Consider the following 89,135-nt stretch of genomic DNA (forward strand, 5'->3'; position numbering starts at 1 on the left):
GCGGGCGAATGGCAGCCGCTGGTCCAGGATCGCCCGACCAGCGCCTACCTGCTGAACGCCCACGGCGACGGCGTGGCGCACTATCTCAGCCGCCGCAAGGACGAGCGTTTCTACGGCCTGGGTGAGAAAGCGGGCGATCTGCAGCGCAACGGCAAACGCTACGAGATGCGTAACCTGGACGCCATGGGTTACAACGCCGCCAGCACCGATCCGCTTTATAAGCACATTCCGTTCACCCTCACCCGCCGCGACGACGTGAGCTACGGCCTGTTCTACGACAACCTGAGCAGCTGCTGGCTGGATCTGGGCAACGAGATCGACAACTATCACACCGCCTATCGCCGCTGGCAGGCGGAAGCGGGCGATATTGATTACTACCTCTTTACCGGCAAGCGCGCGCTGGACGTCACCAAAGCCTTCGTGCGCCTGACCGGGAAAACGCTGTTTGGGCCGAAGTGGAGCCTGGGCTACAGCGGCTCGACCATGCACTACACCGACGCGCCGGACGCGCAAAACCAGCTGATGAACTTCATCCGCCTGTGCGAAGAGCACGCCATTCCGTGCGATTCGTTCCAGCTCTCGTCCGGCTATACCTCCATCAACGGCAAGCGCTACGTCTTCAACTGGAACTACGACAAAGTGCCGCAGCCGAAGGCGATGAGCCAGGCCTTCCACGACGCGGGATTGAAGCTTGCGGCCAATATCAAGCCGTGCCTGCTGCAGGATCATCCCCGCTATAACGAAGTGGCGGAGAGCGGCCTGTTCATCCGTGATTCAGAAACCGATGCGCCTGAACGTTCCAGCTTCTGGGATGACGAAGGCTCGCACCTCGACTTCACCAACCCGCAGACGGTGCAGTGGTGGCAGAACGGCGTGACCACGCAGTTGCTGGAAATGGGTATCGACTCTACCTGGAACGACAACAACGAGTATGAAGTGTGGGACGGTGAAGCCCGCTGCTTTGGCTTCGGCAAGGAGATCGCCATCAAGCACATTCGCCCGGTGATGCCGCTGCTGATGATGCGCGCCTCGCTGGAAGCGCAGCAGCGCTTTGCGCCGGAAAAACGCCCGTATCTCATCTCCCGCTCCGGCTGCGCCGGGATGCAGCGCTACGTTCAGACCTGGAGCGGCGACAACCGCACCAACTGGGACACCCTGCGCTATAACATCCGCATGGGGCTGGGCATGAGCCTGTCCGGGCTGTTCAACGTCGGGCACGACGTCGGCGGTTTCTCCGGCGACAAGCCGGACGCCGAGCTGTTCGTGCGCTGGGTGCAGAACGGCGTAATGCACCCGCGCTTTACCATTCACTCGTGGAACGATGACCACACGGTGAACGAGCCGTGGATGTATCCGGGCGTCACGCCTGCCATTCGCGGCGCGATTGAGCTGCGCTACCGCCTGCTGCCGTATCTCTACACCCTGCTCTGGCAGGCGCACGCCGACGACGAGCCGATGCTGCGCCCGACCTTCCTCGACCACGAGCACGACGCGCAGACCTTCGAAGAGTGCGATGACTTCCTGCTGGGCCGCGACCTGCTGGTCGCCAGCGTCGTAGAAGCCGGGCAGCGCGAGCGCCGCGTCTGGCTGCCAGATAACGAAACGGGCTGGTACGATTTTTACACCCACGCGTGGTTCTCCGGCGGACAGTGGATCACCTGCGACGCGCCGCTGGAAAAACTGCCGCTGCTGGTGCGCGCCGGGGCCGGTCTGCCGCTTAGCGAGCGCATCACGCATGTGAGTGCTGAAAAAGATACGACCCGCGAGCTGAAGCTGTTCCCGGTTAAAGGCGTCGGCACAACCACGGGGCTGCTGTTTGAAGACGACGGTGAAAGCTGGGGCTATCAGAAGGGCAATGCGCTGTGGGTGGAATGGGAAATGGAGTGTGATGGCGCAACCATCAACCTGAAGGTCAACGCGCGCGGGGATTATCGTCCGGCGTGGAAGACGCTGAAGGTGTCATTACCTGTAGGGGAAAAACGTACGCTGCGGGTGAACGGGGTTGAAGGGAGCGAGTGGGTGGTGTAGTGCGGCCTGATGCCCTCACCCTAGCCCTCTCCCACAGGGAGAGGGGATAAAGGCACGACGCCTTTCCCTAAGTATTTCGCGCTGCAGGAAGGCGGCAAACCTGTGAATCCCCGGGAGCTTACATAAGTAAGTGACCGGGGTGAACAGGTGCAGCCAACGCATCTGCAGCGTGAAAGACGACGGGAAATTAGCCGTCGATACCTTTGCTGCGCAGGTAATCTTCGTAGTTACCGGTGAAGTCCACCACGCGCTCTGGCGTAATTTCGATCACGCGGGTCGCCAGTGAGCTGACGAACTCACGGTCGTGAGAGACGAAGATCAGGGTGCCCTGATACATCTCCAGCGCCATGTTCAGCGATTCGATAGATTCCATATCCAGGTGGTTGGTCGGTTCGTCCATCACCAGAATGTTCGGTTTTTCCATCATCAGCTTGCCAAACAGCATGCGGCCTTTTTCACCACCGGAGAGCACTTTGGCGGGCTTTTTGATGTCGTCCTGGCTGAACAGCAGACGCCCCAGAATGCTGCGCACCGCCTGCTCGTCGTCACCTTCCTGCTTCCACTGGCTCATCCAGTCGAAGACGGTCAGGTCGTTTTCGAACTCATATTCGTGGTCCTGCGCGTAGTAACCAATCTGCGCGTTTTCAGACCACTTCACGGTGCCGTTGTCCGGCTGCAGTTCACCCACCAGGGTTTTCAGCAGGGTAGATTTACCCACGCCGTTGGCGCCCAGAATGGCAATTTTCTCGCCCACTTCCAGCAGCAGGTTGAAGTTTTTAAACAGCGGGCCTTCATCAAAGCCTTTGGTAAGCGCCTCAACTTCCAGCGCGTTACGGAACAGCTTCTTGTCCTGCTCGAAGCGAATGAACGGGTTCTGACGGCTGGAGGCTTTAACCTCTTCCAGCTTGATTTTGTCGATCTGACGGGCACGCGAGGTCGCCTGACGGGATTTAGAGGCGTTAGCGCTGAAGCGGCTCACGAAGGATTGCAGGTCCGCAATCTGCGCTTTCTTCTTGGCGTTGTCGGCAAGCAGACGTTCACGCGCCTGGGTGGCTGCCGTCATGTACTCGTCGTAGTTGCCCGGATAAACGCGCAGCTCGCCGTAGTCCAGATCCGCCATGTGCGTACAGACCATGTTCAGGAAGTGACGGTCGTGCGAGATGATGATCATGGTGCTGTCGCGGTCGTTCAGCGTCTGCTCCAGCCAGCGGATGGTATCGATGTCCAGGTTGTTCGTTGGTTCGTCGAGCAGCAGGATGTCCGGGTTAGAGAACAGCGCCTGCGCCAGCAGCACGCGCAGCTTCCAGCCAGGCGCGACTTCGCTCATCGGGCCGTAATGCTGTTCAACCGGAATACCCACGCCCAGCAGCAGCTCGCCCGCACGCGCTTCCGCGGAGTAGCCGTCCATTTCGCCGTACTGGGTTTCCAGATCGGCCACTTTATAGCCGTCTTCTTCGCTCATTTCGGCGAGACCGTAGATACGATCGCGCTCCTGCTTCACTTCCCACAGCTCCGCGTGCCCCATGATCACGGTGTCGAGCACGGTGAACTCTTCGAAGGCGAACTGATCCTGACGCAGCTTACCGATACGCTCGTTCGGATCGAGCGACACGTTGCCCAGCGTCGGCTCTAAATCGCCGCCGAGGATCTTCATAAAGGTGGATTTTCCGCTACCGTTGGCACCAATCAGGCCGTAACGGTTGCCGCCGCCAAATTTGACGGAAATATTTTCGAACAGCGGCTTACTGCCAAACTGCATAGTGACGTTGCTGGTAACTAACACGGAGAGATTCCTGCGAAAAGTGTGATAAACACGGCATTATGCCACAATTCCGAATTGAGATCCCGTGTTGCGGCAATCCACTAAACTTTAACAAAATCGAAAAAAATGTGATTTCGTACACATCTGAATTCCCTGTTAGCGGGAATGCACATATAATGCGCTCCCATCACAGATTCAGACTTATCAACTCATCGCCTGAATGGCTTAGATACCTCGCACAACATGAACATGAAATTAACAACGCTTTTTGCGGCGGCGTTAGCCGTAGTAGGTTTTTGTAAGACCGCGTCTGCGGTGACGTATCCCCTGCCGACAGACGGAAGCCGTCTGGTGGGTCAAAACCAGGTGGTGACGGTGCCTGAGGGTAACTCTCAGCCGCTGGAGTATTTCGCCGCGCAGTACCAGCTGGGCCTGTCCAACATGCTGGAAGCGAACCCGGGCGTTGACCCGTATCTGCCAAAAGCAGGTACCGTGCTGAATATTCCTCAGCAGCTGATCCTGCCGGATACCGTTCATGAAGGCATCGTGATTAACAGCGCCGAAATGCGTCTGTATTACTACCCGAAAGGCACCAACACCGTTATCGTGCTGCCAATCGGTATCGGCCAGCTGGGCAAAGACACCCCGCTGAACTGGACCACCAAAGTAGAGCGTAAGAAAGCGGGCCCAACCTGGACGCCGACGGCTAAAATGCACGCGGAATACATCGCTGCGGGCGAACCGCTGCCCGCCGTTGTGCCAGCCGGCCCGGATAACCCGATGGGCCTGTACGCGCTGTACATTGGTCGTCTGTACGCCATCCACGGCACCAACGCCAACTTCGGTATCGGCCTGCGCGTGAGCCACGGCTGCGTACGCCTGCGTAACGACGACATCAAGTTCCTGTTCGAAAACGTGCCGGTCGGTACGCGCGTGCAGTTCATCAACGAACCGGTGAAAGCGACGTCTGAGCCAGACGGCAGCCGCTACATCGAAGTGCACAACCCGCTCTCCACCAGCGAAGACCAGATCAACAACAACGAGATCGTGCCGATTACGCTGAACAGCGCGGTGCAGTCAGTGACCTCTCAGCCAGACGTGGAAACCACCATCGTCGACCAGGCGATTCAGAACCGTTCCGGTATGCCGGTGCGTCTGAACTAATCACGCGCATCAAAAAAGCGGGCCTCGAGGCCCGCTTTTTTTTATCCGTTATTCACAATCACAATCCCGCCGTGGTCGTAGCGATAGTGGCAGTGGGCATACTCCAGCGGCGTGCCATCTTCCAGATAAATGACCTGCTCCACCTCCAGCACCGGATCGGTTTCCTCACAGACCAGATGCTCTCTGTCCAGCGCGCTGGGCTTTAGCGCCCGCACGACCCGGTATGACCCCATAATTTTCAGCCCCAGGGTTTCCTGAACGTACTGAAACACCGACCCTTCAAGGTGGTTTTTCGTCAGGCCCGGCACCAGATTCATCGGCATCACTGTGGAATCCAGCGACATTGGTTCGCCGTTCAGTAAACGCAGGCGAATGAAGTCGTAGATCGGCGCATCGGCGTTAATCATCAGCGACGCCTGCTCTTTTTCGTTCGGGAAGCGCAGTTCGAAATGCACCACCTGGCTCGTGACCGTACCCAGATGCGCCCAGGTTTTGGTCGCGCCAAAGTAGTCGCTGCCGGAGAGATCCCACTGCGAGAGCTGGAGGAAGTTTTTGCGGATGAACGTCCCCTGCCCCTGGCGGGTGTAGACCAGCCCTTCGACGATCAGCTGGCGCATCGCCTGCTGGATGGTCATCCGGCTGGTGCTGAACTCCGCCGCCAGTGCAAACTGATCCGGCAGGGGTTCGTTGGCGGCGTACTGCTGGCTGATAATGCGTTTCTTAATTTCCCGCGCTATGGTGATGTACTTCGCCGCCATCGTCCTTCCTTTCTGTTAGTTTTCTATCCCGCTGTTTTTCAAGGCCACTCGCTCGGCAATTTTGAGGAAAGGCAGGTAGAAGAATACACCAAATACGATGATTGCCAACTGGACCACCACGGCGCGCCAGTCCCCCGCCGTCGCCAGCCAGGCGCTGAGGATCGGCGGCGTGGTCCACGGGATCATCACCACGCAGCGCGACATCAGCCCCAGCGTGGTGCAGAGCCAGGCGAAGTAAATGCCGATGGCGGGCAGCAGCACAAACGGGATCATCAGCGGCAGGTTAAAGACGATCGGCAGGCCGAAAATCACCGGCTCGTTGATGTTGAATAAGCCAGGTGCCAGCGACAGACGCGCCACCTGCTTCGCCGATTGTTGCCGCGAGAAGATAAAGATGGCGATCAGCAGCGAGATCGTGCTGCCCGTACCGCCCACCATGCCAAACGTCGGCACGAAAATATTGTTGATGATGTGCGGGATCGGCTGTCCGTTGGCGAAGGCCAGCATGTTCTCGTTGGTATTAATCAGCAGGAATGGCTCAAGCACCACGCTGTTGACCACCGACTGATGAATGCCGAGCGTGAACAGGAAGTTGCCGAAGCTGTAGATGAAAATCGTCCCCGGCAGGCTGGTGTTGATCAGCCGCAGCGGCTGCTGGATAAAGGTCGTAATGAGATGGATCAGATCCGTATGCAGCACGTTCGCCAGCAGCGCCGCCAGCACGGCGAACACCGACAAGGTAAGAATGGTTGGGATCAGCGCGGTAAAGGATTTGCTCACCGCCGGGGGCACGTTTTCCCCCAGCGAAATGTGCAGCGCCTTCAGCCGCGAAATCGCGATAAACAATTCAGTTGAGAGCAGGCCAATCAGCACCCCGGCGAAAATCCCGGTGGAACCGATATTGGCGAAGGTCAGCACCTGCGTGACGTTCACCGTGGCCTCGCTGCCAACGGGCGTAACCTGTAAGCGCATCGGCATCATGATGATAAAGCTGCTGACGGCGATAACCACTGCCGAGACCGGATTGTCGAAATCTTTGTTGCGCGCCAGCGACCAGGCAATCATCGGCGCCAGCAGCAGCGCGGCGATGTTCAGCGTGCCGTTAATAATCGCCTCGCCCCACACCTTAAACTGTGTGAGCGTGTCGCCCTCAAAAATCCACGGGAACACCACGTTGTTCACCAGCACCGCCAGACCGGCGAGGATGAAAATCGGCATCACCGTGGCGAAGGCGTCGCGCAGGGATCGCAGGTGCACCTGGTTTGCCAGGCGCGCCGAGAACTCAACAAATTTATCGACAAAGGACTGCATGTGCGGTGTGATTTTTGTTTCAGACATAGCGGAGTGTTCCCATCAATCAGTCACAAAAACGGCCCGGCAGCGTACGGCTTACATCTCGCGTCCGTTGGTATGGATAACCTGTTTTAACCACGCGTAGCTCTTCTTCGGCACGCGCTTAAGGTCTTTCAGGTCGTGATTCTCTCGGTTGACGTAGACCACGCCGTAGCGCTTACGCATGTCCCCCTGCGAGCTAAGAATGTCAATTAACCCCCAGCCGAGATAGCCAATGACCTCTGCGCCATCCTCGAATATGGCTTCCTTCATGGCCTCGATATGCGCCCGGTGGTAGTCGATGCGGTAGGTGTCCTCAATCGGGTTGACCCCGTCCCAGGACTCAATCACGCCAATACCGTTTTCTATCGGGAAGACCGGCATCCGCCAGTCGTTGGCATAGCGAGTGATGATGGTGCGAAAACCGAGCGGGTCGATCTGCCAGTTCCACTCGGTGGCCTTCAGGTAGGGGTTATTTTTCTCACCGTGCAGCAGGTAATCGTTGACCGGCGTGCCTTCCGGGATCGCATCGCTGTCCAGCGTTTTGCTGGCGTAGTAGCTGAAGGCCATAAAGTCGTTTTTCGTGCGGGCAAACAGAGCGAGATCGTCGGCGCGATAGATATCACCGAAGCCCTCCTGCTCCACCACCGCCATCACCGCCGGGCTGTAGCCCTGGCCGGCAAAGACGCGCAGCAGGTTCTGGTTGAGGAATTCGTCATACTGCTGGGCGCAGAAGATATCGCGCGGCTTGCAGGTGGCCGGATAGATCAGCTGGTGCGCCAGCATGCCGCCCATTAGCTGGCCCGGTTTTGTCTGGTGCAGATACTCGGTCAGCGACATGTGCGCCACCATCGCATGGTGCTGAAGCTCATACAGCTCGCGCAGGGTTTTCTCGCCTTTCATATAGCCGGAAATGCGGAACGCTTCCGGCATATGGAAGATGTTCTGCTCGTTAAAGGTCAGCCAGTACTTTACCCGGTCGCCGAAGCAGTCGATCATCTTTTTGCCGTAGCGGATAAAAGCCTCCACCACGCGGCGATCGTTGAAGCCGTTGTACTCCTGCGCCAGCGCCAGCGGCATGTCGAAGTGGTAGAGGCAGACCATCGGCTCGATGCCGCGGGCGATGAGATCGTCAATAAAGCGGTCGTAAAAGGCGATGCCCTCGTCGTTGAACGCGCCGTCGCCCTGCGGGCAGACGCGGCTCCAGGAGATCTGGAAGCGGTAGCAGTTCATGCCCAGATCCTGCATCAGGTCGAAATCTTCCCGGTAGCGGTGGTAGGAGTCGGTCGCCACCTTCCAGTCGGAGACGTTTTCTCCGGCCTCACGAATGTCGTACACCGACATCCCCTTCCCGCCCTCGTTCCAGGCCCCTTCCGTCTGCATGCTGGACACCGAGTTGCCCCATAAAAAGTTGGCTGGCAGTGAATTGTTCATGCTCTCTCCCTATATGACTAGTCATTTAAAATCTCATGACTAGTCATATAGGCGAAGATGAAATTTCGATCAAAGGGGAGGATCGTTTTTTGTGAGGAATGTCGGAAAGAAGCGCTGAGCAGGAAAAATGAAGAGCGAAATCCTGTTATTTAGGCCTGAGCGTTAACCTATGCAGAATCACATTTCCTGCTCGTGCCACTGGCTGGCCTCATAAAATCATTATTAACTTAATGCGCACGAACCACGGCCCAGGCCGGAACATAAAAATCTCAACCCTATCAAATGGAAAATGACGCTCATGAAGATATCTACTCGCCGTATCGCATTCGCTCTCAGCTTAGCGTTGCCCGGCTCAATGACTCACGCGGCAACGGTGTATACGGGTGATAAAGTGCAGGGAGTGCCGGTTATCTCTACGCTGGATGTATCAGACCTGCCAGCCGGACAACATCGCTTCATGTTTGAGGGGGTTGAGACAGGAACGGGACAGCGCTGGTATGTACCCATAATGGTGACAAAAGGGAAAACGGACGGGAAGAAAGTCCTTCTGCAGGCGGGCGTCCACGGGGATGAGCTAAACGGCGTGCGCATCGTACAAAAAGTGATGGAACAACTGGACCCCGAAAAAATGAACGGCAGCGTTATTGGCATCATTGGCCCAAACCGTTCTGGCCTTGAGAGAGTCTCCCGGACATGGTCTGTTTCAACCGATGGGGGTGAAACGATCGACTACAATCGCGTCCATCCAGGAAAAGAAACGGGTAACCCTGCTGAGCGTCAGGCATGGATGATGTGGAACAAGGTTTACAAGGGGAATGTCGACCTGGCGATTGACTATCACACCCAGTCTACCGGAACGGCTTATCCGCTGTTCATTTATGCCGACTACCGCAATGCGGATGCCCGGACAATTGCGGAACTTTTTCCGGCAGATCAAATTAAGAAAGACCCCGGCGAAGCCGGCTCAATGGAAACCACCTTTATTCAAAATGGTATCCCGGCAATAACGGCCGAGACGGGAGAGCCGAGGATTTACCAGCAGGATATGATTGCCCGGGGTTTAGAGGGTGCCCTCAATGTACTGATCCATTACAAGGTGATTGAAGGCAAAATCGGCGCAACCGCCAGCAGCAATAAAACGTATATTGGTAATGCGATCAGTTCCATACGAGCAACTACGGGTGGGTTTGCGGAAGTTTTCGTTAAACCCGGCGACACGGTAAAAGCAGGACAAGAGGTCGCACTGCAGCGAAATGCTTTCGGTGATGTTGTCGCGAAGTATTCAGCGGAAAGGGACGGCAAAGTACTGGCAATTGGAACAGATGTGGTCAGAGAACCCCGAGCCCTGCTGGTAAGAGTCCTTGAGCAAAACCCAGCCGCAACCTGCAAAGACGGCTGCTGATTACCGCCACAGCCCATCGTTGAATCGGCAAAAGCAGCTTATCGTCATTTCTTCGATATCATCCCCGGCAGGCGAAGCGCCGCCGGGGATGAGGAGCGTTATTGTTGCGCAAGCTGATTGCGACGATACTCCCCCTGCCGCTCCAGCATCCAGCCCGGATATTCACGCGGCAGCGCGCTGACGGCATCCAGCTGTTTAAGCTCGTCTTCGCTTAAGCGGATCCCGGTGGCGGCAATGTTGTCGTCCAGCTGTTCAACGCGCTTCGCACCAATGATGACGCTGGTCACCGCCTTCTGGTGCAGCAGCCACGCCAGCGCGATTTGCGCCACGGAGGCGCCCTTGCTTTCGGCAATCACGCGCATCACGTCCACGCAGTCAAAGGCGCGATCTTTGTCCACCGGCGGGAAGTCGAACGCCAGACGGCGGCTACCGGCTTCGCTCTGCCCGTCGCGACCATATTTTCCACTCAGCAGGCCGCCCGCCAGCGGGCTCCAGACCATCAGCCCGACGCCTTCGCTCTGCATCATCGGCACCAGCTCGCGCTCAAGATCGCGCCCGGCAATGGTGTAGTACGCCTGCAATGACGCAAAACGCGCCAGCCCCAGACGCTCGGAAATCCCCAGCGCTTTGGCTATCTGCCACGCCGCCCAGTTCGAGACGCCGATGTAGCGCACGTGGCCGTGCTGCACCAGGTTATCCAGCGCATACAGCGTCTCCTCAATCGGCGTGGCCGGATCGAAACCGTGAAGCTGATAGAGATCGATATGATCGAGCTGCAGGCGGCGCAGGCTCTCCTTCACGCTGCTGATGATGTGATAGCGCGAGCTGCCGCGCGAGTTCACTCCCGCCGTCCCGGTTTCGCCAAATACTTTAGTCGCGACCACCACGTTCTCGCGCGGGATTTTCAGGTTTTTCAGCGCCTGCCCGAGGATCGCCTCCGAGCGCCCTTCCGAGTAAACGTCCGCGGTATCGATAAAGTTGATCCCGGCATCCAGCGCGCGGCCCACCAGCTGTTCTGCTTCGCTCTGCTGGAGCTGACCAATCTTGCCCCACATGCCGCCTTCTCCGCCGAAGGTCATGGTGCCGAGGCACAGTTCAGAAACGAACAGACCGGTGTTGCCCAGTTTTTGATAACGCATAAGATAATCCTCGCATGTCGATTGGGTACCCGATAGTTATACCCGCCCCTCAGCCATCGCGAATGTGGCGTTCCTGTCCGTTTCTTGCCCAATCCTCTGAATATTTATCCGCGCGGGGCGTCGCCAAAGACACTATAGTCCGGCAGCTGTACCTGCTGATACGGCTCCCAGCCGCCGCCGAGCGCCTTGTAGAGCGCCACCAGATCGAGGGCGCTTTGTACCTGCGCCTGCGCGCGCTGCTGCTCGGCCTGCGCCAGCTGCCGCTGGGCGTCCAGCACGTCGATAAAGCTGGCGATCCCCTGGCGGTAGCTGTCGCTGGCTAAATCAAAGGCGTTTTGCAGGGCATCAATGGTTTTCGCCAGGCCCGCCTCACGCTGCTGGTCGGTGCGATAGCTCACCAGCGCGTTTTCGACATCGCCGAGCGCGGTGAGCACCGTCTGGCGATAGTCCAGTACCGCAGCGCCCTGCTGCGCGCGCGCCACCTTGACGCTGGAGACCAGTCGACCACCCTGGAAAATCGGAATGGAAACCTGCGGGCCGAAGCTGTAGAAGTGGCTGCTCCAGTCGGTCAGCCAGCCGGATTCGCTGTTGCGCAGGCCAAACTGTCCGGAGAGGGTAAAGCTCGGGAACAGCTCGGCCACCGAGACGCCAATCTGCGCCGTGGCGGCATGAAGGTTGGCCTCCGCTTCGCGCACGTCCGGACGGCGGCGCGCCAGCGTGGACGGTATACCAGTCTGCACGATATCCGGCAGCGCGGGCATTGGCTGTGCGGATTGCAGCTCGCTATCCAGCGCCCCCGGCGGCTTGCCGAGCAGAATAGCCAGCCCGTTCATCGCCTGGCGTTCCTGGGCCTGATACTGCGGCAGCTGGGCTTCAAGATTGCCCAGCTGCGCCCGGGCGTTTTCCACGTCCATCTGCGGTGACAGCCCGCCGCGCTGGCGGCTTTCGGTCAGGTCCAGCGTCTGCTGCGCGCTTTTAATCTGGGTGTTCAGGGTAGCGATAATGCTCTGCGCCCCGCGCAGCTGGAGCCACGCGCGCGCCACTTCCGCTTCCAGCGACACCAGCGCATCGTTACGCTGTTCGATGGCGGCCTTCTGCTGCGCCTCGGCGGCTTCCACCTGACGGCGCACCTTGCCCCAGAGGTCGATTTCCCACTGGGCGTCGAAGCTGCCCTGATAAAGGTTAATCGGCTGCGTCAGCGGCCCCAGAGCGCCTCTGAGTTCAGAGTCGACATTATCCAGCTGGTCGTACACGCCGTGGGATTTTAGCTCCCCTTCCAGCCCGAGCTGCTGGCGCGTCGCCTGCAGATTGCCGTTCACCGACGGGAAAAATGCCCCGCCCGCCTGGTTAATCTGTTCACGCGCCCCGGCAATGCGCAGTACCGTTTGCTGCAGCGTCAGGTTTCCGGCGATGGCGCGTTCAACCAGACTGTCGAGCTGCGGCGAGCCGAAGGTTTTCCACCAGCGCGGATTGGTCGCGGCGGAGGTGGTTTGCGATTTCACCGCGCTGTCGCCCTTATCGTTCCAGTGCGTAACGGCGGGTGGCGCAGGCTGCTGGTAGTCCGGCCCGACGGCGCAGCCCACCAGCAGCATCATTATCATCAGGGGGTGTAAACGTCTGTGTATCATCAGTGTGCTCCTGCACTCCCCTCGCTCTTAACCGGCGAGAGCAACAAACAAAACGGAATCAATAGCAAGGCCACGGCGCTCAGAATGGTGAAGACGTCGATGTAGGCCAAAAAGCGCGACTGCTCGATCATCGTCTGGTACATCCGCCCGGTGGCAATCCCGGTCGGATCGCCCACCTGGGTGGTGAAGTTCTGGATCGCCTGGGCGCTTTCGCGAATCGCCAGCTGGAACTGCTCGTTAAACGGCGAGGCGTGGTAGGCAAGGTGCGCGCTGTGCGCCTGCGCGCGCTCGGTGATGGCCGCCGTCGAGAGCGAAATCCCGATGGATCCCGCCACGTTGCGGAACATGGTAAACAGCGCCGCCGCATCGGCGTTGAGCCGTCTCGGTATCGAGATGAAGGCGATGGTGGTGAGCGGCACAAACAGGAATCCCAGACCAATCGACTGGGCGCTGCGGAACAGCACCAGGGTTTCGAAGTCAATATCCGGCGTCAGCGTGCGCGACCAGAAGAACGACACCGCCAGGCAGGTAAAGCCAAAGGCGATGATCCAGCGCGTCTGCACCACCGGCATCAGCTTCAGCACCAGCGGGATGGTCAGCACGATCAGTACCGCGCCGGGCGAAAGCACCAGCCCGGACCAGGTGGCGGTATAGCCCAGATCCTGCTGCGCCAGCTGCGGGATCACCACCGAGCTGCCGTAGAGGATCATCGCCATCCCCGCCATCAGCAGGCTGGAGATCGCGAAGTTGCGGTCCTTCATGCAGTGCAGATCCACCACCGGCTTTTTGGCATACATCAGCCAGTAGATTGCGCCGATAATGCCGACCAGCGTCAGCACCGCGAAGGTGCGGATAAAGTTCGAGTAGAACCAGTCGTCATCCTCGCCCCGGTCGAGCATCACCTGCAAACAACCCAGACCGAGGGCGATCAGGCCGATTCCCGTCCAGTCGATGGTCAGCTTCTCTTTTGATTTGCTCTCCCACGGCGGATCTTCCAGCAGCTGGTAGATCGCCAGCACCGTCACAATCCCCACCGGGATGTTGATAAAGAACACCCAGCGCCAGGAGTAGTTGTCGGTGATCCAGCCCCCCAGCGTCGGGCCGAGCACCGGCGCGACGATAATCGCAATGGAGGAAAGCCCAAACGCTTTGCCCCTGTCCTCCGGCTTGAAGTAATCAAGCAGCACCGACTGCTGGGTGGGCTGTAACCCGCCGCCAAAGAAGCCCTGCATCACGCGGAACAGGATGATTTGCCACAGCTCGGTGGCGATGCCGCACAGAAACGAGCAGATGGTGAACATCACGATGCAAATGAGGAAGAACTGCTTGCGGCCAAACAACCGGCTCAGGAACGCCGAGATGGGCAGCACGATGCCGTTCGCCACCAGGTAGCTTGTCAGTACCCAGGTGGATTCGTCGTAGCTGGCCGAGAGCGACCCCGCCACGTGCGGCAGCGCGACGTTGACGATGGTGGTGTCCAGAATTTCCATGAACACCGCCAGGGTGACGACAATCGCCACCGCCCACGGGTTACTGGCGGGCTTCCAGTTATCGTGGCTATGATCCGTCATTCCACGGTGACCTTCGGTTCAACCGACAGCCCCAGCGGCAGCGGCTTGTTCGGATCCAGACCTTTATCAATGACGATTTTTACCGGCACGCGCTGAACAATCTTCACGAAGTTACCGGTGGCGTTTTCCGACGGGAAGGCGGAGAAGCGCGAGCCGCTGCCCTGCTGGATGCTGTCGATATGGCCTTCAAGCTCCATATCCGGCCAGGCATCCACGGAGACGCTAACCTTATCGCCGGGCTTCATGCGCTCAAGCTGGGACTCTTTAAAGTTCGCCACCACCCACACGTTCGGGGAGACCAGCGAGAACAGCGCGGTGCCCGCCTGAACCAGCGTGCCGGGCTGCACGTTGCGTTTGGTGACAAAGCCGTCGAACGGGGCGCGGACTTCGGTGTAAGAGAGGTTCAGATTCGCGGTTTCCAGCTGCGCTTTGGCCTGTTCGACCTGACGCTCGCGGGCTTCGACGTTGGTCTCCTGCTGGCGGATTTGCAGCTGTACCTGCTCCGCCACTTCCAGCTGCGCCTGTGCGCTGGCAAGGCCAGCCTGGGCGCTGCGCAGCTGAGCGTTCGCAGAATCAATACTTTGCTGGGTGGTCGCGCGCGGGTCGACGCCGCGCTGGCGGCGGTATTCCGCCTGCGCGTTCGCCAGATCGGCCTGCGCTTTCAGCACCTGCGCTTTGGCTTCGTCACGCTGGGCGGGATACTGCACTTTTGAGAGCGCCAGCTGCGCCTGGGCCTGATGCAGCTGCGCGATAGCCAGCCCAAGCTGAGCCTGAGCCTGATCGCGCTGGGCGGTGGTATCGCGAGGATCGATCACCACCAGCACATCCCCTTTCTTCACGCGCTGGTTATCCCGCACGCGAAGCTCGGTAACGTAGCCCGCCGTTTTGGGGGCAATCGTCACCACGTCGCCGTCGGTAAAGGCGTCGTCGGTCGTCTCTTCGTTGCGGGTTAAAAACCACCAGACCAGCGCCACGATCACCATCACGATGACCACGATGCCAAGGATAATTAACGGTTTTTTGCCCGGGCGTTTACGCTCGTTATTGTTTTTATCCTGCTCGTCAGCAGGTGGATTTTGTTCTTCTGCCATAATTCAGCAACGGTCCTGTCAGTGAGCGGCATCACACTATGCCGTTCACTAAAGCTAGGACGTTGCTATACATTTGCCAGGAAAAACTGACAAATTGCGCACTATATGAGAAGGAATAGTCCGAAACCGATCGCCGCAGCCCAGAGCAGCATCGGGATCGACCAGAGGTGGAAGCGCCACCAGATGCGACGGTCGTTGGCCATGCGCAGGGCGATCAGGTTTGCCAGGGAGCCGGGCAGCAGCCCAAACCCACCGATGTTCACCGCCCAGGCCAGCAGCGTGTCCGGCGGAACGTAGTTGAGCAGCAGAATGGTGGCAGGCACGTTGCTGATAAACTGCGACAGGCCAATCGCCGTCAGCCACAGTCCCGGCTGCGACAGCGTGCTGACGCTGTGCAGAACGTTTTGCAGCACGGGAAGCTGAATAAGCAGATGCACGTCGATGAACATCGCCATAAAGACCAGCAGCAGCGTCCAGTCCACGCTCACCAGCACGCGCCGCGCCAGCACGACAAAGCCCGCGGCGACGAGCAGGACGCCCGCCAGCTCATACTTCAGCTCCAGGGCGAACAGAAAGACGATATACAGCCCGAGGCAGCTCCAGACCAGCCGCGGCTGCCACTGCGGGCCCGTGGTCCCGCTATGGTATTGCAGCTTTTTATCCGGAAACGCGAACCAGCAGACCGCCAGCAGCGACAGCATCATCACCAACGCCAGAGGCGCCATCTGCCAGGTAAAGGCGGCGAATGACAGACCGGAACGTCCCCAGAGAAGAATATTTTGCGGGTTGCCGATGGGCGTCAACAGAGAACCGGCGTTAACGGCGAGCGCTTCAAAGATAATCAGTCTGCTGACCGGGATCTCGCAAAGCTTACGCAGGGTGAGCGTGAGGGGTACGATGATAAACAGCGCCACATCGTTGGTCAGAAACGTCGACAGCACCGCGGCGGAGAACACCATAAACAGGGCCAGCCTGCGCTCGGTGGCAAAACGGCGCACCATTTTACGCCCCAGGACGTCAAAATAGCCGCTCAGCTCGACCCCTTTGGTCAGCATCATTAACCCACTCAGGGTGATGATGGTGCGCCAGTCAATCGCCGCAGACCAGGCCTGTGGCGCAAACGGCACAAACAGGCTTAACCCGGCGCCAATGATTAATAAGAGATGGAAGAAACGATCGCGTGAGAGGGCCTGCAGTCCAGGGATTTTCATTCAGCGGAGGGACCATATTTGAGGGTAAATTCGCGAAACTTCACCAGCGTCTCTTCGCTAACGTGGTGCTCCATTCCTTCCGCATCCCGACGGGCAATTTCCGGGCTAACGCCCAGCACCAGCAAAAAGTTCTCGACAAGCTGATGGCGCTCGCGGCTCTCCTGCGCAAGCTTCTCCCCTTCCGGCGTCAGAAACACGCCGCGCCAGGGGATCATTTCGATCAGGCCTACCGAGGCCAGACGTTTTAACATTTTAGCGACCGTCGGCTGCGAAACCCCGAGCCTGGCGGCCATATCGACCTGACGCGCTTCCCCAACCTCGCGGATCAGATCGGAAATCAGTTCAACATAATCATCAATCAGTTCACGCCGGTGCGCTTCACGGACCTGGCGAAAACCTTCGACATGTTCTTCAACATTCACCAGTTGCGTCGTTTTTTTAATGGCTGGCTTACCTGCGCGACGGTTCATTGTACTTCCTCATTGGGGTGACGCTTCCAGCGCCCGGTATCGAGAGCGCACATTGTAAACCATCCCTCCACAAGCACAAAAAATTAACGAAATAGCCATAGCTATACAATATAGCCTGTGCTATATCTGTATGTAATGCAGTCACCCTTCACGGATCGAAGGGATCAAACATCAGGAGGTCTCATGAACGAATTCAAGAGGTGTATGAACGTGTTTACCCACTCTCCTTTTAAAGTGCGCTTAATGCTGTTGAACATGCTGTGCGATATGTTTAACAACAAACCGCATCAGGATGACAAACCTTCCCACTAAGCGGCGTTGCGGTACGCCGCTTCATTTTTCTGTCACACTTCCGCTGTAAACTGACCAATTCCCGATAATTTTTGCGGATTTGCAGCCCCCTTCGCAAAACATCTGTTTAGCAACTGTTGACCTTAATTCACGCTCGCACTATCTTCTTGCAGCCCTGCACAATTTGCGGCTCGCTGAAGCGGACCTCTCATTCCCTTTCCACGCACTGTCCGGCAGGCTTTGACCCTTGGCGCCAGGGTGAGCACATGGCGTTTTTGTGATAGTGACCTATGAATGTAACCCTGATAGATACCATCGTTACCCGCAGCCGGGCCTTAAGCCCGTGGACGGGATTTTACTTTTTGCAGTCGCTGCTGATTAACTTTGCGCTCGGCTATCCCTTCAGCCTGCTTTATGCAGTGGCTTTCACCTGCATCCTGCATGTGCTGTGGCGAGCGGCCCCGCGCGTGCAGAAAGCGTTGGTAGGGGTCTGTTCGCTGATTGCTGCGATGTATTTCCCGTTTGGCCAGGCCTACGGCGCGCCAAACTTCAACACCCTGCTGGCGCTGCACTCCACCAACATGGAAGAGTCGACGGAGATCCTGACGATCTTCCCCTGGTACAGCTACGTCGTCGGCCTCTTTATCTTTGCGCTTGGCGTCATCGCGGTTCGTCGCAAAGCAGACGCGAAGAGATCATGGGGAAAAATGGAGTCTCTGTGCCTGGCGTTTAGCGTGGGGACGTTTTTCGTTGCGCCGGTGCAAAACCTGGCCTGGGGCGGCGTGTTCAAGCTGAAAGATACGGGCTATCCGGTGTTCCGTTTCGTTAAAGACGTCGTCGTGAACAATAAAGAGGTTCTCGACGAGCAGGCGCGCATGGCTGAACTTTCCAATATGAAAGACACCTGGAACGTGCTGGCGGTTAAGCCGAAATACCATACCTATGTGGTGGTGATTGGCGAGAGCGCACGTCGCGACGCGCTGGGCGCATTCGGCGGGCACTGGAATAACACACCGTTTGCCAGCTCTGTCAACGGCACCCTGTTTACCGATTATGTGGCGGCCAGCGGCTCGACGCAGAAATCGCTCGGCCTGACGCTGAACCGCGTGGTGGATGGCAAACCTCAGTTTCAGGATAATTTTGTCACGCTGGCCAACCGCGCCGGTTTTCAGACCTGGTGGTTCTCCAATCAGGGGCAAATTGGCGAATACGACACCGCCATCGCCAGTATTGCTAAGCGTGCTGACGAAGTGCAGTTCCTGAAGAGCGGTGATTTTGAAGCCGACAAAAACACCAAAGACGAGGCGCTGCTGAAGATGACGGCGCAGGTCTTTGCTACCCAGCGCACCCAGCCGCAGCTGATTGTTCTGCACCTGATGGGATCGCACCCGCAGGCCTGCGATCGCACTGGCGGTAAATACGCGGAGTTTGTGCAGTCGAAAGAGACCTCTTGCTATCTCTATACCATGACGCAAACCGACGAGCTGCTCAGCAAGCTTTACGATCAGCTGCGCAATACGGGCGAAAGCTTCTCTGTGGTCTATTTCTCGGATCACGGGCTGGCGTTTAAAGAGCGTGGCAAAGAAGTGCAGTATCTGGCGCACGACGACCAGTTCCAGCAGAATTTCCAGGTGCCGTTTATGGTGCTGTCGAGCGATGATAAAACGCATCGCGTTATCAAAGCGCGGCGCTCGGCGAATGATTTCCTGCAGTTCTTCTCGCAGTGGACGGGGATTAAGGCCAAAGAGATAAAAAATGATTACCCGTTTATCTCCAACAAGAAAGCGCCCCCAGTGTACGTTACCAACTTCAAGTTACAGAAAGTTGACTATAGCCATCTGGGTACCGATATTTTTGATATTAAGAGTAAGTAAGCTGTGCGATCTCGTGCGGTCTGATGCCCTCACCCTGACCCTCTCCTTGTGGGAGAGGGAAAAAGCTAAAAAAAATCCGCCACATTGGGCGGATTTTTTATTAGCTCACCGAAGTGATTAGAAGCGGTAACCTACGCCCGCGATCCAGGTGCCAACGTCAACGTTGCGGATACGGCTCTGCTCATAGGAGAAGTCCAGAGCCACGTCCTGGATTGGGTTGAACTGCAGGCCTGCGCCATAGGAGAAGCCGTAGTCGCTGTTGCTTGCAGTGCGGTTCAGACCCTGGTTTTCGGTCTGCTGGAATTTACCGTAGCCAACACCTACAACACCGTAGATGCTCGCCCAGTCGTTCAGACGGTAAGCTGGACCAGCAGTGATACCGTAGTACTGGCCTTTGTTGTATGCGCCGTTTTCAGTACGATCTTTCTCGGTGTAGGTGAAAGAACCGATCACGCCCAGCGGGTTGTTATCCTGCTCGTAACGATACTTCAGGTTGAAACCGTTGGTTTTGTTCATCACGCCCTGCATATCGCTCTGAGCGTAACCACCAGTTACAGTAGAAGTAGCAGCTACAGCGGTACCTGCGGAAACAGCCAGTACAGCGGCCAGTGCTGAAAGACATGCAATTTTTTTCATAACCACCTCAAATGTGCTTCAAGTAAGTCCGTAAGTTTTAAATATATCAAAAAATTTTGCGAAACTCTTTGTGATTCGTGATGTCTAATGAGGCCTTTCCTGTAACAGAACGTTTCCAACCTCAGCTAACTCTTTCAAATCACATGCGATTTTTCCTACTAAACGCCCATATTGCGCGTCTGCGCCGTTACATTCATCCAGATTATTCCTAATCTTTCAGGTGATAAATCCACCAGCGCTTAACCATTTTACGGATTTCACGGGTCTTTTTTTTCAACCTAGTCTCAACCGTAGCTGTATATTTCCTTTACACTGCAACCTTTACTCCACTTGACATTAGCTGACAGGAGAAAGGATGCCTGGGTTATCCCGCACGTCGTCGGTCTGGTTGCCGGTAGCCGTCATACTTATTGCCATGTTGTCCATCCAAAGCGGTGCTTCGCTGGCAAAATCGCTTTTTCCACTGGTGGGTGCGCCCGGGGTAACAGCCCTGCGTATCGTGCTGGGAACGGCGATACTGGTCGTCATCTTCAAACCCTGGCGTCTGCGCTTCAAAAAAGAGCAACGTCTCCCCCTGCTTTTTTATGGTCTGTCCCTCGGGGCAATGAACTATATGTTCTATCTCTCCATCCAGACCATCCCGCTGGGGATTGCCGTCGCGCTGGAGTTTACCGGCCCGCTGGCGGTCGCGCTTTTCTCGTCACGTCGTCCGGTGGATTTTATCTGGGTCGTGCTGGCCGTTCTGGGCTTATGGTTCCTGCTGCCGCTCGGCCAGAATGTCTCTGAGATTGATCTCACGGGCGCAGCGCTGGCGCTGGGAGCAGGAGCCTGCTGGGCTGTCTATATACTCACCGGGCAGCGAGCGGGTGAAGAGCATGGCCCGGCAACGGTCGCCCTGGGTTCCGTGATTGCGGCTATCGTTTTTGTGCCGATCGGTATGGCGCAGGCCACGGAGTCTATCTGGCAATGGTCAGTCATGCCCATCGGGCTGGCGGTCGCTATTCTTTCAACGGCCCTCCCCTATTCTCTGGAGATGATTGCCCTGACGCGTCTGCCGACGCGCATATTTGGTACCCTGATGAGCATGGAGCCCGCCCTTGCGGCGATCTCCGGGATGGTGTTCCTGGGCGAAACGCTGACGTTTACCCAGACGCTGGCGCTCTGCTCAATTATCGCGGCGTCAATGGGGTCAACGCTCACCATGCGCCCTGAACCTAAAGTTGAGAAAATCGACATCGGCTAATGCCATATATTCTGCATGGCTTCATGGCCATGCAGAATAAAGGCCAGAATGCCATCCGTTATAATTTCTTACATAGTTTGTCATATTACCGAAATATCCTTCCCCACCCATTCTCCTCTATGCGAATTAAGATTGATCTGTATCAATTTTAAAATTATCTTTTAATTTCAATAAATTAAATTATCAACCTCCTTCTTGCTATTAAACCGATAGGCACAGCCAGACCGCAGAGAAAAAATCCGGTGCTATACTTAGTTCCGTAATTACCTGGGACATAAACATCAAGAGGATATGAGATTATGAGTACCGCTAAACTGGTGAAAACGAAAGCGTCTAATCTGCTTTATACCCGTAACGATGTATCGGATAGCGACAAAAAAGCGACCATTGAGTTGCTGAATCGCCAGGTGATCCAGTTCATCGATCTTTCGCTGATCACCAAACAGGCCCACTGGAATATGCGCGGTGCAAACTTCATTGCCGTCCATGAAATGCTGGATGGCTTCCGCACAGCACTGGTGACACACCTCGATACGATGGCTGAACGTGCCGTTCAGCTGGGTGGTGTCGCGCTTGGGACCACGCAGGTGATCAACAGCAAAACGCCGCTGAAAAGCTACCCGCTGGATATCCATACCGTTCAGGATCACCTGAAAGAGCTGGCGGACCGCTACGCGATTGTGGCCAATGACGTGCGCAAAGCGATTAGCGAAGCCAAGGATGAAGATACCGCAGACATCTTCACCTCCGCATCCCGCGACCTGGATCAGTTCCTGTGGTTTATCGAATCTAACATCGAGTAATCCATAAGACTTTCCTGTCAAACCCTCGCCTCTGGTGAGGGTTTTGCACATTTATGGTGCACATTTTTTGCCTGAGACGGTGCAAAAGTGAATAAATTGTAATAATCACCTCACACAACCGTTAATGGAAGATTGTTTTTTCGTCAGAATTTACGCTTAATATCTCCCCGTCAGTTGACCCAAACGAAGCGCACCAAAATGGTGCTCCATGCTGGTGCAACACGACATCATTGCCACGCTTTTTGTGCAATGTATGATTTCATCCCCTTTGTAAAACAACAGCTTGTAAAGTTGGCACGATTTTTTCATTGTGCCAGTCGTTCTCGCAGGGGATCGCCCCGTGGATATAAAAGGAAATGCTATGAAGTCTGTATTAAAAGTTTCACTGGCTGCACTTACCCTGGCTTTTGCGGTGTCCTCTCAGGCTGCCGACAAACTGGTTGTGGCGACCGACACGGCGTTCGTTCCGTTTGAATTCAAACAGGGTGACAAATACGTTGGTTTTGATGTTGATCTGTGGGCCGCTATCGCCAAAGAACTCAAACTGGACTACACCCTGAAGCCGATGGACTTCAGCGGCATCATCCCGGCGCTGCAAACCAAAAACGTCGATCTGGCGCTGGCGGGCATCACCATTACCGAAGAACGTAAAAAAGCGATCGACTTCTCTGACGGCTACTACAAAAGCGGCCTGCTGGTGATGGTCAAAGCGGATAATAACGACGTAAAAAGCGTGAAAGACCTCGACGGTAAAGTGGTGGCAGTGAAGAGCGGCACCGGTTCCGTGGATTACGCGAAAGCGAACATCAAAACCAAAGACCTGCGCCAGTTCCCGAACATTGACAACGCGTATATGGAACTCGGCACCAACCGTGCTGACGCTGTTCTGCACGACACGCCGAACATCCTGTACTTCATTAAAACGGCTGGTAACGGCAAGTTCAAAGCCGTGGGCGACTCTCTGGAAGCTCAGCAGTACGGTATCGCGTTCCCGAAAGGCAGCGACGATCTGCGCACGAAAGTTAACGGCGCGCTGAAAACGCTGAAAGAGAACGGCACTTACAACGAAATCTATAAAAAATGGTTCGGTACTGAGCCTAAATAATTTTACCTGAATTCAGGGTTATAGCGCCCGGCGGCGCTCACGCTTGCCGGGCCTACATTTTTCGTTTTTCACCACGGTATACAGGAATACATCATGCAGTTTGACTGGAGCGCCATCTGGCCTGCCATTCCACTCTTGCTTGAAGGCGCTAAAATGACCCTGTGGATTTCGGTCCTGGGTCTGGTAGGTGGGTTGATTATCGGTCTTGTCGCCGGTTTCGCCCGCACCTACGGTGGCTGGATTGCAAACCACATCGCACTGGTTTTCATCGAAGTGATCCGCGGCACGCCGATTGTCGTGCAGGTCATGTTTATCTACTTCGCCCTGCCAATGGCCTTTACCGACCTGCGCATCGATCCGTTCAGCGCGGCCGTCGTGACCATTATGATCAACTCGGGCGCCTACATCGCGGAAATCACCCGCGGGGCGGTGCTGTCGATTCATAAAGGTTTCAGCGAAGCCGGTCTGGCATTAGGTCTTTCTCGTCGCGAAACGATCCGTCACGTTATTCTCCCGCTGGCGCTGCGCCGCATGCTGCCGCCGCTGGGTAACCAGTGGATCATCAGCATTAAAGATACATCGCTGTTTATCGTTATCGGCGTGGCCGAACTGACCCGTCAGGGCCAGGAAATTATTGCGGGCAACTTCCGCGCGCTGGAAATCTGGAGTGCGGTCGCCGTCGTTTATCTGATCATTACGCTGGTACTGAGCTTCGTTCTGCGCCGTCTTGAAAGAAGGATGAAAATCCTGTGATTGAATTTAAAAACGTCTCCAAGCACTTTGGCCCAACCCAGGTGCTGCACAATATTGATCTGAATATCAAGCAGGGTGAAGTGGTGGTGATTATCGGGCCTTCCGGTTCCGGTAAATCGACCCTGCTGCGCTGCATCAACAAGCTGGAAGAGATCACCAGCGGCGATCTGATCGTTGACGGTCTGAAGGTAAACGACCCGAAAGTGGACGAGCGTCTGATTCGTCAGGAAGCGGGCATGGTGTTCCAGCAGTTCTACCTGTTCCCGCACCTGACGGCGCTGGAAAACGTGATGTTTGGCCCACTGCGCGTGCGCGGTGCCAACAAAGCGGCGGCGGAAGCGCTGGCAAAAGATCTGCTGGCGAAGGTTGGCCTGGCGGAGCGTGCGCACCACTACCCTTCCGAGCTCTCCGGTGGCCAGCAGCAGCGCGTGGCGATTGCGCGCGCGCTGGCGGTGAAACCGAAGATGATGCTGTTTGATGAGCCGACGTCCGCACTCGACCCGGAACTGCGCCACGAGGTGTTGAAAGTCATGCAGGATCTGGCGGAAGAAGGGATGACGATGGTGATCGTGACCCACGAAATCGGCTTTGCTGAGAAAGTGGCTTCCCGCCTGATCTTTATTGATAAAGGCCGCATCGCCGAAGACGGTAACCCGCAGGAATTGATCGCGAATCCGCCTAGCCAGCGTCTGCAGGAGTTCCTGCAGCACGTCTCCTGATCCCTCGCTACATACCGAGCCGGGCTTGCCCGGCTTTTTTACGCCAGATTGTTCCCAAAAACTTCCCTCCGCCTCTCGCCCTCTATACTTATCATTTTGCACGATATTTTTGTCGGAGGACGCCGTGCCGTGGATCCTGCTGCTGTTGATAAGCCTGTTTAGTGCGCCATCGCTCGCCGTGGCAATCCCCGGCGTCACCACCGGAGCAACTGCTACTCAGCAAAATACGCCGCCTCCGGAGCCGGATGCAGAACAAAAAAAAGCGGCCTATAGCGCACTTGCCGACGTCCTTGAGAATGACACCTCCCGGCAGGAGCTGATCGAACAGTTGAGGAAGGTGGCCGCCACGCCGCCTCAGGATCCGGTTCCGACCATTACGCCACCGCAGATCGAAGAGGAAAAGACGGTACTGGAAAACGTCACCGACATCAGCCGCCGCTACGGGGAAGCCCTGTCGTCGCGTTTTGCCCAGCTCTATCGAAATCTTGTTGGCACCTCGCATAAACCTTTTAATCCCCACACCTTCACCGCAGCCGCCACGCAGTTTGCGATTCTGGCGGGTGCCGTATTCATTTTTTACTGGCTGCTGCGCCTGTGCGCCTGGCCGCTCTACCGGAAGATGGGCCACTGGGGACGGAAAAAAAATCAGCATAAAAGCAGCTGGCTGCACCTCCCGGCCATGATTACCGGGGCGTTTATCATCGATTTACTGCTGCTGGCCCTGACGCTGTTTGTCGGTCAGGTGCTGGCGGACCGCCTCAATACGGGCAACAAAACCATTGCCTTCCAGCAGGCGCTCTTCCTGAATGCGTTTGCGCTCATCGAATTTTTTAAAGCGGTGCTGCGCGTCATCTTTTGCCCGCGCGTGCCTGAACTTCGCCCTTTCAACATCAACGACGACAGCGCGAAATACTGGGCCGTGCGGCTAAGCGTGCTCAGCGGGCTGATAGGCTACGGCCTGCTGGTTGCCGTGCCGATTATCTCCAACCAGGTTAACGTGCAGTTTGGCGCGCTGGCGAACGTGCTGATTATGCTCTGTATAACCGTCTGGTCTCTGTACCTTATCTTTCACAATAAAAGGACGATCACCGAGAGTCTGCTGCATCTGGCCGACCGTTCCCTCTCTTTCTTTAGCCTGTTTATCCGCGCCTTCGCGCTGGTGTGGCACTGGCTGGCAAGCGCGTATTTTATTGTGCTGTGCTTCTTCTCGCTGTTCGACCCGGGAAACAGCCTGAAATTTATGATGGGGGCGACGTTTAAAAGCCTGGCGATTATCGGCATCGCGGCGTTTGTGTCCGGGCTGCTGTCCCGCTGGATCTCGAAAACCATCACCCTGTCGCCGCAGGTGCAGCGTAATTACCCGGAACTGCAAAAACGGGTGAACGGCTGGATGTCGGTATCGCTTAAGGTGGCGCGCATTCTGACCGTCTGCGTGGCGATCATGCTGCTGCTGAATGCGTGGAGCCTGTTTGATTTCTGGAACTGGCTGCATAACGGCGCAGGCGAGAAGACCGTCGATATTTTAATTCGTATCGCGCTGATTCTGTTCTTCTCCGCCGTCGGCTGGACGCTGCTGGCGAGCCTTATCGAGAACCGTCTGGTATCGGATATTCACGGCAGACCGCTCCCCAGCGCCCGCGCACGCACGCTGTTGACCCTGTTCCGCAATGCGCTGGCGGTGATCATTAGCACCATCACCATCATGATTGTGCTATCGGAAATCGGCGTGAATATCGCCCCGCTGCTGGCGGGTGCCGGCGCGCTGGGGCTGGCGATCTCCTTCGGCTCGCAAACGCTGGTGAAGGATATCATTACCGGCATCTTTATCCAGTTTGAGAACGGGATGAACACCGGGGATCTGGTGACCATCGGGCCGCTGACCGGTACCGTGGAGAGGATGTCGATTCGCTCGGTAGGCGTGCGTCAGGATACCGGGGCATATCACATTATTCCCTGGTCATCGATCACTACCTTCGCCAACTTTGTGCGCGGCATTGGCTCCGTTGTGGCCAACTACGATGTGGATCGTCATGAAGATGCCGACAAAGCGAAGCAGGCGCTGCGGGATGCGGTCAGTGAACTGATGGAAATGGAGGATATTCGCGGGCTGGTGATTGGCGAGCCGTCGTTTGCCGGCATCGTTGGGCTGACCAACACGGCGTTCACCCTGCGCGTGTCGTTCACCACCCAGCCGTTGAAGCAGTGGACGGTGCGCTTTGCCCTCGACAGCATGGTGAAAAAGCACTTCGATCTGGCGAACGTGCGAACGCCGGTGCAGACGTATCAGGTATTGTCGCCGCCCGCCTCGCCGCTCCCTCCGCAGGAGCCGACGCTGTAACCGAGCCGGGTGGCGGCTTTGCCCTACCCGGCCTACGGCGGGATACTATTTGCGACGTTTGTTATCGTCCATAAACGACCAGGCGATAAAGCGGCTCTGCTTCTGGCCCTGCGCCATCTCTTTTTTCACCACTTTTACGGCGCCCGCTTCGCTCAGCGCGCGGTAGAGCGGCGGCAGGTTATCCCCGCGGGAAACCAGCGTCGTGAACCACTTCACCTGACGGCCAAACTGTTGGCTTTCCGCAATCATGCGCAGGATGAAGGCAACTTCACCGCCCTCGCACCACAGCTCCTGCTGCTGCCCGCCGAAGTTCAGCGCGGCGTCTTCCGCCTGACCGAGGTTGCGGCGTTTACGCTCGCTGCCTGCGCGAGCCGCTGCCGCCGAATCATGAAATGGCGGGTTGCACATCGTAGCGTCATAGCTTTCGTTTTTATGAATTATGCCGTTGAAGATGGAAGCCGCCTCTTTCTGACGACGCAGACGAATGGAGCGGCTCAGGCCAGGGTTCGCGCTGATAATCGCCTGCGCGCTGGCAAAGGCCTCGGCGCCGATTTCGCTCCCGGTAAAGCGCCAGCGATATTCATGTACGCCAATCAGCGGGTAAATCAGGTTTGCCCCGGTGCCTATATCCAGGATGGAAGCCTGCTGCGGTACAGCGCCGTCACGATCTTCGGCAAGCAGATCGGCAAGGTGATGAACGTAATCAGCGCGGCCCGGCACAGGGGGGCAGAGAAAGCCTTCCGGAATATCCCAGTGAGCCACACCGTAAAAATGCGCCAGCAGGGCTTTGTTCAGCGTTTTCACCGCCTGCGGATCGGCAAAGTTGACGGTCGGCTCACCCGCTGGGGTCTGGACAATATAGTCCTGCAGCGCAGGGCAGCTCTGGCACAGGGCGTTCATGTCGTAGCGGCTGCGGTGGCGATTTCGTGGGTGCAATCCCGGCTTTTGGGAAGTCATGGCGTTCTCCTTTAAACAGCGGCGTAAGATACCCTGTGCTGGCCCAGCGGTAAATCTTTCTCTACGGCGCTTAAAAAAACACCGTAAATCAAACACCTCTACGTCTATGATCTGTCAGCGAATTGTCAGTTTTTATCGTTCAAAAAATAAGCAGATCATCATCAAATATTTGCGCTAAGTCACACTCGTCAGGCTTCTAAACTTAAAGGGAATCACCTGTTGTTTCCTCATGAGGATGTGATTATGAAAAAGTACCTGACCCTTGCTGTTATCGCCGGCGCCCTGGCAACGGCTTCATTTTCTGCGATGGCCGTTCAGCCACTGAATGAAAGTACCGATACTAGCCAACTGCGTCCGGCGGGCACCGTCTCGGTAAGTCGCGCAAGTAACCTGGACGATCTGCAGAATAAACTGGCCGAAAAAGCCCGCCAGGAAGGTGCGAAAGGCTTTGTTGTGAACTCCGCTGGCGGAGATAACCATATGTACGGCACAGCAACCATCTATAAATAATTTTTTCCTCCACAACAAGACTGCATCTGCCTGCCGGATGCAGTTCATTTCCGCTTTATCTTGATTGTTCATTTTTTAACCCCATATTAAAAGCAGGGTATAAACCGATTTCAGGAGGATGCCATGGCTTCCGGTTGGGCGAATGACGACGCCGTTAACGAACAGATCAACAGTACCATTGAAGATGCGGTTGCGCGCGCTCGCGGTGAGATTCCGCGCGGCGAAAGTTTGAAGGAGTGCGAAGAATGCGGAGAGCCGATCCCGGAGGCGCGGCGTAAAGCCATTCCAGGCGTAAGGTTATGCATTGCCTGCCAGCAGGATAAAGATTCAAAAAATGCCTCACATTCAGGTTATAATCGCAGAGGATCGAAAGATAGCCAGTTACGCTGACTCTCCTTTACCTAAGTTAACCCTGCCTGCACTTACCTTTACGCTCACGGTTTTTAGCGAACCGCGTAGCAAAATGTGCCCTTCATCTTTCTTCTGTAAAGCGCATCCACAAGAAGTGTAAAGCGCTGGTTTGAATTTATTAATATTCAATAAGTTATTTGTCATTCAATTTTTTTGACTGACCACGTCAATTCTCTTCGATTTTATCCCTCAGGAAAAAACGTGATACTTATCACATCGACGGAACATCGTCCCCTTAACAGAAAACACCTGCGAGAGATTAATTATGAAAACCATCAAATATGCTGTAGCTGCTGTTGCCCTGTCCGCTCTGTCTTTCGGCGCATTCGCCGTAGAGCCTGTTTCATCCACTCAGGCCCAGAGCATGAATAAAATCGGTGTGGTAAGTGCAGAAGGCGCGACCACGCTGGACGGCCTGGAAGCCAAGCTGGCTGAGAAAGCCGCTGCTGCCGGTGCAAGCGGATACACCATCACCTCCGCTAACACCAATAACAAGCTGAGCGGTACTGCGGTTATCTACAAATAATCGCCTGAAATGAATGCTGTACCCTCGCCAAACCCTCTGGTGAGCTGCTCCAACCCTCATTGACCCTGTTGTTTGTTACCCTTGCTTGCCCGTCCGCCACTGGACGGGCTTTTTTTTGCTTAAAACGACTGTGCCACCCGCTGTAACCCCGCTTCCACCGTCTCTACCTCCCCTGTCGCCAGCAAGCAGCAGGCCATTTGCAGTTTGATCGACTGTGGGACCGGCACATTTCCGGCCAGGCACTGCGTAATCCAGTGCGCGGTAACCTGCGGATCTTTTGACTCCGGCAGAATCACATCGCTGTTTTCTTCCCCGCGTTCAAGCACAACGCGCGTACCGGCAGAATCGATCAGCACCAGCTGTGGACAACGCTGCGGGTTGGCGTACACCTCCCCTTCTGTTCCGTGCATCAGCAGTGCGCGTCCACCGATTTCGGCAAAGAACTGACCGACGCGCGTCACGTACTCCGGATGAGAAACACTGGAAAGGCGCAGTGCGGCATCCTCAGCAAACGGCGTTGCCAGCTTCGCCAGGGTGTGCGCACTGTTACGCACGCCCATGCGCCAGCGCATGTCCAGCTGCTTTTCCAAAGGCGGGCAGAGCGCACGAACGGGAATATAGACCGGCTGGTTCCCCTCCAGCTTTGCCTGCGCCTGGCCGGCATGGAGAGTCGGTTCAATGCCCAGCAGTTCAAAGATGGTTTCTGTCAGTACGCGCGTGGGATCTTCGCTGACCCCATGTACCACCACCGGGAACCCCAGCTTATGTAACAATATCGCCAGCAGCGGCGTCAGGTTTGCCTGCTTGCGCGCCCCGTTATAGCTCGGGATCACAATCGGCATCGGTTTTGCCACTGGCGGCGTTAAGCGCAGCGTTTGCGCCTGCATCGCCTCGTAGAAGCCACGCATCTCCGCTTCGCCTTCGCCTTTGATACGCAGCGCAATCAGGATGCCGCCCATTTCCAGGTCCGGTACCTCGCCGTTGAGCATACGGGTGTAAAGCGCGCGAGCGGTTTCATGGTCCAGGTCGCGGGCGTGGTTTTTCCCACGTCCTACCTCTTTGATAATTTTGCGATAATCCACGACATTCCTCCTGACAGCCTATCTTGTTAACACTATAGCCCTGATGAATGGCTATCCGTTAGTTTTTTATCCCTTAAGACAACCTTCTGTTTTAATAGCAAAAAATAAACACAAGCTTTTTTTCAATTATTTGTGATTTCTATAGCAGATTCGTATTCATACATTTTTTGATTAAATAACCAGCGGAAAGTCATTAAGGGTCAACGGTGAAAACGTCCAGGCAACGCTCTCACCCGAAACATATCAGGATTTGCTATGAACAAGGTTGCTTTAGGTTTAATCATCGCCGCAGCGGTGGGATGTTCTGCATCCACGTTTGCGGCAACGAACGGTGAAGGGCAAATAAACTTCACCGGCGAAATTATCGATTCTGCTTGTCAGGTCGTAAATGGATTAAGTAATCCATTAAATGTACAGCTGGGGAAAGTGTCTAAAACGGTATTTACCGGTGCAGGCTCTACCAGCACCTTAACGAAGTTTGATATTCAGTTAACGAATTGTCCTGACACGGTCACCTCCGCCGCCATTAACTTTGGCGGAACACCGGATGCGAATAACAATTCAACGCTTGCCTTAACGCCAGATACCGATGCGGCGACAGGGGTGGCGATTCAGTTGGTGGATGCCTCGCAGCAGCCTGTCAGCCTGTATACGCCGTCTCAGCAGTATCAGTTAACCTCCGGCACGGCAGTTAACGATCTGGAGTTCGGCGCACGCTATATCCAAACCGGCCCGGCAATTACCGCAGGCCCTGCTAACTCCGTTTCAACCTTCACCGTTATTTATAACTGATCTTATCAATCCGGAGATATTAATGCTTTCGCGAGCATTAATATCTTCTCTATTCATTGAGAAATCTTTATGCGCCACGGTTATTTACTGAGCACACTTTTACTGGTAGCAACTGCTTCACATGCTGGGGTCATTATTAACGGCACCCGACTGGTCTATCAGGGAGATAAAAAGGAATCTTCTCTTGGTCTTTCAAATCCAGATGCGACGGATTATCTGGTGCAGTCCTGGGTTGATTCCGGCGGTAAAAACCTGGCCAAAGCCCCGTTCCTGATCACCCCGCCGCTTTTCCGTCTGGATGCGCACGAAGATAACGTTCTGCGCGTGGTGCGTACGGGCGGAAATTTACCGGAAGACAGGGAATCCCTGTACTGGTTGAACATTAAAGCAATCCCTTCCTCAAAACACGTTGAGGGGGTAAATACGCTGCAAATCGCCATTAATACTCGAATCAAATTACTGTATCGCCCGTCTGCGGTAAAAGGCAGACCAGAAGATGTGGCGGATAAACTTGAATGGCGCCGCGAAGGGAACGATCTGGTGGTGAATAACCCCACGCCGTTCTATATGAATTTCCAGACCGTTACGCTGAATGGTCATAAAGTCGCGAAAGCCACCTGGGCTGTTCCGAAAACGGAAACGCATTTTGCCTTACCGGGTAATGTCGGGGGCGCGAACGTGACGTATTCCATTATTACCGACTTCGGCAGCATCAGCCATACCTGGTCGAAATCCGTTCATTAATTCTTTTGCCCGGTAATAAAATAATTATGTACAGCCATAAAAAGCCGTTCACCTGCCGATTGTCTTCATTGCTGGTCATTCTCTGTGGCCTGGCAATGGCGATCTTTGCGCAGCAGGTTATGGCTGATGATTATTTTAACCCTGCCCTGCTGGATATTGATAATCCCCAGCAGGGTAAAACCGATCTGTCCATCTATGAAAAAGGGCCTGGTCAGGCGCCGGGGAAATATGAGGTCGCGGTATTTATCAATAATAATAAAATTGATACCCGCAACGTGACCTTTACGCTTCAGAAAGATTCGCAGGGCAACAGCACGCTGCAGCCTTGCTTTAGCCTTGAGGAATTAAAAAGCCTCGGCATCAAAACCAAAAAATTTCCGCAGCTGATGGCCAAAGGCCAGTGTGCCGATTTACATGTCATTCCTGCGGCATCCGCCACCTTTCGCGTTCGCAACCAGCAGCTGCTGATGAGCATCCCTCAAACGGCGCTGGGCCAGGTGCCTCGCGGTTACATTGACCCGAAAGAGTTTGACGAAGGGATCACTGCGGGCCTGCTTAATTACAGCGCCAATGCCAGCCACAGCCGCGCGCGACAGCACGGTGAGCAGGATAACAGCAGCCAGTACGTTAACCTGCGCCCAGGCCTGAACGTTGGCGCATGGCGCATTCGCAACTATTCCACCTGGAATCGCAGCACCACGGGCCATGAGGAGGAGCAGAAATTCACCTCCGTTTATACCTATGCGCAACGCGATATCGTGGCAATGAAAAGCGACATCACCGTCGGCCAGAGCTCATCCCCTGCCGACGTGTTTGACAGCGTTCCCTACACCGGGGTGGAGCTGAAATCCGACAGCGACATGCTGCCGGACAGCGAGAAAGGCTACGCGCCGATTATTCGCGGCACGGCCCACAGCAACGCGCTGGTGGTGGTTCGCCAGAACGGCTACGTCATTTATCAGAACACGGTCGCGCCGGGCGCCTTCGAAATTAACGATCTCTACCCCACCGGCAGCAGCGGCGACCTGCAGGTTACCGTGAAAGAGACCGACGGCAGCGAAAGCCATTTTGTCGTGCCGTTTGCCTCCGTGCCGGTCTTGCAGCGTGAAAAAAACCTGCGCTACAGCGTGACCGCCGGGCGTTATCGTTCCTATGACAACGATGTCGAAAAGACCCCGTTTGCCCAGGGCAGCGCCATCTACGGTTTACCCTACGGTATCACCGCCTACGGCGGCGTTCAGCAGAGCAGCCATTATCAGTCTCAGGCGGTGGGCGTCGGGAAAAACATGGGCGATTTAGGCGCCTTCTCCATTGACGTCACTCGCGCCAAAGCCCTGCTGAAAAAACAGCAGGCCAGCAAAGGCCAGTCGTGGCGCGTGCGCTACAGCAAAGATATCGCCCAGTCAGGCACTAACTTCTCGCTGGCCGGCTACCGCTATAACAGCAAAGGGTTTTACACCCTGGAAGACACCATGGAGTCGTATACCCGCTCTGACGACTGGTCTGAACCGCAGCAGCGCCGCGCCCGTACCGAAGCCACCGTCGACCAGACGCTGCCGGAAGGCTGGGGTTCCGTAACCCTGAGCCTGGTGAAAGAGACCTACTGGACCCAGAGCCAGGACATGACCTCGGTGAGCGTCAGCTACAACAACAGCTGGCACGGCGTGAGCTACAGCCTCAGCTACAGCATGAACAAAAACACCCGCGACAGCGACGAAGACGGCAATGAGGTGACGAACGACAACCAGTTCGCGCTGAGCGTCTCGGTGCCGCTGGACCACTGGATGCATAACACCTGGGCCACCTACAACCTGAACAACACCAAAGATGGCACCACGCAGAATATCGGTCTGAACGGCACGGCGCTGAAAGAAGATAACCTCAACTGGAATATTCAGGAGGGGGTGAGCAGTACCGGCAGCGGCAACTCCACCAGCCTCAACGCCGATTACAAAGCAACGTACGGCGAATTGAGCGGCGGCGTCAGCCAGGACAAATATCAGCAGACCGTGAACGTCGGTCTGCAGGGCGGCGTGGTTGCCCATGCGAACGGCATCACCCTGAGCCAGCCGCTCGGTGAGACCATCGCGCTGGTGAAAGCGCCGGGCACGCACGGGACGCATATCACTAATCAGACCGGCGTTGAAACCGACTTCCGCGGCTACACCGTTGTCCCGTATGTGACCGCGTATCGCCACAACACCATTGCGCTGGATACCGAAACGCTGCCGGACAATGCCGACGTCACCCACGCCGCGCAGGTCGTCACCCCAACTCGCGGGGCTGTGGTGCGCGCCAGCTTTAACACCCGCGTGGGCAACCGCGTGCTGATGACGCTGACGCACAACGGCAAACCGCTGCCGTTCGGCGCGACGGTCACCACAGAGGATAAGGACAGCGAGTTTATTGTGGGTAATGACGGCCAGACCTATCTTTCGGGTCTGCCGCAGCAGGGGCATCTCGCCGTTTCCTGGGGACAGGACGCGAGCGAGCACTGCATCGCTGACTATGCGCTAACGGATGAGAAAGAGAAAACCAGCATCATTAACGCTGCCGCGCAGTGTCATTGATTCACCGTTCAGGCTAACGACTATGCAAATGATAAAACAATGCTTTTTCTTACTGATTCTGGGCACCGCGGCATTATTTATGCCGCATGCGAAGGCTGACTGCACTACGCCCGATATGCCGAAAATGATCAACGTTGCCACCATTTCGGTCCCGACGACGCTGGCAGTAGGCGCTACCATTCCCGGTACGGAGCAGACTGTGCACGTCGCGGGTAACTGCAACCATCCTTACGAAAGCGGGATGGAAATCATCTCCTGCTATTACGGAAGTGGTTCGGAGATACCCGGGTTGACCGGCGTTTATGACACAGGCGTGCCTGGAGTCGGCATTGCCTTAAGGAACGACCAGGGCCAGCGCATTTCAGGCGGGGGAAAGGTCGCCTGCGATTCCCGCAGTACGCCCATCGGCTATGTCTCGACCGATGGATATCAGTCCTTTGATTTTAACGTCACACTTGAGCTGGTTAAAACCAGTGATGCGGTACAGTCCGGCACGCTGCTTCAGGCGCAAACAGAGTTCGGTATTGGCGTATATGGCAACGACGGCATTGGTTCACCCAATGTTATCTCCTACGCAGGAAACGTTAACTTCCAGAACGTCACCTGCTCCGTTTCCCCAAAAAACCTGACCATTAATCTGGGCGACTTCCCGGTCAGCGATTTTATTAGCGTGGGGATGTTATCAAGCCCGGCGCAAAACTTTGACGTGACGGTGAACTGCAACAGCAACGTGCAGCCTGAAGTGAAGGTCACCAGTTCAAATGGTTATGAACCGGGGTCAGCAGGGGTGATCAAACTCACCCGGCAGCCCGGCATGGCAACCGGCGTCGGGGTCAGAATGCTGGTTGATAACCAACTCGCCACCTTTGATACCTATGTGAACACCCAAAGCCAGGCAATCGCCAACCAGACGCTGGCGATCCCGTTCGAGGTTCGCTACGAACAAACCAGTGATGTCGTGACGCCAGGCCCCGCCAACACCGTTGCCACCGTTACCCTCGCTTATAAGTGACGCTCATGAAAAAAACAGCTTTGATGCTGGCGCTGGGCCTGATAGCCCAGGCCCACGCGGATGATATTCAGATCCAGATGACGGGGAATATTTACGCCAACACCTGCGTCATTGACAGCGCCAGCCGCAACCTGACGGTAGATTTAGGCCAGGCAGTATCAGGTAATTTTAAAGATGTAGGGGATACCGGCGAGTGGAAAGATTTTTCGCTCTCGGTATCGCACTGTCCCGCCACGCTGGCGCTTGCCACGGCCTATTTCTACGGCCAGGCAGACAGCGTGCATCCGACCAAATTCGCCAACACCGGCAGCGCGAAGGGGCTGGCGCTGGAGCTGGCCGACCGACAGGACAAGATCCTGATCGCCCCGCAGGCGGCGTTTAACGTGCCGATTAACCCGGCTGACCACACGGCCACGTTTCCGCTCTCCGCCCGCTATTACGCCACGTCTATGCCCGTCTCCGCAGGCACGTTCAGCAGCGTGATTCAGGTGACCTTTACTTACCAGTAGGACCGCGCCCCTTAGCACGGATGCTTTTCCTGCGCCCGGCGGCCAGTTTTGCCGGGCGTTTTTTTACTTCAGGCACCTCCGGCTGCTCAATCGGAAAGATCGGCAGCGCGTTCAGCAGCCGCTGACCGTAGTTTTTGGTGAGCAAACGCTTGTCGTAAATCACTACCTCACCCCAGCAGCCGTGGCTACGAATAAGACGTCCCACCTGCTGAATCAGGTTAAACGACGCCGCAGGCAGGCTCTGCACCTCAAACGGATAGCGGTTGAGGCTTTTCAGCCACTCGCCCTCGGTGATCACCACCGGGCTGTCGATGGGCGGGAAGGCGATCTTATGGATATGCACCTGCGTCAGGTAATCCCCCTTCAAATCCAGCCCTTCAGCAAAGGACTGTAGCCCCACCAGCACGCTGCGCTCGCCGTTATCAATACGTTTGCGGTGCGTTTCCACCAGCCGGTAACGGGGCTGGTCGCCCTGCACCAGCAGGAGTAAACGCAGGTCGGTGACGTGCTCCAGGAAGCGCTGCATCGCCCGTCCGCTGGCAAACAGCACCAGCATGCCGGGATATTTTTTACTTTCGACCTGCTCGCGGAAGTAGGCCGCCATCTCCGCAATGTGCTGCTCTTCGTTGTCGATAAGCGGCTCGTATTTCATGCGTGGAATGACCAGCTTGCCCTGCTCGCAGTGGTTGAACGGCGAGTCCAGCGCCACAAAACGATCGCCCGCTTTCTCCTTCAGGCCGCTCATCTCCTGCAACCGTGAAAAGCTGTTCAGAGAGCGCAGCGTCGCAGAGGTAACGACCACGTGCGGCACGCTGCGCCAGATCAGCTTTTCCAGCTGATCGGCCACGCGGATGCCCACGCAGTGGAAAAAGAGGTGAACCTGCCCGTCGCGCACCTCGCGGGTGGCCCATTTGGTGACCGGCGCGCCCGACGCCTGCGCCATCGAGGCCAGTCGCCAGAGCTTGCTCTGGGCTTCGAACATGCCCAGCGCGCGGTTCATCTGCAGCAGAATGCGGTGCAGACGCACCACGTCGTGCGAGCCTGTTTTCTCGCTGAGGTCGTTCAGGAACATCTCCGCCAGCCCGCGCAGCTTTTCGAGATGCTTCGCCAGCTGCTGGCAGATCTCCATCACCTCTTCCGGCAACTCGCCCATCGCGAAGCGGTGTTCTGCCTCCTGGGCTGCCGGAAGATAAAGATTCAGAATGTTGTTCAGAGACGAGATAAGGCTGTAAACCTCTTCGCAGTGGTCGCTCAGACGCTCGGGTACCGCCAGCGGCGGCGTGGTTTTCGGGCGAAACTGCTCCATGCAGGTCGCCACCAGTTTGCAGAACAGATCCAGCTGAAGTCGGAACCACGGAGCGGTGATTTCCGCGCTCATCTCCAGCGCGTCCCGCGCCACGTCAGGCAGGTGGTGGCCTTCATCGAGCACCAGCAGCAGGTTTTTCGGCTCCGGCAGCACCGCTTCGCTCTCCAGCGCCGCCATCACCAGCGCGTGGTTGGCGACAACCACCTCCGCCTCCTGGATCTCGCGCCGGGCGACGAAGAACGGGCATTCCCGGTAGTAGTGACAGTTGCGGTTCAGGCAGCTTGCTTTATCGGTACTGAGCCTGCGCCACAGGTCGTCGCTAATCGCCAGGCTGGTATGATCCCGCAGGCCGTCCCACTTATAGCCGTCGAGCTCGGCTTTCAGCTTTGCGCACTGTTCCTGCTCGGCTTTATTGTTTGGCGTCAGCTCGTCATCCAGAAAGGCGAGCAGATCCTGCTGCGAGGGCTCGCTGCTGGCCAGCGCCGCCAGGTTACGCGGACAGACGTAGCGCCCGCGCCCAAAGGCGGCGGTGAAGCGGAGATCGGGGATGATTTTGCGCAGCAGCGGCAAATCTTTGCTGAAGATCTGGTCCTGCAAGGCCACGTTCGCAGTGCTGACCACCAGCGTTTTGTCCTCTTCCCGCGCAATAGCGATGCCGGGAATGAGATACGACAGGGTTTTCCCAACGCCGGTCGGGGCTTCAATCGCCAGATGTCGCCCGTCGTCCCCGGCGAGCGTTTTTGCCACGTCGGCAATCATCTGCCGCTGCGGCGCTCGGGGGATAAAATCGGGGATCTGCTGCTGAAGCGCCTTATACCAGGCGCCTATTTGCGCTTTCAGCGCCGCGGTTAAAGCCATTGGAAAACCTGAAATACTGTATAAACAGCCACTATTGTGGCACTTTCTCTTCGCCGTCGCAAAAAGAAAAGCCCGGCTTTACGACCGGGCTTCCAGATTACTGCGGGTTAGCAGGCTTGCGCGGGCGGCGTCGGCGCTGCCCCTCGCCTGCCGGTTTCCCTTCGCCGCTGCGCCACGGGCTTTCACCGGCCGGCTTGCCGTCGTTATTACGACGCGGCGGTTTGCCGGATGACTTCGGCGCGCCACCTTCAGCACGACGCGGCTGCTGGCCGCGACCACCGCCGCCCTGACCGCGACCACCACCCTGACGACCGTTCTGAATCGGCTCCGCTTTGATGGACGGGTCCACTTCATAGCCCGGGGTTTCGATGCGCGGGATCTCTTTCTTCAGCAGGCGTTCGATGTCGCGCAGCAGCTTGTGCTCGTCCACGCAGACCAGAGAGAGCGCCTCACCTGTTGCTGCCGCACGGCCGGTACGACCGATACGGTGAACGTAATCTTCCGGGACGTTTGGCAGCTCGTAGTTCACCACGTGCGGCAGCTCTTCAATATCGAGGCCACGGGCAGCGATGTCGGTCGCCACCAGTACGCGGATGTCGCCGGACTTGAAGTCCGCCAGCGCGCGGGTACGCGCGCCCTGGCTCTTGTTACCGTGGATCGCCGCGCTGCGGATGCCGTCTTTATTCAGCTGTTCCGCCAGGTGGTTGGCACCGTGCTTGGTGCGGGTAAAGACCAGCACCTGCTGCCAGTTGCCCTGACCGATCATCTGGGAGAGCAGCTCCCGCTTGCGCTTTTTATCCACAAAGTGAACGTGCTGCGTCACCTGCTCGGAAGCGGTGTTGCGGCGCGCCACTTCCACTTCCAGCGGGTTATGCAGCAGCTTTTCCGCCAGCGCCTTGATCTCATCGGAGAAGGTCGCGGAGAAGAGCAGGTTCTGGCGACGCGGCGGCAGCTTCGCCAGCACGCGACGAATATCATGAATGAAGCCCATATCGAGCATGCGGTCGGCTTCGTCCAGCACCAGAATTTCAATGCTGTCGAGCTTCACCGCGTTCTGGTGTTCCAGATCCAGCAGACGGCCCGGCGTTGCCACCAGCACGTCCACGCCGCCGCGCAGCTTCATCATCTGCGGGTTAATGCTCACGCCACCGAAAACCACCAGCGAGCGAATGTTGAGATAGCGGCTGTACTCACGCACGTTCTCGCCAATCTGGGCTGCCAGCTCGCGGGTTGGGGTGAGGATCAGCGCGCGCACCGGACGACGGCCTTTGGCGTGCGGCTGGTTTTTTACCAGCAGCTCTAACAGCGGCAGGGTAAAGCCCGCGGTTTTACCGGTGCCGGTCTGGGCGCTGGCCATCAGGTCACGGCCCTGAAGCACGGCCGGAATAGCCTGCTGCTGGATAGGGGTTGGCTCAACGTAGCCCTGCTCTGCGATCGCGCGCAGAATTTCCGGGTTCAGGCCAAGGGAATCAAAAGACATAAAAACTCCGAACCGCCCCGACCATCACAGGTGTAGTTTTCAGGGAGATATCACGAATAGAAGGACAAAAACCACAATGTCGCGAAGGTGCGGAGTGTAGCAGCTTTTGTGACGTGGCGCATAAAATATCCCTGTCGTATCCCTCGACGATTTAGCGATTCAGGTATAATTTTTAATCAATCGATTGATTAATTTTTAATGCCGACATGAATACGACACCGACGACAACCAAAGGTGAACAGGCCAAAAGCCAGCTTATCGCCGCCGCGCTGGCGCAGTTTGGCGAGTATGGCCTGCATGCCACCACGCGGGATATCGCCGCCCAGGCCGGGCAAAACATTGCGGCCATTACCTACTATTTTGGCTCAAAAGAGGATTTATACCTCGCCTGCGCCCAGTGGATTGCCGATTTTATTGGCAACAATTTTCGCCCGCACGTTGAGGAGGCCTGCGCGCTGCTGAGCCAGCCGACGCCGGATCGTACCGCTATCAGGCAACTTATTCTCAATGCCTGCCACAATATGATCCGCCTGCTGACGCACGACGATACGCTCAACCTGAGCAAATTTATCTCCCGCGAGCAGCTCTCCCCCACTGCCGCTTATCAGCTGGTACACGATCAGGTGATTGCCCCGATGCACACCCATCTGACCCGGCTGATTGCCGCCTACACCGGGCGGGACGCCAGCGATACCGACACCATTTTGCATACCCACGCCCTGCTGGGCGAAATTCTCGCCTTCCGTCTGGGGCGTGAAACCATCCTGTTACGTACGGGCTGGGCACAATTCGATGAGGATAAAGCCGCGCAGATTAGCCAGGTCATCACCTGTCATCTCGATCTGATCCTGCAAGGCTTAACGCAAAGGAGCCTGAAGTGATGAAAAAACCTGTCGCCATCGTTCTGGTGGTTGTTGTTTTGCTTGCCGCGGGAATCGGTGGCTGGCTGTGGTATCAGAGCCAGCAGGATCGGGGCCTGACACTGTACGGTAACGTGGATATTCGTACCGTGAATATGAGCTTCCGCGTCGGCGGGCGTCTCGCCTCGCTGAGCGTTGACGAAGGCGACGCCATCAAAGCCGGGCAGACGCTGGGCGTGCTGGATAAAGCTCCCTTTGAGAACGCGCTGATGCAGGCAAAAGCCGGCGTCTCCGTCGCCCAGGCGCAGTATGACCTGATGCTGGCAGGCTATCGCGATGAGGAGATTGCCCAGGCCGCTGCCGCCGTTAAGCAGGCCAAAGCCGCCTACGACTACGCGCAGAACTTCTATAACCGCCAGCAGGGACTGTGGAAAAGCCGCACCATTTCCGCCAACGATCTGGAAAACGCGCGGTCATCCCGCGACCAGGCGCAGGCGACGCTGAAATCCGCGCAGGATAAATTAAGCCAGTACCGCTCCGGTAACCGCGAGCAGGACATCGCCCAGGCGAAGGCCAGCCTCGAGCAGGCGCAGGCGCAGCTTGCCCAGGCGGAGCTGGATCTGCACGACACTATCTTAACCGCCCCATCTGACGGCACGCTGATGACCCGCGCGGTAGAGCCGGGCAGCATGCTCAGCGCGGGCAGTACCGTCTTGACGCTGTCCTTAACCCGTCCGGTATGGGTGCGGGCCTACATTGATGAGCCGAATCTCGGCCAGATGCAGCCGGGCCGCGAGCTGCTGCTTTATACCGACGGTCGCCCGGATAAGCCGTATCACGGCAAAGTGGGCTTTGTCTCTCCTACCGCCGAATTCACCCCAAAAACCGTTGAAACGCCGGATCTGCGTACCGACCTCGTGTACCGCCTGCGCATCATCGTCACCGACGCGGACGACGCGCTGCGTCAGGGCATGCCTGTTACCGTAACCTTAAACGACGGGGAACGACATGAATGATGCGGTTATCCAGCTCAACAATCTGGTCAAACGCTTCCCTGGAATGGATAAACCGGCGGTCGCGCCGCTGAACTGCACCATTCAGAAAGGCTACGTGACCGGACTGGTGGGCCCGGACGGCGCGGGCAAAACCACGCTGATGCGGATGCTGGCGGGACTGCTGAAGCCGGATGAAGGCTCGGCCAGCGTGCTTGGCCTTGACCCGATAAAAGACGACGGCGCGCTCCACGCCATGCTCGGTTATATGCCGCAGAAGTTTGGCCTGTACGAAGATCTGACGGTGATGGAGAACCTCAATCTGTACGCCGACCTGCGCAGCGTCACCGGTGAAACCCGGCAGAAAACCTTCGCCCGACTGCTCGAATTTACCTCCCTCGGCCCGTTCACCGACCGGCTGGCGGGCAAGCTTTCCGGCGGGATGAAGCAGAAGCTGGGGCTGGCCTGCACGCTGGTGGGCGAGCCGAAGGTGCTGTTGCTCGATGAACCCGGCGTCGGTGTAGACCCGATCTCCCGCCGCGAGCTGTGGCAGATGGTGCACGAGCTGGCGGGCGACGGGATGCTGATCCTCTGGAGCACCTCCTACCTCGACGAAGCGGAGCAGTGCCGTGACGTGCTGCTGATGAACGAGGGCGAACTGCTCTATCAGGGCGAACCGACCGAGCTGACGCACACCATGGCCGGGCGCAGTTTTCTGCTGCACAGCCCGCAGGAGTCCAACCGCAGGCTGCTGCAGCGGGTGCTGAAGCTGCCGCAGGTGAGCGACGGGATGATTCAGGGCCGCTCGGTGCGCGTGATCCTCAAAAAAGAGGCCACCGTCGACGATATTCGCCGTGCGCCGGGCATGCCTGAGATTGAAATGGACGAGACCGCCCCGCGCTTTGAAGATGCGTTTATCGACCTGCTGGGCGGTGCAGGCACGTCGGAATCGCCCCTTGGCGCGATCCTGCACACGGTGGAAGGCACGCCGGGCGAAACGGTGATCGAAGCAAAATCGCTCACCAAAAAATTCGGGGACTTCGCCGCCACCGACAACGTCAACTTTGCGGTGAAGCGCGGCGAGATATTTGGCCTGCTCGGGCCGAACGGGGCGGGAAAATCCACCACCTTTAAAATGATGTGCGGCCTGCTGGTCCCGACGTCCGGCAAGGCGCTGGTGCTGGACATGGATCTTAAAGTCAGCTCCGGCAAGGCGCGCCAGCATCTCGGCTATATGGCGCAGAAGTTCTCGCTGTACGGCAACCTGACGGTCGAGCAGAATCTGCGCTTTTTCTCCGGCGTGTACGGCCTGCGCGGGCGGGCGCAGAATGAAAAAATCCGCCGCATGAGCGACGCCTTCGGGTTAACGAATATTGCGTCCCACGCCACCGACGAGCTGCCGCTCGGCTTTAAGCAGCGGCTGGCGCTGGCCTGCTCGCTGATGCACGAGCCGGATATCCTGTTTCTTGATGAACCCACGTCAGGCGTCGATCCCCTCACCCGCCGCGAGTTCTGGCTGCACATCAACAGCATGGTGGAAAAAGGCGTGACCGTGATGGTCACCACCCACTTTATGGACGAGGCAGAGTATTGCGACCGCATCGGGCTGGTCTACCGAGGCAAGCTGATTGCCCACGGCACGCCGGACGACCTGAAAGCGCAGGCCGCCGACGACGCACAGCCAGACCCGACCATGGAGCAGGCGTTTATCACCCTCATCCACGACTGGGATAAGGAGAATGCTCATGCGCAGTAACGTCCTTTCCTGGCGCCGGGTGCGCGCCCTGTGCATCAAAGAGACGCGGCAGATCGTGCGCGATCCCAGCAGCTGGCTGATTGCGGTGGTGATCCCCCTGCTGCTGCTGTTTATCTTTGGCTACGGCATTAACCTCGACTCCAGCAAGCTGCGGGTCGGGATTTTGCTGGAGCAGCAGAGCGAAGAGGCGCTGGACTTCACCCACGCCATGACCGGCTCACCCTACATTGACGCCACCGTCAGCGACAACCGGCAGGAACTGATCCAGAAAATGCAGGCCGGGAAAATTCGCGGCCTGATCGTCATCCCGGTGGATTTCGCCGCCAACATGGCGCGCCCGGGTGCCGATGCGCCGATTCAGGTGATTACCGACGGCAGCGAGCCGAACACTGCCAACTTCGTGCAGGGCTATGCGGAGGGGATCTGGCAGCTCTGGCAGATGCAGCGCGCCGAAGACCGGGGCGAGACGTTTGAACCGCTCATCGATGTGCAGACGCGCTACTGGTTTAACCCCGCCGCCATCAGCCAGCACTTTATTATTCCGGGGGCGGTGACCATCATTATGACGGTAATTGGCGCGATCCTCACCTCGCTGGTCATCGCCCGCGAGTGGGAGCGCGGCACTATGGAGGCGCTGCTCTCCACCGAGGTGACGCGGGTTGAGCTGCTGCTGTGCAAGCTCATCCCCTACTACTTCCTCGGCATGCTGGCGATGCTGCTCTGCATGCTGGTCGCGGTCTTTATTCTTGGCGTGCCGTATCGCGGCTCGCTGGTGGTACTGTTCTTTATCACCAGCCTGTTTTTACTCAGCACGCTGGGGATGGGGCTGCTCATCTCCACCATCACCCGCAACCAGTTTAACGCCGCGCAGGTGGCGCTCAACGCCGCTTTCCTGCCATCGATTATGCTCTCCGGGTTTATCTTCCAGATAGACAGCATGCCGGCGGTGATCCGCGCTGTGACCTACATCATTCCGGCGCGCTACTTCGTGAGCACGCTGCAAAGCCTGTTCCTGGCGGGGAATATTCCGGTGGTGCTGATTATCAACACCCTGTTTTTGCTGGCGTCGGCAGTGATGTTTATCGGGTTGACGTGGCTGAAAACCAAACGGCGACTGGATTAAGGAGCGCACATGTTTCACCGCTTATGGACATTGATCCGCAAAGAGCTGCAGTCCCTGCTGCGCGAGCCGCAAACCCGCGCCATTCTGGTGCTGCCGGTGCTGCTTCAGGTTTTATTGTTCCCGTTTGCCGCCACCCTTGAGGTAACTAACGCCACCATTGCCATTTATAATGAAGACAACGGCAAACACGCCGTCGAACTGACGCAGCGTTTTGCCCGGGCGAAAGCCTTTACCCACATCCTGCTGCTGAAAAGCCCGCAGGAGATCCAGCCCACTATCGACACGCAAAAAGCGCTGCTGCTGGTGCGTTTCCCGGCGGATTTCTCCCGCAATCTGGACACCTTCCAGACCGCGCCGATGCAGCTGATCCTCGACGGGCGCAACTCCAACAGCGCCCAGATAGCGGCCAACTACCTGCAGCAGATAGTGAAGGAGTATCAGCAGGAGCTGATGGAGGGCAAACCGAAGCCCAATAACAGCGAGCTGGTGGTACGCAACTGGTACAACCCGAATCTGGACTACAAGTGGTTTGTGGTGCCGTCGCTGATCGCCATGATCACCACCATCGGGGTGATGATCGTGACCTCTCTGTCCGTGGCCCGCGAGCGCGAACAAGGCACGCTGGATCAGCTGCTGGTTTCCCCGCTCGCCACCTGGCAGATTTTCGTTGGCAAAGCGGTGCCGGCGCTGATCGTCGCTACCTTCCAGGCCACCATCGTGCTGGGAGTGGGAATTTGGGCCTACGAGATCCCGTTCGCCGGATCGCTGGCGCTGTTTTACTTCACGATGGTGATTTACGGGCTGTCGCTGGTGGGGTTTGGGCTGCTGATTTCAGCGCTCTGCTCCACGCAGCAGCAGGCGTTTATCGGGGTATTCGTCTTTATGATGCCGGCGATTCTGCTATCCGGGTACGTTTCGCCCGTCGAGAACATGCCGGTGTGGCTGCAGGATTTAACGTGGATAAACCCGATTCGACACTTTACGGATATCACCAAGCAGATCTATCTGAAGGATGCGAGTCTGGACATTGTCTGGGGAAGTTTGTGGCCGCTACTGGTCATAGCGGCCACGACGGGGTCAGTGGCCTATGCGATGTTTAGACGCAACATTGCGTAGCTTTTTCTCTTTAGTGAGCAGCGACACTACCGCTGGCCCTGCAAGGATTGCCAGACCCGCGAGGGCCAGCAGCAGGTTGTTTTGCAGCACGCGTGACAGCAGCCACAGCACGATCATCGCGGCACCAAAGTACCAGGTGGTGGTGAGCTCTTCGAGCACATCACCCACCTCGCGCCAGCGCGCGTCATGGTGGCGCTGTAAGAACAGCATCGACAGCACGGTGACGCCATAGAGGACGCATAGCCCTAAGCCAACACGCACCAGCGTGCCGCTCATCAAGCCCATCACCAGTACGGCCACGACCAGTAAATGCAACATTATCTGCCAGCAACTCAAACCCGTTGCGACACGAACACGTTGTTGCCACTTCATGGCTTCTCTCCTGAAGGATTTTTCTCTGCTTAATCAGACTACCGCACTTTACGGAAAATTCCGTAACGCCGCATCTTTTTGTGACGCCGACTACACTTTATTTTCATCGGGATAGTCACCCAGGAAGGTGTTTATGAGCAAAAAAACGCAGCATTTCTCGCTTAAGGTGCTGACGATAAACATTCATAAGGGCTTCACAGCATTTAACCGCCGCTTCATTTTACCGGAGCTGCGCGACGCGGTACGCACCGTCAGCGCGGACATTGTCTGCCTGCAGGAGGTGATGGGCGCGCACGAGGTACACCCCATGCATTTCGAAAACTGGCCCGATACGCCGCACTATGAATTCCTGGCCGACACCATGTGGAGCGATTACGCCTACGGCCGCAACGCGGTCTATCCGGAAGGCCATCACGGTAATGCGGTGCTGTCGCGTTTTCCTATAGAACATTATGAGAACCGGGACGTTTCCGTCGGGGAGAGCGAAAAGCGCGGGCTGCTTTACTGCCGCATCACGCCGCCGGAACTTGACGTTCCGGTTCACGTGGGCTGCGTTCACCTCGGACTGCGTGAAGCCCACCGCCAGGCGCAGCTGCAGATGCTGGCGGACTGGGCCAATGCGCTGCCGGAAGGCGAACCCGTGGTGGTCGCCGGGGATTTTAACGACTGGCGGCAGCGCGCCAACCATCCGCTGAAGGTCAAAGCGGGACTGGAGGAAATTTTCACCCGGGCACATGGTCGTCCCGCACGGACGTTTCCGGTGCGCTTCCCCCTGCTGCGCCTGGACCGCATCTACGTGAAAAATGCGCATGCCAGCAGCCCGACGGCGCTGGCGTTACTGAACTGGCGACATCTTTCCGACCATGCCCCGCTGAGCGCGGAGATCCACTTATGAAATGCACATGGCAGGAAGGTAACCGTATTACGCTGCTGGAAAACGGCGATAACTTTTATCCGGCGGTCTTTGAGGCGATTAGCCACGCACAGCAGAAAGTCTACCTTGAAACGTTTATCTGGTTTGAAGACGACGTTGGCAGGCAGCTGCACAGCGTACTGCTGCATGCCGCCCGGCGCGGGATAAAAATCGAGGCGCTGCTCGATGGATATGGCTCGCCGGATCTTAGCGATGAATTTGTTAACGAGCTCACCGCCGCCGGCGTGGTGTTCCGCTATTACGATCCCGGTCCGCGTCTGTTCGGCATGCGCACCAACCTGTTCCGCCGCATGCACCGCAAAATCGTCGTAGTGGACGAAACGGTGGCGTTCGTGGGCGGCATTAACTACTCCGCCGAGCATATGTCGGATTACGGCCCAGAGGCCAAGCAGGACTACGCGATCCGCATTGAGGGTCCGGTGGTTCAGGACATCCAGCTGTTCGTGCTGGAAAACTTGCCCGGTAAAGAGGCCGCTCGCCGCTGGTGGCGACGCCGTCATCGCCCGGAAGAGAACCGCAAGCCCGGCGAAGCGCAGGCGCTGTTTGTCTGGCGGGACAACGAGGAGCATCGGGACGATATTGAACGTCATTACCTGAAGATGCTGGCCAATGCGAAGCGCGAAGTGATTATCGCCAACGCCTATTTCTTCCCCGGCTACCGTATTCTGCACGCCATGCGCAACGCGGCCCGACGCGGCGTGAGCGTTAAACTGATTGTGCAGGGCGAGCCGGATATGCCGATTGTGAAGGTGGGCGCGCGCCTGCTCTACCGCTACCTGGTGAAAAGCGGCGTGCAGATATATGAATACCGCCGCCGCCCGCTGCACGGCAAAGTGGCCGTCATGGATGACCACTGGGCAACCGTCGGCTCCAGTAACCTCGATCCGCTGAGCCTGTCGCTGAACCTGGAAGCGAACCTGATCATCCACGACCGTCAGTTTAACCAGACCCTGCGGGATAACCTTCAGGGACTTATCCATAAGGACTGTGTGCGGGTGGATGAGTCCATGGTGCCGAAACGGAGCTGGTGGAACGTTGGCATCGGCGTGGTGGTGTTCCACTTCCTGCGCCACTTCCCGGCGATGGTCGGCTGGCTGCCAGCGCATACGCCAAAGCTGGCGCAGGTTGATCCGCCGGTACAACCTGAAATGGAAACCCAGGACCGCGTTGAAGCGGAAGATGGAGGCAAACCCTGATGTCAAAATCTCATCCTCGCTGGCGGCTGGCGAAAAAAATCCTCACCTGGGTATTTTTTATCGCGGTCGCGGTACTGCTGGTGGTCTACGCGCAGAAAGTGGACTGGGAAGAGGTGTGGAAGGTTATCCGCAACTATAACCGGCTGGTGCTGCTGGGTGCCGTAGGGCTGGTTATCGTCAGCTACCTGATGTACGGCTGCTACGACCTGCTCGGTCGCGCCTACTGCGGCCACAAGCTGGCTAAACGTCAGGTGATGCTGGTGTCGTTTATCTGCTACGCCTTCAACCTGACGCTGAGCACCTGGGTGGGCGGCATCGGCATGCGCTATCGCCTGTACTCGCGTCTCGGATTACCGGGTGGCACCATCACCCGCATTTTCTCACTGAGTATCACCACTAACTGGCTGGGGTACATTCTGCTGGGCGGGGTGATTTTCACCATCGGCGTGGTGCAGCTGCCCGCGCACTGGTATATCGACGAGGCCACGCTGCGCATTCTCGGCATCGTGCTACTGCTGATCATCGCCGTGTATCTGTGGGCCTGCGCCTTTGCCAAACGCCGCCATATGACCATTAAAGGGCAGAAACTGGTACTGCCGTCGTGGAAGTTCGCGGTGCTGCAGATGGCGGTATCCAGCGCCAACTGGATGGCGATGGGGGCGATCATCTGGCTGTTGATTGGCGAGGACGTGAACTACTTCTTCGTGCTGGGCGTGCTGCTGGTTAGCAGTATCGCCGGGGTTATCGTGCATATTCCGGCAGGGATTGGGGTGCTGGAGGCGGTGTTTATCGCGCTGCTGGCCGGAGAACATGTTTCACAGGGGACGATTATTGCCGCCCTGCTCGCCTACCGCATGCTCTATTACTTCCTGCCGCTGGCGCTGGCAACGGTCTGTTATCTGGTGCTGGAGAGCCGGGCGAAAAAGTTACGGGCGAAAAATGAGAAGGCAATGGCGAAATAAAAGCAAAACGGCAACTTTGTTGCCGTTTTAAGTGTTTGTTCCCTCTCCCGGGGGAGAGGGTCAGGGTGAGGGCACCAGACCGCACCGCCACCCGGCAAAGCAACCTTAGCGACGGTTGCCGAAAATCCGCAGCAGCATCAGGAACAGGTTGATGAAGTCCAGATAGAGCGTCAGGGCGCCCAGAATCGAGTATTTGCGCAGGTTGGAACTGTCGCGCACGTCGATCTGCTCGCCGATGTTTTTCAGCTTCTGAGTGTCATAGGCCGTCAGTCCGACAAAGACTACTACACCGATATAGGTCACGGCCCACATCAGCGCGTCGCTCTTGAGCCACAGGTTCACCAGCGATGCCAGCACAATCCCGATCAGCCCCATAAACAGCATATTACCTAAGCCGCTCAGGTCACGTTTGGTGGTGTAACCGTACAGGCTCATCACGCCAAACATCCCGCCGGTCACCACGAAGGTGCTGGCGATGGAGGAGTAGGTGTAGACGATGAAAATGCTGGAGAGCGTCAAACCGGTCAGCGCCGAATAGAGCATAAACAGCGTGGTCGCCATTCCGGCACTGAGTTTCTGCACCAGGCCGGAAAGCACAAACACCAGCGCCAGCTGTGCGATAATCAGCCCAAAGAAGGTGATTTTGCTGGAGAAGATAAACATCATCAGCTCAGGCGTGTTGGCCGCATACCACGCGATAAACGCGGTAAGCAGCAGGCCGACCGTCATCCAGCCGTACACCTGCGCCATATACGTCTGCAGCCCGCTACGGGTCTGCTGTACTATTGAATCGGAACGCGGAAATCGGTCCATGATTCACTCCTGATTAAGGTTAAGAAGACACACACGTTAAGAGTAACACATCCACGTAAACCGACTACCAACGGCTGGCGGCCTGTTTATCGCTGTCGCGAGATTCCACCCAGCGATCACCTTCCGGCGTGGCTTCGCGCTTCCAGAACGGCGCTTTGGTTTTGAGGTAATCCATAATGAACTCCCCTGCAGCAAAGGCGCTACCGCGGTGCGCGCTGGTCACGCCGACAAAGACAATCTCTTCGCCGGGCCACATCTCGCCGATGCGGTGGATCACCGTGACCCGCCCGAGCGGCCAGCGGCCTCGCGCTTCATCCACAATTGCCGCCAGCGATTTCTCCGTCATGCCCGGATAGTGCTCCAGCGTCAGCGCTTTTACGCTGTCGCCGAGATTGTGGTTACGCACTTTACCGGTGAACGTAACGACCGCGCCGTCTTCATCGCGCTCCGCCAGCCAGTCATATTCTGTACCGACGTTAAAGCGCTCGGGACCGACCAGAATTCGGGTTTCAGCCATCTTAGCCCCCTGTGACCGGCGGGAAGAAGGCCACTTCATCCCCTTCAGTCAGCGGGTGGGTGAACTCCACCAGCGTCTGGTTAACGGCCGCCAGCAGCTTGCCTTCGTCGAGCGCCAGCGCCCAGCGGTCGCTTTGTGCCGCCAGGTGCGCGCGCAGGGCGGCGACGTTTTCAAAAGAGGCGTCCAGCGTCAGGCTGTCGGTATTGACCAGCTCACGCACCTGGGCGAAAAAGAGCACCTTAATCATGGCTGTCCACCTTAAAATCACCGGATTTGCCGCCGCTTTTCGCCAGCAGACGAACCGGGCCAATCACCATATCTTTCTGCACCGCTTTGCACATGTCGTAGATGGTCAGCGCGGCGACGGAGGCCGCCGTCAGGGCTTCCATCTCCACGCCGGTTTTGCCGGTTAAGCGGCAGAGGGACTCAATACGCACGCGGTTGTGCTCCGGCTGCGCCTGCAGGTTCACTTCCACCTTGCTTAGCATCAGCGGATGGCAGAGCGGGATGAGGTCCCAGGTCCGTTTTGCAGCCTGAATACCGGCGATGCGGGCGGTGGCAAAGACGTCGCCCTTATGGTGACTGCCGTCGATAATCATCGCCAGCGTCTCCGGCAGCATGGTGACGAATGCCTCAGCACGCGCCTCGCGCACCGTTTCGGCCTTGGCGGAGACATCCACCATATGCGCTTCGCCAGCGGCGTTAATGTGGGTCAGTTGTGACATAGTTTACTTCTTCAAATGGGGATGAAAATTACACGGACGGGTACGGGCATCCAGCTGCGGGGCAATAATATTTTCCCACGCGGTGCGGCAGGCTTTGGTCGAGCCCGGCATGGCGAAAATCAGCGTGTTGTTTGCCACGCCGGCCACCGCGCGCGACTGCAGCGTGGAGGTGCCAATCTCTTCAAAGGAGAGCATGCGGAACACTTCGCCGAAGCCTTCCACCTCGCGGTCAAACAGCGGGATCAGCGCCTCGGGGGCCTGATCGCCCGCGGTAAAGCCGGTGCCGCCGGTGATCAGCACCACCTGCACCTCAGCACTGGCGATCCACTGAGAGACCTGCGCACGAATGGCGTAGCGGTTCTCTTTCACAATCGCTTTATCGACGATGGTATGCCCCGCGTCATGGGCCGCCTCACGCAGCCAGTGGCCGGAGGTATCATCCTCTTCTCCACGGCGGTCGGAAACGGTAAGAATAGCAATGCGTGTCGGGATAAATTCTGCGCTGACCTGACTCATCTTCTGGTTCCTTCTAAAGACTGATTACCCGCCGATGTAGGACAGGTTCTGAGTAATGCCGGTATTGCCCTGATGCAGGAAGTGGGTCTGCTTTTTGTGCGTCAGCGCCTCGGAAATGCGTGCTTGAAGTGCGCCCTGTTGGGCATCATCTTCCAGCAGATCGCGAAGATCCACGCCACCGTCGCCAAACAGGCAGAGATGGAGTTTGCCGACGGAAGAGACGCGCAGGCGGTTGCAGCTGGCGCAGAAGTCTTTCTCATAGGGCATGATAAGCCCAATCTCGCCTTCGTAATCCGGGTGACAAAAGACCTGTGCCGGGCCGTCGCTGCGCTGGCGGATCTGGTGGATCCAACCGCGTTTCAGCAGCTCGTCGCGCAACACCATGCCGGAAATATGGTGACGGCGGAACAGTTCGCTGCCCTCGCCCGTTTCCATCAGCTCGATAAAACGCAGTTGAATGGGACGGGATTTAATCCACGCCAGGAAGGTGTCTAGCTGATGGTGGTTTACGTCGCGCATCAGCACCGTGTTGACTTTGACCTTTTCGAACCCGGCGGTAAACGCCGCATCGATGCCGTCCATCACCTGGCGGAACTTGTCCTGACCGGTAATGGCGTGAAACTGCCGGGCATCAAGGCTGTCCACGCTGACGTTGATCGCGGTTAGGCCAGCGTCGCGCCAGTTGGCCACGTCACGCGCCATGCGGTAACCGTTGGTGGTCACCGCGATCTGGCGGATGCGTTCGTTTTCGCGAACGGCGGCAATGATGTCGGGGAAATCGCGGCGCAGGGAGGGTTCGCCACCGGTCAGACGGACTTTTTCGGTACCGAGCTCAGAGAACGCACGCGTGACGCGGCGCACTTCATCCACGGAGAGAAAGCCATTATTGGTGACGCTGCCCGGCTTGTAGCCATCGGGCAGGCAGTAGGTGCAACGGAAGTTGCACACATCGGTAATCGACAGACGCAAGTAGTAAAACTTACGCGCGAAAGCATCAGTAAGTTGTGAAGCCATGTACACCTTTCCAAATCGGGAGGCACAGTCATTTCTTTCTGTACCCTGGTGGCAAATCCGCCACGGCCAGGGCGCCATATCATTCGACACAGGCGCCAGGGCTAGAGTGTATGTTTTCAGTTTTGAAAACGTGGTTATGGCGATAGTAGCGTGGAAATCGACACTCCGCCATTGTCGCTTTTCGCTATATAATTATGTATATAGCGATTCAGTCCTGCATTTTCGCTACAGAATACCTAAAAACCGCATTTTCGCATTGATATACGTCATTTTGCATTGGGTGAGGCATCGTCTTTTGGGGGTAGTTAGGTTACTGTTACGCGATCGAACGTGATAAGGAATACGTATGCGCAATCGCACTTTTGCGGATCTTGACCGAGTGGTCGCTCTTGGCGGAGGCCACGGCCTGGGCCGCGTCATGTCCTCTTTGTCGTCACTGGGCTCACGGCTGACAGGGATAGTGACAACCACCGACAACGGCGGCTCAACCGGGCGGATCAGGCGGGCTGAAGGCGGCATTGCCTGGGGAGATATGCGCAACTGCCTGAACCAGTTAATTACCGAGCCGAGCGTCGCGTCGGCGATGTTTGAGTACCGTTTTGGCGGCAATGGCGAACTTTCCGGGCATAACCTCGGAAATCTAATGTTAAAGGCGCTGGATCACCTGAGCGTACGGCCTCTGGAAGCCATCAACTTAATCCGTAATCTGCTCAAGGTGGACGCATTCCTGATCCCCATGTCTGAACAACCGGTTGACTTGATGGCAATCGATGCCGAAGGGCATGAAGTTTACGGCGAGGTGAATATTGACCAGCTCCTCCTGCCGCCAACGGAGTTGATGACCTATCCGAGCGTGCCCGCCACGCGAGAAGCGGTGGAGGCCATTGGTGAAGCGGATCTTATCCTGATCGGTCCAGGCAGTTTTTATACCAGCCTGATGCCCATTCTGCTGGTAAAAGAGCTGGCGCAGGCGCTGCGTCGCACCCCTGCCCCGATGGTCTATATCGGTAACCTGGGCCGTGAGCTGAGCCCGGCAGCGGCGAGCCTGTCGCTGGCGGACAAGCTGGACCTGATGGAGCAGTACGTCGGTAAGAAAATTATCGACGGTGTCGTGGTTGGGCCAAAAGTGGATGTGACAGGGATTGGCGATCGCGTGGTGGTGCAGGAGCCGCTGGAAGCCAGCGATATTAAATATCGTCACGACCGCCACCTGCTGCGCGAGGCGCTGGAGAAAGCGATTCAGGCGTTGGGTTAGGTTCGCTTTGTGCGGCCTGATGCCCTCACCCCAGCCCTCTCCCACGGGGAGAGGGGGAATACACGCCGCTTTACCTATGATGCCGCGATAAACAGATCCCGCAGCTGATGCAGCTGGTCGCGGATCTGCGCCGCCTCTTCGAACTCCAGGTTCTGGGCGTGCTGCATCATCTGCCCTTCCAGCTCGTGGATTTTCTGCTGCAGCGCCTTCGGCGTCAGTACGACGGTATCTTCTTCCACCACTGAACGCGCCTTGCCGCGGCCTTTCGCTTTGGTCTTCGCAATGTTCTGACCCAGCGCCAGAATATCCACCACCTTCTTGTTCAGCCCCTGCGGCGTAATGCCGTGCTCTTCGTTGTAGCGCTGCTGCTTCTCGCGTCGGCGTTCCGTTTCGCCAATCGCTTTCGCCATCGACGGGGTGATTTTGTCGCCGTAAAGAATCGCTTTACCGTTGACGTTACGCGCAGCGCGGCCAATGGTCTGGATCAGGGAGCGTTCAGAGCGCAGGAAGCCCTCTTTATCGGCGTCCAGAATCGCCACCAGCGAGACTTCCGGCATATCCAGACCTTCTCGCAACAGGTTGATCCCCACCAGCACGTCAAACTCGCCCAGACGCAGATCGCGGATAATCTCCATGCGCTCCACGGTGTCGATATCCGAGTGCAGATAGCGTACCTTCTCACCGTGCTCTTCAAGATACTCGGTCAGGTCTTCCGCCATGCGCTTGGTGAGCGTCGTCACCAGCACGCGCTCGTTGATGGCGGAACGGGCGCGGATCTCAGAGAGCAGATCGTCCACCTGGGTCGCCACCGGGCGCACTTCGATAATCGGGTCCAGCAGCCCTGTCGGACGGACCACCTGATCGATCACCTCATCGCCGGATTTTTCCAGCTCGTAGTTGCCCGGCGTGGCCGACACGTAGATGGTCTGCGGCGCCAGCGCCTCAAACTCTTCAAACTTCATCGGACGGTTATCCAGCGCTGACGGCAGGCGGAAGCCGTACTCCACCAGCGTCTCTTTACGCGCGCGGTCACCGCGGTACATCCCGCCGATCTGGGGGATCGTGACGTGGGATTCGTCGATCACCAGCAGACCGTCGGCCGGAAGGTAGTCAAACAGCGTCGGCGGTGGCTCGCCCGGCCCGCGCCCGGAGAGGAAGCGCGAGTAGTTTTCGATACCCGAGCAGTAGCCCAGCTCGTTCATCATCTCCAGATCGAACTGGGTGCGCTGGCTCAGGCGCTGCTCTTCCAGCAGCTTATTGTTAGCCAGAAGCACCTTACGGCGCTCTGCAAGCTCCTCTTTGATCTCTTCCATCGCCTGCACGATACGCTCTCGTGGCGTCACGTAGTGCGTTTTAGGGTAGATGGTGAAACGCTGTATCACCGACTCAACGTGGCCGGTCAGCGGGTCGAACAGAGACAAACGCTCGACCTCTTCGTCAAACAGCTCGACGCGCAGCGCCATATCGTCCGATTCCGCCGGGAAGATGTCGATCACCTCACCACGTACGCGGAACGTCCCGCGCTGGAAGGCCTGGTCATTACGGGTGTACTGCAGCTCGGCCAGACGGCGCAAAATTGCGCGCTGATCGATGATCATCCCCTGCGTCAGGTGCAGCATCATCTTCAGATAGAGATCCGGATCGCCCAGGCCGTAAATCGCCGAAACAGACGCGACCACAACCACATCGCGTCGCTCAAGCAGCGCCTTGGTCGCAGACAGTCGCATCTGTTCGATGTGTTCGTTCACCGAAGCATCTTTCTCGATGAAGGTATCAGAGCTCGGCACATAGGCTTCCGGCTGGTAGTAATCGTAGTAGGAGACAAAATACTCCACCGCGTTTTCCGGGAAGAACTCTTTCATCTCGCCGTAAAGCTGTGCCGCGAGGGTTTTATTGGGTGCAAGCACCATCGTGGGGCGCTGCAGGTCAGCGATCACGTTGGCGACAGTAAACGTTTTGCCCGAGCCGGTTACCCCCAGCAGCGTCTGGTGCGCCAGCCCGTCTTCCAGCCCCTCTTTAAGACGACGGATCGCCTCAGGCTGATCGCCAGAGGGGCGGAAAGCAGAATTCAGTTTGAACGGTTTACTCATGGGCGACGACCTGATGACGTTATAAGCGGCAGGTGAGTAATTTTACTCGTTGTTGCCAGGAATGCCAGTAAAAAACACTGGATGAAAAACCAGTAGCGTGTCAGGATATTTAGCGTAGCGGCGGAGTCATTAGCGCGTTAGCGGACAAAATTTAGGCTCTGACGAGATAAAAAACCAGCCAGGTTGGGTTATCCCCAGAACTTTTTCTTTTTTAACATTTGTCAAGCCAGGTAATGATAGTTTTATGGCAACGAGTGACACTTTCATTACGGTAATTGCTTTTATCTAAGCAATTAAATTTTAAACGATATTTTCTAAAGCCGCGTTTCGCGTCAATTTGGGCGAAAGCCGCGTCTTCTCTCGCTTATCGCGTGTTTTCTAACTCTAATGCACATGGTTATCCACAGGAATAGTGGATAACTGCTTCCAGCCCGTGTAGACCGCCGCTCAGCAAATTCCCGGATTTTCCCACGAGGCGGCAACAAAAAATTTTTATAGCTCTTTTTTGACGATAAACAGTTGAGTCATTCATAACCAACAGATGCGATCCTGCTCACATTTCAGCCATTTTTCGTCCTGCACCACAACTCACCATTCCCGGCACCGTCGATGTGCAAGCCACGCGTTTTTACCCTGCTCTCTTGTGGCTTATTCCTAAAAAAGTCGTTTTTTTAATCGATTTCAGGTTTCTGGCAAGCGTTTTGCAGCTTCACGTCAGGCCTATCCCTACGCATTTTTAAGGAGAGAAAGATGTTGAGTCTGCGTGCAGTGAATCAGTTTTACGGAAGCCAACATACGCTATGGAACGTGGATTTGGATTTTCCGCAAGGGATGTGTACAGGCGTCATAGGCCTGCCGGGGATGGGCAAAACCACCCTGATGAACTGCATTACCGGAAACATCCCCGTCGAAAGCGGCACGATTATCTGGCATGAAGCGGGCGCACCGCCGCGTGATTTGCTCAGCCCGGCACCGGAACAACGTTCAGAGCCGGGAATAGGCTATGTGCCGCAGGACAGGCGTATTTTCTCTCAACTGACGATTGAGGAGAATCTGCATATTGCCATGCGGGCGATGGGGAAACCCGACCTGGCGGCGAAAAGCGACGTATACGATCTGTTCCCGGAACTCTACGCGCGACGTCAGACGCGGGGCAATGCCCTTTCGCCAGAGGATCAGTATCAGCTTGCCCTGGCGAATGCACTGGTCAACCGCCCGCGGATGCTAATTCTGGACGAGCCTACGCATGGGGCAGGACACGGATTTGCCCAGAAGCTGGCGCAGCTGCTGGGGCGCTTAAACCGAGAGTTAGGCATGACGGTGCTGCTGGCGGAGCAGCAGCTGTCGTTTATCCGCCGGGTGGCGGATCGGTTTTGCATGCTTTATCGCGGGCGTAACGTGGCTCAGGGCCACGTTAGCGAGCTGAACGATGAGCTCATTGCCCACTGGATGTCGCGGGAAGCAAGACGCTGAGGTCGAGATAGCGCCCGGTTTCGGCCTGCTCAGCATCGCCAGCAATCCAGGGGATTTCCCCGAGGAACGGTGCCGGGAGCACGCGCTTGAGGGTCGCCAGATACTCCTGATGCCGCCTGCCCGGCGCAACCACGTCGTTGGCTATCCAGCCTGCCAGCGTCAGCCCTGCCTGCTGAACGGCCTGCGCCGTCAGCATGGCGTGATTGATGCAGCCCAGCTTCACGCCGACGACCAGAATGACCGGAAGCCGCTCGGCCTGCACCCAGTCAGCAAAGGTCTGCGTGTCCGAAAGTGGCGTAAACCAGCCTCCCGCGCCTTCCACCAGCACCCAGTCGGCCTGGCTTTCCAGCGTCCGTAACCCGGCAGACAGCACGGCGAAATCAATTGGACGGCCTTCGTCAGCGCTGATAATGTGCGGCGACGTCGGCTCGGCAAAGGTATAGGGGTTCACCGCCGAATAGGCAAGCTCAAGGCTACTGTTACGCTGGAGCGCCAGCGCGTCGGTGTTGCGTAACCCTTCCGCCGTCATCTCGCTGCCGGAAGCTACGGGCTTATATCCGGCGGTGTTTTTTCCGAGCCGTCGTGCCGCCTGCAGCAGCGCAGCGCTGGCAACCGTTTTGCCCACTTCCGTATCCGTGCCGGTAACAAAATAACGTTCAGTCACGTTCGATAATCCCATGAAAAAGTTGATAAGAGAGCGGGAAAAGGCCCCGCTGCTGCGGCCAGGCCAGCTCCAGGCGTTGCAGCTGCCCCCGGGTCAGCGGTTTTTTCTCCCGCCCGGCGTGCAGGTGCGTGGCGCCGATGCCCTTCAGAGAGCGCATGGCGCTGAACGCGTCGCTAAAATTAAGCGTGATGGTTTGCACCGTGCTGCGACAGCGCCAGCCTGCCAGCGCCTGCGTCACCTGCTCATACGATAAAAAGCGGTTCGCGTGCGGCTGCTCATCCACCGCTTTCCACGCCTGATTCAGCTCCGGCAGCGAACTTTCCAGCAAGGTGGTAAAGGCCATCTTTCCGCCCGGTCGTGCGACGCGATAAAGCTCGCGTAACGCCTGCGGCAGGCTGCTGCACCACTGCACCGCCAGATGGCTCCAGACCAGATCGAACTGCGCATCCGCCAGCGGGATCGCCTCGATATCCGCCACTACATAGTGGTGCGCAGCCTGCTGCTGGCGCGCCTCGTCCAGCATGGCGGGCGACAGGTCGATGGCCGTCACCTCGCTCCCCGCCTCGCGCCAGTAGCGGCTGTTGCTGCCGGGACCACAGCCGGCGTCCAGCACCTGCGGGAAGCGGTTCTCGCCAAGCGCGGCCAGAAGCCCCTGCGCGCTCTGGCGCTGGAGTTCATCGTGCTGCGAATAGCTCCGCGCGGCCCGGCCAAACGCCGCCGCAACGGCCTGCTTATTCACCGGCATCATGAAGCGCCTCCAGCAGCGTCTGGATATCCTGCGCCTCATGCGCCGCCGTCAGGGTTAAGCGCAGACGCGCGGTGCCCGGCGGAACGGTTGGCGGACGAATGGCCGTTACCCACATCCCCCGCTCGCGCAGCGCCTGGGCCAGCGCCAGCGCGCGGCCGTTGTCGCCGACAATCACGGGCTGGATGGCGCTCTGCGAATCGGGACTCTGGAAGGGAAGCGCCGCCAGTCCCTGACGGAAGCAGGAGATGTGCTCTGCCAGCTGCTGACGGCGTTCATCCCCTTCTGCGCTGCGGATCACCGCCAGCGACGCCGACAGCGCCACGGCCTGCGCCGGGGGCATGCTGGTGCTGTAGATGAGGTGACGGGCAAACTGCAGCAGATAGTCAGCGACAGATTCGCTGCACAGCACGGCGGCGCCGCTGACGCCAAAGCCTTTGCCAAAGGTGACCACCAGCAGTTCCGGCTTCACGTTTTGTTGATGGGCGCTGCCGCGTCCTTCATCGCCCATCACCCCAGTACCGTGAGCATCATCGACCAGCAGCCAGGCGTTTTGCCGCTTTGCGGCCTCGTGAAGCGCGGCAAGCGGCGCACTGTCGCCGTCCATGCTGAACACCCCTTCCGTGACCGCCAGCTGTTGCCCGTCGCAGGGTTTGTCCAGCAGCGAGGCGAGCTGTGACGCATCGTTATGGGCAAAACGCCGCAGCTGGGCGGGACTTAAGTTTGCCGCCTCCAGCAGGGAGGCGTGGCTTAAACGGTCGGCGACAATGCGGTCCTCTTTCCCCATCATGGCCGCGATGACCGCCTGATTGGCGGCAAAGCCGGAGATAAACAGCAGCGCGCGCGGATAGCCCAGCCAGTCGGCCAGCTCTTCCTCCAGCGCCTGATGCGCCGTGGTGTATCCGCTGACGTGCCCCGAGCCACCGCTGCCCACGCCAAACCGCTCCGCGCCCTGCTGCCAGGCGCGGACGATGGCCGGATGCTGGCTCAGCCCGAGATAGTCATTGCTGGAAAAATTACAAAACTGCCGTCCCTCGCGGGTCAGAAAACGGCCCGCGCCGTTTTCCACCACTCTGCGAACGCGAAACGCCTCTGCCGCCCGGCGTTCTTCCAGCGCGGCATTAATCCGTACCTGCCAGGTCATACGGCTGCCGCGTTGTAGAACTGGTCGGTATCGGCGTTGAGAATCTGCTGCTCCAGCTGCTGCTGTTGCTCGTTATCGCCCGTCAGCACCCCGGTCTGATGCGGGTTCAGCCCCAGCTTGCGGAACAGCTGAACGTCTTTATCCTCTTCCGGGTTCGGCGTGGTCAGCAGCTTGCAGCCGTAGAAGATGGAGTTGGCGCCGGCCATAAAGCACATCGCCTGAGTCTGCTCGTTCATCTGCTCGCGGCCCGCAGAGAGGCGAACGTAAGACGTTGGCATCATGATGCGCGCCACCGCTATGGTGCGAATAAAATCAAACGCATCCACGTCCTCGTTATCCGCCAGCGGCGTGCCCTTGACCTTCACCAGCATGTTGATCGGCACGCTTTCCGGCGGGGTGGGCAGGTTCGCCAACTGCAGCAGCAGGCCCGCGCGGTCTTTCACCGTTTCGCCTAAGCCCACGATGCCGCCGGAGCAGACCTTGATCCCTGCATCACGCACTTTATCCAGCGTGTCCAGGCGCTCCTGATAGGTGCGCGTGGTGATGATGTTGCCGTAAAATTCCGGCGAGGTATCAAGGTTGTGGTTGTAGTAATCCAGGCCCGCGGCCGAGAGACGTTGCGCCTGCTCCTCGTTGAGCGTACCGAGGGTCATGCAGGCTTCGAGGCCCATTTCCTTCACGCCCTTCACCATCTGCTCCAGGTACGGCATGTCGCGGTCATGTGGATTCTTCCACGCGGCGCCCATGCAGAAGCGGGTTGAGCCCGCGTTTTTCGCCTTGCGCGCGGAGTCGAGCACCTGCTCCACTTCCATCAGACGCTCGGATTCGAGACCGGTTTTGTAGCGCGCGCTCTGCGGGCAGTATTTGCAGTCTTCGGGGCAGGCGCCGGTCTTGATCGACAGCAGCGTGCTGACCTGAACATGGCGAGGATCGAAGTGCTGACGATGCACCTGTTGCGCTTCAAACATCAGCTCAAGGAAAGGTTTATTGAATAATTCAGTAACTTGCGACATCGTCCAGCGTGCGTGGTGAGCCATTGGGCTTCTCCAAAGGGTTTTGTTAATTTTCGGTTCGGTTTATACTCGTAAACCTAAAACTTTTCAAAATGGTTTACAAGTCGATTATGACCCAGGACGATCTCGCCTTCGACAAGCAGCATATCTGGCACCCTTACACCTCCACTACCCGCCCCCTTCCCGTCTATCCGGTAGCCTCTGCCCACGGCTGCGAGCTGCATCTCGCCAGCGGCGAGCGGCTGGTTGACGGAATGTCCTCCTGGTGGGCGGCCATTCACGGATACCACCATCCGCGCCTGAACGCGGCGATGAAGGCCCAGATTGACCAGATGTCGCATGTGATGTTTGGCGGGATCACCCATCAGCCCGCGGTGGATTTATGCCGCCGTCTGGTGGCGATGACGCCTGAATCGCTGGAGTGCGTTTTCCTGGCCGATTCCGGCTCCGTGGCGGTGGAAGTGGCGATGAAGATGGCGCTGCAGTACTGGCATGCGAAGGGCGAAACGCGCCAGCGGTTCCTCACCTTCCGCAACGGCTATCACGGGGATACCTTCGGGGCGATGTCGGTGTGCGATCCGGACAACTCCATGCACAGCCTGTGGAAGGGCTATCTGCCGGAAAACCTGTTTGCCCCTGCGCCGCAAAGCCGATTCGACGGCGAGTGGAACGAGACGGACATGGTGGGCTTCGCGCGCCTGATGGCGGCGCATCGCCATGAAATCGCCGCCGTCATTCTTGAACCGATTGTGCAGGGCGCGGGCGGAATGCGGATGTACCATCCGGAATGGCTGAGGCGCATTCGCAAGATGTGCGACCGCGAGGGCATTCTGCTGATTGCCGATGAAATTGCCACCGGCTTTGGCCGCACCGGCAAGCTGTTTGCCTGCGAACACGCGGGCATTGCGCCGGATATTCTGTGTCTGGGTAAAGCGCTGACTGGCGGCACCATGACGCTCTCCGCCACCCTCACCACTCGTCAGGTTGCCGACACCATCAGCGACGGCGAGGCGGGCTGCTTTATGCACGGCCCGACGTTTATGGGCAACCCGCTGGCCTGCGCCGTGGCAAGCGAAAGCCTCGCCATTCTGGAGAGCGGCGAGTGGCAGACGCAGGTCGCGGCGATAGAAGCGCAGCTGAAAGCGGAACTGAGCGCCGCCTCGGGCGCGAATTTCGTGGCGGACGTGCGCGTGCTGGGCGCCATCGGGGTGATTGAAACCACCCATCCGGTGAACATGGCGGCGCTGCAGCGCTTCTTCGTGGACCAGGGCGTGTGGGTCCGGCCTTTCGGCAAGCTTATCTATCTGATGCCGCCGTACAGCATCACGCCAGCGCAGCTTCGAAAATTAACCGACGCGGTTGTAACAGCCGTTAACATTCCCGCGCATTTCACGATTTAACCCAATGCATTACACTTGCTGAACGAGCGATCAACGAGGGTAAACCGTATGAAAATCATCAGTAAAGATCTGCGCGACGGTGAAAAGCTGCCGGAACGGCACGTTTTCAACGGCATGGGGTATCAGGGCGATAACATCTCCCCGCACCTGGCGTGGGACGAGGTTCCGGCAGGCACCAAAAGCTTTGTCGTGACCTGCTATGACCCGGATGCGCCGACCGGCTCGGGCTGGTGGCACTGGGTTGTGGCGAACCTGCCCGCCGACACGCGCGTGCTGCCGCAGGGTTCCGGTTCAGACCTGGTTGCCCTGCCTGAAGGTGCCATTCAGACGCGCACTGACTTTGGTAAAGCGGGCTACGGCGGCGCAGCGCCACCAAAAGGGGAAACCCACCGCTATATCTTCACGGTGCACGCGCTGGATGTGGAGAAGATTGAGGTCGATGAAGGCGCGAGCGGCGCGATGGTCGGGTTTAACGTGCATTTCCATTCCCTGGGGAGCGCGTCGATTACGGCGATGTATTCCTGAAAAAAGCCGGGTGGCGGCTACGCCTTACCCGGCCTGGATTTCGCATTCGTAGGCCCGGTAAGCGCAGCGCCACCGGGCAAAACATCACAGCACCGAAGGTAGCAGTCCTACAAGGCGTCCCTTTTCCAGAAGCTGCATCGCCTTATCAATATCCGGCGCAAAGAAGCGGTCATCATCGTAATGCGTGACGTGCTCGCGCAGCACATGGCGCGCCTGCTCCAGCAGCGGGCTGGATTTAAGCCCTTCGCGCAGATCGATACCCTGACACGCCGCCAGCCACTCCACCGCCAGCACGCCGCGGGTGTTGGAGGCCATCTCCCACAGACGACGCCCGGCCGCCGGGGCCATCGACACGTGATCTTCCTGGTTCGCCGAGGTTGGCAGGCTGTCCACGCTCTGCGGGTGCGACAGCGCTTTGTTTTCGCTTGCCAGCGCTGCGGCCGTCACCTGAGCGATCATAAAGCCTGAGTTAACCCCACCGTTACGCACCAGGAACGGTGGCAGCTGGGACATGTGTTTATCCATCATCAGCGCGATACGGCGCTCGGACAACGCCCCGACTTCTGCAATCGCCAGCGCGATATTATCCGCCGCCATCGCCACCGGCTCGGCGTGGAAGTTGCCCCCGGAGACCACCTCGTTTTCCTCGGCGAACACCAGCGGGTTGTCGGAGACCGCGTTGGCCTCCACCAGCAACACTTCCGCCGCCTGGCGCAACTGCGTCAGGCACGCGCCCATCACCTGCGGCTGACAACGCAGGGAATACGGATCCTGCACCTTCTCGCAGTTATGGTGTGAATCCGCAATCTCACTCGTGTCGGTAAGCACGTGGCGGTACATGGCGGCGGCATCAATCTGCCCGCGCTGGCCGCGCACCGCGTGAATACGCGCGTCAAACGGACGACGCGAGCCGAGCACCGCCTCGGTGGTCAGCGCACCGCACACCACCGCCGAGGCAAAGAGATCTTCCGCTTCAAACAGGCCGCGCAGCGCAAAGGCCGTCGACGCCTGCGTGCCGTTGAGCAGCGCCAGCCCCTCTTTTGCCGCGAGGGTGATTGGCGTTAAGCCGGCTTTTGCCAGCGCTTCTTTCGCAGGGAGCCACTCGCCCTGCCAGCGCGCTTTGCCCTCACCCAGCAGCAGCAGCGACATGTGCGCCAGCGGGGCGAGATCGCCGGAGGCACCGACGGAACCTTTTGCCGGGATCCACGGATAGACTTCTGCATTCACCAGGGCCATCAGCGCCTGGATCACGCTCAGGCGAATGCCCGAGAAACCGCGCGCCAGGCTATTGATTTTGAGCACCATCATCAGACGGACAATCTCATCGTCCAGCGGCTGGCCGACGCCCGCCGCGTGCGACAGCACCAGCGAACGCTGTAAGTTTTCCAGATCGTGCGTGGCGATGCGGGTCTGCGCCAGCAGGCCAAAGCCGGTGTTAATCCCGTAGGCGGTGCGCCCTTCGGCAACAATCGCTTCTACGCAGGCGACGCTGTCGTTTATCGCGGCGTGGGCGCTTTCATCAAGTGAAAGGGTGACCGGCTGGCGCCAGACGTTACGCAGCTGTTTGAGCGTCAGCGAGCCGGGAGTGAGTGTTAACGCGTTCATGCATGCTTTCCTTGTGTGGCAGGGATCATCGGCAGGTTCAGTCCCTGCTCTTTGGCACAGTCAATGGCAATCTCGTAACCCGCATCCGCGTGACGCATCACGCCGGTTGCCGGGTCGTTGTGCAGCACGCGGGCGATGCGCGCGGCCGCTTCATCGGTTCCGTCACAGACGATGACCATCCCTGAGTGCTGGGAGAAGCCCATCCCGACGCCGCCGCCGTGGTGCAGAGAGACCCAGGTGGCGCCGCTGGCGGTATTCAGCAGGGCATTAAGTAATGGCCAGTCGGAGACCGCGTCAGATCCGTCGCGCATGGCTTCGGTTTCACGGTTTGGGCTGGCGACGGAGCCGGAGTCCAGATGGTCGCGGCCAATGACGATCGGCGCGGAGACTTCACCGCTGCGCACCATTTCGTTGAAGGCCAGACCCAGCTTTTGCCGCCACTCCAGCCCTACCCAGCAGATGCGCGCCGGCAAGCCCTGGAAGCTGATGCGTTCGCGAGCCATATCCAGCCAGTGGTGCAGGTGTTCGTCGTCGGCGACGATCTCCTTCACTTTGGCGTCGGTTTTGTAGATATCCTGCGGATCGCCGGACAAGGCCACCCAGCGGAACGGGCCAATGCCGCGGCAGAACAGCGGACGGATATAGGCAGGCACGAAGCCGGGGAAGTCGAAGGCGTTATTCACGCCCATCTCTTTCGCCATCTGGCGGATGTTGTTGCCGTAGTCAAAGGTTGGAATGCCCAACTGGCTGAAGGCCAGCATCGCGGAGACGTGTTCCGCCATCGAACGCTTAGCCGCCAGTACCGTGCCTTCAGGGTCGGTTTCCGCTTTTTGCTGGTAGTCTTCCCACGTCCAGCCTTTTGGCAGGTAACCGTGCAGCGGGTCATGGGCGCTGGTCTGGTCGGTAACGAGATCCGGACGCACGCCGCGGGCAACCAGCTCCGGCAGAATATCCGCCGCGTTGCCGCACAGGGCAATCGACACCGCTTTGCCTTCGGACGTGTATTTTTTGATGCGCGCCAGCGCGTCATCAAGATTCTCGGCCTGTTCGTCGACGTAACGGGTACGCAGACGGAAATCAATGCGGCTCTGCTGGCATTCAATGTTCAGCGAGCACGCGCCAGCCAGCGTGGCGGCCAGCGGCTGCGCGCCACCCATCCCGCCCAGACCGGCGGTAAGCACCCAGCGGCCCTTCAGCGAGCCGTTATAGTGCTGACGCCCCGCTTCCACGAAGGTTTCGTAGGTGCCCTGCACAATCCCCTGGCTGCCGATGTAGATCCAGCTCCCGGCGGTCATCTGGCCATACATCGCCAGCCCTTTCGCGTCCAGCTCGTTGAAGTGTTCCCAGGTGGCCCAGTGCGGCACGAGGTTAGAGTTGGCGATCAGCACGCGCGGCGCGTTCTTATGGGTTTTAAATACGCCAACCGGCTTGCCGGACTGCACCAGCAGGGTTTCGTCGTGTTCGAGTTCGGTCAGGGATTTTACAATTGCGTCATAGCATTCCCAGTTGCGTGCGGCACGGCCTATGCCGCCGTAGACCACCAGTTCGTGGGGGTTTTCCGCCACCTCAGGATCAAGGTTGTTCATCAACATGCGCAGCGGGGCTTCGGTGAGCCAGCTTTTGGCAGTAAGCGTGGTGCCGCGCGCGGCGCGGACGTCCTGCTGGCGGTATTTACCTGACGACATTGTGTGCTCCTCATAAGGGACAGATGATGCATTTAGATATACTTGTATAGACAAGCACACACAAGGTCGGATTTAACAAAAAAGATACAATTTTGTTATATTGCGTTAGCGATCACGCTTATAAAACTTATGACATAAAGTGGCCCTGAAGCCGGTAACGGTTCCCCGGGAAAAGCAGTCGGGCATGCGACACGATATGCGATGATGACCAGGTACGACGGCGGATCAGCAGGCACGGATCGTGTTCTTTAATGCGCAACAGCTCGCACTCCTGCGGCGTCGCGCGTACGGCCTCCACAATGTGCTCCCCTTCCGTGAGCGGTGCAACGAGCGAGAGATACGCGTGCGGCGTGGTGTGGGTGTAATCCTGGTTCAGGTATTCCGGTATCCGCTCTGCGTTGACGCAGCGATCTTCAATCTGCACCGGAATGTCGTTTTCAAAATGCACCATCACAGAGTGGAAGATGCGGCTACCCTCTTTGACATTTAGCTCAACGGCCTGCTCGGCGCTGGCCTGGGTCTCTTCCAGCACCAGCACTTCGCAGCGGTGCTGATGATTACGCGAGGTTATCTCATCGGCAATGCTGCGGATTTCAAACAGGGCAGATTGCCCTTTCGGTTCCGCCACAAACGTCCCCACGCCCTGCAGGCGCACCAGAAGTCCTTCGTCGGTGAGCTCGCGCAGCGCCCGGTTGACGGTCATCCGGCTAAAACCGAACTGCGCCACCAGCTCGGCCTCCGACGGAATGCGATCGTGCGGGCGCCAGACGCCGGTGGCGATTTTTTCGCTGATCGCCTGCTTCACCTTTTCATAGAAAGGCGCGGGCGGGCTCGGTTGCGGCAGGGGTGAGCGTGAAAACATCGTGACTCCTTTAATAGTGTTATGCCCACCAGTGAGCAATTTGCCAGGCCAGACGGGCAGCGAGCTTTGCTCCCTGTCCGTCCCGATCGTACTGCGGGTTAAACTCTACCAGATCGGCGGCCTGCAGCTTACCGCTGCGGCAGATTTGTTCAATAACCGGCATTAGATCCATTGCCGGGACGCCTAACGCCGCAGGGGCGGAAACGGCAGGCATTTCGCCCGCGGGCAGGACATCCAGATCGATTGTCAGATAGACACGATCGGCCTGTGCCAGCACCTTTTCCAGCGCCGATAATGCCTCGCGTCTGAAATGAAGATCCTCCACCAGCGTGACGTTCAGGCGTTCGGCCTCATCCCACAGTGCCTGGGTGTTCGCCGCGCGGCTGACGCCAAAGCAGGCGTAGCGAAACTCGCGCCCGTATTCATCGCAGTATTGAGCCAGCTGACGAAACGGCGTACCGGACGTCGCCCGGTCGGCCTTGCGCAGGTCGAGATGCGCATCCAGGTTTATCACCGCTACGCGCTCGCCGGGGAACGCATCCAGAACACCCCGTCCATGCGCCCAGGCGGTTTCATGCCCACCGCCAAACACCAGCGTGCGCATCCCGGACTGCTGGCAGGCCATCACGGCATCGCTTAACGCCCGCTGCGCGGGTTCAAGCTCATCGCTTTCAACGTACACCGAGCCCATATCCGCCAGCCGTTCGTGTCCCTGATGGCTTGCCATATTCGCCAGCGCTTTGCGCAGAATGTCAGGGGCCTGCGCGGCGCCGGGCCTGCCCTGATTGCGTTTAACCCCTGCATCGCATTCAAATCCTATCAGCGCGATGCCGGATGAAAGCGGCGTGAACTGCGCCTGCTGTTGTATCGTCTGGAAAATGCGCGTTGCATTGCTGGCTTCGGCGCTGTCGTCTCGCCCCTGCCAGACCGTTTCGGCGACGGGCCGCCATAACTTCATACTGCCTCCCCACGGAAAATACGTTGATACAGCGGATTGCGTCCCGGCTCGTAGACCATCTCTACAGGATGGTGAGCATCCCAGACGATAAAATCAGCGACAAACCCCGACTGCAGCTGCCCGTGCGTTGCGCCGCGGCCCAGCGCCTGCGCCGCATGGCGCGTGACGCCAGCCCAGGCCTCTTCGGGCGTCAGGCCAAACTGGACGCAGGCCATATTCATCGCCAGGTGCAGGCTGGCAAACGGGCTGGTGCCGGGGTTATAGTCGGTGGCGACGGCCATCGGCACACCACGTTTTCTGAGCTGATCAACCGGCGGACGCTGGCGTTCCTGCAGAAAATAGAACGCGCCGGGGAGCAGTACCGCAACCGTACCGCTTTGCGCCATCGCCTGAACGCCCGCGTCGTCGAGATATTCGATATGATCGGCCGACAGTCCGTTATATTGGCTGACCAGCGCCGCTCCGCCCTGATTCGACAGCTGTTCAACATGCCCTTTCACCGGGATACCGAGCGCGGCGGCGGCCTGGAAGAGGCGCTCGGTTTGCGACGGGGTAAAGCCGACGTTTTCACAAAACACGTCTACTGCTTCATATAACTCTTTTTGCCACAGCGTGGGCAGGATCTGCTCGCAAACCAGCGCGAGGTACGCATCCGGATCCTGTCGGTATTCCGGCGGAACCGCATGGGCCGCCAGCAGCGTTGGGCTGATATCGATCGGATTATCGAGGCTCAGCTGGCGGGCAATCTGCAGCATCTTCTCTTCGGCCTCGGCGTTGAGTCCGTATCCCGATTTGATTTCAACGGTCGTTACACCTTCATTCATCAGACGCTGGAGCCGCTGCTGCGCAAGTTTCAGCAGGGTTTCCAGGGAACTGCTGCGCGTTGCCGTCACGGTGGCGTTAATCCCGCCCCCCTGAGCGCTGATGGTCTGGTAAGAGACGCCGTTCAGACGCTGTTCCCACTCCGCCGCGCGGTCGCCGCCAAATACCAGATGGGTATGGCAGTCAATCAGGCCAGGCGTGACCAGACGTCCCTCAAGATCGATGACGTGACGGTGTCCGGAAGGAAGGTCAGATTCAGGAAGCACGCCAAGGATAGTTTGGCCACGCACGACCAGCGCGTGCTGCTCTTTCAGGCCATAAGGCGCGGATGTATCGGGAACCATTGTTGCCAGGCGCGCATTTCGCCATATAACATCGTCAGGTTGAAGCTGCATGGGCATTCCACTTGTCATGGGTTGTATAGACATTTATTTGCATCCATCGTCTGCTGTCAACCGCCTTGAGGGAAAATGTTATTTATTTGTGATGACTTTCCCGTCACCTCCGGGCAAAAAATGCAACTTTTACCCTTTTTATCTTCCCGTTTCGCTCAACTTAGTATAAAAAAGCAGGCTATTTCGTCTATCCCGTAAAGACTTGCATACCCAGGAGCTTCACCTTGAACATTTCCAGGATTTCCCGTCTGGCGTTAGCGCTCGCCTTTGGCGTGACATTATCCGCATGCAGTTCTACACCACCGGATCAGCGTCCTTCTGAGCAGGTAGCGCCCGGTACCGCCTCCCGCCCGATTTTGTCCGCGGATGAAGCGAAGAATTTCGACCGCGCCCATTACTTCTCGGCGATGGATCCTAACGCCGCGCCGTGGACACCGTCTTCTATTAACCTGCCTAAACAGCCTGACTTCGTTGTTGGCCCGGCTGGCGCGCAGGGCGTAACGCATACCACTATCCAGGCAGCGGTTGACGCGGCAATCACTAAACACAGCGCGTCTCGCCAGTACATCGCGATCCTGCCGGGTGAATACGAAGGCACCGTGTATGTTCCGGCGGCTCCTGGCAGCATTACGATTTACGGTCTGGGTGAAAAAGCCATCGACGTAAAAATTGGCCTGGCGATTGATTCCGAAATCGACAGCACCGCCTGGCGTCACCTGGTGAACCCGGCAGGCAAATATATGCCGGGCAAACCGGCGTGGTATATGTTTGATAACTGCCAGAGCAAGCGTTCCGCCACCGTTGGCGTGATGTGCTCGGCGGTGTTCTGGTCGCAGAATAATGGCCTGCAACTGCAGAACCTGACCATTCAGAATACCCTGGGTGACAGCGTGGATGCCGGTAACCACCAGGCCGTTGCGCTGCGTAGCGACGGCGATAAGGTGCAGATTAACAACGTCAATATTCTGGGCCGTCAGAACACCTTCTTCGTGACCAACAGCGGCGTACAGAACACGCTGCAGAACAACCGGCTGACCCGTACGCTGGTGACCAACAGCTACGTTGAAGGTGACGTGGATCTGGTGTCCGGTCGCGGCGCGGTGGTGTTTGATAACACCGATTTCCGCGTGGTGAATTCCCGTACCCAGCAGGAAGGCTATGTGTTTGCTCCGGCAACCCAGTCTAACCTGTTTTACGGCTTCCTGGCCGTGAACAGCCGCTTTAACGCGGCCGGTGACGGCGTGGCGCAGCTGGGCCGCTCCCTGGACGTGGACTCTGCGACCAACGGCCAGGTCGTTATCCGCGACAGCGTGATCAACGAAGGCTTTAACGTGGCGAAGCCGTGGGCTGATGCGGCTGTCTCCAAACGTCCGTTCTCCGGCAACACCGGTGCGGTGGACGATAAAGGAAACGTGCAGCGCAACCTGAACGACGCGAACTTCAACCGCATGTGGGAATACAACAACCGCGGTCTGGGCAGCAACGTGGTTGCTGAGCCGAAGCAGTAACGAGATGAGAGTAAAAGGGGGAGTTTAATCCCCCTTTTTACTGCGACTGAATGCGTCAGGCTCCAAACTTAAGATACGCATCCAATAGTTGCATAATCGCAACCATGAGTTGCAGGAACAGAATTGCCCATTCCACACCGCTCATACGCCACTCCTTTGGTATAGAACACTTCTCCTCTGGTTTACCTTTCCGCTGCCTGTCACCAGAGGTGTGTTGGTTATGTTTTGATGTGCTCCGCAGTTTAGGCACCGTCGGCACCACCCGACAGCCAGGACTTAAAAAGGATCCTGAATTGCGGAACTGCAACACATCGAACCAACGCACAGAATGATATCAAATCACTACTGTACATAAAAACAGTTAAAACCAATTTAGGAATTTATAAAGCAAAAGCACTTAAGTGTCTGATTATTATTTATATACTATTCACTGATCATTCCGTGTTCTCCTTTGTTCGTTGACGATGAATTTACATCGCCTTGAGTCGACATTATGATAGCCCTGTTGGTTACGTTTTGATGTGCTCACCCGGCTACCACCGGGCATAAAAAAACCTCGCATTCGCGAGGTTTTTTGTTTTAAGCCGCTTAGTGCGCGTTAACCACCACCCACATTGGCCCCTGGCCTACAGCGTAGCGTCCTTTCTCTTCCAGCAGGCCCTGCTCGCCTTTGATTTCATACAGCGCGATGTGATGGGATTTCTGCCCCGCCGCAATCAGGTATTTACCGCTGTGATCGATATTAAAGCCGCGCGGCTGGGTTTCCGTTGGCTGGAAGCCCTCAATAGCCAGCACGCTGCCATCTTCGGAGACGCTGAAGACGGTTATCAGGCTGGAGGTGCGGTCGCAGGCGTAGAGATGACGACCATCCGGCGTGATGTGAATATCTGCCGCCCAGCGAGTGTCAGAGAAGTCAGATGGCATCATATCCAGCGTCTGCACGCACTCAATCTGGCCGTTTGGATCTTTCAGCTCCCATACGTCCACCGAGCTGTTCAGTTCGTTAACGACGTAGGCATACTGCTGGTTCGGGTGGAATACCATATGGCGAGGACCTGCGCCCTCAACGGTGGTGACTTCAGCAGGATTCTGCGCCACCAGGTGACCATCGTCGCTCAGGGTGAACAGGCAGATTCGATCCTGCTTCAGCGCAGGCACCCACAGCGTGCGGTTGTCCGGGGAGATATTCGCCGAATGGCAGCCTTCCAGCCCTTCCACCACGTCGACAGTTTCTACCGGAGTACCATCGTCAAGACGGGTCACGCTGACGCAACCGGCATTGTAAGAACCGCTAAAAATGAAGCGGCCTTTACGATCGGTCGAGATGTGGGTTGGACTGCCTGGCAGTGGCGCTTCAGCGGTGTAGGTCAGCGCGCCGTCGTCAGGAGAGATGCGGTAGGCCAGCACGCGAAACTCCGGGCGCACACCCACGTATAAGAAACGTTTATCCGGGCTGACGACCATCGGTTGCACCTGGCCCGGCACATCAACAACCTGAACCAGCGTGAGCGAACCTTCTGCATTCAAGCGCCAGACGTGGATCTGCTGACTTTCAGGACTGGCGGTATAAACGGTTTGTTTCATGAATACTCCTTTCCTCACTGCACGTGAAAGTGATTATTTTTAACGGTGAATGCTGAATTTTAGCCAGGAATTTTGCAGCGATTTACTCTCGGTGTAACATCCCCTGAGACCTAAAATTCAACATTAACCCGGAAGAACAAATGACCTCGCGTGTGATTGCACTGGATTTAGACGGAACATTACTTACCCCTCAGAAAACCCTGCTCCCCTCCTCCCTTGAAGCGCTTAAACGCGCGCAGGAAGTGGGATATCAACTCCTTATCGTAACGGGTCGACATCACGTTGCCATTCATCCTTTTTATCAGGCACTGGCGCTGGATACACCTGCAATTTGTTGTAATGGCACTTATTTGTATGATTATCAGGCAAAAAAGGTTTTAGCCTCCGACCCGCTGCCGGTTCCCCAGGCGCTGCAGCTGATCGATCTGCTGGATGAGCATAACGTTCACGGCCTGATGTATGTGGATAACGCGATGGTGTACGAGCGCCCAACCGGCCATGTGGTACGCACCAGCAACTGGGCGTTGTCCCTGCCAGAAGCGCAGCGTCCGGTCTTTACCCAGGTTTCCTCTCTGCGTCAGGCGGCCCAGGACGTTGAGGCTATCTGGAAGTTTGCCCTGACGGATGAAGACACCACCAAACTGAATACCTTCGCGAAACACGTCGAGGACACGCTGGGGCTGGAGTGCGAATGGTCCTGGCACGATCAGGTGGATATTGCCCGCAAAGGCAACAGCAAAGGCAAGCGCCTGACGCAGTACGTGGAATCGCAGGGCTGGTCAATGCAGGACGCGATCGCCTTCGGCGACAACTACAACGACATCAGCATGCTGGAAGCCGTCGGCACGGGCGTGGCGATGGGCAATGCCGACGACGCGGTAAAAGCGCGCGCTAACGTGGTGATTGGCGACAACACCACCGATAGCATCGCGCAGTACATCTATACCCACCTGCTGTAATCAGGCGGTGATCGAAACGCTCTTGATTTGCGCGTAAAGCCACAGGCCGGGCTTGATTGCTAACTCATCCCTGGCCCACGGGCTGATGCGCGCCCAGAGCGTCCTGCTGCCCACGTCGAGCTTCACCTCTACCTGCCCGTTATCATCAAAACATTCCGCCACTTTGGCGCGCAGAATATTTCGAATACTGGTTTGCAGCGGCGGCTGCAGCACCAGCGAGACGTCCGACGCCTGGATGCGGATCCGCAGCGCGGACTGTAATGGTTTGTCGATCTTATTGACCCAAAGATGCTGGTCGCCCAGCGCCAGGGCGGTCATCGCGTAGTGTGGGTGATGCTCCAGAACGCTCACCTTCAGGATGCTGCTCTGCTGCTCCCTGGGTAACCAGGGGTGCATCACGCTACTGCCCCACACCTCTTCCAGGTTGCCGTAGGCCTTCACGCTGCCCTCTTCCAGCACCAGCACTTTGTCGGCCAGATGGAGGATCTCATCCAGCGAATGGCTGACGTAGAGCATCGGAATATTAATTTCGCGGGTCAGACGCTGCAGGTAAGGCAAAAGCTCGCGCTTACGCGGTATATCCAGCGAAGCCAGCGGCTCGTCGAGCAGCAGCAGTTCGGGGGCGGTCAGCAACGCGCGGCCTATAGCCACACGCTGTTTCTCCCCGCCGGAGAGCGAGGACGGCAGCCTGTCGAGCAGGGGTTCAATGCCTAAAAGCGTCACCAGCTTATCAAACTGCCCGGCCATGCTTTTCGCCATGCCGTAGCGCAGGTTGCCGCGCACGCTGTAGTGCGGGAACAAGCGCGCGTCCTGAAAAACATAGCCGATGCGGCGTTTATCCGGCGAAAGGTAAATCTTGTTCTCCACGTCATTCAGGACGCGGTTGTTCAGGACAATGCGCCCTGACTGCGGGCGGGTCAGGCCGCTGATGGCGTTAATCAGAGACGTTTTACCCGCGCCCGACACGCCGAAGACGGCGGTGATGCCGCTTGCAGGCAGCGTCTCGTTAAGCGTCAGAGTATGGTTTCCCAGCGTCTGGGTGAAATTCAGTTCCAGCATCGTTATTTCCCCATCCGTTCGCGACTTAGCCGTGCCAGCCATTCAGAAACCAGCAGCGAAACCAGGGCTAATACGATAGAGATGATACACAGCCGCGCTGCGGCACTCTCTCCCCCTGGCGTCTGAATCAGGGTATACATGGCCGATGGGATGGTCCGCGTCTCGCCGGGAATGTTCGACACAAACGTGATGGTCGCACCAAACTCGCCCAGCGAGCGGGCGAACGCCAGCACCGTCCCGACAATGATGCCCGGCAGCGTAAGCGGAAGCGTGATGGTAAAAAAGACGCGCCAGCGCCCGGCACCGAGCGTGCGGGCTGCCTGTTCGAGCTTCATATCCACGCCTTCCAGCGCGAGGCGGATCGCTCTGACCATCAGCGGGAATGACATCACCGCCGCCGCCAGTACCGCACCGCGCCAGCTAAAGGCAAAGGTGATTCCGAACCAGTCGTAAAGCTTTTCGCCGATAAAACCGCGTCGCCCCATCGATATCAGCAGCAGATAACCGACCACCACGGGCGGTAAAACCAGGGGAAGATGAAGGACGCTGTCGAGCAGCGCTTTGCCGGGGAACCGACAGCGAACCAGTAGCCAGGCAAAAAAGATCCCAAAGGGCAAACTCAGCGCAACCGCCAGGGAAGAGACTTTAAGGCTCAGCAGAACAGCCTGCCATTCAGGATCGGTCAGTATCATCAGTGAGTCGTAAATCCATAACGTTTAAAGATTGCGGACGCCTCCGGCCCCTTCAGATAATCGCGGAAGGCCGTTACGGTCGCATTTTTATGTCCATCAACAATCGCCACAGGATATTCCACTTTCTTGTGGGAGTCTTCCGGGAAGGTGCCAACCACTTTTACGCCCTTGCTGGCAACGGCATCGGAACCATACACAATGCCCAGCGGAGCTTCGTTACGCTCCACCAGCGCCAGCGCGCCGCGCACATCTTCCGCCGGGGCCAGTTTTGGTGACAGGGTCTCCCACGCGCCCAGCTTTTGCAGCGCTTCTTTGGCGTAAATCCCGGCCGGAACGTGTTCCGGGTCACCCACCGCCAAACGGCCACCGTTCAGCAGGCGGGTCCAGTTTGTCTCTTTGTTGATGGTGATTTCACCCTGCACGCTGGCCTTCGGTGCAACCACAACCAGGCTATTGCCCAGCAGCGTTTCGCGGGTCGCCGCATCAATCGATTTCTTCTCCACCGCGTAGTCCATCCACTTCTGGTCAGCAGAGATAAACATATCTGCCGGAGCGCCCGCTTCTATCTGCCGTGCCAGCGTAGAGGAAGAGGCAAAAGAGGAGACTACCTCGACGTCTTTCTCTTTTTTATACGCCGCCGCAATATCCTGCAGCGCGTTGGTCAACGACGCCGCCGCAAAGACCGTGATTTTACCTTCGTCCGCCAGCGCGTGTCCGGTAAGTGAAAGCGTCAGCGTTGCCCCTGCGAAAAGGCGTACCCATGAACGTGCCATCTGTAACTCCTGTGAGTAGCGTTATATACATATTAATATAACGGTATCGTCAGGGAGATCCCAGCGGTAATTCGTACCGCTCAAGGGGTAACACGGTGTGTTACGTTAAATAATATCGGCGAAAGTAAGAAAAGCTTGAGAGCAAAACGCCCGGGCAAGCCGGGCGTTTTGTGGGAAATTAATGCTGCTTTTTCGCACGGTCTCTGTGACCGATATTCGAAAAGATGTTGAACACTTCACCCAGGCCGTAGATGGCACCGAGGATGATGGCCATCACTACTGGTACCATGATCACGGCGAATACCAGACTTTTCAACAACTCTAACATGGTTTTCTCCAGATTTTGTGAATGGCCTATTCTACCCTGAAAAGTAAGAAAAACATCCCCTTTTGTGCGGTGCCCTTTGCGCCCTGCACCATTTGGGTCACAATATTCTTTTTGCCAGGACACTGTTATGCAGGCCGAAATTCTTCTTACTCTCCGACTTCAGCAAAAGCTTTTCGCCGATCCCCGACGTATTGCCCTTCTTAAACAGATAGAACAAACCGGCTCAATTAGCCAGGGCGCTAAGAACGCCGGGATTAGCTATAAAAGCGCCTGGGATGCCATCAATGACATGAACACCCTGAGCGAGAATCCGCTGGTGGACAGAGCCACAGGGGGCAAAGGCGGTGGAGGTGCTGTTGTCACACGCTACGGCCTGCGCCTGATTCAGCTCTACGATCTCCTGGGCCAGATTCAGCAAAAAGCGTTCGATGTGTTGAGTGACGACGACAACGTTCCGCTGGACAGCTTGCTGGCCGCCATTTCCCGCTTCTCGTTGCAGACCAGCGCCCGCAACCAGTGGTTTGGTACGGTGACGGCGCGCGATAATCTCCAGGTACAGCAGCATGTTGAGATCCTGCTTGCCGATGGTGTCACCCGTCTGAAAGCGGCGATAACGGCCCAGAGCGCAGAGGGCCTTGACCTGGATGAAGGTAAAGAGGTGCTGGTGTTGCTGAAAGCACCTTGGGTCAAGATCACACGCGACCCGGACAAGGCAAAGGCGGCTGATAACCAGCTACGGGGCACCATCAGCCATATCGAACGCGGCAAGGAGCAGTGCGAAGTGCTGATGCCCCTGGCAGACGGACAGGCGCTTTGCGCCACGGTCCCGCTCAGCGAGGCGAGCGATTTAGAAGAAGGTGCTGTCGTCACCGCATATTTCAACGCGGACCGGGTGATTATCGCCACATTGTGCTGAGCGCATTGACAATCGTGACGACAGTGCGTATCCCTGATATCAATTGCTGCAAAAAATGGGATACATCATGTCATCATTGCATATTTCGCAAGGTACGTTTCGTCTTAGCGATACCCGAACGCTGACGATTGCCGATCTGACAATACGCGCGGGTGAAAGCTGGGCGTTTGTCGGCACTAACGGCAGCGGTAAATCCGCGCTGGCCCGCGCGCTGGCCGGAGAGCTTACCCTTCTCAAAGGCGAATGCCGGAGCGATTTCACGCGCCTGACGCGCCTGTCCTTTGAACAGCTGCAGAAGCTGGTCAGCGACGAGTGGCAGCGCAACAATACCGATTTACTCAGTCCTGGCGAAGAAGATACCGGCCGCACGGCGGCGGAAATTATTCAGGATGAGGTGAAAGATCCCGCCCGCTGTCAGCATCTGGCGGAACAGTTTGGCATTTCCGCGCTGCTGAACCGGCGCTTTAAGTACCTCTCTACCGGCGAGACGCGGAAAACGCTGCTGTGCCAGGCGTTAATGAGCCAGCCGGAGCTGCTGATTCTGGATGAGCCCTTTGACGGGCTGGATGTCCACTCCCGCGCCCAGCTGGCTGCCCTGCTGGACTCTCTGAATCAGGAAGGCTATACGATCGTACTGGTGCTGAACCGCTTTGATGAAATTCCTGACTTCGTGCTAAACGTGGGCGTGCTGGCAGACTGTAGCCTGATCGAAACCGGAGAAAAATCCGCGCTGCTCCGACAGGCGCTGATTGCCCAGCTTGCGCACAGCGAAAAGCTGGCGGGCATTGCGCTGCCGGATCCCGACGCGCCGGCAGCACGCCACGGTCTCGATCCCAGGCAGCCGCTTATCGTCCTGCGCGATGGCGTAGTCTCCTATGACGAACGACCGATCCTGAATCACCTCAGTTGGACGGTTAATCCTGGCGAACACTGGCAGATCGTCGGTCCCAACGGCGCGGGGAAATCCACGCTACTGAGCCTGATAACCGGCGATCACCCGCAGGGCTACAGTAACGATCTGACGCTGTTTGGCCGCCGTCGCGGCAGCGGCGAAACCATCTGGGATATCAAAAAGCACATTGGCTACGTTAGCAGCAGCCTGCATCTGGATTACCGGGTCAGTACCACGGTACGCAACGTGATCCTTTCCGGCTATTTTGATTCCATCGGCATTTATCAGGCGGTGTCAGATAAACAGCACAAGCTGGCCCAGCAGTGGCTGGATATTCTGGGGATGGATAACCGGGTGGCTGACGCGCCGTTTCATAGCCTGTCGTGGGGTCAGCAGCGCCTGGCACTGATCGTTCGCGCGCTGGTAAAACACCCTACGCTCCTGATCCTCGACGAGCCGCTACAGGGGCTGGATCCGCTTAACCGACAGCTGGTCCGCCGCTTTGTGGACGTGCTGATTAGCGAAGGTGAAACGCAGCTGCTGTTCGTTTCACACCATGCCGAAGATGCCCCCTCCTGCATCACCCACCGCCTCGAGTTTGTCGCGGACGGCGAGGGTTATCGCTACCTTCTCAGCAACGTAGATTAACCGCGGAGGGCACCGCCCTCCTCTTTTCAGATAACTTGCATCAATACATCGCTATCTCTTTGATCTAGAATGCTCTACGTCATCGAAAAAGCGGGTGTGAAAACGAGTGTAAACGATTCCACTATTTTATCCCATGTCACACTTTTTGCGTCTCTGTTATGCTATGGTTATTACATACCATAGGCCCAATGGAGCGAATTATGCGAGTTCTGGTAACAGGTGGTAGCGGTTACATCGGAAGTCATACCTGTGTGCAGCTGCTGCAAAATGGTCACGATGTGATCATCCTCGACAACCTGTGCAATAGTAAGCGCAGCGTGCTGCCGGTGATTGAACGTCTTGGCGGTAAACAGCCGACTTTCGTGGAAGGCGACATCCGCAACGAAGCGCTGATGACCGAGATCCTTCACGACCACGCCATCGAAGCGGTGATCCACTTCGCGGGGCTGAAAGCGGTCGGTGAATCCGTTGCGAAACCGCTTGAGTATTACGACAACAACGTCAACGGTACCCTGCGTCTGATCTCCGCCATGCGCGCGGCAAACGTCAAAAACTTTATCTTTAGCTCCTCCGCCACCGTCTATGGCGATCAACCAAAAATTCCTTACGTTGAAAGCTTCCCGACCGGTACGCCGCAAAGCCCGTACGGCAAAAGCAAGCTGATGGTAGAGCAGATCCTGACCGACCTGCAAAAAGCCCAGCCGGAGTGGAGCATCGCATTGCTGCGCTACTTCAACCCGGTCGGCGCCCATCCGTCTGGCGATATGGGTGAAGATCCGCAGGGCATTCCGAACAACCTGATGCCGTACATCGCCCAGGTGGCAGTAGGCCGTCGCGAGTCGCTGGCCATTTTTGGCAATGACTACCCCACCGAAGACGGCACCGGCGTGCGTGACTATATCCACGTGATGGATTTAGCAGACGGCCACGTTGCAGCCATGCAGCAGCTGGCTGACAAACCGGGCGTGCATATTTATAACCTCGGTGCCGGGGTCGGCAGCAGCGTGCTGGACGTGGTTAACGCCTTCAGCAAAGCCTGCGGTAAGCCGGTGAACTACCACTTCGCTCCGCGTCGTGATGGCGACCTGCCTGCTTACTGGGCCGATGCCACCAAAGCCGATAAAGAACTTAACTGGCGTGTCACCCGCACGCTTGATGAAATGGCACAGGATACCTGGCACTGGCAGTCACGCCACCCGCAGGGTTATCCGGACTAAGGATCCGTCATGACTTCGTTTAATCCCGTCGATCATCCGCATCGTCGTTTTAACCCGCTAAGCGGGCAATGGATTTTGGTCTCTCCGCATCGCGCCAAGCGTCCCTGGCAGGGGGCGCAGGAGACGCCTGCAAAACAGACGCTGCCGCAGCACGACCCGGATTGCTTCCTCTGTCCGGGCAACACGCGCGTGACCGGGGATAAAAACCCGGACTACAAAGGCACCTTCGTGTTTACCAACGATTTTGCCGCCCTGATGACCGACACCCCGGATGCCCCCGCGAGCCACGACCCGCTGATGCGCTGCGAAAGCGCGCGCGGTACCAGCCGCGTGATCTGCTTCTCGCCCGATCACAGCAAAACGCTGCCGGAGCTGAGCGTGGACGCGCTGAAAGAGGTGGTCAGCACCTGGCAGGCGCAAACCGCTGAGCTGGGGCAGAGCTATCCGTGGGTGCAGGTGTTCGAAAACAAAGGCGCGGCGATGGGCTGCTCTAACCCGCATCCGCACGGCCAGATCTGGGCGAACAGCTTCCTGCCCAACGAAGCCGAGCGTGAAGACCGTCTGCAGAAGGACTATTTCGCAGAAAACGGCTCACCCATGCTGGTGGACTACACCCAGCGCGAGCTGGCCGACGGCAGCCGTACCGTAGTGGAAACCGAACACTGGCTGGCGGTCGTGCCTTACTGGGCCGCCTGGCCGTTTGAGACGCTGCTGCTGCCGAAAGCGCACGTTCAACGCATTACCGATCTCAGCGACGCGCAGCGCGACGACCTGGCGCTGGCGCTGAAAAAGCTGACCAGCCGTTACGACAACCTGTTCCAGTGCTCCTTCCCGTACTCCATGGGCTGGCACGGCGCGCCGTTTAACGGCGAAGATAATCAGCACTGGCAGCTGCACGCCCATTTCTATCCGCCGCTGCTGCGCTCTGCAACGGTGCGTAAATTTATGGTGGGCTATGAAATGCTGGCGGAAACCCAGCGTGACCTGACGGCGGAACAGGCGGCAGAGCGTCTGCGTGCCGTCAGCGACGTCCACTATCGCGAATCAGGAGTCTAAAAATGAGTCTGAAAGATAAAACACAATCCCTGTTTGCTGAGAAATTTGGCTACCCTGCCACCCACGTAATTCAGGCGCCTGGTCGCGTCAACCTGATCGGCGAGCACACCGACTACAACGACGGCTTCGTGCTGCCGTGCGCCATTGATTACCAGACGGTTATCAGCTGTGCGAAGCGCGACGACCGTAAAGTCCGCGTCATTGCGGCGGATTACGGTAATGAGACGGACGAGTTTTCCCTTGATGCCCCGATTGTGACGCACGACAGCCAGCAGTGGTCTAACTACGTGCGCGGCGTGGTGAAGCATCTGCAGAAGCGCAACAAGAACTTCGGCGGCGCCGATTTAGTCATCAGCGGCAACGTGCCGCAGGGTGCGGGCTTAAGCTCGTCGGCCTCGCTCGAAGTGGCCGTGGGAACCGTCTTCCAGCAGCTGTATCATCTGCCGCTGGACGGGGCGCAAATTGCCCTGAACGGTCAGGAAGCGGAAAACCAGTTCGTGGGCTGCAACTGCGGCATCATGGACCAGCTGATCTCCGCGCTGGGCAAAAAAGAGCATGCGCTGCTGATCGACTGCCGCTCGCTTGGTACCAAAGCCGTTCCCCTGCCAAAAGGCGCGGCCGTCGTGATTATCAACAGTAACTTTAAACGCACGCTGGTGGGCAGCGAGTACAACACACGCCGCGAACAGTGTGAAACCGGCGCGCGCTTTTTCCAGCAGCCTGCCCTGCGCGACGTAACGCTCGATGAATTTAACAAAGTGGCGCACGAGCTGGATCCTGTCGTCGCCAGACGCGTTCGCCACGTGCTGACCGAAAACGCCCGTACCGTTGAAGCCGCCTCCGCGCTGGCGAAAGGCGACCTGAAGCGCATGGGTGAGCTGATGGCAGAATCTCACGCCTCCATGCGCGATGATTTTGAAATCACCGTGCCGCAGATCGACACCCTGGTGGACATCGTCAAAGCGGTTATTGGCGATAAAGGCGGCGTGCGCATGACGGGCGGCGGCTTTGGCGGCTGCATCGTCGCGCTGGTGCCGGAAGAGCTGGTCCCTGCCGTCCAGGACGCCGTGGCGAAGCAGTACGAAGCGCAAACGGGCATCAAAGAAACGTTCTATGTATGTAAAGCATCACAAGGAGCCGGACAGTGCTAAACGAAACACCTACCCTCGCACCGGATGGTCTGCCGTACCGCCTGTTAACCCTGCGCAACGGCGCGGGAATGGTGGTTACGCTCATGGACTGGGGTGCGACCCTGCTTTCTGCCCGCGTACCGATGCCGGACGGCAGCGTGCGCGAGACCCTGCTCGGCTGCGCCTCGCCCGAGCAGTACGTTAATCAGTCTGCCTATCTGGGCGCGTCCGTCGGGCGCTATGCCAACCGCATCGCGAAAAGCCGTTTTGAGCTCGACGGCGTGCAGTACCCGCTGCTGCCAAGCCAGGGCGAGAACCAGCTTCACGGCGGTCCGGACGGGTTTGATAAACGCCGCTGGAAAATTGTTCGTCAAAACGACAGCGAAGTGCTGTTCTCGCTGGATTCGCTTGATGGCGATCAGGGCTTCCCGGGGAACCTTACCGCGTCCGCGCGCTTTACGCTGACGGACGACAACCGTATCGCTATTGAATACCGTGCGACGGTCGACAAGCCGTGTCCGGTTAACCTGACTAACCATGCCTACTTCAATCTCGACGGCAACCAGTGCGACGTGCGTAACCACAAGCTGCAGATCCTGGCGGACGCGTATCTGCCGGTTGACGAGATGGGCATTCCGTATCAGGGCCTGAAAGAGGTGAGCGGGACCAGCTTTGATTTCCGCAGCGCGAAAGTTATCGCCCAGGATTTCCTGAGCGATGACGATCAGCGCAAGGTGAAAGGCTACGATCACGCGTTCCTGCTGCACGCCAAAGGTGATGTGAAGCAGCCTGCCGCACAGGTCTGGTCCAGCGATGAGAAACTGCAGATGACGGTGTATACCACCGCCCCTGCCCTGCAATTCTACTCGGGCAACTACCTCGGCGGCACGACGGCGCGCGAACACAATGAGTACAGCGACTGGCAAGGACTTGCGCTTGAGAGCGAGTTCCTGCCGGACAGCCCCAATCATCCTGGATGGCCGCAGCCGGACTGCGTGCTGCGCCCCGGTGAAGAGTACATTAGCGTGACGGAATACCATTTTATTCCGAAATGATTTCCAGCCCTCCCATCGGAGGGCTTTTTTCTGCGCGTCTTGCTGAAAATAGCGCCGATCGCTGACAAAATCCTAACCCTGGATTCACAAGCATCTTACACTCAGAGACTATTTTCGCTATGGTTAGGGTTAAGCGTTGCTGCTGGCACGGCCACAGCAATATAATGAGAATTGTTATCATTCTAAAAATGCTTGAGGAGTAAGAGATGGCTATTACTAAGCTGGTCCTGGTGCGTCACGGCGAAAGCCAGTGGAACAACGAAAACCGCTTTACCGGTTGGTACGACGTTGATCTGTCCGAGAAAGGCGTAAGCGAAGCAAAAGCAGCAGGTAAACTGCTGAAGGAAGAAGGCTTCAGCTTTGATTTTGCTTACACCTCTGTGCTGAAACGTGCCATCCACACCCTGTGGAACGTGCTGGACGAACTGGATCAGGCCTGGCTGCCGGTTGAGAAATCCTGGAAACTGAACGAGCGTCACTACGGTGCGCTGCAGGGTCTGAACAAAGCGGAAACCGCTGAGAAATACGGCGACGAGCAGGTTAAACAGTGGCGTCGCGGCTTCGCGGTCACCCCACCAGAGCTGACCAAAGATGACGAGCGCTATCCGGGCCACGACCCGCGCTACGCGAAACTGACTGATGCTGAGCTGCCAACTACCGAGAGCCTGGCGCTGACCATCGACCGCGTTGTGCCTTACTGGAACGAAACCATTCTGCCACGCCTGAAAAGCGGTGAGCGCGTGATCATCGCTGCTCACGGTAACTCCCTGCGCGCGCTGGTGAAATACCTGGACGACATGGGCGAAGACGAGATCCTCGAACTGAACATCCCAACTGGCGTACCGCTGGTATATGAGTTCGACGAAAACTTTAAGCCAATCAAACATTACTACCTGGGTAACGCGGACGAGATCGCAGCGAAAGCAGCGGCTGTCGCGAACCAGGGTAAAGCGAAGTAATTTTCGCCGGACATAAAAAAAGCGCGGAGCCTTCCGCGCTTTTTTATTTGTGCGTGAGGACTCAGCCGCGGCGCGCTTTTACCGCATTCGCCAGCTGACGCAGGATGGCATCGGTATCGTCCCAGCCAATGCAGGCATCGGTGACGCTTTTGCCATACACCAGCGGCTCGCTGCCTTCCAGGTTCTGGTTACCTTCAACCAGATGGCTTTCGATCATCACCCCAATTACCGCCTTCTCACCGTTAGCGATCTGCTGACAGACGTCTGCCCCCACTTCCATCTGCTTTTTGAACTGCTTGCTGGAGTTGGCGTGGCTGAAGTCGATCATCACCTGCGGTGGCAGCCCGGCTTTTTCCAGCCCGGCCTTCACCTCTGCCACGTGTTTTGCACTGTAGTTTGGCTCTTTACCGCCACGCAGAATGATGTGGCAATCACCGTTACCGCTGGTGTTGACGATGGCGGAGTGACCCCATTTGGTCACGGACAGGAAGCAGTGCGGCGCACCCGCGGCGTTGATGGCATCGATAGCCACTTTGATGGTGCCATCAGTACCGTTTTTGAAGCCCACCGGACATGAGAGACCGGAAGCCAGCTCGCGGTGAACCTGAGATTCAGTGGTACGGGCACCAATGGCGCCCCAGCTCATCAGGTCTGCCAGGTATTGTGGCGTAATCATATCCAGGAACTCGCCGGCAGCAGGCAGGCCGCTGTCGTTGATCTCCAGCAGCAGTTTGCGCGCAATGCGCAGGCCGTCGTTGATCTGGAAGCTGTTATCCATGTGCGGATCGTTAATCAGCCCTTTCCAGCCCACGGTCGTGCGCGGTTTTTCAAAATAGACGCGCATGACGATTTCCAGCTCATCCTTTAACTCTTCACGCAGGGTGAGCAGACGCGCCGCATACTCTTTCGCAGCGGCAGGATCGTGAATGGAGCACGGGCCAATCACCACCAGAAGACGATCGTCATTACCTTTCAGGATCTTGTGGATCGCTTTACGAGCATGAGAAACCGTATTTGCGGCATTTTCAGTGGCGGGGAATTTCTCAAGGAGTGCTACAGGAGGTAATAACTCATTGATCTCTTTAATGCGTAAATCGTCGTTCTGATAATTCATCTTCTTTCCAGCTCTGCCATATCTTTAGTAATGAAAGCAATCCTTTCAATCTATCTTGTCGACCAGGAAGTGTAAACACGGTTTTACACTTCACGCAGATAATTCCTGGAATTTGCCTAAAAATCGCCACAAAATAGCGAAAAATGAGATCTAACCTAAGCTTTTTAACTGTAACAACCATTTTTAAACGCTTAAACGCGATTCCCTACTGACGTAAGTCCGTAAGGCGGAATCTTTCGCCTCTAAAAAGATGCACTGTTGGAGAATGTTATCCAGCGTAACGACAAGAACAGGAGCACCATCATGAAAATGACAAAACTGACTACCCTCTTCCTGACTGCCACACTCACCCTTGCCAGCGGCAGCGTCCTGGCCGCAGAAACGGGTGCTTCAGACAGCAACGGTGATGCCAATGCGGCAGCAGCGGCAGGCCAGGTTGCGCCTGATGCGAAACAGAATATCGCCCCGAATAATGTCGATAACAGCCAGATCAATACCGGCAATACCAACACCGGCGGTACTATGCTGCATCCGAACGGTAGTGCTTCCGACACCATGAATCATGACAACATGAGCTCGGATGAGGTTCATAAGAACTCGATGTGCAAGGACGGCAAATGTCCTGATCCGAACGACAAAGTGGGTAACGACGCCAATACCAAAACTGATGGCACAACCCAGTAATTCTTGATGCTTCAAATGTGAAAGGAGAGCCCAGGCTCTCCTTTCTTTTTGGAGTAACCTGTTAAAAACGCTACACTAAAATAATAACGAATCAGGAAAGCAGACATGGCGCACACCCACTCACACCCATCTTCTCCCGGCAACGACAATGCAAAACGACTTATGCTGGCCTTTGGCGTTACGGCCACGTTTATGGTTATCGAGGTCATTGGCGGCCTGGTTTCCGGCTCGCTGGCGCTGCTGGCTGATGCCGGACATATGCTGACCGATGCCGCAGCGCTGCTTTTCGCCCTGCTGGCGGTGCAGTTTGCTCGCCGCCCGCCCAACGCGCGTCATACCTTCGGCTGGCTGAGGCTGACCACCCTTGCCGCGTTTGTTAACGCCATCGCGCTGGTGGTTATTACTGTTCTTATCGTCTGGGAGGCCGTACAGCGTTTCAGGCACCCGCAGCCCATCGCCGGGACGACAATGATGGTGATTGCCGTGGCGGGGTTGCTGGCAAATATTCTGGCGTTCTGGATTTTGCATCGCGGCAGCGGGGAAAAGAACCTCAACGTTCGCGCTGCGGCTCTGCATGTGCTGGGGGATTTGCTCGGCTCAGTCGGGGCGATTGTCGCCGCGCTGGTGATCCTCTATACCGGCTGGACGCCTGTCGACCCCATTCTCTCCGTGCTGGTATCGTGTCTGGTCTTGCGCAGCGCCTGGCGGCTGCTGAAGGAGAGCGTCAATGAACTGCTGGAAGGGGCGCCGGCATCAATGGACATTGACGAGCTGAAACGAAACCTGCGCCGTACTGTCCCGGAAGTGCGTAACGTTCATCACGTGCACGTCTGGCTGGTAGGCGAGAAGCCGGTCATGACGCTGCACGTCCAGGTCATCCCGCCCCACGACCACGACGCGCTGCTTGAACGCATCCAGCACTTTCTTGAACATCACTATGAGATAGGTCACGCCACCATCCAGATGGAGTATCAGCCCTGTAGCGGGCCGGACTGCCACCTTAACGAGGCGCAGCCCGACCATTCACATCATCACCACTAGCTTGAAAGCGCGTGTGAGCCACGCTCACGCGCGCTCTTGATCCACATCCGGCTGCCGTTCAGGGCAATGAAGGTCAGCAGCAGATACTCCAGCGACATGGCATAGACGCCCTGAAGGGCAAAAATCACCACGCTGATGACGTTGATGATGACCCACAGCAGCCAGTTCTCAACGTATTTACGGGTCATCAGCACCATCGCCGCGATCGACAGCACCATCATGCAGGAATCCCAGAACGGGAAGGCATCCGGCTGAAGCTCCGGCATCGTCACGTTGAGGCCAATCGCGGACATGACCGAAACGGCAACGCGGGTCAGGAACGCAAACACCGGGTTGATGTAGACGGTCATCAAACCAATGGCGACGACGCAGGCGACAAACCAGGCGATGGCTTTCGGTAAGGGCAGCCAGCGGATCTGCAGCTCCGCCTCCTGCTGGCTGTTCTGCCGGGACCAGGCGTACCAGCCGTAAATATTGGCGGCGAAGAAAAACAGCTGTAAAAGCAGGCTGGCGTAAAGCTGGATCTGGAAGAAGATAATCGCAAACAGCGTGACGTTAATCAGCCCGAACGCGTAGTTGCTGATCTTCTCCAGGCTTGCCAGCCAGATACACAGCAACCCCGCCAGCGTGCCTACGGCTTCAATCCATGACAGGTCATAGCCACCTGCACCAATCGGTATATGAACCAGAATGTTTTGCGTGCTAAAAAAATCCATCTTTTCCCCAGGGCGTTTTTGAATTAAGTACGTAGTGTAGCCGCAAAATCCAGCATGCGGTTAAGCGGAATTAACGCACCTTCACGCAGAGCGGCATCCACATGAATTTCATGCGCTGCACCGCCTGTCTCGAGCCCTTCGGCAATGGCCTTCAGGCCGTTCATCGCCATCCACGGGCAATGCGCGCAGCTGCGGCACGTCGCGCCCTCACCTGCCGTTGGGGCTTCCAGCAGCTCTTTCTCCGGTACGGCCTGCTGCATCTTATAGAAGATACCGCGATCGGTCGCGACGATGAGCTGCTTGTGCGGCAGCATCCTGGCCGCGTTGATAAGCTGGCTGGTTGAGCCAACCGCATCGGCCATATCAACAATCGACTGCGGTGATTCAGGATGAACAAGAATGGCCGCGTCAGGATAAAGCGCCTTCATACGGGACAGCGCCTGGGTCTTGAATTCGTCGTGCACAATGCAGGCGCCCTGCCAGCAGAGAACGTCAGCGCCGGTCTGCTTCTGAACGTAATTGCCAAGATGGCGGTCCGGGGCCCAGATAATTTTCTCACCCAGGCTGTCCAGATGCTCAATCAGCTCAACGGCGATGCTCGACGTGACCACCCAGTCTGCGCGCGCTTTTACCGCCGCAGAGGTGTTGGCGTAAACAACCACGGTCCGGTCAGGATGGGCGTCGCAGAAGGCGGAGAATTCGTCAATCGGGCAGCCGAGATCGAGCGAACACTCCGCATTGAGCGTCGGCATCAGAATGGTTTTTTCCGGGCTGAGGATCTTTGCCGTTTCGCCCATAAAGCGCACGCCTGCAACCAGCAGCGTGGAAGCGGGATGTTTTGCACCGAAGCGGGCCATCTCCAGTGAATCAGAAATACAGCCCCCGGTCTCTTCCGCCAGCTGCTGGATTTCCGGATCGGTGTAGTAATGGGCCACCATCACCGCATCGCGCTCTTTGAGAAGCCGTTTGATCTTCTCGCGGTAGAATTGTTTTTCATCCTGGCTTAATGGCACAGGCTTTGGCGGAAACGGATAGATTGCGGCTTCAGGATCGAACATCACGCTCATTATGGCTTCTCGTTTTACTGGCTTAACAATATTGCCTTTCTTTTGCCTGACAAAGCAAAACGCAGGGCAATTGTGTTTTATATACTAAACAAGATAGCGAATCTGGAGTGAAAAGTCACCGGGAATAGATGGGCGGAGCATTTGTTGTACGGCAGATAGCAAAAAGGCGCCTTTAGGGCGCCTTTCTACACTGGTGGGTCGTGCAGGATGACTCGCTTCGCTCGCCCTTCGGGCCGTCGCCGTAAACGGCTCCGGTGCCTCACTACGTTCGGCTCGAACCTGCTGCAGGTTCGAATCATCCAGATCGCAGATAGCAAAAAAGCGCCTTTAGGGCGCTTTTTTACATTGGTGGGTCGTGCAGGATTCGAACCTGCGACCAATTGATTAAAAGTCAACTGCTCTACCAACTGAGCTGCAAATTTATTCAGGCTGGTGGGTCGTGCAGGATTCGAACCTGCGACCAATTGATTAAAAGTCAACTGCTCTACCAACTGAGCTAACGACCCATTCGGGTGTTGCCTGAATTATCACTCGGCACCAATAAAATTGGTGGGTCGTGCAGGATTCGAACCTGCGACCAATTGATTAAAAGTCAACTGCTCTACCAACTGAGCTAACGACCCACTTTTATGCTGCTTTCACGTTGTTTGATATCCCGTGGCAACGGCGGCATATATTACTGATTTAAGAATTCTG

At 57.3% G+C, this 89,135-nt stretch carries 83 protein-coding genes, 2 tRNA genes, 1 other RNA gene and 1 riboswitch (1 of these 87 cut by a window edge); of the genes, 42 read left to right on the forward strand and 44 right to left on the reverse strand.

Annotated features, from left to right (window positions below; translation table 11 throughout):
* Positions 1–2,028 carry the 3' portion of a TIM-barrel domain-containing protein gene (locus A6013_RS03895; protein ID WP_069732592.1) on the forward strand. The gene continues 336 nt to the left of window position 1, outside the view, so 2,028 of the gene's 2,364 nt are visible here — the last part of the coding sequence; its start codon lies off the left edge, out of view; its stop codon occupies positions 2,026–2,028.
* Positions 2,029–2,215: 187 nt separating this feature from the next.
* Here the strand turns inward: A6013_RS03895 and A6013_RS03900 are convergent, their stop codons facing one another.
* Positions 2,216–3,811 carry an ABC-F family ATPase gene (locus A6013_RS03900; RefSeq protein ID WP_041910703.1) on the reverse strand — a complete coding sequence of 532 codons (1,596 nt, stop codon included), beginning with the start codon at positions 3,809–3,811 and terminating at the stop codon, positions 2,216–2,218.
* Positions 3,812–4,033: 222 nt separating this feature from the next.
* Between A6013_RS03900 and ldtB the strand changes: the two genes are divergently transcribed.
* On the forward strand, positions 4,034–4,954 hold the full coding sequence (ldtB, locus tag A6013_RS03905) for a L,D-transpeptidase (protein WP_008501186.1): 921 nt from the start codon (positions 4,034–4,036) through the stop codon (positions 4,952–4,954).
* 41 nt (positions 4,955–4,995) lie between these two features.
* On the opposite strand, the gene A6013_RS03910 is transcribed toward ldtB, so the two are convergent.
* The 3 genes from A6013_RS03910 to A6013_RS03920 are packed head-to-tail and all read right to left on the reverse strand — an operon-like array spanning position 4,996 to position 8,478.
* Complete coding sequence (locus A6013_RS03910) at positions 4,996–5,712, reverse strand: GntR family transcriptional regulator (protein ID WP_025912880.1); 717 nt, start codon at positions 5,710–5,712, stop codon at positions 4,996–4,998.
* Between the two features lie 15 nt (positions 5,713–5,727).
* Positions 5,728–7,050 (reverse strand): PTS sugar transporter subunit IIC, encoded by a 1,323-nt coding sequence (locus tag A6013_RS03915; protein WP_063437572.1) that lies wholly within the window; start codon positions 7,048–7,050, stop codon positions 5,728–5,730.
* Positions 7,051–7,101: 51 nt separating this feature from the next.
* Positions 7,102–8,478 carry a glycoside hydrolase family 1 protein gene (locus A6013_RS03920; protein ID WP_069732593.1) on the reverse strand — a complete coding sequence of 459 codons (1,377 nt, stop codon included), beginning with the start codon at positions 8,476–8,478 and terminating at the stop codon, positions 7,102–7,104.
* Between the two features lie 298 nt (positions 8,479–8,776).
* Here A6013_RS03920 and A6013_RS03925 point away from each other — a divergent pair, with 298 nt between their 5' ends.
* Positions 8,777–9,880, forward strand: coding sequence for a succinylglutamate desuccinylase/aspartoacylase family protein (locus A6013_RS03925; protein ID WP_083264148.1), 1,104 nt, complete (start codon positions 8,777–8,779; stop codon positions 9,878–9,880).
* Positions 9,881–9,978: 98 nt separating this feature from the next.
* Here the strand turns inward: A6013_RS03925 and A6013_RS03930 are convergent, their stop codons facing one another.
* The 6 genes from A6013_RS03930 to mntR all read right to left on the reverse strand — a co-directional run bounded on the left by A6013_RS03930 (position 9,979) and on the right by mntR (position 16,990).
* Positions 9,979–11,019, reverse strand: a complete 1,041-nt coding sequence (locus tag A6013_RS03930) for an aldo/keto reductase (RefSeq protein WP_069732594.1) — start codon at positions 11,017–11,019, stop codon at positions 9,979–9,981.
* A 104-nt stretch (positions 11,020–11,123) separates the two neighbouring features.
* Positions 11,124–12,647: an efflux transporter outer membrane subunit gene (locus A6013_RS03935; RefSeq protein WP_069732595.1), complete on the reverse strand. Its 1,524-nt coding sequence runs from the start codon at positions 12,645–12,647 to the stop codon at positions 11,124–11,126.
* Positions 12,647–14,218, reverse strand: coding sequence for a DHA2 family efflux MFS transporter permease subunit (locus A6013_RS03940; protein WP_028012453.1), 1,572 nt, complete (start codon positions 14,216–14,218; stop codon positions 12,647–12,649). Before A6013_RS03940 ends, A6013_RS03935 begins: the two co-directional genes overlap by 1 nt.
* Positions 14,215–15,309, reverse strand: coding sequence for an HlyD family secretion protein (locus A6013_RS03945; protein WP_041910714.1), 1,095 nt, complete (start codon positions 15,307–15,309; stop codon positions 14,215–14,217). Before A6013_RS03945 ends, A6013_RS03940 begins: the two co-directional genes overlap by 4 nt.
* A gap of 101 nt (positions 15,310–15,410) precedes the next feature.
* Positions 15,411–16,520 carry an anion transporter gene (locus A6013_RS03950; protein WP_049136963.1) on the reverse strand — a complete coding sequence of 370 codons (1,110 nt, stop codon included), beginning with the start codon at positions 16,518–16,520 and terminating at the stop codon, positions 15,411–15,413.
* Complete coding sequence (mntR, locus tag A6013_RS03955) at positions 16,517–16,990, reverse strand: manganese-binding transcriptional regulator MntR (protein WP_028012450.1); 474 nt, start codon at positions 16,988–16,990, stop codon at positions 16,517–16,519. The genes A6013_RS03950 and mntR overlap by 4 nt, the downstream gene beginning before the upstream one ends.
* 183 nt (positions 16,991–17,173) lie before the next feature.
* Here mntR and mntS point away from each other — a divergent pair, with 183 nt between their 5' ends.
* Together mntS and A6013_RS03965 are read left to right on the forward strand one after the other, a co-directional pair.
* Positions 17,174–17,302 (forward strand): manganase accumulation protein MntS, encoded by a 129-nt coding sequence (gene mntS / locus A6013_RS03960; protein ID WP_032644847.1) that lies wholly within the window; start codon positions 17,174–17,176, stop codon positions 17,300–17,302.
* A gap of 269 nt (positions 17,303–17,571) precedes the next feature.
* A complete protein-coding gene (locus A6013_RS03965) occupies positions 17,572–19,155 on the forward strand; it encodes a phosphoethanolamine transferase (protein ID WP_069732596.1) in 1,584 nt (527 codons plus the stop codon).
* Between the two features lie 117 nt (positions 19,156–19,272).
* Here the strand turns inward: A6013_RS03965 and ompX are convergent, their stop codons facing one another.
* Positions 19,273–19,791 (reverse strand): outer membrane protein OmpX, encoded by a 519-nt coding sequence (gene ompX, locus A6013_RS03970; protein WP_028012448.1) that lies wholly within the window; start codon positions 19,789–19,791, stop codon positions 19,273–19,275.
* 355 nt (positions 19,792–20,146) lie between these two features.
* On the opposite strand from ompX, the gene rhtA reads away from it, so the two are divergent.
* The 6 genes from rhtA (at position 20,147) to ybiO (ending at position 26,752) form a co-directional block, all read left to right on the forward strand.
* Positions 20,147–21,034: a threonine/homoserine exporter RhtA gene (gene rhtA, locus A6013_RS03975; RefSeq protein WP_041910716.1), complete on the forward strand. Its 888-nt coding sequence runs from the start codon at positions 20,147–20,149 to the stop codon at positions 21,032–21,034.
* 299 nt (positions 21,035–21,333) lie between these two features.
* Positions 21,334–21,837 (forward strand): DNA starvation/stationary phase protection protein Dps, encoded by a 504-nt coding sequence (gene dps, locus A6013_RS03980; protein ID WP_069732597.1) that lies wholly within the window; start codon positions 21,334–21,336, stop codon positions 21,835–21,837.
* Between the two features lie 361 nt (positions 21,838–22,198).
* Positions 22,199–22,942 (forward strand): glutamine ABC transporter substrate-binding protein GlnH, encoded by a 744-nt coding sequence (gene glnH / locus A6013_RS03985; RefSeq protein WP_014831177.1) that lies wholly within the window; start codon positions 22,199–22,201, stop codon positions 22,940–22,942.
* A gap of 93 nt (positions 22,943–23,035) precedes the next feature.
* Positions 23,036–23,695 carry a glutamine ABC transporter permease GlnP gene (gene glnP, locus A6013_RS03990; protein WP_003858462.1) on the forward strand — a complete coding sequence of 220 codons (660 nt, stop codon included), beginning with the start codon at positions 23,036–23,038 and terminating at the stop codon, positions 23,693–23,695.
* Positions 23,692–24,414, forward strand: a complete 723-nt coding sequence (glnQ, locus tag A6013_RS03995; RefSeq protein WP_028012446.1) for a glutamine ABC transporter ATP-binding protein GlnQ — start codon at positions 23,692–23,694, stop codon at positions 24,412–24,414. The genes glnP and glnQ overlap by 4 nt, the downstream gene beginning before the upstream one ends.
* Before the next feature lie 124 nt (positions 24,415–24,538).
* Positions 24,539–26,752 carry a mechanosensitive channel protein gene (gene ybiO, locus A6013_RS04000; protein WP_069732598.1) on the forward strand — a complete coding sequence of 738 codons (2,214 nt, stop codon included), beginning with the start codon at positions 24,539–24,541 and terminating at the stop codon, positions 26,750–26,752.
* Between the two features lie 45 nt (positions 26,753–26,797).
* Here ybiO and rlmF read toward each other — a convergent pair whose 3' ends face one another.
* Positions 26,798–27,709, reverse strand: coding sequence for a 23S rRNA (adenine(1618)-N(6))-methyltransferase RlmF (gene rlmF / locus A6013_RS04005; RefSeq protein WP_069732599.1), 912 nt, complete (start codon positions 27,707–27,709; stop codon positions 26,798–26,800).
* Positions 27,710–27,952: 243 nt separating this feature from the next.
* On the opposite strand from rlmF, the gene mcbA reads away from it, so the two are divergent.
* From mcbA to ybiJ, 3 genes are all read left to right on the forward strand, one after another.
* Complete coding sequence (mcbA, locus tag A6013_RS04010; RefSeq protein ID WP_047368146.1) at positions 27,953–28,219, forward strand: DUF1471 family periplasmic protein McbA; 267 nt, start codon at positions 27,953–27,955, stop codon at positions 28,217–28,219.
* A gap of 123 nt (positions 28,220–28,342) precedes the next feature.
* On the forward strand, positions 28,343–28,609 hold the full coding sequence (locus A6013_RS04015; protein ID WP_045259965.1) for a DksA/TraR family C4-type zinc finger protein: 267 nt from the start codon (positions 28,343–28,345) through the stop codon (positions 28,607–28,609).
* A 286-nt stretch (positions 28,610–28,895) separates the two neighbouring features.
* Complete coding sequence (gene ybiJ / locus A6013_RS04020; RefSeq protein WP_014883102.1) at positions 28,896–29,156, forward strand: DUF1471 family protein YbiJ; 261 nt, start codon at positions 28,896–28,898, stop codon at positions 29,154–29,156.
* A gap of 119 nt (positions 29,157–29,275) precedes the next feature.
* Here ybiJ and ybiB read toward each other — a convergent pair whose 3' ends face one another.
* Positions 29,276–30,238 carry a DNA-binding protein YbiB gene (gene ybiB, locus A6013_RS04025; RefSeq protein WP_028012441.1) on the reverse strand — a complete coding sequence of 321 codons (963 nt, stop codon included), beginning with the start codon at positions 30,236–30,238 and terminating at the stop codon, positions 29,276–29,278.
* Between the two features lie 255 nt (positions 30,239–30,493).
* Here ybiB and A6013_RS04030 point away from each other — a divergent pair, with 255 nt between their 5' ends.
* The 5 genes from A6013_RS04030 (at position 30,494) to A6013_RS04050 (ending at position 35,865) form a co-directional block, all read left to right on the forward strand.
* Positions 30,494–31,030, forward strand: coding sequence for a fimbrial protein (locus tag A6013_RS04030; RefSeq protein WP_028012440.1), 537 nt, complete (start codon positions 30,494–30,496; stop codon positions 31,028–31,030).
* Positions 31,031–31,099: 69 nt separating this feature from the next.
* Positions 31,100–31,774, forward strand: a complete 675-nt coding sequence (locus A6013_RS04035; protein ID WP_028012439.1) for a molecular chaperone — start codon at positions 31,100–31,102, stop codon at positions 31,772–31,774.
* A gap of 26 nt (positions 31,775–31,800) precedes the next feature.
* The gene (locus tag A6013_RS04040; RefSeq protein ID WP_139128217.1) at positions 31,801–34,344 is read left to right on the forward strand and encodes a fimbria/pilus outer membrane usher protein; all 2,544 of its coding nucleotides are present in this window, start codon (positions 31,801–31,803) and stop codon (positions 34,342–34,344) included.
* Between the two features lie 22 nt (positions 34,345–34,366).
* The gene (locus tag A6013_RS04045) at positions 34,367–35,356 is read left to right on the forward strand and encodes a fimbrial protein (RefSeq protein WP_069732600.1); all 990 of its coding nucleotides are present in this window, start codon (positions 34,367–34,369) and stop codon (positions 35,354–35,356) included.
* Positions 35,357–35,361: 5 nt separating this feature from the next.
* Complete coding sequence (locus A6013_RS04050; protein ID WP_047368144.1) at positions 35,362–35,865, forward strand: fimbrial protein; 504 nt, start codon at positions 35,362–35,364, stop codon at positions 35,863–35,865.
* Here the strand turns inward: A6013_RS04050 and dinG are convergent.
* Together dinG and rhlE are read right to left on the reverse strand one after the other, a co-directional pair.
* Positions 35,852–38,029 (reverse strand): ATP-dependent DNA helicase DinG, encoded by a 2,178-nt coding sequence (gene dinG / locus A6013_RS04055; RefSeq protein WP_063449288.1) that lies wholly within the window; start codon positions 38,027–38,029, stop codon positions 35,852–35,854. The two genes, A6013_RS04050 and dinG, sit on opposite strands and share 14 nt — an antisense overlap.
* Before the next feature lie 97 nt (positions 38,030–38,126).
* Positions 38,127–39,509: an ATP-dependent RNA helicase RhlE gene (gene rhlE / locus A6013_RS04060; RefSeq protein ID WP_028012434.1), complete on the reverse strand. Its 1,383-nt coding sequence runs from the start codon at positions 39,507–39,509 to the stop codon at positions 38,127–38,129.
* A gap of 206 nt (positions 39,510–39,715) precedes the next feature.
* Between rhlE and cecR the strand changes: the two genes are divergently transcribed.
* Genes cecR through A6013_RS04085 form a run of 5 tightly spaced genes read left to right on the forward strand, consistent with a single transcriptional unit; the run spans position 39,716 to position 45,356 of the window.
* On the forward strand, positions 39,716–40,390 hold the full coding sequence (gene cecR, locus A6013_RS04065) for a transcriptional regulator CecR (RefSeq protein ID WP_045630915.1): 675 nt from the start codon (positions 39,716–39,718) through the stop codon (positions 40,388–40,390).
* Positions 40,390–41,385, forward strand: a complete 996-nt coding sequence (gene hlyD / locus A6013_RS04070) for a secretion protein HlyD (protein ID WP_049136972.1) — start codon at positions 40,390–40,392, stop codon at positions 41,383–41,385. The genes cecR and hlyD overlap by 1 nt, the downstream gene beginning before the upstream one ends.
* Entirely contained in the window at positions 41,378–43,117 is a 1,740-nt protein-coding gene (locus A6013_RS04075) for an ATP-binding cassette domain-containing protein (RefSeq protein WP_041910725.1), read from the forward strand. The genes hlyD and A6013_RS04075 overlap by 8 nt, the downstream gene beginning before the upstream one ends.
* Complete coding sequence (locus A6013_RS04080; RefSeq protein WP_047362734.1) at positions 43,107–44,240, forward strand: ABC transporter permease; 1,134 nt, start codon at positions 43,107–43,109, stop codon at positions 44,238–44,240. The genes A6013_RS04075 and A6013_RS04080 overlap by 11 nt, the downstream gene beginning before the upstream one ends.
* Positions 44,241–44,249: 9 nt before the next feature.
* Entirely contained in the window at positions 44,250–45,356 is a 1,107-nt protein-coding gene (locus A6013_RS04085; RefSeq protein WP_041910726.1) for an ABC transporter permease, read from the forward strand.
* Here the strand turns inward: A6013_RS04085 and A6013_RS04090 are convergent.
* Positions 45,318–45,728, reverse strand: a complete 411-nt coding sequence (locus tag A6013_RS04090) for a YbhQ family protein (RefSeq protein WP_028012428.1) — start codon at positions 45,726–45,728, stop codon at positions 45,318–45,320. The two genes, A6013_RS04085 and A6013_RS04090, sit on opposite strands and share 39 nt — an antisense overlap.
* A 133-nt stretch (positions 45,729–45,861) precedes the next feature.
* On the opposite strand from A6013_RS04090, the gene A6013_RS04095 reads away from it, so the two are divergent.
* Genes A6013_RS04095 through A6013_RS04105 form a run of 3 tightly spaced genes read left to right on the forward strand, consistent with a single transcriptional unit; the run spans position 45,862 to position 48,820 of the window.
* Positions 45,862–46,623: an endonuclease/exonuclease/phosphatase family protein gene (locus tag A6013_RS04095; RefSeq protein WP_028012427.1), complete on the forward strand. Its 762-nt coding sequence runs from the start codon at positions 45,862–45,864 to the stop codon at positions 46,621–46,623.
* Positions 46,620–47,858 carry a cardiolipin synthase ClsB gene (gene clsB, locus A6013_RS04100; RefSeq protein WP_045259955.1) on the forward strand — a complete coding sequence of 413 codons (1,239 nt, stop codon included), beginning with the start codon at positions 46,620–46,622 and terminating at the stop codon, positions 47,856–47,858. Before A6013_RS04095 ends, clsB begins: the two co-directional genes overlap by 4 nt.
* Positions 47,858–48,820, forward strand: coding sequence for a YbhN family protein (locus A6013_RS04105; RefSeq protein WP_028012425.1), 963 nt, complete (start codon positions 47,858–47,860; stop codon positions 48,818–48,820). The genes clsB and A6013_RS04105 overlap by 1 nt, the downstream gene beginning before the upstream one ends.
* A 105-nt stretch (positions 48,821–48,925) precedes the next feature.
* Here the strand turns inward: A6013_RS04105 and A6013_RS04110 are convergent, their stop codons facing one another.
* From A6013_RS04110 to moaA, 6 genes are all read right to left on the reverse strand, one after another.
* Positions 48,926–49,633 carry a Bax inhibitor-1/YccA family protein gene (locus A6013_RS04110; RefSeq protein WP_010428846.1) on the reverse strand — a complete coding sequence of 236 codons (708 nt, stop codon included), beginning with the start codon at positions 49,631–49,633 and terminating at the stop codon, positions 48,926–48,928.
* A gap of 64 nt (positions 49,634–49,697) precedes the next feature.
* Entirely contained in the window at positions 49,698–50,150 is a 453-nt protein-coding gene (moaE, locus tag A6013_RS04115; protein WP_028012424.1) for a molybdopterin synthase catalytic subunit MoaE, read from the reverse strand.
* Between the two features lies 1 nt (position 50,151).
* Positions 50,152–50,397 carry a molybdopterin synthase sulfur carrier subunit gene (gene moaD, locus A6013_RS04120; protein ID WP_045259953.1) on the reverse strand — a complete coding sequence of 82 codons (246 nt, stop codon included), beginning with the start codon at positions 50,395–50,397 and terminating at the stop codon, positions 50,152–50,154.
* Positions 50,390–50,875, reverse strand: coding sequence for a cyclic pyranopterin monophosphate synthase MoaC (moaC, locus tag A6013_RS04125; protein WP_008501142.1), 486 nt, complete (start codon positions 50,873–50,875; stop codon positions 50,390–50,392). Before moaC ends, moaD begins: the two co-directional genes overlap by 8 nt.
* Positions 50,876–50,878: 3 nt before the next feature.
* Positions 50,879–51,391, reverse strand: coding sequence for a molybdenum cofactor biosynthesis protein B (gene moaB, locus A6013_RS04130; RefSeq protein WP_028012422.1), 513 nt, complete (start codon positions 51,389–51,391; stop codon positions 50,879–50,881).
* Between the two features lie 24 nt (positions 51,392–51,415).
* Entirely contained in the window at positions 51,416–52,405 is a 990-nt protein-coding gene (gene moaA / locus A6013_RS04135; RefSeq protein WP_059357980.1) for a GTP 3',8-cyclase MoaA, read from the reverse strand.
* Positions 52,393–52,526, reverse strand: a riboswitch (molybdenum cofactor riboswitch). (Overlaps the previous gene by 13 nt.)
* Positions 52,527–52,751: 225 nt before the next feature.
* On the opposite strand from moaA, the gene yvcK reads away from it, so the two are divergent.
* The gene (gene yvcK, locus A6013_RS04140) at positions 52,752–53,660 is read left to right on the forward strand and encodes a uridine diphosphate-N-acetylglucosamine-binding protein YvcK (protein WP_028012420.1); all 909 of its coding nucleotides are present in this window, start codon (positions 52,752–52,754) and stop codon (positions 53,658–53,660) included.
* 74 nt (positions 53,661–53,734) lie between these two features.
* On the opposite strand, the gene uvrB is transcribed toward yvcK, so the two are convergent.
* A complete protein-coding gene (uvrB, locus tag A6013_RS04145; protein ID WP_028012419.1) occupies positions 53,735–55,750 on the reverse strand; it encodes an excinuclease ABC subunit UvrB in 2,016 nt (671 codons plus the stop codon).
* 750 nt (positions 55,751–56,500) lie between these two features.
* On the opposite strand from uvrB, the gene A6013_RS04150 reads away from it, so the two are divergent.
* The gene (locus A6013_RS04150; RefSeq protein WP_069732601.1) at positions 56,501–57,223 is read left to right on the forward strand and encodes an ABC transporter ATP-binding protein; all 723 of its coding nucleotides are present in this window, start codon (positions 56,501–56,503) and stop codon (positions 57,221–57,223) included.
* On the opposite strand, the gene bioD is transcribed toward A6013_RS04150, so the two are convergent.
* From bioD to bioB, 4 genes are read right to left on the reverse strand one after another with little or no spacing between them, the layout of a single operon-like run.
* Positions 57,186–57,887, reverse strand: coding sequence for a dethiobiotin synthase (gene bioD, locus A6013_RS04155; protein ID WP_069732602.1), 702 nt, complete (start codon positions 57,885–57,887; stop codon positions 57,186–57,188). The genes A6013_RS04150 and bioD overlap by 38 nt on opposite strands.
* Complete coding sequence (bioC, locus tag A6013_RS04160; protein ID WP_069732603.1) at positions 57,880–58,635, reverse strand: malonyl-ACP O-methyltransferase BioC; 756 nt, start codon at positions 58,633–58,635, stop codon at positions 57,880–57,882. Before bioC ends, bioD begins: the two co-directional genes overlap by 8 nt.
* On the reverse strand, positions 58,619–59,776 hold the full coding sequence (bioF, locus tag A6013_RS04165; RefSeq protein WP_069732604.1) for an 8-amino-7-oxononanoate synthase: 1,158 nt from the start codon (positions 59,774–59,776) through the stop codon (positions 58,619–58,621). Before bioF ends, bioC begins: the two co-directional genes overlap by 17 nt.
* A complete protein-coding gene (gene bioB, locus A6013_RS04170; RefSeq protein WP_028012414.1) occupies positions 59,773–60,813 on the reverse strand; it encodes a biotin synthase BioB in 1,041 nt (346 codons plus the stop codon). Before bioB ends, bioF begins: the two co-directional genes overlap by 4 nt.
* 68 nt (positions 60,814–60,881) lie before the next feature.
* Between bioB and bioA the strand changes: the two genes are divergently transcribed.
* Complete coding sequence (gene bioA, locus A6013_RS04175; protein ID WP_069732605.1) at positions 60,882–62,189, forward strand: adenosylmethionine--8-amino-7-oxononanoate transaminase; 1,308 nt, start codon at positions 60,882–60,884, stop codon at positions 62,187–62,189.
* Between the two features lie 48 nt (positions 62,190–62,237).
* On the forward strand, positions 62,238–62,714 hold the full coding sequence (locus A6013_RS04180) for a kinase inhibitor (protein WP_069732606.1): 477 nt from the start codon (positions 62,238–62,240) through the stop codon (positions 62,712–62,714).
* Between the two features lie 84 nt (positions 62,715–62,798).
* Here A6013_RS04180 and hutH read toward each other — a convergent pair whose 3' ends face one another.
* From hutH to hutI, 5 genes are all read right to left on the reverse strand, one after another.
* The gene (hutH, locus tag A6013_RS04185) at positions 62,799–64,319 is read right to left on the reverse strand and encodes a histidine ammonia-lyase (protein WP_069732607.1); all 1,521 of its coding nucleotides are present in this window, start codon (positions 64,317–64,319) and stop codon (positions 62,799–62,801) included.
* Positions 64,316–66,004 (reverse strand): urocanate hydratase, encoded by a 1,689-nt coding sequence (hutU, locus tag A6013_RS04190; RefSeq protein WP_028012410.1) that lies wholly within the window; start codon positions 66,002–66,004, stop codon positions 64,316–64,318. The genes hutH and hutU overlap by 4 nt, the downstream gene beginning before the upstream one ends.
* A 127-nt stretch (positions 66,005–66,131) precedes the next feature.
* Positions 66,132–66,866 carry a histidine utilization repressor gene (locus tag A6013_RS04195; RefSeq protein WP_047367758.1) on the reverse strand — a complete coding sequence of 245 codons (735 nt, stop codon included), beginning with the start codon at positions 66,864–66,866 and terminating at the stop codon, positions 66,132–66,134.
* Positions 66,867–66,885: 19 nt separating this feature from the next.
* On the reverse strand, positions 66,886–67,824 hold the full coding sequence (gene hutG, locus A6013_RS04200) for a formimidoylglutamase (protein ID WP_069732608.1): 939 nt from the start codon (positions 67,822–67,824) through the stop codon (positions 66,886–66,888).
* Positions 67,821–69,041 (reverse strand): imidazolonepropionase, encoded by a 1,221-nt coding sequence (gene hutI / locus A6013_RS04205; RefSeq protein WP_069732609.1) that lies wholly within the window; start codon positions 69,039–69,041, stop codon positions 67,821–67,823. Before hutI ends, hutG begins: the two co-directional genes overlap by 4 nt.
* A gap of 224 nt (positions 69,042–69,265) precedes the next feature.
* Here hutI and A6013_RS04210 point away from each other — a divergent pair, with 224 nt between their 5' ends.
* Positions 69,266–70,549, forward strand: coding sequence for a putative acyl-CoA thioester hydrolase (locus tag A6013_RS04210; RefSeq protein ID WP_069732610.1), 1,284 nt, complete (start codon positions 69,266–69,268; stop codon positions 70,547–70,549).
* 55 nt (positions 70,550–70,604) lie between these two features.
* Here A6013_RS04210 and tisB read toward each other — a convergent pair whose 3' ends face one another.
* Together tisB and pgl are read right to left on the reverse strand one after the other, a co-directional pair.
* A complete protein-coding gene (tisB, locus tag A6013_RS27765) occupies positions 70,605–70,694 on the reverse strand; it encodes a type I toxin-antitoxin system toxin TisB (RefSeq protein ID WP_023332440.1) in 90 nt (29 codons plus the stop codon).
* A 443-nt stretch (positions 70,695–71,137) separates the two neighbouring features.
* Positions 71,138–72,133, reverse strand: coding sequence for a 6-phosphogluconolactonase (pgl, locus tag A6013_RS04220; protein WP_069732611.1), 996 nt, complete (start codon positions 72,131–72,133; stop codon positions 71,138–71,140).
* A 140-nt stretch (positions 72,134–72,273) separates the two neighbouring features.
* Between pgl and A6013_RS04225 the strand changes: the two genes are divergently transcribed.
* Positions 72,274–73,092 carry a pyridoxal phosphatase gene (locus tag A6013_RS04225; protein WP_045259940.1) on the forward strand — a complete coding sequence of 273 codons (819 nt, stop codon included), beginning with the start codon at positions 72,274–72,276 and terminating at the stop codon, positions 73,090–73,092.
* Here A6013_RS04225 and modC read toward each other — a convergent pair whose 3' ends face one another.
* The 4 genes from modC to A6013_RS04245 all read right to left on the reverse strand — a co-directional run bounded on the left by modC (position 73,093) and on the right by A6013_RS04245 (position 75,944).
* On the reverse strand, positions 73,093–74,151 hold the full coding sequence (modC, locus tag A6013_RS04230; RefSeq protein ID WP_069732612.1) for a molybdenum ABC transporter ATP-binding protein ModC: 1,059 nt from the start codon (positions 74,149–74,151) through the stop codon (positions 73,093–73,095).
* A 2-nt stretch (positions 74,152–74,153) separates the two neighbouring features.
* The gene (modB, locus tag A6013_RS04235) at positions 74,154–74,843 is read right to left on the reverse strand and encodes a molybdate ABC transporter permease subunit (RefSeq protein ID WP_041910749.1); all 690 of its coding nucleotides are present in this window, start codon (positions 74,841–74,843) and stop codon (positions 74,154–74,156) included.
* The gene (modA, locus tag A6013_RS04240; protein WP_069732613.1) at positions 74,843–75,616 is read right to left on the reverse strand and encodes a molybdate ABC transporter substrate-binding protein; all 774 of its coding nucleotides are present in this window, start codon (positions 75,614–75,616) and stop codon (positions 74,843–74,845) included. Before modA ends, modB begins: the two co-directional genes overlap by 1 nt.
* A gap of 178 nt (positions 75,617–75,794) precedes the next feature.
* Positions 75,795–75,944, reverse strand: coding sequence for an AcrZ family multidrug efflux pump-associated protein (locus tag A6013_RS04245; protein WP_041910751.1), 150 nt, complete (start codon positions 75,942–75,944; stop codon positions 75,795–75,797).
* A gap of 127 nt (positions 75,945–76,071) precedes the next feature.
* Between A6013_RS04245 and modE the strand changes: the two genes are divergently transcribed.
* The 7 genes from modE (at position 76,072) to gpmA (ending at position 83,817) form a co-directional block, all read left to right on the forward strand.
* Positions 76,072–76,860: a molybdenum-dependent transcriptional regulator gene (modE, locus tag A6013_RS04250; protein WP_069732614.1), complete on the forward strand. Its 789-nt coding sequence runs from the start codon at positions 76,072–76,074 to the stop codon at positions 76,858–76,860.
* Positions 76,861–76,927: 67 nt separating this feature from the next.
* Positions 76,928–78,400 (forward strand): molybdate ABC transporter ATP-binding protein ModF, encoded by a 1,473-nt coding sequence (gene modF / locus A6013_RS04255; protein WP_069732615.1) that lies wholly within the window; start codon positions 76,928–76,930, stop codon positions 78,398–78,400.
* Positions 78,401–78,600: 200 nt separating this feature from the next.
* Positions 78,601–79,617, forward strand: a complete 1,017-nt coding sequence (gene galE / locus A6013_RS04260; protein WP_041910754.1) for a UDP-glucose 4-epimerase GalE — start codon at positions 78,601–78,603, stop codon at positions 79,615–79,617.
* A gap of 9 nt (positions 79,618–79,626) precedes the next feature.
* A complete protein-coding gene (gene galT, locus A6013_RS04265; RefSeq protein ID WP_045630843.1) occupies positions 79,627–80,673 on the forward strand; it encodes a galactose-1-phosphate uridylyltransferase in 1,047 nt (348 codons plus the stop codon).
* A gap of 2 nt (positions 80,674–80,675) precedes the next feature.
* Positions 80,676–81,824, forward strand: coding sequence for a galactokinase (gene galK, locus A6013_RS04270; RefSeq protein WP_028012396.1), 1,149 nt, complete (start codon positions 80,676–80,678; stop codon positions 81,822–81,824).
* Positions 81,818–82,858: a galactose-1-epimerase gene (galM, locus tag A6013_RS04275; protein ID WP_069732616.1), complete on the forward strand. Its 1,041-nt coding sequence runs from the start codon at positions 81,818–81,820 to the stop codon at positions 82,856–82,858. Before galK ends, galM begins: the two co-directional genes overlap by 7 nt.
* A gap of 206 nt (positions 82,859–83,064) precedes the next feature.
* Positions 83,065–83,817 carry a 2,3-diphosphoglycerate-dependent phosphoglycerate mutase gene (gene gpmA, locus A6013_RS04280; protein WP_069732617.1) on the forward strand — a complete coding sequence of 251 codons (753 nt, stop codon included), beginning with the start codon at positions 83,065–83,067 and terminating at the stop codon, positions 83,815–83,817.
* A 61-nt stretch (positions 83,818–83,878) separates the two neighbouring features.
* Here gpmA and aroG read toward each other — a convergent pair whose 3' ends face one another.
* A complete protein-coding gene (gene aroG, locus A6013_RS04285; protein WP_028012394.1) occupies positions 83,879–84,931 on the reverse strand; it encodes a 3-deoxy-7-phosphoheptulonate synthase AroG in 1,053 nt (350 codons plus the stop codon).
* Between the two features lie 303 nt (positions 84,932–85,234).
* Here aroG and A6013_RS04290 point away from each other — a divergent pair, with 303 nt between their 5' ends.
* Both A6013_RS04290 and zitB read left to right on the forward strand, forming a co-directional pair.
* The gene (locus A6013_RS04290) at positions 85,235–85,615 is read left to right on the forward strand and encodes a protein YbgS (protein WP_045259933.1); all 381 of its coding nucleotides are present in this window, start codon (positions 85,235–85,237) and stop codon (positions 85,613–85,615) included.
* A gap of 105 nt (positions 85,616–85,720) precedes the next feature.
* Positions 85,721–86,656, forward strand: coding sequence for a CDF family zinc transporter ZitB (gene zitB / locus A6013_RS04295; protein WP_028012392.1), 936 nt, complete (start codon positions 85,721–85,723; stop codon positions 86,654–86,656).
* Here the strand turns inward: zitB and pnuC are convergent.
* The 5 genes from pnuC to A6013_RS04325 form a co-directional block, all read right to left on the reverse strand.
* A complete protein-coding gene (gene pnuC / locus A6013_RS04300; protein ID WP_028012391.1) occupies positions 86,653–87,372 on the reverse strand; it encodes a nicotinamide riboside transporter PnuC in 720 nt (239 codons plus the stop codon). The two genes, zitB and pnuC, sit on opposite strands and share 4 nt — an antisense overlap.
* Positions 87,373–87,395: 23 nt before the next feature.
* Complete coding sequence (gene nadA, locus A6013_RS04305) at positions 87,396–88,439, reverse strand: quinolinate synthase NadA (protein WP_069732618.1); 1,044 nt, start codon at positions 88,437–88,439, stop codon at positions 87,396–87,398.
* A 191-nt stretch (positions 88,440–88,630) separates the two neighbouring features.
* Positions 88,631–88,759: non-coding RNA, RtT sRNA (locus tag A6013_RS04310), on the reverse strand.
* 110 nt (positions 88,760–88,869) lie between these two features.
* Positions 88,870–88,945, reverse strand: a tRNA-Lys gene (locus A6013_RS04320).
* A gap of 41 nt (positions 88,946–88,986) precedes the next feature.
* Positions 88,987–89,062, reverse strand: a tRNA-Lys gene (locus A6013_RS04325).
* Positions 89,063–89,135: the final 73 nt, after the last annotated feature.

The organism is Enterobacter sp. IF2SW-B1 (assembly GCF_001743375.1).
GTDB lineage: Bacteria > Pseudomonadota > Gammaproteobacteria > Enterobacterales > Enterobacteriaceae > Enterobacter > Enterobacter bugandensis.

Coding starts and splice junctions, on each gene's coding strand:
- rhlE (WP_028012434.1), bottom strand. CDS start 39,509: ATGTCTTTTGATTCCCTTGGCCTGAACCCGGAAATTCTGCGCGCGATC.
- modE (WP_069732614.1), top strand. CDS start 76,072: ATGCAGGCCGAAATTCTTCTTACTCTCCGACTTCAGCAAAAGCTTTTC.
- A6013_RS04075 (WP_041910725.1), top strand. CDS start 41,378: ATGAATGATGCGGTTATCCAGCTCAACAATCTGGTCAAACGCTTCCCT.
- A6013_RS04180 (WP_069732606.1), top strand. CDS start 62,238: ATGAAAATCATCAGTAAAGATCTGCGCGACGGTGAAAAGCTGCCGGAA.
- moaB (WP_028012422.1), bottom strand. CDS start 51,391: ATGAGTCAGGTCAGCGCAGAATTTATCCCGACACGCATTGCTATTCTT.
- pnuC (WP_028012391.1), bottom strand. CDS start 87,372: ATGGATTTTTTTAGCACGCAAAACATTCTGGTTCATATACCGATTGGT.
- hutU (WP_028012410.1), bottom strand. CDS start 66,004: ATGTCGTCAGGTAAATACCGCCAGCAGGACGTCCGCGCCGCGCGCGGC.
- A6013_RS03950 (WP_049136963.1), bottom strand. CDS start 16,520: ATGAAAATCCCTGGACTGCAGGCCCTCTCACGCGATCGTTTCTTCCAT.
- rhtA (WP_041910716.1), top strand. CDS start 20,147: ATGCCTGGGTTATCCCGCACGTCGTCGGTCTGGTTGCCGGTAGCCGTC.
- bioA (WP_069732605.1), top strand. CDS start 60,882: ATGGTTTACAAGTCGATTATGACCCAGGACGATCTCGCCTTCGACAAG.
- yvcK (WP_028012420.1), top strand. CDS start 52,752: ATGCGCAATCGCACTTTTGCGGATCTTGACCGAGTGGTCGCTCTTGGC.
- moaC (WP_008501142.1), bottom strand. CDS start 50,875: ATGTCACAACTGACCCACATTAACGCCGCTGGCGAAGCGCATATGGTG.
- A6013_RS04150 (WP_069732601.1), top strand. CDS start 56,501: ATGTTGAGTCTGCGTGCAGTGAATCAGTTTTACGGAAGCCAACATACG.
- moaD (WP_045259953.1), bottom strand. CDS start 50,397: ATGATTAAGGTGCTCTTTTTCGCCCAGGTGCGTGAGCTGGTCAATACC.
- clsB (WP_045259955.1), top strand. CDS start 46,620: ATGAAATGCACATGGCAGGAAGGTAACCGTATTACGCTGCTGGAAAAC.
- dps (WP_069732597.1), top strand. CDS start 21,334: ATGAGTACCGCTAAACTGGTGAAAACGAAAGCGTCTAATCTGCTTTAT.
- tisB (WP_023332440.1), bottom strand. CDS start 70,694: ATGAGCGGTGTGGAATGGGCAATTCTGTTCCTGCAACTCATGGTTGCG.
- mntR (WP_028012450.1), bottom strand. CDS start 16,990: ATGAACCGTCGCGCAGGTAAGCCAGCCATTAAAAAAACGACGCAACTG.
- gpmA (WP_069732617.1), top strand. CDS start 83,065: ATGGCTATTACTAAGCTGGTCCTGGTGCGTCACGGCGAAAGCCAGTGG.
- hlyD (WP_049136972.1), top strand. CDS start 40,390: ATGAAAAAACCTGTCGCCATCGTTCTGGTGGTTGTTGTTTTGCTTGCC.
- pgl (WP_069732611.1), bottom strand. CDS start 72,133: ATGAAACAAACCGTTTATACCGCCAGTCCTGAAAGTCAGCAGATCCAC.
- A6013_RS03925 (WP_083264148.1), top strand. CDS start 8,777: ATGAAGATATCTACTCGCCGTATCGCATTCGCTCTCAGCTTAGCGTTG.
- mntS (WP_032644847.1), top strand. CDS start 17,174: ATGAACGAATTCAAGAGGTGTATGAACGTGTTTACCCACTCTCCTTTT.
- A6013_RS04225 (WP_045259940.1), top strand. CDS start 72,274: ATGACCTCGCGTGTGATTGCACTGGATTTAGACGGAACATTACTTACC.
- A6013_RS04035 (WP_028012439.1), top strand. CDS start 31,100: ATGCGCCACGGTTATTTACTGAGCACACTTTTACTGGTAGCAACTGCT.
- modC (WP_069732612.1), bottom strand. CDS start 74,151: ATGCTGGAACTGAATTTCACCCAGACGCTGGGAAACCATACTCTGACG.
- A6013_RS03920 (WP_069732593.1), bottom strand. CDS start 8,478: ATGAACAATTCACTGCCAGCCAACTTTTTATGGGGCAACTCGGTGTCC.
- rlmF (WP_069732599.1), bottom strand. CDS start 27,709: ATGACTTCCCAAAAGCCGGGATTGCACCCACGAAATCGCCACCGCAGC.
- A6013_RS03930 (WP_069732594.1), bottom strand. CDS start 11,019: ATGCGTTATCAAAAACTGGGCAACACCGGTCTGTTCGTTTCTGAACTG.
- A6013_RS04110 (WP_010428846.1), bottom strand. CDS start 49,633: ATGGACCGATTTCCGCGTTCCGATTCAATAGTACAGCAGACCCGTAGC.
- A6013_RS03935 (WP_069732595.1), bottom strand. CDS start 12,647: ATGATACACAGACGTTTACACCCCCTGATGATAATGATGCTGCTGGTG.
- A6013_RS04105 (WP_028012425.1), top strand. CDS start 47,858: ATGTCAAAATCTCATCCTCGCTGGCGGCTGGCGAAAAAAATCCTCACC.
- nadA (WP_069732618.1), bottom strand. CDS start 88,439: ATGAGCGTGATGTTCGATCCTGAAGCCGCAATCTATCCGTTTCCGCCA.
- A6013_RS04080 (WP_047362734.1), top strand. CDS start 43,107: ATGCGCAGTAACGTCCTTTCCTGGCGCCGGGTGCGCGCCCTGTGCATC.
- dinG (WP_063449288.1), bottom strand. CDS start 38,029: ATGGCTTTAACCGCGGCGCTGAAAGCGCAAATAGGCGCCTGGTATAAG.
- hutH (WP_069732607.1), bottom strand. CDS start 64,319: ATGAACGCGTTAACACTCACTCCCGGCTCGCTGACGCTCAAACAGCTG.
- A6013_RS04245 (WP_041910751.1), bottom strand. CDS start 75,944: ATGTTAGAGTTGTTGAAAAGTCTGGTATTCGCCGTGATCATGGTACCA.
- A6013_RS03965 (WP_069732596.1), top strand. CDS start 17,572: ATGAATGTAACCCTGATAGATACCATCGTTACCCGCAGCCGGGCCTTA.
- ybiJ (WP_014883102.1), top strand. CDS start 28,896: ATGAAAACCATCAAATATGCTGTAGCTGCTGTTGCCCTGTCCGCTCTG.
- A6013_RS04015 (WP_045259965.1), top strand. CDS start 28,343: ATGGCTTCCGGTTGGGCGAATGACGACGCCGTTAACGAACAGATCAAC.
- aroG (WP_028012394.1), bottom strand. CDS start 84,931: ATGAATTATCAGAACGACGATTTACGCATTAAAGAGATCAATGAGTTA.
- mcbA (WP_047368146.1), top strand. CDS start 27,953: ATGAAAAAGTACCTGACCCTTGCTGTTATCGCCGGCGCCCTGGCAACG.
- modB (WP_041910749.1), bottom strand. CDS start 74,843: ATGATACTGACCGATCCTGAATGGCAGGCTGTTCTGCTGAGCCTTAAA.
- A6013_RS04290 (WP_045259933.1), top strand. CDS start 85,235: ATGAAAATGACAAAACTGACTACCCTCTTCCTGACTGCCACACTCACC.
- moaA (WP_059357980.1), bottom strand. CDS start 52,405: ATGGCTTCACAACTTACTGATGCTTTCGCGCGTAAGTTTTACTACTTG.
- glnP (WP_003858462.1), top strand. CDS start 23,036: ATGCAGTTTGACTGGAGCGCCATCTGGCCTGCCATTCCACTCTTGCTT.
- galT (WP_045630843.1), top strand. CDS start 79,627: ATGACTTCGTTTAATCCCGTCGATCATCCGCATCGTCGTTTTAACCCG.
- A6013_RS03945 (WP_041910714.1), bottom strand. CDS start 15,309: ATGGCAGAAGAACAAAATCCACCTGCTGACGAGCAGGATAAAAACAAT.
- bioC (WP_069732603.1), bottom strand. CDS start 58,635: ATGATGCCGGTGAATAAGCAGGCCGTTGCGGCGGCGTTTGGCCGGGCC.
- galK (WP_028012396.1), top strand. CDS start 80,676: ATGAGTCTGAAAGATAAAACACAATCCCTGTTTGCTGAGAAATTTGGC.
- bioB (WP_028012414.1), bottom strand. CDS start 60,813: ATGGCTCACCACGCACGCTGGACGATGTCGCAAGTTACTGAATTATTC.
- A6013_RS04045 (WP_069732600.1), top strand. CDS start 34,367: ATGCAAATGATAAAACAATGCTTTTTCTTACTGATTCTGGGCACCGCG.
- glnH (WP_014831177.1), top strand. CDS start 22,199: ATGAAGTCTGTATTAAAAGTTTCACTGGCTGCACTTACCCTGGCTTTT.
- A6013_RS03915 (WP_063437572.1), bottom strand. CDS start 7,050: ATGTCTGAAACAAAAATCACACCGCACATGCAGTCCTTTGTCGATAAA.
- A6013_RS04095 (WP_028012427.1), top strand. CDS start 45,862: ATGAGCAAAAAAACGCAGCATTTCTCGCTTAAGGTGCTGACGATAAAC.
- modF (WP_069732615.1), top strand. CDS start 76,928: ATGTCATCATTGCATATTTCGCAAGGTACGTTTCGTCTTAGCGATACC.
- cecR (WP_045630915.1), top strand. CDS start 39,716: ATGAATACGACACCGACGACAACCAAAGGTGAACAGGCCAAAAGCCAG.
- modA (WP_069732613.1), bottom strand. CDS start 75,616: ATGGCACGTTCATGGGTACGCCTTTTCGCAGGGGCAACGCTGACGCTT.
- galE (WP_041910754.1), top strand. CDS start 78,601: ATGCGAGTTCTGGTAACAGGTGGTAGCGGTTACATCGGAAGTCATACC.
- hutG (WP_069732608.1), bottom strand. CDS start 67,824: ATGAAGTTATGGCGGCCCGTCGCCGAAACGGTCTGGCAGGGGCGAGAC.
- moaE (WP_028012424.1), bottom strand. CDS start 50,150: ATGGCTGAAACCCGAATTCTGGTCGGTCCCGAGCGCTTTAACGTCGGT.
- A6013_RS03940 (WP_028012453.1), bottom strand. CDS start 14,218: ATGACGGATCATAGCCACGATAACTGGAAGCCCGCCAGTAACCCGTGG.
- A6013_RS04090 (WP_028012428.1), bottom strand. CDS start 45,728: ATGAAGTGGCAACAACGTGTTCGTGTCGCAACGGGTTTGAGTTGCTGG.
- A6013_RS04040 (WP_139128217.1), top strand. CDS start 31,801: ATGTACAGCCATAAAAAGCCGTTCACCTGCCGATTGTCTTCATTGCTG.
- A6013_RS03910 (WP_025912880.1), bottom strand. CDS start 5,712: ATGGCGGCGAAGTACATCACCATAGCGCGGGAAATTAAGAAACGCATT.
- uvrB (WP_028012419.1), bottom strand. CDS start 55,750: ATGAGTAAACCGTTCAAACTGAATTCTGCTTTCCGCCCCTCTGGCGAT.
- A6013_RS04195 (WP_047367758.1), bottom strand. CDS start 66,866: ATGTTTTCACGCTCACCCCTGCCGCAACCGAGCCCGCCCGCGCCTTTC.
- A6013_RS04085 (WP_041910726.1), top strand. CDS start 44,250: ATGTTTCACCGCTTATGGACATTGATCCGCAAAGAGCTGCAGTCCCTG.
- hutI (WP_069732609.1), bottom strand. CDS start 69,041: ATGCAGCTTCAACCTGACGATGTTATATGGCGAAATGCGCGCCTGGCA.
- bioF (WP_069732604.1), bottom strand. CDS start 59,776: ATGACCTGGCAGGTACGGATTAATGCCGCGCTGGAAGAACGCCGGGCG.
- ompX (WP_028012448.1), bottom strand. CDS start 19,791: ATGAAAAAAATTGCATGTCTTTCAGCACTGGCCGCTGTACTGGCTGTT.
- A6013_RS04030 (WP_028012440.1), top strand. CDS start 30,494: ATGAACAAGGTTGCTTTAGGTTTAATCATCGCCGCAGCGGTGGGATGT.
- zitB (WP_028012392.1), top strand. CDS start 85,721: ATGGCGCACACCCACTCACACCCATCTTCTCCCGGCAACGACAATGCA.
- A6013_RS04050 (WP_047368144.1), top strand. CDS start 35,362: ATGAAAAAAACAGCTTTGATGCTGGCGCTGGGCCTGATAGCCCAGGCC.
- ldtB (WP_008501186.1), top strand. CDS start 4,034: ATGAACATGAAATTAACAACGCTTTTTGCGGCGGCGTTAGCCGTAGTA.